The organism is Marinobacter sp. LA51 (assembly GCF_030297175.1).
Lineage (GTDB): Bacteria > Pseudomonadota > Gammaproteobacteria > Pseudomonadales > Oleiphilaceae > Marinobacter > Marinobacter apostichopi.
Genome location: NZ_AP028070.1, coordinates 3,096,527 through 3,211,869, shown reverse-complemented (window position 1 = coordinate 3,211,869; position 115,343 = coordinate 3,096,527). Strand labels below are relative to the sequence as shown.

The 115,343-nt window shown below is 58.3% G+C and carries 99 protein-coding genes, 2 tRNA genes and 1 other RNA gene (2 of these 102 running past the window's edge); 62 read left to right on the top strand and 40 right to left on the bottom strand.

Features of this window, described 5'->3' with window-relative positions:
• Window positions 1–144, top strand: partial view of a lysophospholipid acyltransferase family protein gene (locus QUE89_RS14885; protein WP_286220829.1) — the end only. 621 nt of this gene lie to the left of the window's left edge; 144 of the gene's 765 nt are visible here — the last part of the coding sequence; its start codon lies off the left edge, out of view; its stop codon occupies window positions 142–144.
• A gap of 38 nt (window positions 145–182) precedes the next feature.
• Here QUE89_RS14885 and QUE89_RS14880 read toward each other — a convergent pair whose 3' ends face one another.
• A complete protein-coding gene (locus tag QUE89_RS14880; RefSeq protein ID WP_286220828.1) occupies window positions 183–1,169 on the bottom strand; it encodes a calcium/sodium antiporter in 987 nt (328 codons plus the stop codon).
• A 9-nt stretch (window positions 1,170–1,178) separates the two neighbouring features.
• Window positions 1,179–2,429, bottom strand: a complete 1,251-nt coding sequence (nhaD, locus tag QUE89_RS14875) for a sodium:proton antiporter NhaD (protein WP_286220827.1) — start codon at window positions 2,427–2,429, stop codon at window positions 1,179–1,181.
• A 329-nt stretch (window positions 2,430–2,758) separates the two neighbouring features.
• Here nhaD and mqo point away from each other — a divergent pair, with 329 nt between their 5' ends.
• The 5 genes from mqo (at window position 2,759) to QUE89_RS14850 (ending at window position 10,422) form a co-directional block, all read left to right on the top strand.
• Entirely contained in the window at window positions 2,759–4,240 is a 1,482-nt protein-coding gene (gene mqo / locus QUE89_RS14870; RefSeq protein ID WP_286220826.1) for a malate dehydrogenase (quinone), read from the top strand.
• 155 nt (window positions 4,241–4,395) lie between these two features.
• Window positions 4,396–5,628 carry an ATP-grasp domain-containing protein gene (locus tag QUE89_RS14865; protein ID WP_286220825.1) on the top strand — a complete coding sequence of 411 codons (1,233 nt, stop codon included), beginning with the start codon at window positions 4,396–4,398 and terminating at the stop codon, window positions 5,626–5,628.
• Window positions 5,629–5,682: 54 nt separating this feature from the next.
• Window positions 5,683–7,707, top strand: coding sequence for a hypothetical protein (locus QUE89_RS14860; protein WP_286220824.1), 2,025 nt, complete (start codon window positions 5,683–5,685; stop codon window positions 7,705–7,707).
• Between the two features lie 89 nt (window positions 7,708–7,796).
• Window positions 7,797–9,470: an acetolactate synthase large subunit gene (locus QUE89_RS14855; RefSeq protein ID WP_286220823.1), complete on the top strand. Its 1,674-nt coding sequence runs from the start codon at window positions 7,797–7,799 to the stop codon at window positions 9,468–9,470.
• A gap of 70 nt (window positions 9,471–9,540) precedes the next feature.
• Window positions 9,541–10,422: an SNARE domain-containing protein gene (locus tag QUE89_RS14850; RefSeq protein WP_286220822.1), complete on the top strand. Its 882-nt coding sequence runs from the start codon at window positions 9,541–9,543 to the stop codon at window positions 10,420–10,422.
• Here the strand turns inward: QUE89_RS14850 and QUE89_RS14845 are convergent, their stop codons facing one another.
• From QUE89_RS14845 to smpB, 5 genes are all read right to left on the bottom strand, one after another.
• On the bottom strand, window positions 10,423–11,310 hold the full coding sequence (locus tag QUE89_RS14845; protein WP_286220821.1) for a chemotaxis protein: 888 nt from the start codon (window positions 11,308–11,310) through the stop codon (window positions 10,423–10,425). It abuts the gene before it with no gap.
• A 194-nt stretch (window positions 11,311–11,504) separates the two neighbouring features.
• Window positions 11,505–12,101 carry an exopolysaccharide biosynthesis protein gene (locus QUE89_RS14840; RefSeq protein ID WP_286220820.1) on the bottom strand — a complete coding sequence of 199 codons (597 nt, stop codon included), beginning with the start codon at window positions 12,099–12,101 and terminating at the stop codon, window positions 11,505–11,507.
• A 151-nt stretch (window positions 12,102–12,252) separates the two neighbouring features.
• Window positions 12,253–12,617, bottom strand: a transfer-messenger RNA (tmRNA) gene (gene ssrA, locus QUE89_RS14835).
• 89 nt (window positions 12,618–12,706) lie between these two features.
• Window positions 12,707–14,074 carry a WS/DGAT/MGAT family O-acyltransferase gene (locus QUE89_RS14830; RefSeq protein WP_286222912.1) on the bottom strand — a complete coding sequence of 456 codons (1,368 nt, stop codon included), beginning with the start codon at window positions 14,072–14,074 and terminating at the stop codon, window positions 12,707–12,709.
• A gap of 204 nt (window positions 14,075–14,278) precedes the next feature.
• Window positions 14,279–14,758 carry an SsrA-binding protein SmpB gene (smpB, locus tag QUE89_RS14825; protein ID WP_041339082.1) on the bottom strand — a complete coding sequence of 160 codons (480 nt, stop codon included), beginning with the start codon at window positions 14,756–14,758 and terminating at the stop codon, window positions 14,279–14,281.
• A gap of 180 nt (window positions 14,759–14,938) precedes the next feature.
• Between smpB and QUE89_RS14820 the strand changes: the two genes are divergently transcribed.
• The 3 genes from QUE89_RS14820 (at window position 14,939) to QUE89_RS14810 (ending at window position 17,360) form a co-directional block, all read left to right on the top strand.
• Window positions 14,939–16,570 carry a sodium-dependent transporter gene (locus tag QUE89_RS14820; protein WP_286220819.1) on the top strand — a complete coding sequence of 544 codons (1,632 nt, stop codon included), beginning with the start codon at window positions 14,939–14,941 and terminating at the stop codon, window positions 16,568–16,570.
• A gap of 65 nt (window positions 16,571–16,635) precedes the next feature.
• Window positions 16,636–17,079, top strand: a complete 444-nt coding sequence (locus tag QUE89_RS14815) for a type II toxin-antitoxin system RatA family toxin (RefSeq protein WP_286220818.1) — start codon at window positions 16,636–16,638, stop codon at window positions 17,077–17,079.
• Complete coding sequence (locus QUE89_RS14810) at window positions 17,079–17,360, top strand: RnfH family protein (protein WP_286220817.1); 282 nt, start codon at window positions 17,079–17,081, stop codon at window positions 17,358–17,360. Before QUE89_RS14815 ends, QUE89_RS14810 begins: the two co-directional genes overlap by 1 nt.
• A 10-nt stretch (window positions 17,361–17,370) precedes the next feature.
• On the opposite strand, the gene QUE89_RS14805 is transcribed toward QUE89_RS14810, so the two are convergent.
• Complete coding sequence (locus tag QUE89_RS14805) at window positions 17,371–17,697, bottom strand: outer membrane protein assembly factor BamE (RefSeq protein WP_041339091.1); 327 nt, start codon at window positions 17,695–17,697, stop codon at window positions 17,371–17,373.
• Between the two features lie 122 nt (window positions 17,698–17,819).
• On the opposite strand from QUE89_RS14805, the gene fur reads away from it, so the two are divergent.
• Window positions 17,820–18,230 (top strand): ferric iron uptake transcriptional regulator, encoded by a 411-nt coding sequence (fur, locus tag QUE89_RS14800; RefSeq protein ID WP_286220816.1) that lies wholly within the window; start codon window positions 17,820–17,822, stop codon window positions 18,228–18,230.
• Between the two features lie 89 nt (window positions 18,231–18,319).
• On the opposite strand, the gene recN is transcribed toward fur, so the two are convergent.
• Window positions 18,320–19,999 (bottom strand): DNA repair protein RecN, encoded by a 1,680-nt coding sequence (gene recN / locus QUE89_RS14795; RefSeq protein ID WP_286220815.1) that lies wholly within the window; start codon window positions 19,997–19,999, stop codon window positions 18,320–18,322.
• A 286-nt stretch (window positions 20,000–20,285) separates the two neighbouring features.
• Between recN and grpE the strand changes: the two genes are divergently transcribed.
• From grpE to greA, 7 genes are all read left to right on the top strand, one after another.
• On the top strand, window positions 20,286–20,888 hold the full coding sequence (grpE, locus tag QUE89_RS14790) for a nucleotide exchange factor GrpE (protein ID WP_286220814.1): 603 nt from the start codon (window positions 20,286–20,288) through the stop codon (window positions 20,886–20,888).
• A gap of 90 nt (window positions 20,889–20,978) precedes the next feature.
• Window positions 20,979–22,895 (top strand): molecular chaperone DnaK, encoded by a 1,917-nt coding sequence (gene dnaK / locus QUE89_RS14785; RefSeq protein WP_286220813.1) that lies wholly within the window; start codon window positions 20,979–20,981, stop codon window positions 22,893–22,895.
• 79 nt (window positions 22,896–22,974) lie between these two features.
• The gene (dnaJ, locus tag QUE89_RS14780) at window positions 22,975–24,108 is read left to right on the top strand and encodes a molecular chaperone DnaJ (RefSeq protein ID WP_286220812.1); all 1,134 of its coding nucleotides are present in this window, start codon (window positions 22,975–22,977) and stop codon (window positions 24,106–24,108) included.
• A gap of 25 nt (window positions 24,109–24,133) precedes the next feature.
• Window positions 24,134–24,934: a 4-hydroxy-tetrahydrodipicolinate reductase gene (dapB, locus tag QUE89_RS14775; RefSeq protein WP_286220811.1), complete on the top strand. Its 801-nt coding sequence runs from the start codon at window positions 24,134–24,136 to the stop codon at window positions 24,932–24,934.
• A gap of 250 nt (window positions 24,935–25,184) precedes the next feature.
• A complete protein-coding gene (gene carA / locus QUE89_RS14770) occupies window positions 25,185–26,315 on the top strand; it encodes a glutamine-hydrolyzing carbamoyl-phosphate synthase small subunit (RefSeq protein WP_286220810.1) in 1,131 nt (376 codons plus the stop codon).
• Between the two features lie 90 nt (window positions 26,316–26,405).
• Window positions 26,406–29,624 carry a carbamoyl-phosphate synthase large subunit gene (gene carB / locus QUE89_RS14765; protein ID WP_286220809.1) on the top strand — a complete coding sequence of 1,073 codons (3,219 nt, stop codon included), beginning with the start codon at window positions 26,406–26,408 and terminating at the stop codon, window positions 29,622–29,624.
• Between the two features lie 22 nt (window positions 29,625–29,646).
• The gene (gene greA, locus QUE89_RS14760) at window positions 29,647–30,108 is read left to right on the top strand and encodes a transcription elongation factor GreA (RefSeq protein WP_286222911.1); all 462 of its coding nucleotides are present in this window, start codon (window positions 29,647–29,649) and stop codon (window positions 30,106–30,108) included.
• A 75-nt stretch (window positions 30,109–30,183) separates the two neighbouring features.
• Here the strand turns inward: greA and yhbY are convergent, their stop codons facing one another.
• A complete protein-coding gene (gene yhbY, locus QUE89_RS14755) occupies window positions 30,184–30,495 on the bottom strand; it encodes a ribosome assembly RNA-binding protein YhbY (RefSeq protein ID WP_138438757.1) in 312 nt (103 codons plus the stop codon).
• 415 nt (window positions 30,496–30,910) lie between these two features.
• Here yhbY and ftsH point away from each other — a divergent pair, with 415 nt between their 5' ends.
• The 13 genes from ftsH to pnp all read left to right on the top strand — a co-directional run bounded on the left by ftsH (window position 30,911) and on the right by pnp (window position 45,502).
• On the top strand, window positions 30,911–32,839 hold the full coding sequence (ftsH, locus tag QUE89_RS14750) for an ATP-dependent zinc metalloprotease FtsH (RefSeq protein ID WP_286222910.1): 1,929 nt from the start codon (window positions 30,911–30,913) through the stop codon (window positions 32,837–32,839).
• An 87-nt stretch (window positions 32,840–32,926) separates the two neighbouring features.
• On the top strand, window positions 32,927–33,757 hold the full coding sequence (gene folP, locus QUE89_RS14745; protein ID WP_286220808.1) for a dihydropteroate synthase: 831 nt from the start codon (window positions 32,927–32,929) through the stop codon (window positions 33,755–33,757).
• On the top strand, window positions 33,757–35,100 hold the full coding sequence (gene glmM / locus QUE89_RS14740) for a phosphoglucosamine mutase (RefSeq protein WP_286220807.1): 1,344 nt from the start codon (window positions 33,757–33,759) through the stop codon (window positions 35,098–35,100). Before folP ends, glmM begins: the two co-directional genes overlap by 1 nt.
• A 75-nt stretch (window positions 35,101–35,175) precedes the next feature.
• On the top strand, window positions 35,176–35,940 hold the full coding sequence (gene tpiA, locus QUE89_RS14735) for a triose-phosphate isomerase (protein ID WP_286220806.1): 765 nt from the start codon (window positions 35,176–35,178) through the stop codon (window positions 35,938–35,940).
• 18 nt (window positions 35,941–35,958) lie between these two features.
• On the top strand, window positions 35,959–36,339 hold the full coding sequence (gene secG / locus QUE89_RS14730; RefSeq protein ID WP_041339108.1) for a preprotein translocase subunit SecG: 381 nt from the start codon (window positions 35,959–35,961) through the stop codon (window positions 36,337–36,339).
• A 7-nt stretch (window positions 36,340–36,346) separates the two neighbouring features.
• Window positions 36,347–36,431 (top strand) — tRNA-Leu (locus QUE89_RS14725).
• Window positions 36,432–36,750: 319 nt separating this feature from the next.
• Entirely contained in the window at window positions 36,751–37,212 is a 462-nt protein-coding gene (rimP, locus tag QUE89_RS14720) for a ribosome maturation factor RimP (RefSeq protein ID WP_041339111.1), read from the top strand.
• 57 nt (window positions 37,213–37,269) lie between these two features.
• Entirely contained in the window at window positions 37,270–38,763 is a 1,494-nt protein-coding gene (nusA, locus tag QUE89_RS14715) for a transcription termination factor NusA (protein ID WP_041339114.1), read from the top strand.
• A gap of 18 nt (window positions 38,764–38,781) precedes the next feature.
• The gene (infB, locus tag QUE89_RS14710) at window positions 38,782–41,328 is read left to right on the top strand and encodes a translation initiation factor IF-2 (RefSeq protein ID WP_286220805.1); all 2,547 of its coding nucleotides are present in this window, start codon (window positions 38,782–38,784) and stop codon (window positions 41,326–41,328) included.
• Complete coding sequence (rbfA, locus tag QUE89_RS14705) at window positions 41,328–41,753, top strand: 30S ribosome-binding factor RbfA (protein ID WP_286220804.1); 426 nt, start codon at window positions 41,328–41,330, stop codon at window positions 41,751–41,753. Before infB ends, rbfA begins: the two co-directional genes overlap by 1 nt.
• Window positions 41,750–42,679, top strand: a complete 930-nt coding sequence (gene truB, locus QUE89_RS14700) for a tRNA pseudouridine(55) synthase TruB (RefSeq protein WP_286220803.1) — start codon at window positions 41,750–41,752, stop codon at window positions 42,677–42,679. The genes rbfA and truB overlap by 4 nt, the downstream gene beginning before the upstream one ends.
• Before the next feature lie 78 nt (window positions 42,680–42,757).
• Window positions 42,758–43,027, top strand: coding sequence for a 30S ribosomal protein S15 (gene rpsO / locus QUE89_RS14695; RefSeq protein WP_286220802.1), 270 nt, complete (start codon window positions 42,758–42,760; stop codon window positions 43,025–43,027).
• A gap of 360 nt (window positions 43,028–43,387) precedes the next feature.
• On the top strand, window positions 43,388–45,502 hold the full coding sequence (pnp, locus tag QUE89_RS14690) for a polyribonucleotide nucleotidyltransferase (RefSeq protein ID WP_286222909.1): 2,115 nt from the start codon (window positions 43,388–43,390) through the stop codon (window positions 45,500–45,502).
• 202 nt (window positions 45,503–45,704) lie between these two features.
• Here the strand turns inward: pnp and QUE89_RS14685 are convergent, their stop codons facing one another.
• The 9 genes from QUE89_RS14685 to QUE89_RS14645 all read right to left on the bottom strand — a co-directional run bounded on the left by QUE89_RS14685 (window position 45,705) and on the right by QUE89_RS14645 (window position 55,308).
• Window positions 45,705–46,595, bottom strand: a complete 891-nt coding sequence (locus tag QUE89_RS14685; protein ID WP_286220801.1) for an alpha/beta hydrolase — start codon at window positions 46,593–46,595, stop codon at window positions 45,705–45,707.
• Entirely contained in the window at window positions 46,565–48,430 is a 1,866-nt protein-coding gene (locus tag QUE89_RS14680; protein ID WP_286220800.1) for an Lnb N-terminal periplasmic domain-containing protein, read from the bottom strand. The genes QUE89_RS14685 and QUE89_RS14680 overlap by 31 nt, the downstream gene beginning before the upstream one ends.
• A gap of 87 nt (window positions 48,431–48,517) precedes the next feature.
• The gene (locus tag QUE89_RS14675; RefSeq protein ID WP_041339129.1) at window positions 48,518–48,982 is read right to left on the bottom strand and encodes a DUF3015 domain-containing protein; all 465 of its coding nucleotides are present in this window, start codon (window positions 48,980–48,982) and stop codon (window positions 48,518–48,520) included.
• A gap of 282 nt (window positions 48,983–49,264) precedes the next feature.
• Entirely contained in the window at window positions 49,265–49,966 is a 702-nt protein-coding gene (locus QUE89_RS14670; RefSeq protein ID WP_138438771.1) for an ABC transporter ATP-binding protein, read from the bottom strand.
• Window positions 49,967–49,975: 9 nt separating this feature from the next.
• On the bottom strand, window positions 49,976–50,731 hold the full coding sequence (livG, locus tag QUE89_RS14665; RefSeq protein ID WP_286220799.1) for a high-affinity branched-chain amino acid ABC transporter ATP-binding protein LivG: 756 nt from the start codon (window positions 50,729–50,731) through the stop codon (window positions 49,976–49,978).
• A gap of 6 nt (window positions 50,732–50,737) precedes the next feature.
• Complete coding sequence (locus QUE89_RS14660; protein WP_286220798.1) at window positions 50,738–52,009, bottom strand: high-affinity branched-chain amino acid ABC transporter permease LivM; 1,272 nt, start codon at window positions 52,007–52,009, stop codon at window positions 50,738–50,740.
• Complete coding sequence (livH, locus tag QUE89_RS14655) at window positions 52,009–52,932, bottom strand: high-affinity branched-chain amino acid ABC transporter permease LivH (RefSeq protein ID WP_138438774.1); 924 nt, start codon at window positions 52,930–52,932, stop codon at window positions 52,009–52,011. Before livH ends, QUE89_RS14660 begins: the two co-directional genes overlap by 1 nt.
• A 161-nt stretch (window positions 52,933–53,093) precedes the next feature.
• Window positions 53,094–54,206: a branched-chain amino acid ABC transporter substrate-binding protein gene (locus tag QUE89_RS14650; protein ID WP_286220797.1), complete on the bottom strand. Its 1,113-nt coding sequence runs from the start codon at window positions 54,204–54,206 to the stop codon at window positions 53,094–53,096.
• 196 nt (window positions 54,207–54,402) lie between these two features.
• On the bottom strand, window positions 54,403–55,308 hold the full coding sequence (locus tag QUE89_RS14645; RefSeq protein ID WP_434784114.1) for a tetratricopeptide repeat protein: 906 nt from the start codon (window positions 55,306–55,308) through the stop codon (window positions 54,403–54,405).
• 445 nt (window positions 55,309–55,753) lie between these two features.
• Here QUE89_RS14645 and QUE89_RS14640 point away from each other — a divergent pair, with 445 nt between their 5' ends.
• A complete protein-coding gene (locus tag QUE89_RS14640; protein ID WP_286222907.1) occupies window positions 55,754–56,254 on the top strand; it encodes a MarR family winged helix-turn-helix transcriptional regulator in 501 nt (166 codons plus the stop codon).
• 44 nt (window positions 56,255–56,298) lie between these two features.
• Here the strand turns inward: QUE89_RS14640 and lon are convergent, their stop codons facing one another.
• Window positions 56,299–58,749, bottom strand: coding sequence for an endopeptidase La (gene lon / locus QUE89_RS14635; protein ID WP_286220796.1), 2,451 nt, complete (start codon window positions 58,747–58,749; stop codon window positions 56,299–56,301).
• Window positions 58,750–58,991: 242 nt separating this feature from the next.
• On the opposite strand from lon, the gene trxA reads away from it, so the two are divergent.
• Both trxA and QUE89_RS14625 read left to right on the top strand, forming a co-directional pair.
• A complete protein-coding gene (gene trxA / locus QUE89_RS14630; protein ID WP_286220795.1) occupies window positions 58,992–59,855 on the top strand; it encodes a thioredoxin in 864 nt (287 codons plus the stop codon).
• 108 nt (window positions 59,856–59,963) lie between these two features.
• On the top strand, window positions 59,964–61,433 hold the full coding sequence (locus tag QUE89_RS14625) for a hypothetical protein (protein WP_286220794.1): 1,470 nt from the start codon (window positions 59,964–59,966) through the stop codon (window positions 61,431–61,433).
• 41 nt (window positions 61,434–61,474) lie between these two features.
• Here QUE89_RS14625 and QUE89_RS14620 read toward each other — a convergent pair whose 3' ends face one another.
• A complete protein-coding gene (locus tag QUE89_RS14620) occupies window positions 61,475–62,842 on the bottom strand; it encodes a KamA family radical SAM protein (RefSeq protein WP_286220793.1) in 1,368 nt (455 codons plus the stop codon).
• A gap of 660 nt (window positions 62,843–63,502) precedes the next feature.
• Here QUE89_RS14620 and aceE point away from each other — a divergent pair.
• Window positions 63,503–66,172 carry a pyruvate dehydrogenase (acetyl-transferring), homodimeric type gene (gene aceE / locus QUE89_RS14615; protein ID WP_286220792.1) on the top strand — a complete coding sequence of 890 codons (2,670 nt, stop codon included), beginning with the start codon at window positions 63,503–63,505 and terminating at the stop codon, window positions 66,170–66,172.
• A gap of 10 nt (window positions 66,173–66,182) precedes the next feature.
• Window positions 66,183–67,853 (top strand): dihydrolipoyllysine-residue acetyltransferase, encoded by a 1,671-nt coding sequence (gene aceF / locus QUE89_RS14610; protein ID WP_286220791.1) that lies wholly within the window; start codon window positions 66,183–66,185, stop codon window positions 67,851–67,853.
• A 234-nt stretch (window positions 67,854–68,087) separates the two neighbouring features.
• Here aceF and QUE89_RS14605 read toward each other — a convergent pair whose 3' ends face one another.
• Window positions 68,088–69,242: a DcaP family trimeric outer membrane transporter gene (locus QUE89_RS14605; RefSeq protein ID WP_286220790.1), complete on the bottom strand. Its 1,155-nt coding sequence runs from the start codon at window positions 69,240–69,242 to the stop codon at window positions 68,088–68,090.
• A 146-nt stretch (window positions 69,243–69,388) separates the two neighbouring features.
• On the opposite strand from QUE89_RS14605, the gene QUE89_RS14600 reads away from it, so the two are divergent.
• From QUE89_RS14600 to astB, 6 genes are all read left to right on the top strand, one after another.
• The gene (locus QUE89_RS14600; RefSeq protein WP_434784076.1) at window positions 69,389–70,858 is read left to right on the top strand and encodes an exonuclease domain-containing protein; all 1,470 of its coding nucleotides are present in this window, start codon (window positions 69,389–69,391) and stop codon (window positions 70,856–70,858) included.
• 99 nt (window positions 70,859–70,957) lie between these two features.
• The gene (locus tag QUE89_RS14595; RefSeq protein WP_286220789.1) at window positions 70,958–72,172 is read left to right on the top strand and encodes an aspartate aminotransferase family protein; all 1,215 of its coding nucleotides are present in this window, start codon (window positions 70,958–70,960) and stop codon (window positions 72,170–72,172) included.
• Window positions 72,173–72,181: 9 nt separating this feature from the next.
• Window positions 72,182–73,198 carry an arginine N-succinyltransferase gene (locus QUE89_RS14590; RefSeq protein WP_286220788.1) on the top strand — a complete coding sequence of 339 codons (1,017 nt, stop codon included), beginning with the start codon at window positions 72,182–72,184 and terminating at the stop codon, window positions 73,196–73,198.
• A 43-nt stretch (window positions 73,199–73,241) separates the two neighbouring features.
• Complete coding sequence (astA, locus tag QUE89_RS14585) at window positions 73,242–74,354, top strand: arginine N-succinyltransferase (RefSeq protein ID WP_286220787.1); 1,113 nt, start codon at window positions 73,242–73,244, stop codon at window positions 74,352–74,354.
• Window positions 74,355–74,438: 84 nt separating this feature from the next.
• The gene (gene astD / locus QUE89_RS14580; RefSeq protein WP_286220786.1) at window positions 74,439–75,917 is read left to right on the top strand and encodes a succinylglutamate-semialdehyde dehydrogenase; all 1,479 of its coding nucleotides are present in this window, start codon (window positions 74,439–74,441) and stop codon (window positions 75,915–75,917) included.
• A gap of 37 nt (window positions 75,918–75,954) precedes the next feature.
• Window positions 75,955–77,295 (top strand): N-succinylarginine dihydrolase, encoded by a 1,341-nt coding sequence (gene astB, locus QUE89_RS14575; protein WP_286220785.1) that lies wholly within the window; start codon window positions 75,955–75,957, stop codon window positions 77,293–77,295.
• On the opposite strand, the gene QUE89_RS14570 is transcribed toward astB, so the two are convergent.
• Window positions 77,292–77,939 carry a TetR/AcrR family transcriptional regulator gene (locus QUE89_RS14570; RefSeq protein ID WP_286220784.1) on the bottom strand — a complete coding sequence of 216 codons (648 nt, stop codon included), beginning with the start codon at window positions 77,937–77,939 and terminating at the stop codon, window positions 77,292–77,294. The genes astB and QUE89_RS14570 overlap by 4 nt on opposite strands.
• Window positions 77,940–78,105: 166 nt before the next feature.
• Between QUE89_RS14570 and QUE89_RS14565 the strand changes: the two genes are divergently transcribed.
• Both QUE89_RS14565 and QUE89_RS14560 read left to right on the top strand, forming a co-directional pair.
• The gene (locus tag QUE89_RS14565) at window positions 78,106–79,185 is read left to right on the top strand and encodes an efflux RND transporter periplasmic adaptor subunit (RefSeq protein ID WP_286220783.1); all 1,080 of its coding nucleotides are present in this window, start codon (window positions 78,106–78,108) and stop codon (window positions 79,183–79,185) included.
• Window positions 79,185–82,211: an efflux RND transporter permease subunit gene (locus tag QUE89_RS14560; RefSeq protein ID WP_286220782.1), complete on the top strand. Its 3,027-nt coding sequence runs from the start codon at window positions 79,185–79,187 to the stop codon at window positions 82,209–82,211. The genes QUE89_RS14565 and QUE89_RS14560 overlap by 1 nt, the downstream gene beginning before the upstream one ends.
• 41 nt (window positions 82,212–82,252) lie before the next feature.
• On the opposite strand, the gene astE is transcribed toward QUE89_RS14560, so the two are convergent.
• The 6 genes from astE to QUE89_RS14530 all read right to left on the bottom strand — a co-directional run bounded on the left by astE (window position 82,253) and on the right by QUE89_RS14530 (window position 87,452).
• Window positions 82,253–83,287 carry a succinylglutamate desuccinylase gene (gene astE / locus QUE89_RS14555; RefSeq protein WP_286220781.1) on the bottom strand — a complete coding sequence of 345 codons (1,035 nt, stop codon included), beginning with the start codon at window positions 83,285–83,287 and terminating at the stop codon, window positions 82,253–82,255.
• Window positions 83,288–83,446: 159 nt separating this feature from the next.
• A complete protein-coding gene (locus QUE89_RS14550; protein ID WP_286220780.1) occupies window positions 83,447–84,169 on the bottom strand; it encodes an ABC transporter permease in 723 nt (240 codons plus the stop codon).
• Between the two features lie 3 nt (window positions 84,170–84,172).
• Complete coding sequence (locus QUE89_RS14545) at window positions 84,173–84,877, bottom strand: ABC transporter permease (protein WP_286220779.1); 705 nt, start codon at window positions 84,875–84,877, stop codon at window positions 84,173–84,175.
• Between the two features lie 47 nt (window positions 84,878–84,924).
• Window positions 84,925–85,680, bottom strand: a complete 756-nt coding sequence (locus QUE89_RS14540; RefSeq protein WP_286220778.1) for a transporter substrate-binding domain-containing protein — start codon at window positions 85,678–85,680, stop codon at window positions 84,925–84,927.
• Window positions 85,681–85,765: 85 nt separating this feature from the next.
• Complete coding sequence (locus QUE89_RS14535; protein ID WP_041339196.1) at window positions 85,766–86,536, bottom strand: ABC transporter ATP-binding protein; 771 nt, start codon at window positions 86,534–86,536, stop codon at window positions 85,766–85,768.
• Between the two features lie 157 nt (window positions 86,537–86,693).
• Window positions 86,694–87,452: an FCD domain-containing protein gene (locus QUE89_RS14530; RefSeq protein WP_286220777.1), complete on the bottom strand. Its 759-nt coding sequence runs from the start codon at window positions 87,450–87,452 to the stop codon at window positions 86,694–86,696.
• 273 nt (window positions 87,453–87,725) lie between these two features.
• On the opposite strand from QUE89_RS14530, the gene dctP reads away from it, so the two are divergent.
• The 10 genes from dctP to QUE89_RS14480 all read left to right on the top strand — a co-directional run bounded on the left by dctP (window position 87,726) and on the right by QUE89_RS14480 (window position 97,593).
• Entirely contained in the window at window positions 87,726–88,862 is a 1,137-nt protein-coding gene (gene dctP / locus QUE89_RS14525) for a TRAP transporter substrate-binding protein DctP (protein ID WP_434784075.1), read from the top strand.
• 99 nt (window positions 88,863–88,961) lie between these two features.
• Complete coding sequence (locus QUE89_RS14520) at window positions 88,962–89,666, top strand: TRAP transporter small permease subunit (protein ID WP_286220776.1); 705 nt, start codon at window positions 88,962–88,964, stop codon at window positions 89,664–89,666.
• Window positions 89,663–91,198 (top strand): TRAP transporter large permease, encoded by a 1,536-nt coding sequence (locus tag QUE89_RS14515; protein ID WP_286220775.1) that lies wholly within the window; start codon window positions 89,663–89,665, stop codon window positions 91,196–91,198. The genes QUE89_RS14520 and QUE89_RS14515 overlap by 4 nt, the downstream gene beginning before the upstream one ends.
• A gap of 22 nt (window positions 91,199–91,220) precedes the next feature.
• Window positions 91,221–91,646, top strand: coding sequence for a GlcG/HbpS family heme-binding protein (locus QUE89_RS14510; protein ID WP_286220774.1), 426 nt, complete (start codon window positions 91,221–91,223; stop codon window positions 91,644–91,646).
• A gap of 92 nt (window positions 91,647–91,738) precedes the next feature.
• Entirely contained in the window at window positions 91,739–93,211 is a 1,473-nt protein-coding gene (locus QUE89_RS14505; RefSeq protein ID WP_286220773.1) for an FAD-linked oxidase C-terminal domain-containing protein, read from the top strand.
• Entirely contained in the window at window positions 93,204–94,271 is a 1,068-nt protein-coding gene (gene glcE / locus QUE89_RS14500; protein WP_286220772.1) for a glycolate oxidase subunit GlcE, read from the top strand. Before QUE89_RS14505 ends, glcE begins: the two co-directional genes overlap by 8 nt.
• Window positions 94,272–94,284: 13 nt before the next feature.
• Complete coding sequence (gene glcF, locus QUE89_RS14495; RefSeq protein WP_286220771.1) at window positions 94,285–95,493, top strand: glycolate oxidase subunit GlcF; 1,209 nt, start codon at window positions 94,285–94,287, stop codon at window positions 95,491–95,493.
• Between the two features lie 107 nt (window positions 95,494–95,600).
• A complete protein-coding gene (locus QUE89_RS14490) occupies window positions 95,601–96,044 on the top strand; it encodes a DUF4124 domain-containing protein (protein ID WP_286220770.1) in 444 nt (147 codons plus the stop codon).
• A gap of 48 nt (window positions 96,045–96,092) precedes the next feature.
• On the top strand, window positions 96,093–96,896 hold the full coding sequence (locus QUE89_RS14485) for an enoyl-CoA hydratase-related protein (RefSeq protein ID WP_286220769.1): 804 nt from the start codon (window positions 96,093–96,095) through the stop codon (window positions 96,894–96,896).
• Window positions 96,897–96,936: 40 nt separating this feature from the next.
• Window positions 96,937–97,593 (top strand): SDR family NAD(P)-dependent oxidoreductase, encoded by a 657-nt coding sequence (locus tag QUE89_RS14480; RefSeq protein WP_286220768.1) that lies wholly within the window; start codon window positions 96,937–96,939, stop codon window positions 97,591–97,593.
• A gap of 77 nt (window positions 97,594–97,670) precedes the next feature.
• Here the strand turns inward: QUE89_RS14480 and QUE89_RS14475 are convergent, their stop codons facing one another.
• Entirely contained in the window at window positions 97,671–99,254 is a 1,584-nt protein-coding gene (locus tag QUE89_RS14475) for a beta-helix domain-containing protein (RefSeq protein WP_286220767.1), read from the bottom strand.
• Window positions 99,255–99,752: 498 nt separating this feature from the next.
• Here QUE89_RS14475 and QUE89_RS14470 point away from each other — a divergent pair, with 498 nt between their 5' ends.
• A complete protein-coding gene (locus tag QUE89_RS14470; protein ID WP_286220766.1) occupies window positions 99,753–100,502 on the top strand; it encodes a ParA family protein in 750 nt (249 codons plus the stop codon).
• Window positions 100,503–100,704: 202 nt separating this feature from the next.
• Entirely contained in the window at window positions 100,705–100,953 is a 249-nt protein-coding gene (locus QUE89_RS14465) for a hypothetical protein (RefSeq protein WP_286220765.1), read from the top strand.
• Window positions 100,954–101,013: 60 nt separating this feature from the next.
• On the opposite strand, the gene QUE89_RS14460 is transcribed toward QUE89_RS14465, so the two are convergent.
• From QUE89_RS14460 to QUE89_RS14445, 4 genes are all read right to left on the bottom strand, one after another.
• Window positions 101,014–101,089, bottom strand: a tRNA-Phe gene (locus QUE89_RS14460).
• A gap of 120 nt (window positions 101,090–101,209) precedes the next feature.
• Window positions 101,210–101,482: an oxidative damage protection protein gene (locus QUE89_RS14455; RefSeq protein WP_286220764.1), complete on the bottom strand. Its 273-nt coding sequence runs from the start codon at window positions 101,480–101,482 to the stop codon at window positions 101,210–101,212.
• Between the two features lie 72 nt (window positions 101,483–101,554).
• The gene (mutY, locus tag QUE89_RS14450; protein ID WP_286220763.1) at window positions 101,555–102,643 is read right to left on the bottom strand and encodes an A/G-specific adenine glycosylase; all 1,089 of its coding nucleotides are present in this window, start codon (window positions 102,641–102,643) and stop codon (window positions 101,555–101,557) included.
• The gene (locus QUE89_RS14445; protein WP_286220762.1) at window positions 102,643–104,847 is read right to left on the bottom strand and encodes an AsmA family protein; all 2,205 of its coding nucleotides are present in this window, start codon (window positions 104,845–104,847) and stop codon (window positions 102,643–102,645) included. The genes mutY and QUE89_RS14445 overlap by 1 nt, the downstream gene beginning before the upstream one ends.
• A 189-nt stretch (window positions 104,848–105,036) precedes the next feature.
• Here QUE89_RS14445 and QUE89_RS14440 point away from each other — a divergent pair, with 189 nt between their 5' ends.
• From QUE89_RS14440 to hisF, 5 genes are all read left to right on the top strand, one after another.
• Window positions 105,037–105,498: an SRPBCC family protein gene (locus QUE89_RS14440; RefSeq protein WP_286220761.1), complete on the top strand. Its 462-nt coding sequence runs from the start codon at window positions 105,037–105,039 to the stop codon at window positions 105,496–105,498.
• A gap of 117 nt (window positions 105,499–105,615) precedes the next feature.
• Window positions 105,616–106,209 (top strand): imidazoleglycerol-phosphate dehydratase HisB, encoded by a 594-nt coding sequence (gene hisB / locus QUE89_RS14435; RefSeq protein ID WP_286220760.1) that lies wholly within the window; start codon window positions 105,616–105,618, stop codon window positions 106,207–106,209.
• Between the two features lie 31 nt (window positions 106,210–106,240).
• Window positions 106,241–106,879 (top strand): imidazole glycerol phosphate synthase subunit HisH, encoded by a 639-nt coding sequence (gene hisH / locus QUE89_RS14430; RefSeq protein WP_286220759.1) that lies wholly within the window; start codon window positions 106,241–106,243, stop codon window positions 106,877–106,879.
• Between the two features lie 38 nt (window positions 106,880–106,917).
• Complete coding sequence (gene hisA / locus QUE89_RS14425) at window positions 106,918–107,655, top strand: 1-(5-phosphoribosyl)-5-[(5-phosphoribosylamino)methylideneamino]imidazole-4-carboxamide isomerase (protein ID WP_286220758.1); 738 nt, start codon at window positions 106,918–106,920, stop codon at window positions 107,653–107,655.
• A 10-nt stretch (window positions 107,656–107,665) separates the two neighbouring features.
• Complete coding sequence (gene hisF / locus QUE89_RS14420; RefSeq protein ID WP_041339230.1) at window positions 107,666–108,439, top strand: imidazole glycerol phosphate synthase subunit HisF; 774 nt, start codon at window positions 107,666–107,668, stop codon at window positions 108,437–108,439.
• A 44-nt stretch (window positions 108,440–108,483) separates the two neighbouring features.
• Here hisF and QUE89_RS14415 read toward each other — a convergent pair whose 3' ends face one another.
• The 4 genes from QUE89_RS14415 to gpmM all read right to left on the bottom strand — a co-directional run bounded on the left by QUE89_RS14415 (window position 108,484) and on the right by gpmM (window position 113,525).
• On the bottom strand, window positions 108,484–109,275 hold the full coding sequence (locus QUE89_RS14415; RefSeq protein ID WP_286222904.1) for a divergent polysaccharide deacetylase family protein: 792 nt from the start codon (window positions 109,273–109,275) through the stop codon (window positions 108,484–108,486).
• Between the two features lie 32 nt (window positions 109,276–109,307).
• Window positions 109,308–110,726, bottom strand: coding sequence for a S41 family peptidase (locus QUE89_RS14410; protein ID WP_286220757.1), 1,419 nt, complete (start codon window positions 110,724–110,726; stop codon window positions 109,308–109,310).
• Window positions 110,727–110,823: 97 nt separating this feature from the next.
• Entirely contained in the window at window positions 110,824–111,954 is a 1,131-nt protein-coding gene (locus QUE89_RS14405; protein ID WP_434784113.1) for a murein hydrolase activator EnvC family protein, read from the bottom strand.
• Window positions 111,955–111,977: 23 nt separating this feature from the next.
• Window positions 111,978–113,525, bottom strand: a complete 1,548-nt coding sequence (gene gpmM / locus QUE89_RS14400) for a 2,3-bisphosphoglycerate-independent phosphoglycerate mutase (protein WP_286220756.1) — start codon at window positions 113,523–113,525, stop codon at window positions 111,978–111,980.
• A 141-nt stretch (window positions 113,526–113,666) separates the two neighbouring features.
• Here gpmM and QUE89_RS14395 point away from each other — a divergent pair, with 141 nt between their 5' ends.
• Together QUE89_RS14395 and secB are read left to right on the top strand one after the other, a co-directional pair.
• A complete protein-coding gene (locus QUE89_RS14395) occupies window positions 113,667–114,083 on the top strand; it encodes a rhodanese-like domain-containing protein (RefSeq protein WP_286220755.1) in 417 nt (138 codons plus the stop codon).
• Window positions 114,084–114,235: 152 nt separating this feature from the next.
• Window positions 114,236–114,739 carry a protein-export chaperone SecB gene (gene secB / locus QUE89_RS14390; RefSeq protein ID WP_286220754.1) on the top strand — a complete coding sequence of 168 codons (504 nt, stop codon included), beginning with the start codon at window positions 114,236–114,238 and terminating at the stop codon, window positions 114,737–114,739.
• 62 nt (window positions 114,740–114,801) lie between these two features.
• Here secB and trmL read toward each other — a convergent pair whose 3' ends face one another.
• Complete coding sequence (trmL, locus tag QUE89_RS14385; protein WP_286220753.1) at window positions 114,802–115,266, bottom strand: tRNA (uridine(34)/cytosine(34)/5-carboxymethylaminomethyluridine(34)-2'-O)-methyltransferase TrmL; 465 nt, start codon at window positions 115,264–115,266, stop codon at window positions 114,802–114,804.
• Window positions 115,267–115,271: 5 nt separating this feature from the next.
• Window positions 115,272–115,343: the final stretch of an acetyl-CoA C-acetyltransferase gene (locus QUE89_RS14380; RefSeq protein WP_286220752.1), read on the bottom strand. Its footprint extends 1,107 nt past the window's final position; the window shows 72 of its 1,179 coding nt (coding positions 1,108–1,179); its start codon lies off the right edge, out of view; its stop codon occupies window positions 115,272–115,274.

Genomic DNA, 115,343 nt, shown 5'->3' with positions numbered 1-115,343 from the left:
CAGATCAATCTGGGGCAACCGGTGGACGTGCGTGTGGGTCAGCCGCTGGAAACCGCGGGCAAGACCAAGGCGGAGCTGGAAGAGGTAATGGCCGAGGTTCGGCTCAGGCTGGAAGAACTGCTGGGAGACGGCGAGGCCGAATGAGTCGGTCCCGCCTGGGTTCTCGGGTTAGGGATGACCGGTCAGGCCCCGGACGCAGCCACCACGGTCGAGAACAGATAGCCGGTGTAAGCAACGTAGACCAGCAACAGCACCGAACCTTCGCCCCGGGTAATGAGCTTGCGTTTGCCGGTGATGCCGTAATAACCCATCAGCAACAGCCCCATCGTCAATGCCAGCATCAGGGTCCAGTCCCGGTATAGCACCTCCGGATCGACTTTCAGGGGTTCGATTACGGCGGCCAGGCCAACGACTGCCAGGGTATTGAAAATACCGGAGCCAAGGATGTTGCCCAGAATGAGGTCGTGCTCGTTCTTTTTGATCGCGGCCATGGCAGAGGCCAGTTCCGGTAGTGAGGTGCCGATGGCCACAATGGTCAGGCCAATCACCAGATCGCTGACGCCCAGGGCCTGGGCAATGGTGACTGCACCCCAGACCAGCAGCCGTGAACTTACCACCAGCAGAATCAGGCCTACCACCACCCAGATCACGGCGGTTTTCAGGGGCATGGGGTGGGCAATCATCTCGGCGTCGGTGTCGCCGCCCAGTGGATCTTCCTTGCCCTGAAGCCCCTGGTAAATGGACCAGCCCATCACACCGGCAAACACCGCCAGCAGAACCCAACCGTCCAGCCGCGTCAGCTGGCCGTCTATCAACTGTGCACCGGCAATCAGGGTCAGTACCAGCAGCAGTGGCAGTTCCTTGCGGATGACCTGGGAATGCACAGCAATAGGCGCGATGACGGCGGTCAGGCCGACGATCAGGGCGATGTTGGTGATGTTAGAGCCGTAACCGTTACCCAGGGCCAACCCCGGGTTGCCGTCTGCCGCCGCCATCGCCGACACGGCCAGTTCCGGTGCCGAGGTGCCAAAGCCGATAATCACCATCCCGATCAGCAGCGTGGGCATGCCCAGATGTTTGGCGGTCGCCGCGGCGCCTTCGACAAACTTGTCGGCGCTCCAGACCAGCAGGATCAAACCGGCGACGATTGCGCCCATTGCCATTAGCATAGAAAAACCTCAGTTAATAAAACGTCCGAGCATGAACACACCGGCATAACCCAGGGTGTAGGCGGCCAGAAGGTGCGCAAGATACCGCATGTAGGCCCCAAAGGTCAGCCCCGGAATCTTGGTCATGGCGACAATACCGGCCGCCGAGCCGATGATCAGCAGCGAACCGCCCACGCCCACGGCGTAGGTCAGGCCCATCCACTCGCCCGGCGTCATCCCGATACCCGACTTCAAGAGCGCGGCCGTCAGCGGCACGTTGTCGATTACCGCCGAGAAGATGCCCATCAGGTAATTGGCGTATAGCGGTGGAAGCACATCGTAGATGGCAACCAGGGAGTCGAGCGCGTGAATTTCCTTGAGCATGCCCACCAGAAGCAGAATGCCGAGGAAGAACAGCAGTGTTTCAAACTCGATGATACGGATGTACTCGAGAATCGGGTCCATGTCGGAGTCGTTACTCATGAACCGGGAAATCAGAAACATGACCGACAGCCCGAACAGGAAGGTCAGCACCGGCGGAACCCCGTACAGGGCATTGCCGGCGATGGTGCACAGGATTGTTAACAGGAACAGCGCACTGATTACCGCGTCCACCGGGCGGATTTCGTTCCTGGTAGCACGCAGGGTGACGGTTCCGGTCAGCCCCCGGGACAGGAACACCGCCAGCACAAACACGGTGATGGAGGCCGGGATGGCGAGTGTCAGCAGGGTGAGTATTTCCACCTTGTCAGCAAGAAATATCATCAGCGTGGTAACGTCGCCGGTGATCAGGGAGACGCCGCCGGAGTTGACTGCGAACACCACCAGCGTGACGAACTGCAGGCGTTTTTTCAGCTCCAGGTCAAGCGACAGGATGAGTGAGCATGAGACTAACGTAGCGGTGATATTGTCTGCCAAAGAGGAGAAGATAAAACAGAACAGTCCGGTCAAAAATAACAGCTTCCGCTCGCTGACCTGCTTCGGCATGATCAGATAGATCAGGTTTTCGATCATCCCTTTCTTGTTCAGGTAGGCGACGAATGTCATGGCCGCGACCAGGAACAGCCAAAGACCCGCAATCTCGGCAATACTCTCGGCTAAACCGGTCGAAATCGCGGAAGTCTCACCCTCGCTTTCGCTCGTAAGAAATAGAAGAATCCAGCTCAGGGTGCCAAAAAATAGCGTCACCTTGGCTTTGTTGACGTGCGTAACTTCTTCGAAAATAACGCCGAGCAACGCGAGAACAGCAAGACCGATCAGAACAGCTTCTAGGGCAGGCATGGCACGTCCCGTTTCGATACTGAGGTATACAGGCCGCCGTTGGCCTTAACCGTCGTGTTTGAGGCCGGAGTTTAGACCCTCGGCCGGGAGCGAGCCACTGCCCTTAGGTAGTAAATGGCGGTGGCGTCAGCAAGGCCAAAGGCCTGTGCGAAGTGCATCGAATGACAATCGCAATTTATTCTTCCCGAAAAAATCGGGATAATTGCGCCACGTTTATATCCGGAAGCACACAGCGGCGCCTTTTACCAAGTGCCCGGTCGGCTTTCGACAGGCTTTCCTGCTGATCGTGGGAGAGTACACAGGCTCAATACTAGTTAGGGTATAAAGCAATGGCCGTTAGACAGGCAGACGTAGTGCTGGTCGGCGGTGGCGTCATGAGCGCCACCCTCGGCATGATGCTCAGGCAGCTCGATCCGTCCCTGGACATCGTCATGGTGGAGCGTCTTGATCACGTTGCCCATGAGAGCACGGACGGATGGAACAACGCAGGTACCGGGCATGCCGGGTACTGCGAGCTGAACTACACCCCGGAAACCGACGACGGCGATGTGTCCATCGATCGGGCTCTCAAGATCAACGCCCAGTTCGAAGTATCGCTGCAGTTCTGGTCGTATCTGGTGGAGCAGGGCATGCTGCCCGATCCCCAAACCTTCATCAATCGCACCCCGCACCAGAGCTTTGTCTGGGGCGAGAAGGATGTGGCCTTCCTGAAGCGCCGGTTCGAGCGCTTGAGTGCCCATCATCTGTTCCGGGAGATGGAGTACACCGAGTCCCCGGACGATCTGGAAGAGTGGATGCCTCTGGTGGTCAAGCACCGGGATCCGATGGAGCGGGTTGCCGCCACCCGGATCAAGCACGGTGCCGATGTCGACTTCGGGTCTCTGACCCGGAGTATGGTGGAATACCTGCAAAGCCAGCCCAACTTCGAGCTGATGCTGAGCAGTCCGGTGCACTACATCGACCAGCGTGATAACGGCCGCTGGAAAGTGCGGGTACGGAATCAGAAAACCGGCGAACTGACCAAGCTGGAAGCTGGTTTCGTCTTCCTGGGTGCCGGCGGTGGTGCACTGCCGATGCTACAGAAATCCGGTATTGAAGAGGCGCGCGGTTACGGCGGCTTTCCGGTCAGTGGCCAGTGGCTGGTGTGCCGCAAACCGGACATCGTTGAGCAACATCACTCCAAGGTGTACGGCAAGGCGCCGATCGGTGCACCGCCCATGTCGGTTCCGCACCTGGATACCCGAATTATTAACGGCGAACCGGCTCTGCTGTTCGGGCCCTTTGCCGGTTTCACCACCCGTTTCCTGAAGCAGGGCTCGTTGTTTGATCTGTTCGGCTCGGTCAAGCCCACCAACCTGCGCCCGATGCTGTCGGTGAGCAAGAGCAACATGGACCTGACCCGCTACCTGATTGGCGAAGTGTTCCAGTCCCACGGCGATCGGGTTGCCTCGCTGCGCAATTTCTTCCCGGAGGCCCGTGAGGAAGACTGGGAGCTGAAAATGGCGGGCCAACGCGTGCAGATCATCAAGCAGGTTGATGGCGGCGGTGGCAAGCTGGAATTTGGTACCGAAATCGTGGCGGCGAAAGACGGCACACTGGCGGCTTTGCTGGGCGCCTCACCGGGTGCGTCCACCGCGGCCAACGCCATGCTGACGGTACTGGAGCGTTGCTTCCCGGAGAGCCTGAAGACGGAAGAATGGCAAGGGCGGATGCGCCAGTTGGTTCCATCCTATGGCGAGTCGCTGGTCGAAGATGAGCAATTACTGACCAAAGTGCGTGAGAGAACGCTTACGACCTTAAAACTGGGCTGATATACCCAAACAGTATTAAAACCGCTCAGACACTGGGGCCGCTGGAATACAAACCAGCGGCCCCTTTGTTTTTGTGTGCTTCACCGGTGGTCTGATTTGCGATTTCCCAAGTAAAGCGTAGTGTTAGAGAACACCCCACGCAAAGGAGAGAGCCTATGAGCGAGCAAAAGTACAATCCGGATAAGGGGTATATTGCACTCCTCGGTTGGAGTTTGAATGCCATTGAGGCCGCGGACAAGTTTGACCGACGCTACGTGGTTGTCGCTCCGGACTGGGCTGAGGCTTATTGCAAAGAGCACGATATCCCCTACGTGCCCTGGAATTTCGAACGCTTGAACGATCGCTCCGTCGAAATTGCCCAGACTCTGAAAGAGATGGGCGTAGACGTGTCCATCCCACTGTTTGAGGAAACCGTCGAATGGGCGGGTGCGATCAACTCCGTACTCATGGACAAGCCCAAGTTGTTTGGTCAGGCCATGCTTCTGCGTGACAAGGCCCTGATGAAGCGCCGCGCCCAACTTGGTGGTATCCGAGTGGGTATCTTCGAAGAGGCGCACGACAAGGGCGACGTCATTCGTTTCCTGAAGCGGGTCAACCAGACCCTGCTCAAACTGGACGGTGACCCCAACGACCCGATTCACCTCAAAGCCTTCGATAAGGCGGGTTGCCTTGGCCACCGGGTTATTCGTACCCCCGATGAAGTCGACACCATTCCGGAAGAAGAATTTCCGGTGTTGATGGAATCGCACCTTGATGGCTGGGAATTTGCGGTTGAGGCCTGGATTCACAACGGCAAGATCGCGTTCCTGAACATCTCCGAGTACGTCACCCTGGGTTACTCCGTGTTCGTACCGGCGACACCGGACCTTGAGAAATACCGTGACCAGATCCGGGGCGAAATCGAGAAGCTGATCAAGACCTTCGACATCGATTTTGGCTTCATTCACCCGGAATATTTCGTGACCAGCGACAGCACCATGTACTTTGGCGAGGTGGCTTATCGTCCACCGGGGTTCAAAGTTTTTGAGTTGCTTGAGCGCGCCTATGGCTTCAACGCCTACCAGGGGTTGATCATGACCTTCGATCCGAAGACCACGGCCGAGGAAGTCAAAGCGTTCTTCCCGAAAGAAGTGGTCGATGCCAAGGGTTATGCAGGTTGCTTTGGTGTTTACCCGCGTCGCCGGGTGGTCAGCAAGCTGGAGATTCCCGAGGAGACCGAAAACCACGAGTATTTCGAGTCGCACGAGCTGACGCCGCCGCTGGAAGAAACCGTGACCAAGCGGACTGCCTTCGGCACCCACTGGGGTCTGGTGTACTTCTTCGGTGACGATCCCTACACCATGCGGGATCTGCTGAAACATCAGGAAGAACTCGATTTCTATGTATAATCCGGAGAAGCATTAACTACAAACGGGTTTGGTGCAGGCCCTGAGGAACGTCGTTTGAACGATCACCAACCGGGCAGCGCAGTGCCAGTCGTCAATTTTGACAAACTGGTGCAAAAACTGGATGACGCAATCCAGGTACTGGAGGAAAGCCGGCCTTTTGCCAAGGCCGGCAAACTCCCGCGCGTGTTCGATATTGCCCGTCGGGTATTGATGCAGCCGGAAGGCTGCCGAGTTATCGAAGAGCGCGCGGAGCGTCTGGAATTGGCGGGCGTTTACCTGGGCACTGACTGGGCCGAACCCGGCATTCTTCTCCCTACTCTCACAACGCATTCGCTGCAGAGCCAGAACGCCGACACGGTGGTTATCGAGGCTTTCAGCGAACTGCGTTTGCTGGCGGTTGCCAGGGGCTTTTACCTGCATCCGTCGGTCTCCGCCGAACAGGCTCACCACTACCTCACGCAAGTGTTGGCCATTAATCTTGGCCTGCTGTTTGGTATGGTCGGCGAAGCGGAGCGAGAGCAGGGTAAGTTGTCGCAGATCAGCCAATCGGTGGTGCAGTACGTTGCCCACCACATTGGCTACGAACATGTGATCGATAGTCTGATCGAGGAAATCTGGCGCATTCTTCAACAGCGTCCGATCCAGGTTTCCGACGTGCGTAAAATGATCACCCAGATCGCCATCTGTCGGGCCGATCCCCACGCTGACCTGGGCGGGGCCGGCCGGGGTGCCGATCGATTAATTTCCAGTCTCTGGGGGCCAACTCGCGCCTGCAGCGAGGATCCGGGGACCGTCGTATACGAGCAGCGCCTGGAGTCCATGGATGCCCAGGCCTTGCAGAATGAGGCCACGGGCTTTGCTCGTGCTATGCACGACACCGGTCTGGTGTCGCCTTACCACGCCAGCTTCGTTCGCTTCATCCTGGACGACCAGGACGCCCTGCTGACCGAAGCCCTGGGCTTGTCGAGCACCGGGCGGGATTGCCTGCTGTGTTATCGGGAGCTGGTATGCACGCTGATTCGCGAGGGCGTGTATCCGGAAACCGCCCAGGGCCTTTACGGTCTGGCGTTGATGCTGGAGCGGGGTATTCTGTACCAGCCTCCGGTCGCGCCGGCGCTGTGGCGCCAGGCTCGATTGTCGCTGTGCCCGGACGCCCGCGAGCGCTTGCAATTGGCGTACGGCTACCACCCTCAGCCGGGTGCCTGGCTGGTGCAGGGCGTATTGAACATGCTCGGTCAGCCGTTGGGTGTAGGGCAGGGCAACAACCCGACCTGCCAATCGGCACGGGCGCTGTCCATGTGGGCCTACAACGATCCGGACTATCTGTTGCAGATGGTGGCCTGGGCCGCGCGGGATAACGAAATCATCATGCACTTCGAAGGCAAACCGGTGTCCTCGGCGCACAGTCGTGGTGGTGTTGCCTCTGAGGTGACGCTGGATCTCGATCCGGTGTCGCTGGTGGTGGTGCCGCACCTGGACCGAATCTACGCTGAAATGGGACGTATGGTGGGCGGCCGGGAGGGCGATCCGCACCGGTGGGTAAACCCTGAATTCCATGGCTGGTCCGCCGGCCGGGGCTTCGCCATCAACGTGGACGTGGCCACCGGTAAGCTCGATGACCTCGAGGGCTTCATCCGGCACTTCTACGCCAGCTACCACCCCTACTACAACGGCAATCAGCCGCTGATTCACCCCCAGCCCGCCGGTGTGGCTGTGACCGACAGTGCCGCACGTTTTATCGGCTGGCACGCCATCACCATTCTGCGGGTGGCACTGGACCCGGAAGGCCTGATGCGGGTCTATTTCTTTAACCCCAATAACGACAGTGGTCAGAACTGGGGTGACGAAGTGCGTGTTAGTACTGCCGGTTGTGGTGAGCGATTTGGCGAGTCGTCGCTGCCGTTTGAGCAGTTCACGTCCCGGCTGTATATCTTCCATTACGATCCGCTGGAGCGGGGCGAACCTGCAGATGTCGGCGACGACGAACTGCAGCGGGTGGTTGCCGGGGTTCACCGCAGCTGGGGCGAAGATCGGTTGCCTGCCGATGCTCTGCAGGCGCAGCCGCCGCTGACTCAGTAATTTGTGCGCCTCCTGTGCACTTCCCAGGCATTCTCCACGTACGTCATAGATTAAGGCTGTGACACCGGCGACAAACAAAAGGGACAACGATGACAACGGAGCTAACCACGGAGGCGCGCAACGGGGCTGAGCTGTTCATCCGCGCCCTGGAGAACGAAGGAGTGCGGTACCTCTTTGGTGTGCCGGGGGAAGAGAACCTTGCTTTGTTGGAAGCATTGCGGAAATCCAATATCCAGCTGGTACTGAACCGCCACGAACAGGCCGCCGGCTTCATGGCCGCCACCTATGGACGGCTGACCGGTCGGGTTGGCGTGTGTCTCTCCACCCTGGGCCCGGGTGCCACCAATCTGGTAACCGCCGCCGCTTATGCCCAGCTTGGTGGTATGCCCATGATGATGATCTCAGGCCAGAAGCCGATCAAATCGTCAAAGCAGGGCCTGTTCCAGATCCTCGATGTGGTGGATCTGATGCGTCCGCTGACCAAGTACACCCGTCAGATCAGCAACGCCAACACCATTCCTGCGAAAGTTCGAGAGGCCTTCCGGCTGGCGTTGGAGGAGAGGCCCGGCGCAGTGCATCTGGAATTACCCGAAGACATCGCCGACGAGCAACCGGATTCGGACACCCATATCTTTGAGCCCAGTGATGCGAGGCGCCCCTCCGCCAGTGTCAAAAGCCTGGAGATGGCCTGCGACATGCTGCGCCAGGCCAAGCACCCGCTGATCATGATCGGTGCGGGGGCGAACCGGAAACGGGTGTCGCAGGCGCTGATTCACCTGGTCAACGTGACTAACATTCCGTTCTTCACCACCCAGATGGGCAAAGGTGTGGTGGATGAACGGCATCCCCGATATCTGGGCAATGCCGCGCTTTCCTCGGGCGATTTTGTGCACTGCGCCATCGACCATGCCGACCTGGTGATTAACGTGGGCCATGATGTGGTCGAAAAGCCCCCGTTCTTCATGAAACCCGGCGGCAAGCAGGTCATCCACGTGAACTTCAGCGGTGCCGATGTAGATCCGGTGTATTTCCCCCAGCATGAGGTGGTGGGCGATATAGCCAACAGCGTGGAATACATGGCCGAGCACTGCGGCCACTGTGGCAGCCACGACTTCACCTGGTTCATGGAAGTGAAAGCGGCAGTGGACGAACATCTAAAGGATCGCGCCGACGATCCCCGGTTCCCGATCATTCCCCAGCGCATCGTCAGCGACGTGCGTGCGGTAATGCCGGACGACGGCATCATTGCCCTCGATAACGGCATGTACAAGCTGTGGTTTGCGCGCAATTATCCAGCTTACGACAACAACACCGTGCTGCTCGACAACGCCCTGGCCTCCATGGGCGCCGGCCTGCCCAGCGCCATGATGGCGGCCATGCTATACCCGCATCAGAAGGTCATGGCGATTTGTGGCGACGGTGGCTTCATGATGAACAGCCAGGAGGTGGAGACAGCCGTTCGCCTGAACCTCAACCTGGTGGTGCTGATCATTAACGACAGCGCCTACGGCATGATCAAGTGGAAGCAGGCCCAGGAAGGTTTTCAGGACTTTGGCCTGGACTACCAAAACCCGGATTTCGTCAAATACGCCGATGCCTATGGCGCCACCGGTCACCGGGTAACCCGCACCGAGGATTTGCGGCCGGTGTTGGAATCCGCGCTGGGGAATGGCGGTGTGCACCTGGTGGACGTGCCGGTGGATTATAGCGAGAACCGGCGGGTGTTTGATGAGGAACTTGCCGACCTGACCTGCCGGCTGTAGCCGTTGTATGATGGCCTCCTGATTTCGCCAGCTATCTAGTCAACTATTTAGCCATTTAGGAGGCCACTGAATGAACCAGTCCCTGTTCCGATGCCTGTTCGCAGCCATAGCCCTGTTGGTGTTGGCCGGTTGCAGCAAACCGGAAACCCCCCAGCAAGTGGCGGAAGCATTCTGGCAGGCCGTCGCTGAAAACAACGCCGATGCCGTCGCCGAATTCTCTACTCTTAGCTCTCCCGATGACTTTGATGGTTTCCGCAAAGACTGGACCGGCATTGAACCGTCTTACGGTCGGGTGGTGATCGATGAGCAGGAAGCCTCTGTAGTCACTCGGCTGCCGCCGGAATACGGTAAGGAAGGTGAGCACCAGGAGCTGATCACCTTTCTGATCAAAGAGCCCGAGACCTGGCAGGTGGATTATGACCGCACTGAGGATGCGCTCCTACGGCCATCAATGTTCGGCAATCTCATGGGCGAACTGAATAAGCTGGGCGAGAAACTTTCTAGCAGCTTCTCCTCGTCATCGGACGACATTGAAGCCAGCATGGACGAGTTTGCCCGCAACTTTGAGGCTTACTCGGCGGAAGTAGAGCGCAAGACCCGGGATGCCGTTGAGGACTTTGGTGCACTGATGCAGCAGGCCATCGAGAAACTGCAGGAGTCAATCAACGAAGCGCTGGAGCAGGGTGAGCAGGCAACGCCTGAAGACCGAGTGATTCTGGAGCAGGCCTCCCGCAGCCTGAGTAAAGAGGTCAAGTCACTGGAAGAGCCCACCATGGAGACCCTAGCGCAGGCCAGCCGCACCCTGGGCGAGACTGGCGAGCGGTTCACCCAGCTGAGTGCGCAAACCTACAATCGGTACAAAGATGACTGGGAAGCTCAGCTGGACGAGATTCGCGCTGAAACCAACGCGTTCTTTGCCGACCTGCGCGAAAGCCTGACCGCCGAGGGCTGATTACCGGGCCTGATCGGCGCCCCGCAACATGGCCTGCAGCAGCTCTTTGGCATCGAACTTGGTGAGCGCCTCATTGGCGCCCACCTGGTTGGCGTAGCTCAGGCTCATCTCACTGTTCAGTGAGGTGTGGAGAATCACGTAGGGCTGTTTCACGGCTGCGTTGTCGCGGAGATTGAACGTCAGTTCGTAGCCATCCAGCCCAGGCATTTCGATATCGCTGACCAGGATATCGATGGGTTTGTTCAGCTCATCGTTGGTCAGCAGAATCTGTAAGGCTTCATCACCGTTAGACGTCACCTGGTAGGAAATGCCCTTGCTGTCCAGGGCATCCGACAGCTGTTTACGGGCCACCTGGGAATCGTCTACCAGCAGGATGTTCAGCGCCTTCAGGGTTTCGCTCTGAACATCGGTGAGCGCCACATCCTCGGTAAGCAGGGATTCCGGATACACCTTCGCCAGCAACAGCTCCACATCCAGCAACTGGATGATGTCGCCTTCGCGGTCCAGTAGGCCGGTGATGAAGGCTCGTTCGCCCAGCGCCTTGGGTGGCGGCATTACCTGTTTCCAGTCGGCCTCGATGATCTGATTCACGCCGCGCACCAGAAACCCGATTTCCTGGCGCTGGATGTCGGTAATGATGATGGATGCTTTGGCCTGTTCGTCCGGAGTCAGTGGGGGGTGCCCCACAGCAGCGGCCATGTCGATGACTGGCACCGCAGAACCACGAAACATCGCAGTGCCAATAACGGCGTGGTGACTGTGAGGCAGCTTGCTCAAACGCATGAACGGCAGGATTTCCCGAATCTTCAGGGTGCCAATCCCGAATAACCGGTCACCGGACAACCGAAACAGCAGTAATTTCTGGGCCTGTTTCGTTTTAGTGAGCATACAACCGAATCCTCGAAGCGACGAAAGCCCGCAAGTACGGGCGTTCTCTGGTGTATTGGCTGGTAGTACCGCTGAGCGCGGAGCGTAGGCAAGCCATAGGTATGTCGTAATAATACCAGCATTGGCCGGGTGTCCGGTTCAACTGCTTTGTTTCAAATGGTGACCAGCGTTCAGTTGGTTATCGGCAGCTTGTGCTATCCCATGAGCCCGATTATCACCGCCCACAAAGTACCGCCGGTGATGGCCATGCCCAGCAAGGCCAGCACGCCATCCTCCACCACCATGGCCATACCGAACACCATCAGCGCCAGCGCACCACCGTTGGCGCTAAAAGGCACCACCTCCATGGCCGGCATGGCCGCGGCCACCAGCATGCAAATCAACGCCATCAGGTACTGCCCGGGCCCCCGTACCAGCCAGGTCAGCCGTGGGCGAGTCCAGCGGTCCACAAAGCAGGCCGGCTTCTGCATCCAGTCCAGGCCCTTGATCAGAGTTTCCCGGGCCACGCGGCGGTTAGACAGTTTATTCGGAATCCACACCGATTGGCGCTGGAACAGCAGTTGCCCCAGCGTCAGCAGCACCACCAGGCCCAGCAAAGTCGGTACGCCGGGAATATCACCAATCAGCGGGGCGATGGTGATCAGGCCTGCGATCAGCACCACCGGCCCGAACGAGCGCTGGCCAACCGCCGCCAGTAGATCGCCAATGGAGATGTGCTGTTGGCCCTCGGTGTGCTCACGCAGGCGCTGGAGTACGTCGGTCAGATTGGCGGGTTGCTGGGTCTGGTCCATCGCAGAAGGTCCGGTGCGGTGAGTGGGTCAGGAGCCTTAACTATACAATGACTGGGATTTATTTAATCGGTATGACGCCAACTTCGGCGAACGGAAAGGTATGCCCTGAAACGAGAAAAGCCCCGGAAAACGGGGCTTTTCTCTGGGTAGTTGGTGGAGACGGCGGGAATTGAACCCGCGTCCGCCAGTACTCAACCTTGAGAGTCTACATGCATAGCGTCCCTCTATTAATTTAACTTCAAGCGACCCGAAGGTCAGGGTGCAAGAAGCGATCTCTTTATATCTTAGCCGTTAACCAGTGAGCTCTGGATAACGGAGCATCCCGTAAGCGATGACGTCCTGAGATGTAGCTCTGGGCTACGGGCGACCCAGTCAGGACGACTAGCAGCTTACGCTGCTAGTGCGTAGTTTTCGTCGTTTGCGACTATTGCGTTGCAGCTTTGGATTAACGAGATTGGCTGCCATCTCGACATGCACTCAAGGGTTCGCCACCAGCGTCGAAGCCATGTCGTCCCCTTACCGACAGTATATGTGTCCGGTTTGCCGTACTTCAAGGTTTGTTTCGTGCCATCGCTGTTTTGAGGTAAGTGCTTATGCCTATCCGTTCAGCCCGCTTTGCGTTCAATGGCGCCTCGCCGGCCAGCCAGGGCGACGTGGCTGAGGGCTTCAAAGCTTTCCTGGAAGTACGCCATGATCTCGTCCGGATCGGCGTGAATGTTCTTGTCCACGGTGATACCGAACTGCACGGTGCCGGCATAACTGAAGATGCTCATGCCTATGCCGATTGAGCCGCTCTGGGGCACCCAGAACATCGGCTGGGTGACCTTGGCGCCGGCCATGTACAGCGGCTCCTTGGGGCCCGGCACGTTGGTCAGCACGGCGGAGGCCTTGTTGCTCAGCAAACCCAGGGCCCTGCGCTCCAGGGCGTCGGGGCCACGGCCAAACAGATCAAGGAGGCTGTAGGTCACCTGCGCCTGGTAAGAGCGCTTCAGGCGGTTCATGTTTTCCTGCACCTGCCGGAAACACATGAACGGATCCTGAACCTCCACCGGCAGGTTCACCAGCACCAGGCCGAACTTGTTGCCGAGGATTTCAATCGGCTGGTTCAGTGGTCGCAGGTTGAATGGCACAGCAACCCGCAGGCCGCACTCGGGCACATCTTCGCGACGGGCGGCGAAGTGGCGCTGCAGGGCCCCGGTGGCGGTACACATCAGAGTATCGTTCACGGTGCCGCCGAGGGCCTTGGCGCAGGCTTTAACTTCGTCCAGATCCAGCGGTTTGGCCCAGGCGACGTGTTTGCGCCCGCACAGGGGGCGTCGCAATCCGGTCTCCGGCTCGAACGGCGCGAGCCCGAGCTTGAGCAAATCGAGCGCGACACTGCCGGCGGTGGACGCCAGTTTGGCCGGGTATTTCGGATCTTCACGAACCGACTGGATAAACAGCTGGGTCTGGTAGGTGGCGGCCTGAATGTTGTCCACCGCCCGGTGAAGCGTCGATTGCAGCCATGATCGTTTCGGCGCAGGCGCGGCCGAACGCACCGCAACTTTCGGAAGCATCGGCTCCGGGGTTTTGTCGGTCAGGGATAGCATCACCCGCACCAGCGAAATGCCATCGGCAATGCAGTGATGGATACGGATCAGCAGTGCGCTGCCGCCCTGGTAATTGTCGATGTAGTGCAGTTGCCAGAGTGGCCGCCGGAAATCCAGTGCGGTGCTGTTCAGGTCGCCCACCAGTTTCTGCAGCTGGGCCTGGTCTGCCTTGCCGGGCAGGGCAACGGTGTGCAGGTGGTTGTCCAGGTCAAAGGACGGGTCATCCTGCCAGTACGCGCGGTCGCCGGTGTCGACTATCCTCTGGCGAAACTGACGGAAACGCAGAAGCCGCTCTTCCAGCGTGCGTCTGAGATGATTCACGGAAATCGGGCGGTCCAGCACCAACAAGCTGCAGACCATCATTGGATTTTCCGGGCTGTCCATGCGCAGCCATGCGCGATCGACGGCCGCCATGGGTGTTCGGGTATTCGAGGGGGTGAGAGACATTTGCACTCCCTTTGCAAGGCCTCGGGAACCCCCGAGTATAGGCCTGATTAAAAACTGTGCAAAGAGAGTGCGGACGCGACATACCTGATGTGCCATTTGAGGCCGACAACAGGTATGGAGAGGGCTAGTCTGGCTGGGGCTTCAGGCGTTGGCGTCGCGCAGAATGCGTTGCTTCTGGCGGTTCCAGTCGCGTTCTTTCTCGGTCGCCCGCTTGTCGAACTGTTTCTTGCCGGTCACCAGGGCGATCTCGCACTTCACCTTGTTCTTCTTCCAGTACAGGGCGAGCGGGATGCAGGTGCGGCCGGTCTGGTTCACCTTGCCAATGATCTTGGCAATTTCCTTGGCGTGCAGCAGCAGCTTTCGGGTGCGGGTCGGGTCGGCCACCACGTGCGTGGAGGCTGTGTTCAACGGCATGATGTGAGACCCAAGCAGCCAGGCCTCGCCATTTTTCAGCAACACATAGGCGTCCACCAGCTGTGCCTTGCCAGCACGCAGGGATTTTACCTCCCAACCCAGCAGGGACAGGCCGGCTTCGAAGCGTTCCTCAATGTGGTACTCGTGTTTCGCCTTTTTGTTCAGGGCGATGGTACTGCTCGGCGTTCCGGGCTTTTTCTTGCTCATGAATCAGTTAATCCGGGGTCGGACGAATGAACGAATTGGCCGGTATGGTCGCCGGCAAAACGGCCATTGTAGCTCAGGACTGCCAGACCGGTCACGAAATCGCCGCGATCGGCTTTGTCTGGTCGTGCGTGCGCGAGCCGATCAGCTACAATGTCAGGCCAGAATCTAACAGGGGCGCGAATGCCTACGCCGTATCAGACACACATCGGGTCCTTTACCCGCAAATCGACGTTTTTCTGGGCCGCGTTGGGTGCCACTGTCGGGCTCGCCAACCTGTGGCAGTTTCCCTATCTTGCCAGCCTGCACGGTGGCGGGCTCTTTATCCTCATCTACCTGGCTTGCCTGCTGCTGGTGACCTTGCCATTGATGGTCACGGAGGCAGCTTTGGGCCGGCACTCCCGTCATGGTCTGGTGCTGGCGCTGGACGGTTTTGTCCGCAGTGCCAAAGCGTCCAATGCCTGGCTCATTGTGGGCCGGTTGGGCATCTTGGCGGCGTTTCTGGTGTTGTCGTTCACTGCGGTATTTGGCTCCATTGCGCTGGCCTACGTGTTCTATGGCGCTGTGGGGAAGTTCTCCGGTATTGACCAGGCAGGGGCCACCCAGATTCTCGCCGGCCTGGTGTCCGATCCCCGGGAATACCGGGTGTTCATGAGCTGGCACGCGCTGTTTCTGGTGTTGGTGATCTGGGTTTCGATCCAGGGGGTGGCGAGCGGGCTTGAGCGCGCACTGCGGGTTGTAGTGCCTGGCGCCCTGTTGTTGATGGTGGCGTTGTTTGCGCTGGCGGTCTGGCACGGTCGGATCGATGGCGCCATTGAGCACATTCTGGCTACCCATCCCGAGGATGTCAGTTTCGCGAGTGTGAAGGCGGCGCTGTTTCACGCCTTCTTTACTCTGGGCCTTGGTATGGGGGTGTGGGCGATCTTCGGTGCCTACACTGCACCAGGCACCCGCTTGAAGCGTTCGATCCTGGCGGTGGTGCTCATGGATACCCTGGTGGCCATTGTTGCCGGCTTGATGATTTTCTCGGTGGCAACGGGTGGCACCAGTTTTGACGGTGAGCGCGGCTTTGGCCTGTTGTTCGTATCGCTTCCGGTGACCCTGGCGGAGTTCCCGATCAGTCAGTTCGTGATTGCCGTGGTTTTTCTGCTCACGGTGATGATTGTCTGGACCACCTCACTGGCGCTGATGGAGCCGGTGGTGGGCTGGTTCCGTGAATGGACCGGCGCGCCCCGGGGCTGGTCGGCGCTGATTATTGGTCTTGCGGTCTGGTTCGCGGGGTTGGCGTCGTTGTTGTCATTCAACGTTTGGGCCAGTGACCGGATGGCCGGTGCCACGGTGTTTCGCTGGTTGGAGCTGATTACCGGTGGTCTCCTGATTCCAGCTGTCGCCATCCTGGTGTCGGTGTTTACCGGGTGGCGCATTACCCGCGGTCTGTCGAGCCAGATTCTGGGTCAGGCGCCCAAGCTGTTTGCCGGGATCTGGTTCTGGGTGATGCGCCTGGTGCTGCCGGTGGTGGTGGCCTACATCGGCATTCAGTACACCGCTTTTTCACTGACCAATCTGTGTGAATCCGGCAGCGACGGCATCTGGTGTAGTCAGCCTGCCACCGTGCTGCTTGAGCCCGGTGAAGAATCTTTGCTGGAGGAACCCGCTCCTGGGGCAGAGCGTAAGCCTGGTGCAGCTGGTGCAGCTGGTGAGCAGGCGGAGGAGGCTTTGCCTGCCGGTGACTCAGGTGCAGAGGAGCCAGCGGACGAAGCCGAACCCGGTGAAAATGCCCCCAAAGACGGCGAGATCCTTTATCATAGTGTCTGATCAATCGTAGCTGTTTAGCTATACGTATACCTTTTGAATGTCTGCCAGCAGGACCGTCGGTTTCCATGCCCCATCAGATCGATAAAACAGCCCTTGTCATGCACTCGGCCGAGCGCATGTTTCATCTGGTAAACGATGTCGCCCGTTACCCGGAGTTTCTGCCGTGGTGTGCCAACACCGAGATCCATGAACAGAACGCCGAAGAAATTACTGCGTCGATGGAGATTGCCAAGGGTGGTGTGCGCCACACTCTGACCACCCGCAATCAGTTGCAGCAACCTGAAGTTATTGAGATGAACCTGGTGGACGGTCCGTTCCGGAATCTGGCCGGTCGCTGGCATTTCAAACCGCTGAGTGACGACGCCTGCAAGGTGATCCTGACGCTGGAATTCGAGTTCACGGGTTCGCTGTCGCGCATGGCGTTTGGCACGGTGTTCAATCAGGCCGCCGCGACCATGGTGGATGCCTTCTGCAAACGGGCCGACCAGCTGTATCAGGGGGCGACGTAATGCCTCATGTGGAAGTGGCTTATGCTCGTCCGGATCGGCAGGAAATCGTGCCGGTGACGGTGCCGCAGGGCACGACTGCACTTGAGGCGGTGAAGCTGTCCGGCATTGTTGGGATCTTCCCGGAAATCGATCCCGATGGCACCGACATGGGCATCTTTGGCAAGGTGATCAAGGATCCGTCCGCGCATCCATTGCGGGAAGGTGATCGGGTTGAGCTCTATCGCCCGCTTCAGATTGACCCGAAGCAGGCGCGTCTGAACCGGGCCAAGAAGAAAGGCTGAGCGTTGTGGCTCAGTAGGCGGGTGTTTCTTCCAGCAGCTGGGCTTCGTAGTGGGAAAACTGGTCGTCGTTGTAGTACACAATGATGCGTTGTTCCTGAATGTCACCGCCGCGACGCTGGAAGGTATACACGTAATATTCCCGTGATGAATCAATCGGATTCAGCATCAAGGGAGTTCCCATCACGGCATGCACCTGGCTGCGAGGCATGCCCGCGGTCAATGCCGTCAGCTCCTCATCGGTCACAATGTTGCCTTGCTGGACGTTGATTTTATACACGCCAGGAAAGGCACAACCGGCCATAATGAGAGTGAGAATCAGAGCTGTGAGCTTTTGCATCGCGGGGGGAAATCCTCTATCTTAAAATCGCCCGCCTGAGGCGGGTGTGGCACGGGGTAACCGTTTCAAGGCGGCTTCATCATACCGGAAGCCGAGAGACACACCAAAGAGTGAATCGTAACATGTCATCTGAAAACACCGAATTACGCAAAGTCGGTCTGAAAGTTACTCTGCCGAGAGTGAAAATCTTCAATATTCTGGAAACTTCTGAAGAGCATCACCTTAGTGCCGAGGACGTTTACAAGAAACTGCTTGAGCAGGGCGATGATGTGGGCCTGGCGACAGTCTACCGGGTACTGACCCAGTTCGAAGCGGCGGGCCTGGTTTTGCGCCACAACTTCGAAGGTGGTCATGCGGTGTTCGAGATGGCCGGCGACGACCATCACGATCACATGGTCTGCACCCAAACCGGTGAAGTCATCGAGTTTGTTGACGAGATTATCGAAGAGCGTCAGCAGAAAATTGCGAAGGAGCATGGCTTCGAGATCGTCGATCACAGCCTGATCCTGTACGTAAAGCCGATTAAGTCGTAAGCAAAACCTCATATGCAAAAAAAGGGGGCGGGTTTTAGCCCGCCCCAAACAGCTCTCAGGATCGAGAGGGGGATAGTGTGTCTGGTGGCCTAGTGGTGGGTTGCCTGTCCCTTGGAAAACATCTCCCGGGCATGCGCAATGGTGTGCTCGGTCATATCAACCCCGCCCAGCATTCTCGCCACTTCATCAATTCTGCCTTGATCATCCAGCGTCTCGATTTTCGAGAAGGTTGCGTCCCGTTCAGTGAACTTGCTGACAAACAGGTGCTGGTGACATTGCGCCGCCACTTGCGGCAAGTGAGTCACGCACAGGACCTGGCCATTGTCGCCCAGTGCGCGCAGTAGTCGGCCAACCACTTCGGCGGTGCCGCCGCCAATGCCCACGTCCACTTCGTCAAACACCAGAGTTGGTGTGGTGGAGGTCTGCGCGACCACCACCTGAATGGCCAGGCTGATGCGTGACAGTTCGCCACCGGATGCCACCTTGGCCAGCGAGCGTGCTGGTTGGCCGGGGTTGGCGCTGACCAGGAACTCAATATCCTGCTGACCGTGAGGCGCGGGTTCATCACCTTTATTGCGACTCAGGTGAGTGACGAACTGCATGTTGGGCATGCTCAGTTGAGCCAGTTCTCCGGCAATGCTCTGGTCCAGTTCCACGGCGGCGCGTTCGCGAGCGTCGGTCAGTTTGGTGGCCAGTTCATCAAAGGTGGCGCGCTGGCTGTCCAGTTCCGCTTCCAGTTGCTCAAGGCTGCCTGCGCCGCCGTCCAGTTCGGCCAGTTCCGCACTCAGTCGCTGGTGTAGTTCAGGCAGTTCGTCCGGGCCGATCCGGTGCTTGCGGGCCATCTGGTAAATGGCACTGAGGCGTTCTTCAACTTCCGCAAGTCGGGCCGGGTCGGCCTCGTAATCGTCAACGAAGCGGCGCAGGTTGTCGCCGGCTTCGCTGATCTGAATCTGGGCCTCGCTAAGCATTTGCAGGGTGTCGGCCAGTGCAGGCACTTCCACCGGTAGTTGCTCTAGCTGCTGCAGGGCCTGGCGTACCAGTCCGGCTGCGCTGGTTTCCTCTTCGGTGCACAGTAGTGCCGCCTGATGGCTGCTGTGCAGCACGGCGTCGGCCTGACTCAGCTGCGCTTGCTCTTCTTCAAGTTTCTCCTGCTCGCCATCTTCCAGCGCCAGTCGGTCTAATTCTTCAACCTGATAACGCAACAGCTGCAGCTTGGCTTCGGTTTCGTCCGCGTTTTGCTGACGCTCGGTCAGGCGCTGGCGGGTCTGGTTCCAGGCCTTGAAGGCGGCGTGGGTGTCGGCGGCCAGCGGCTCCACGCCGGCAAATTCGTCCAGCAGTTTGCGGTGGGTTTCTTTGCGCAGCAGTGACTGGTGCTGATGCTGACTGTGGATATCCATCAACACGCCGCCCAGGTCTTTCAGGTGTGCAAGCGGGCAGGGCTGGCCATTGATGTAGGCCCGCGAGCGACCGTCTTTGCTGATCACGCGGCGCAGGATGCAGTCGTTGTCGTCATCGAGCTCGTGGGAGGTCAGCCAGTCGGCGGCTTCCGGGATGTTGGCTACGTCAAAGGTGGCGGTGATGTCTGCACGCTTGGCGCCATGGCGTACGGCGCCGGCGTCTGCCCGGCCGCCCATTGCCAGCCCCAGGGCATCCAGGACGATGGATTTGCCGGCGCCGGTTTCACCGGTCAGTGCTGTCATGCCTTTGCTGAACTGGAGCTCGACCCGTTCGGCAATGGCGTAATTGGAAACTGTCAGCTGTGTGAGCATGCAGGTAACCTCCGCGTCCTTCGAAATGCTGGCATGGCCCTGCCCGATGTTGGGTGCCTGCCGACTACTGTTGGTATATACAGTGACTGTAAATATATACAGGGTTTTTGCTGTTTGCAAACTGTGTAGCCCTGAAAATCTTCCGGATTGAAGGGTGGGGTGGTTGAAACCTGCGAGCGGGGCCCCATATCGGATCGCATCTATATTTTTCCGGCTCGCTGCGGTCGGAAGCCATGTTCAATTGGCCGTCCCGTGATCGGCCACCGGATAGCTAGCAGGAGAGCTCATGAGCAACGACGAGAACCGCAACGAACAGGTTGAAGACGAGCTGAAGGAAGCAACTGAAGCTGCGGCCGAGGAAGCACAGGCCGAAAGCGAGGTTGTGGAAGGTGAAGAGTCTGAAGTGGACGCATTGAGAGCCCAGGTTAAGGAAGCGCAAGAGCAGGTGTTGCGCTCCCAGGCCGAGATGCAGAACGTGCGCCGTCGTGCCGAAATCGACGTTGAAAAGGCTCACAAGTTCGCCCTTGAGAAGTTCGTGAAAGAGCTGCTGCCTGTTGCTGATAGCCTTGAGAAGGCCGTTGAGAGTACCGAAGGTAGTGAGGATGCCGGTGAGCTGGTGGCGTCCATTCGCGAGGGCGTTGAGATGACCCTTAACCTGTTCATGAACAGCCTTGGCAAGTTCAACGTCGAGCAGCTTAACCCGGTAGGTGAGCCGTTCGATCCACAGCAGCACGAGGCCATGTCCATGGTGCCGTCACCGGACGCAGAGCCGAACAGTATCGTAGCCGTGGTGCAGAAGGGCTACCTGTTGAATGGCCGCGTTGTCCGTCCGGCCATGGTGGTCGTTGCTAAGGCAGAAGACGCACCAAAAATTGATGAGCAGGCTTGAAAAGCTGATTAAAGCGCCAATATAGCCAGTAAATGGTCAAAGCCGGGGTGATTTCCCCGGGAAAGCATTCAGAAGAATTGGAGTGATTCAATGAGCAAGATTATTGGTATCGATCTGGGAACCACAAACTCCTGCGTGGCCATCATGGATGGTGACAAGGTAAAGGTCATTGAAAATGCCGAGGGTGATCGCACTACACCTTCGATCATCGCTTACACCGACGATGGCGAAACCCTGGTAGGTCAGTCTGCCAAGCGTCAGGCAGTGACCAACCCGCACAACACCCTGTACGCCATCAAGCGTCTGATCGGTCGTCGTTTTGAAGACGACGTGGTTCAGAAAGACATCAAGATGGTGCCGTACAAGATTGCCAAGGCCGACAACGGCGACGCCTGGGTTGAGGTGAAGGGCGAGAAGATGGCCCCGCCGCAGGTTTCTGCAGAAGTTCTGAAGAAGATGAAGAAGACTGCAGAAGATTACCTGGGCGAGAAAGTAACCGAGGCGGTTATCACCGTGCCGGCTTACTTCAACGACAGCCAGCGTCAGGCCACCAAAGATGCCGGTAAGATTGCTGGTCTGGAAGTGAAGCGGATCATCAACGAGCCGACTGCAGCAGCCCTGGCCTATGGCCTGGACAAGAAGAGCGGCGATCGCACTGTAGCGGTTTATGACCTGGGCGGCGGTACCTTCGACCTGTCCATCATTGAAATCGCTGACGTTGATGGCGAGCACCAGTTCGAAGTACTGGCCACCAACGGTGACACCTTCCTGGGTGGTGAAGACTTCGATATGAAAATCATCGAATACCTCGCCGACCAGTTCAAGAAAGACAGCGGCATCGACCTGCGTGGCGACTCCCTGGCCATGCAGCGTCTGAAGGAAGCTGGTGAGAAGGCCAAGATCGAGCTGTCCAGCAGCCAGCAGACCGACGTGAATCTGCCGTACGTGACTGCTGATGCCAGCGGTCCGAAGCACATGAACGTCAAACTGACTCGCGCCAAGCTTGAGTCGCTGGTAGAAGACCTGGTTCAGCGCAGCCTGGAGCCGTGTAAAGTTGCTCTGCAGGATGCGGGCATGAAGGCTGGTGAAATCGACGAGGTTATCCTGGTCGGTGGTCAGACCCGTATGCCGCTGGTTCAGGAAAAAGTTAAAGAGTTCTTCGGCAAAGAAGCTCGTAAAGACGTTAACCCGGACGAAGCCGTTGCCATGGGTGCTGCCATCCAGGCCGCCGTTCTGTCTGGCGACGTGAAAGACGTGCTGCTGCTGGACGTGACTCCGCTGACCCTGGGTATCGAAACCATGGGTGGCGTAGCTACTCCGCTGATCGACAAGAACACCACGATCCCGACCAAGAAGTCGCAGACGTTCTCCACTGCGGATGACAACCAGACAGCGGTTACCATCCACGTGGTTCAGGGTGAGCGTAAGCAAGCGACGCAGAACAAGTCGCTGGGCCGTTTCGATCTGGCCGACATCCCGCCGGCAGCGCGCGGTGTGCCGCAGATCGAAGTTACCTTCGACATCGATGCCAACGGTATCCTGAACGTGTCGGCGAAAGACAAGGCGACTGGCAAAGAGCAGTCCATCGTGATCAAGGCCTCTTCCGGTCTGAACGACGATGAGATCGACAAGATGGTGCAGGACGCCGAGGCCAATGCCGAGGAAGATCGCAAGTTCGAAGAACTGGTACAGACCCGTAACCAGGGCGACGCCATGGTGCACGCGGTTCGTAAGACTCTGACTGAGGCAGGCGACAAGGTCAGCGACAGCGAGAAAGAGTCTATCGAAGCGTCCATCAAAGAGCTGGAAGAAGCCCTGACCGGGTCCGACAAGGACGACATCGAAGCCAAGACCCAGAAGCTGACCGAAGTCTCTTCTGAGCTGGCTCAGAAGATGTACGCGGATCAGGCAGAGCAGGCCGAAGGGCAGGAAGAAGCCCAAGGCCAGCAGTCTGACGACGCCGTTGATGCCGAGTTTGAAGAAGTCAAAGACGACGGCAAGCGGTAAATCTGACGTACATCAGGCAGTTGGAAAACGCGGGGGAGTCCCCCGCGTTTTCCGCGTTTAAAAAACAGGGTTTTAAAGCATGGCCAAGCGCGATTATTACGACATTCTCGGTATTTCCCGGGATGCGGACGAGAAGGAAGTCAAGCGAGCCTATCGCAAGCTCGCGATGAAGTATCACCCCGACCGTAACCCGGACGACACCGACGCCGAGAACAAGTTCAAAGAGGCCAGCGAAGCTTACGAGATTCTGGCCGACGACTCGAAACGCGCCGCCTACGACCAGTTCGGTCACGCCGGCGTTGATGGCCAGGCCGGTGGCGGCTTCGGCGGCGGTGGCGGTGGTTCCAGCTTCTCCGACATCTTCGGGGATGTGTTTGGTGACATCTTCGGTGGCGGCGGTGGTCGTGGCCGGACCTCCCGTGGTGCAGATCTGCGTTACACGCTGGAGCTGGACCTGGAAGAGGCTGTTCGCGGCAAGACCGTAGAGATCAAGATCCCGGGTCACCGCGAGTGCGATACCTGCGACGGCAGTGGTGCGGAAAGAGGCTCAACGCCGGAAGCCTGTGGTACCTGTAAGGGTATGGGCCAGGTGCGTATGCAGCAGGGTTTCTTCACCGTGCAGCAGGCGTGCCCGACGTGCCGGGGTTCTGGCCAGATCATCAAGAATCCGTGCAAATCCTGTCATGGACAAGGCCGGGTTCAGGAAGAAAAGACGCTGTCTGTGAAAGTGCCGCCGGGTGTTGATACCGGTGATCGTATCCGTTTGTCTGGTGAGGGCGAAATGGGTATGGACGGTGGTCCTCCGGGCGACCTGTACGTGCAGATTGCGGTGCGCGAGCATTCGATCTTTACCCGTGACGGTCGCAACCTTTACTGCGAGGTTCCCATCAGCATCGTTGATGCCGCGCTCGGTGGTGAGTTGGAAGTGCCGACCCTGGATGGTCGGGTCAAGCTGAAGATCCCGGCAGAAACCCAGACCGGCAAGCTGTTCCGTTTGCGCAACAAGGGTGTGAGCCCGGTGCGCGGTGGTCCGTCCGGTGATCTGTTGTGCCGGGTGATGGTCGAAACGCCGGTCAATTTGACCAAGCGTCAGAAGGATCTGCTCGACGAGTTCCAGCAAACGCTGGACGGCGGCGACGGCAATCAGCATGCTCCGAAGAAGACCTCCTGGTTCGAAGGTGTTAAAAGCTTCTTCGACGAGATGAAATTCTGACGGCGGATTAAAGGGAAGTGTGATCATGAGGGTAGCAATCATCGGCGCCGCCGGGCGCATGGGTAAGGTGTTGATCGAAGCCGTTGACGGTACCGAGGGACTGGAGCTGGGTGCGGCCGTGGTCGAGCCAGGCAGCAGTCTGGTGGGCGCCGATGCCGGCGAGCTTTCGGGTATTGGCAAGACCGGAATCCGGTTGGCCGGTACCCTGGAAGACGTGACAGCGGATTTCGATGTGCTCATCGATTTCACCTTCCCGGATCTGACCCTGGCCAACGCCGAGTTCTGCAAGACTAACGGCAAGATGCTGGTGGTCGGTACCACCGGATTGTCAGAGGCTGAAAAGCAGCAGCTGGCGCTGGCCGCTGAGTCGGCGCCTGTGGTGTTTGCGCCCAACATGAGTGTTGGTGTTAACGTGGTGCTGAACCTGCTTCAGACTGCGGCGGCAACCCTGGGTGACGACTACGATGTCGAAATCATCGAGGCCCATCACCGCCATAAGAAGGATGCCCCCTCCGGTACCGCGCTGCGCATGGGTGAAGTGGTTGCCGATGCACTCGGGCGCGATCTGAAGGAGTGCGCCGTGTACGGCCGTGAAGGCTTTACCGGTGAGCGTACGCGTAAGGAAATTGGCTTTGAGACCATCCGCGCCGGCGATGTGGTGGGTGATCACACCGTGCTGTTCGCCACCGAGGGTGAGCGCATTGAGGTGACGCACAAGGCCAGCAGCCGGATGACGTTTGCCAAGGGCGCCATGCGTGCGGCATTGTGGTTGGCGGACAAGCCGGCCGGCCTGTACGACATGCAGGACGTGCTGTCACTGAAGTAAGCGTGAATGCAGGCCCTGGCATTTGAGCTGGCCGGTGATTATACATGGACAGAAAGCCGCACTTTTTTTACAATAAGGCGGTTTAACTGCACCAAGCGTGGTTTTAAAAATGCCCGGAGCGCCTAAGTCGTTCCCGGACAACAAAAAGCGGGACGGAGTTTTGACTCCCTCTCGCTTTTTTGCGACCTGAATTTGCGCTTGCGTTCCTGTTCGTGACGAACCGATACGCCACTCGATGAGGATACAAGCCTTGAGCACACCCGCAATCCTAGCACTCGCAGACGGAAGCCTGTTCTATGGCACTGCCATTGGCGCTGATGGAGAAACCAGCGGTGAGGTAGTGTTCAACACCGCCATGACCGGCTACCAGGAAATCCTGACTGATCCGTCCTATTCTCGCCAGATCGTAACCCTGACCTATCCACACATCGGCAACACCGGTGTGAATGAAGAGGATGTGGAATCCGACCGGGTTCAGGCTGCCGGCCTGATCATTCGCGATCTGCCGTTGATGGCCAGTAACTGGCGCAGCACCGGCAGCCTGGATGAGTACCTCCGAGCCAACAACATTGTCGGCATTGCCGACATCGATACCCGACGCCTGACCCGCATTCTCCGGGACAAAGGTTCCCAGAATGGCGCTGTGCTTGCCGGTGCCGGTGCCACCGCCGAACGTGCGCTGGAACTGGCCAAGGCGTTCCCGGGGCTGAAGGGTATGGACCTGGCCAAGGAAGTCACCTCAGAGAAAATCTGGAACTGGACGCAGAGCGAATGGACGCTGGATAACGGCTACGGCGAGCGCGGCGAAGCCCGGTTCAAAGTTGTGGCCTACGATTACGGTGTCAAGTTCAACATCCTGCGCATGCTCGCTTCCCGCGGTTGCGATATCACGGTGGTTCCGGCTCAAACGCCGGCCGCAGACGTGCTGGCGATGAACCCCGATGGCGTCTTCCTGTCCAACGGCCCCGGCGACCCCGAGCCCTGCGACTACGCCATCAAGGCCATTAAGGAAGTGCTGGAAACTGAGATTCCGGTGTTCGGTATCTGCCTCGGTCACCAGTTGCTGGCCCTGGCCAGTGGCGCCAAGTCCATGAAGATGGGCCACGGCCACCACGGTGCCAACCATCCGGTGCAGAACACCGAAGACGGAACTGTAATGATCACCAGCCAGAACCACGGCTTTGCGGTGGACGAGAGTTCCTTGCCGGCTACTCTGACGGCAACCCACAAATCCCTGTTTGACGGCACCTTGCAGGGAATTCGGCGTACCGACAAAGCGGCGTTCAGTTTTCAGGGTCACCCGGAAGCCAGTCCCGGTCCCCACGACGTGGCGCCGCTGTTTGACGAGTTTATCCGGCTGATGGAAGCCCGGACTGCCTGAGGGCAGGTTCCCGGGCCTCGGGCCCGGGACAACACGCGCCGCCATTAGTGCTGCAAGAATTCTAAAAGTTGCTGACAGGTTTACCGAGACATGCCAAAACGTACTGACATCCAAAGCATCCTGATCCTGGGCGCGGGTCCCATTGTGATCGGGCAGGCGTGCGAGTTCGACTACTCTGGTGCGCAGGCCTGCAAGGCCCTGCGGGAAGAGGGCTACCGGGTAATTCTGGTGAACTCCAACCCGGCGACCATCATGACCGACCCGGTCATGGCCGACGCCACCTACATCGAGCCGATCACCTGGAAAACCGTCGCCAAGATCATTGAGAAAGAAAAGCCGGACGCGCTGCTGCCGACCATGGGTGGCCAGACTGCCCTGAACTGCGCCCTGGACCTGGAAAAGCACGGCGTGCTGGAAGAGCACGGTGTTGAGATGATCGGTGCCAACGCCGACACCATCGACAAGGCCGAGGACCGGGACCGGTTTGACAAGGCGATGAAGAAAATAGGCCTGGAGTGCCCCCGTGCCACCATCGCCCACACCATGGACGAGGCCTGGAAGGTCGCTGATGATATCGGCTTCCCCTGCATCATCCGCCCGTCGTTTACCATGGGTGGTTCCGGTGGCGGTATTGCCTACAACCGGGACGAGTTTGAAGAAATCTGTACCCGTGGCCTGGACCTGTCTCCGACCAACGAGCTGCTGATCGACGAATCGCTGATCGGTTGGAAGGAATACGAGATGGAAGTGGTCCGCGACAAGGCGGACAACTGCATTATCGTCTGTGCCATCGAGAACTTCGATGCCATGGGCGTGCACACCGGTGACTCCATCACCGTGGCGCCGGCCCAGACTTTGACCGACAAGGAATATCAGATCATGCGGAACGCCTCGCTGGCGGTTCTGCGTGAGATCGGTGTTGAAACCGGTGGCTCTAACGTTCAGTTCGGCATCAACCCGGACACCGGCCGCATGGTGGTGATCGAGATGAACCCGCGGGTGTCGCGCTCCTCGGCGCTGGCGTCCAAGGCCACCGGCTTCCCGATTGCCAAGGTCGCCGCCAAGCTGGCTGTGGGTTACACCCTTGATGAGCTGCGCAACGAAATTACCGGTGGCGTCACGCCGGCTTCATTCGAGCCCAGCATCGATTACGTGGTCACCAAGATCCCCCGGTTTACCTTCGAGAAATTCCCCCAGGCCGATGCCCGCCTGACCACCCAGATGAAATCGGTGGGTGAGGTGATGGCCATTGGTCGCACCTTCCAGGAATCCCTGCAGAAAGCCCTGCGCGGCCTGGAGGTAGGCTCTGAAGGTTTCGATGAGATGCTGGAGGATCTGAGCACCGAAAACTCCAAGGAAACCCTGATCCGTGAACTCAACGTGCCCGGTGCCGAGCGTGTCTGGTACATCGGCGATGCCTTCCGGGCCGGTTACACTGTGGATGACGTGTTCCAGCACACCAAGGTTGATCCCTGGTACCTGGTGCAGATCGAAGATCTGGTTCGGGAAGAGCAGACGCTGAAGTCGGCCGGCAAGGCCGATATTGATCAGGCGACGCTGTTCCGCCTCAAGCGCAAGGGCTTCTCCGATGCCCGTCTGGCCAAGCTGCTAGGCATCTCTGAAGTCAGTCTGCGCAAGCTGCGCCACGATCTGAACATCCGTCCGGTCTACAAGCGGGTGGATACCTGTGCCGCCGAGTTTGCCTCCGACACCGCCTACATGTACTCCACCTACGAGGAAGAGTGCGAGGCGGACGCCAGTGATCGCGACAAGATCGTGGTGATCGGTGGTGGCCCGAACCGGATTGGCCAGGGCATCGAATTCGACTACTGCTGTGTTCACGCGGCCTTGGCTATGCGTGAAGACGGCTACGAAACCATCATGATCAACTGCAACCCGGAGACCGTGTCCACCGATTACGACACCTCCGACCGGTTGTACTTTGAGCCGATCACCCTGGAAGACGTGCTGGAAATCATTAACGTCGAGAAGCCCAAAGGTGTAATCGTGCAGTACGGTGGCCAGACGCCTCTGAAGCTGGCCCGTGGTCTGGAAGCCGCGGGTGTGCCGATCATCGGCACCAGCCCGGACGCCATTGACCGCGCCGAAGACCGTGAGCGGTTCCAGCAGATGATCACCCGTCTGGGTCTGAAGCAGCCGGAAAACGCCACCGTGCGCAGTCACGAAGAAGGCATTCTGGCGGCCCGTGAAATCGGCTACCCGCTGGTGGTGCGTCCGTCCTACGTGCTGGGTGGTCGTGCCATGGAAATCGTCTACGACGAAGAGGAACTGGTGCGCTACATGCGCAACGCCGTGCTGGTGTCCAACGACAGCCCGGTGCTGCTGGACCACTTCCTGAACGCCGCCATTGAGGTCGACATCGACGCCATCTGCGACGGCAAGGATGTGGTCATCGGCGGCATCATGCAGCACATTGAGCAGGCCGGCGTACACTCCGGTGACTCCGCTTGTTCACTGCCGCCGTATACCCTGTCTCAAGCCGTGCAGGACGAAATGCGCGACGCGGTGAAGAAGATGGCGATCGAACTGGACGTGGTCGGACTGATGAACGTGCAACTGGCCTGGCAGGACGGCGAAGTCTACGTGATTGAGGTGAACCCGCGCGCTTCCCGGACGGTACCGTTTGTCTCCAAGGCCATCGGTGTGTCTCTGGCCAAGGTGGCTGCGCGTGCCATGGCCGGTGTGTCGCTGGCTGACCAGGGCTTCACCAAGGAGATTATCCCGACCTATTATGCGGTGAAAGAGTCTGTGTTCCCGTTCAACAAGTTCCCGGCTGTTGATCCCATCCTGGGGCCGGAAATGAAATCCACCGGTGAAGTCATGGGCTTGGGTGATAGCTTTGACGAAGCCTTTGCCAAGGCCGCGTTGGCGGTCGGTGAGCGTCTCCCCGTGCAGGGTACGGCTTTCATGTCGGTTCGGGATGTCGATAAGGCGGAGGCGGTTAAAGTTGCGCGCGATCTGTCTGACGCCGGTTTCAAGCTGATTGCCACCACTGGAACGGCCAAGGCCCTGAAAGACGCCGGCATCGAGGTCGATCGGGTGAACAAGGTCCGCGAAGGTCGTCCACACATTGTGGATGCCATCAAGAATGGTCAGGTTCAGTTGATTATCAATACCACTGAAGGTCGCAAGGCAATTTCGGACTCGGCGCAGATCCGCCAGTCGGCGTTGCAGACCAAAGTGACTTACACAACCACACTGGCAGGCGGCGAAGCGTTCTGTCGGGCCATTAAGTTCGGCCCGGAGCGCACTGTACGTCGCCTCCAGGATCTTCACGCAGGAAAGTAAGACTATGGCTGACAGAGTACCAATGACTACGGCGGGCGAGTCCCGCCTCCGTGAGGAGCTTCAGAAGCTGAAGTCGGAAGATCGCCCGCGGGTGATCGCGGCAATCTCTGACGCCCGTGAACACGGCGATCTGAAAGAAAATGCGGAATACCATGCCGCTCGCGAGCAGCAGAGCTTCATCGAAGGCCGCATTCAGGAAATCGAAGGCAAGCTGTCCGCGGCCCAGGTGATTGATGTCACCACTATGGACAACACCGGTAAGGTGATCTTCGGCACCACTGTGCATCTGCTGAACATGGATAGCGAAGAGCAGGTGGTCTACAAGATCGTGGGCGAGGACGAGGCCGACATCAAAGGCGGCAAGATTTCCATTTCATCCCCGATTGCCCGCGCCCTGGTGGGCAAAAGCGAAGGTGATGTCGTGGCGATCCGTGTGCCCTCAGGCACCGTGGAATACGAAATCGAAGAAGTGGAATACGTCTGATCAGGCGCAGGTCCACAAAAAAGCCGGCTTGGGGTGACTCAGCCGGCTTTTTTCATGCCTGTATCGCGCCTGCAATCAGTTCTTGTAGCGCTGCAGGTTGGACAGCTTCGGGTTCGGCTTCTTGGCCCGGCGTAGGATAACCGCAATCTTGCCGATGGACTGAACCAGTTGCGCGCCAGCTGACTCGCACAGGGCGTTAACGGCTTCCTGGCGAGCTTCACGATCGGGATTGGCGATCTTGATCTTGATCAGCTCGTGGTCGTTGAGTGCGCGCTCGAGTTCCTCCTGAAGACCTTCGGACAGGCCTTTGTCACCAACAATGATGACTGGCTTCAAATTGTGGGCAATGGCCCGGTATTCCCGGCGCTGTTCCGGTGAAAGGCTCATGATGTAATCTCTTTATCGGTGCAATTAACAAAACGTCAGCGTGATGACGCTGGCAAATTCGTACAATGGGCGGATTGTAACAGATCGCTATTGGGTAAAAATGGCTGTTAACACTTACGGTGCGCGGGTTTAGTCTCGAATCGGCGGCGAAGCATTGAAATTGCCGGATTTTGCCGGGCTGGCTGGTTGATTGAAGGGCGGCCCGTTGTAATTTCAGATTCTGCGCCCACTATGTGGTTATGGCCAAATGTTATAGGGTCCAGGCGGCACAAACACTGGATTCCGGCGCGCTGGTCTGTGGCCGTTACGGATGGGCCGTTTCTGGTGGACGGGCGTACAATTGGTGTAAGGTGTCAGAAAAGGGCGGTGCCTACGGGGTAGTCCTTCAATTCACAGGTGATGATCCTTGAACGATATGGCAAAAAATCTGGTTCTCTGGCTAATCATAGCCGCAGTACTGCTGATGGTGTTTCAGAACTTCTCTCCCACCACCAGCGGGCAACAAGTCAATTATTCGCAGTTTGTTGAGATGGTCCAGCAGGGCCAGGTCAACAAAGTGACGATCGATGGTCTGGAAATTCAGGGTACCCGTGGTGACGGCTCCCAGTTCCAGACAATCCGGCCCCAGGTCTCCGACAACAAGCTGATGGACGATCTGCTGGCCAACAACGTCGAGGTTATCGGTAAGGAGCCAGAGCGTCAGAGCCTGTGGACACAGTTGCTGGTGGCGGCTTTCCCGATTCTGATTATCATCGCGTTGTTCGTGTTCTTCATGCGTCAGATGCAGGGCGGCGGTGGCGGCAAAGGCCCCATGTCGTTCGGCAAGAGCAAGGCGCGTCTGATGAGTGAAGATCAGATCAAGACCACGTTTGCCGACGTAGCCGGTGTCGACGAAGCCAAAGAAGACGTGAAAGAGCTGGTGGATTTCCTTCGGGATCCCAGCAAGTTCCAGCGTCTGGGCGGCAGCATTCCGAAAGGCGTGTTGATGGTCGGCCAGCCGGGTACTGGTAAAACCCTGTTGGCGAAAGCCATCGCGGGTGAGGCGAAGGTGCCGTTCTTCTCCATTTCCGGTTCCGATTTCGTGGAAATGTTCGTGGGTGTTGGTGCCTCCCGGGTACGTGACATGTTCGAACAGGCCAAGAAGCAGAGCCCGTGCATCATCTTTATCGACGAGATTGATGCCGTCGGTCGCCATCGTGGCGCTGGCATGGGTGGTGGTCACGACGAGCGTGAGCAGACCCTGAACCAGTTGCTGGTTGAGATGGACGGCTTCGAAGGCAACGAAGGCGTTATCGTGATCGCCGCGACCAACCGTCCGGATGTCCTGGACCCGGCGCTGCTGCGCCCCGGACGTTTTGACCGCCAGGTTGTAGTTGGTTTGCCCGATATCATTGGCCGTGAGCAGATCCTGAAAGTGCACATGAAGAAAGTGCCTTTGGCGGACGGCGTTGAGCCGGCCCTGATTGCTCGTGGTACACCCGGATTCTCCGGTGCCGATCTGGCCAACCTGGTGAACGAGGCTGCGCTGTTTGCGGCTCGTCGTAACCAGCGCCTGGTATCGATGGAAGAGTTCGAACTCGCCAAAGACAAGATCATGATGGGCGCCGAGCGCAAGTCCATGGTCATGAGCGAGAAAGAAAAGCGGAACACGGCTTACCACGAATCAGGTCACGCCATTGTTGGCCGCCTCGTGCCAGAGCATGATCCTGTCTACAAGGTCAGTATCATCCCCCGTGGCCGGGCGTTGGGTGTCACCATGTTCCTGCCCGAGGAAGACAAGTACAGCCACAGCAAGCGCTTCCTGACCAGCTCCATTTGTAGTCTGTTCGGTGGCCGAATTGCAGAAGAGCTGACCCTTGGCTTCGACGGTGTGACCACCGGTGCCTCCAACGACATCGAGCGGGCGACGAGCCTGGCTCGCAACATGGTTACCCGCTGGGGTCTGTCTGAGAAGCTGGGTCCGCTGCAGTACGATACTGACAGCGAAGAGCCGTTCCTTGGCCGTTCCGCCGGTCAGGCGCAGACTGTGTACTCTCCGGAGACTGCGCAGCGGATCGACGAAGAGGTTCGCAACATCATCGATGAGTGCTACGAAAAGGCCCGTCAGTTGCTGATCGATAATCGCGACAAGCTGGACCTGATGGCCGACGCGTTGATGAAGTACGAGACTATCGACCGCTTCCAGATCGACGACATCATGGAGGGCCGAGTGCCTCGCCCACCCAAGGGTTGGGGTGACAGTGGTCCGACTGGTGGTGTTACGGCTGAGGAGCCGGCGTCTGAGTCCAAGGGCTCTGACGACGGTCGCCAGCCTGATGTTGGCCGGCCCGCCGGCGAGCACTGACGCCTCTCGCACGACCGTAAGTAAGACCCACGCGCCGCCCGGATTCCGGGCGGCGTTTGTTTTTGCAGACCCTCGACAGGATTTGTTATGGACATGAACTTCGCTGGCCGCAGGCTGGATATGGCTCGGTGCCACGTGATGGGTGTTCTTAATGTCACGCCTGATTCGTTTTCTGACGGCGGACAGTTCAATCGCCCCGAAGTTGCCATTGCCCGGGCTCGGCAAATGGCCGCAGACGGGGCCATGTTTATTGATGTGGGCGGCGAATCAACGCGCCCTGGCGCAACGCCGGTGTCCGTTCAGGAAGAGCTGGACCGGGTGTGTCCGGTGGTTGAAGCCATTGCCAAAGAGCTCGAAGTGGTGGTTTCGGTCGATACCAGTGCTCCAGAAGTGATGACCGAGACCGCCGGCCTGGGCGCCGGGCTCATCAACGACGTTCGCGGATTGCAGCGCGAGGGCGCCCCCGAGGCGGTCGCCAAGGCTGATATTCCCGCCTGCATCATGCACATCCAGGGCGAGCCGGAAACCATGCAGGCGCGCCCGGAATACCGGAATGTCTGCCGCGAAGTCAGTTCCTTTCTGACCGAGCGCATGCGGGCGGCGGAGCTGGCTGGCATCCGGCCGGAGAATATTATCCTGGATCCCGGCTTCGGTTTCGGTAAAACCCTGGAGCACAATCTTCAGCTGCTGGCGGCCATGGAGCAGTTGCATGTGCTGGGCCACCCGCTGTTGGTTGGTATGTCGCGCAAGTCCATGTTGGGGGCGATCACCGGGCGCGAGGTAAATGAACGGTTGCCCGCAAGCCTTGCGGCCGCGACAATAGCCGCCATGAAAGGGGTCAGCATCGTCCGGGTGCATGATGTCCGTGAAACAGTGGATGCCGTTAAGGTGGTAACGGCAATGAAGGAGGCGCGCTAATGTCCGACAGAAAATATTTTGGTACCGATGGTATCCGTGGCCGGGTCGGCGAGTCTCCGATCACGCCCGAATTCATGCTGCGCCTGGGCTGGGCCGCAGGTCAGGCGTTCAAGCGCGATGGTCAGCGCAACAGTGTGCTGATCGGTAAGGATACCCGGCTCTCCGGTTACATGTTCGAATCGGCGCTCGAAGCCGGGCTCGCCGCCGCCGGTGTAGACGTGAAGCTACTGGGCCCCATGCCGACGCCCGCCATTGCCTACCTGACTCGTACCTTTCGTGCGTCTGCCGGTATTGTGATCAGCGCCTCCCATAACCCGCACCATGATAATGGCATCAAGTTCTTCTCGGCAGCCGGCACCAAGCTCGACGATGCCCTGGAAGCCGAGATTGAGCGTTGGCTCGATCAGCCGCTGGAGGTGTGTGCGTCCGGGGAGTTGGGTAAAGCATCCCGGATAGACGATGCGCCCGGCCGTTATGTCGAATTCTGCAAGAGCACGGTACCGAACGAATTCAGTCTCGACGGCATGAAAATTGTCCTCGATTGTGCCCATGGCGCTACTTATCACGTTGCCCCCAAGGTCTTCCGTGAGCTCGGTGCAGACGTCTCGGTCATCGGTGGTGAGCCGGACGGGTTGAACATCAATCTGGATGTCGGTTCCACCGAGTTGGGTGCGCTGAAGCAGGCCGTGGTCAGTCGCGGTGCCGATCTGGGTATTGCCTTCGATGGTGATGGTGACCGGGTGTTGATGGTGGATCGCGACGGTTCTGAGGTCGACGGTGATGAGTTGTTGTATGTGATTGCCTGTCAGCGCTTTGCCGAGGGTCGGCTAAAGGGTGGCGTGGTTGGGACTCTGATGACCAATCTGGGTGTCGAGCTTGCACTGCGGGAGCAGGGCATTGAGTTCGAGCGCGCCAAAGTGGGTGACCGCTATGTCATGGAACGCCTGATCGCGAATAATTGGGTGCTCGGCGGTGAAGGCTCCGGTCACATGGTGATTCGCGATTGCACCAGCACCGGTGATGGCATTGTCTCTGCGCTGCAGGTCTTGCTGGCTGTCTACAAGTCCGGCAAGCCTCTGGCCGAGCTGCGCCGCACCATGAGCAAGTTGCCGCAGACCATGGTGAATGTCCGGGTGGCCGAGCGCTTTGATCCCCATAGCCGCGACGATATTGCGAGCGCCGTGCGTAAGGCGGAGGCCGAGTTGGGCGAGGCTGGTCGTGTGCTGTTGCGGGCCTCCGGAACCGAGCCGCTGATTCGGGTAATGACCGAGGGCCAGGATGCCGAGACGATTGATCGTATCGCCAATGAGCTGGCCGTCGTGGTCGAGAATTCGTCCGCTTAATTTCGTATTTTCAGGCGGTTGTCTGTCGGGAGGGACTGCTGTATAGTTCGCCCTCCCTCACGTTTGGGAACTGTTATGCGCCGCAAGATTGTAGCCGGAAACTGGAAAATGAACGGGTCGAAAGACCTGGTGCAGCAGCTTGTTGGCTCTGTCCGGTCCGAGGCTGAGTCGCTTGATAATGGTGTGGAGGTTGTTATTATCCCTCCCGCAATTTATGTCAGCGACGTTGTGGCACAGTCAGGCGATCGCCTGATGGTTGGCGTTCAGAACGTAGGGCAGTGGTCTTCGGGCGCCTACACCGGCGAGATTGCCGCGGGCATGGCCAAAGATCAGGGCTGTACTTATGCACTGGTTGGTCACTCCGAGCGTCGGCAGCTGTTTGGCGAGACCGATGATGAGGTTGCCGCCAAGGTTGAGAGCCTGGTTGCGAGTGGTTTGGTCGCCGTTGTATGTGTTGGCGAAACCCTGGAGCAGCGTGAAGCTGGCCGTGCAGAAGCGGTTGTGGCTTCTCAGGTTAAGGCAGCTCTGGCTAACGTGGCCGCAGACCAGTGGCGCCACATTGTAGTGGCCTACGAGCCGGTCTGGGCGATTGGTACCGGGAAAACCGCTACCGCGGAAGATGCTCAAGCCATGCACGCGTCGATCCGACAGGTGCTGGCTGAGATGAGCGCACCGGCCGAAAGTATTTCATTGCTTTACGGCGGCAGCGTAAAAGCGGATAATGCAGCCGCTCTTTTTGCCGAGCCGGATATAGACGGCGGTTTGATCGGCGGGGCGTCGCTGAAAGCAGACGATTTTGTGAGTATTTGCCAGGCAATGCCGGCGAGTACCAATAGTTAAAGGTTCGCGAGAGTCGATATGGATTGGATGGAAACACTGGTAGTCGTAGTGCACGTGGTTATCGCCGTGGCACTGGTGGGTCTTGTGCTGATCCAGCAGGGCAAGGGTGCGGACGCTGGTGCAGCGTTTGGTGGCGGTGCCTCGCAGACGGTGTTTGGTAGTCAGGGTAGCGGAAGCTTCCTGACACGCCTCACCACGATTCTTGCCATCGTATTTTTTGTGACGAGTTTTTCGCTGGCGGTATTCGCCAAGCAGCGTGCAGAAGTGGCCGGTGAGGCAGGTATTCCGATGGTTCAGGAATCCAGCCATTCAGCCCCGATGGAGCAGGCGTCTGAGGCAGATGCAGCGCAGTCCAGCGAAACCGAGAGCGGGGAGTCTGATCTCCCCGAGCTCGAGTAAGAGTGTTGCCCGGGTGGTGGAACTGGTAGACACGCTATCTTGAGGGGGTAGTGGCGAAAGCCGTGCCGGTTCGAGTCCGGCCCCGGGCACCATATAGAAGAAAAACGGCTTGGATTTTCCAGGCCGTTTTTTTTGGTCAGTCCTTGACCAGTCCGTCTGGCGTCTCTATACTCCGGCGGATATTGGGACCGGCGCGCGTGAGCATGCCGGTTTCTGGCAGGCCAGGTGTCTGTCAGCAGGAAGCGGTTCACCGGTTTGCTTCCTGCGAGTTCTTGCAACAAAGAGCCCCATTTTTAGGGGCTTTTTGATTAAGGGGCCTGGCGCATCAGGCCCTGGTGCGTAAAAAGGGCTGATTAACAGCCCTTTTTTTGTTTTTGGGGCCGGTAAATTTGAAAACGGAGACGGCATAACTTGTCAGCCAAGCTTAAGCAACTGGAAGACATTCTTCGGCCGGTGGTCGAAGGCCTGGGGTTTGAATACTGGGGTATTGAATATCGGTCCCAGGGTCACCATTCGAAGCTGCGGGTGTTTATCGAAGATGTTGAGAACGGCATCTCGATTGAAGACTGCGAAAAGGTCAGTCGGCAGATCAGCGGCGTGATGGATGTGGAAGACCCCATCCAGTCCGAATATACCCTGGAGGTGTCTTCCCCGGGTATGGATCGGCCGCTGTTTCGCCTGGAACATTATGAAGCCTTTGCTGGCCAGCAGGTCCAGATCCGTTTGCGCATGGCCTTTGAGGGGCGGCGCAAGTTCAACGGTCTGATCAAGGGCGTAGAGGGCGACGATGTAGTTGTGATCGTTGATGATCACGAGTATCTGCTGCCGTTCGATAGCATCGAGCGGGCGCATATCGTCCCGGTATTTGAATGAACACATCTGAACGCACGTCAGTGGACGCACAGTTTAATTTGAGGGCAGGGCAATCGAATGAGTAAAGAGATCTTGCTGGTGGTTGAGTCCGTCTCGAACGAGAAGGGAGTCGAGAAGGATGTGATTTTTGAGGCGATCGAGCTGGCACTCGCCACTGCCGCCAAGAAGCGGTATGAAGACGAGGAAGCCGATATCCGAGTGGCTATCGATCGTCGCACCGGAGAATACGAAACCTTCCGCCGTTGGCTGGTCGTCGACAACGACGCCGTTCCGGCACTGGGCACCGAGCTCACGTTCCAGGAAGCGGAAGAGATTTCCAGCGAACTGCAGCCCGGCGACATTCACGAAGAGAAAATCGAATCGGTGGCCTTTGGCCGCATTGGCGCCCAGGCGGCCAAGCAGATCATTTTCCAGAAAGTACGTGAAGCCGAGCGCACCAAGATTGTTGATAGCTACCGCGATCGCGTCGGTGAGCTGGTGTCCGGTACGGTCAAGAAAGTAACCCGTGACAACGTTATCGTTGATCTGGGTGCAAACGCCGAAGCACTGCTGCCGCGCGAAAACCTGATCCCCCGGGAAACGTTCCGGATGGGTGATCGTGTTCGTTCGCTGCTGCTGGAAATCCGCACCGATCACCGCGGCCCTCAGCTTATCCTGAGCCGGACCGCTCCGCAGATGCTGATCGAGCTGTTCCGCATTGAGGTGCCCGAAATCGCCGAGGAGCTGATCGAGATTCGTGGCGCTGCCCGTGATCCCGGTTCGCGCGCCAAGATTGCCGTTAAGACCAACGATCGCCGGATCGATCCGGTGGGTGCCTGTGTCGGTATGCGCGGTTCGCGTGTGCAGGCGGTATCCAACGAGTTGGGTGGTGAGCGCGTCGATATCGTGCTGTGGGACGACAACCCGGCCCAGCTGGTCATCAACGCCATGGCGCCGGCCGAAGTTGCCTCTATCGTGATGGATGAAGACCGTCACACCATGGATGTTGCGGTTGCCGAAGATAACCTGGCCCAGGCCATCGGCCGTAACGGACAGAACGTCCGCCTGGCTACCGAGCTGACCGGCTGGACCCTGAACGTAATGACCGAAGAAGAAGCCGGTGAGCGTCAGGAACAGGAGTACAATCGTCTGGTGGATCACTTCACCGGAAACCTCGATGTCGACGATGAGTTTGCAGGCTTCCTGATTGAGGAAGGCTTCACGTCGCTTGAAGAAGTGGCTTATGTGCCGATGGAAGAAATGTTGGCCATCGAAGGCCTTGATGAAGACACGGTGACCGAACTTCGCCGCCGGGCCAAGGACGTCCTGTTGAACCAGGCGTTGGCCAGCGAAGAAGCACTCGAGGGTTCGGAGCCGGCAGAAGATCTTCTGGGAATGGACGGCATGGACCGTGGCCTGGCCTTTAAGTTGGCCGGCATGGGTGTGCGTACTATGGAAGATCTTGCTGAGCAGTCCGTCGTGGATCTGCTTGATATTGAAGGAATGGATGAAGAGCGTGCCGGTCAACTTATCATGACTGCACGTGCCCCCTGGTTTGAAGACCAGGCCTAATTCGGGAGGAGGACCAGTATGGCTGAAGTAACGGTAAAACAACTGGCCGAAGACGTAGGCGCTCCCGTGGATCGTTTGCTGAAGCAGATCGTTGAATCGGGCCTGAAAGCCCGTTCCGAGAACGACTCTGTGTCCAGCGATGAGAAGCAGCAGTTGCTGGCCTATTTGAGAAAAACTCACGGTGAAGCGGATTCTGAACCCCGCAAGATCACCCTGAAGCGCAAAACCACGACCACGCTGAAGGCAGGTAAAGCCAAGACGGTGAACGTGGAAGTTCGCAAACGTCGCACTTACATCAAGCGTGCGGAAACTCAGCCGGATGCAGATGTTGCGAAGGCTGAAGGTGTTGAGGAAGAGGCCAAGCAGGCAGCGCCAGCGGTTGAGGAAGCTCCGAAGGTAGCGGCCGAGGCAGCACCGAAGGTTGAGGCGGAAGCGCCTGCAGAACCTAAGGCGGAGCCTACGGAAGCGGCTGAGCAGCCGGTTGCCGAGGAAAAGCCCAAGAAGGTCGAGGAGCCGGCACCGGTTCCTGCGCCGGAAGACATTCCGATTCCTCCGCCGGAAGGTGAAGGAAAAGACCGCAAGCCGAAGAAAAAGAAAGCTCGCGAGCGCGGCGAAGAAGTTGAAGAAGGCAAGCCGAAGAAGAAATCGGCGGGCCATCGTGGTCCACGCAGCCGCCCGGTGGATGAGCCTCTGGTGATTTCCGAGGACGAAGAAGATACCACCCTGCGTAAGCCGCTGCGTGCGAAAAAGAAACCCAAAGAGAAGCGTCATGGCTTCGAGAGGCCGACCAAACCAATGGTCAGAGAAGTAGAGATTCCCGAAACGATTTCCGTGGGTGACCTTGCCCAGCGCATGGCAGTTAAGTCTGCTGATGTGATCAAGACACTGATGGGTATGGGCGTAATGGCCACCATCAACCAAGCGCTGGATCAGGAAACTGCAGTGCTGGTAACTGAAGAGCTGGGCCACAAGCCCAGGACCGTCAGCGACGACGCCTTCGAAGAAGAAGTTCTGAGCGAATTTTCCGTTGAGGGCGGCGAGAAGACCAAACGTGCACCTGTGGTGAGCGTGATGGGTCACGTTGACCACGGTAAGACATCACTGCTGGACTACATCCGTCGCACCAAGGTTGCTTCCGGCGAGTCCGGTGGTATTACCCAGCACATTGGTGCATACCACGTTGAGACCGATCACGGCATGGTGTCCTTCCTGGATACCCCGGGCCACGCCGCGTTTACCGCGATGCGCGCTCGCGGTGCCCAGTGCACCGACATCGTTATCCTGGTGGTTGCGTCTGACGACGGCGTTATGCCGCAGACCAAGGAAGCAGTTCAGCACGCCCGTTCCGCCGGTGTTCCTCTGGTAGTTGCCATCAACAAGATGGACAAGGAAGGCGCCGATCCGGACCGGATCAAGAGCGAGCTGGCAGCCCTGGAAGTGGTTCCGGAAGACTGGGGCGGCGACGTTCAGTTCGTTCCTGTGTCCGCCCACACCGGTGAAGGCATTGAAGCGCTGCTGGAAGCAGTCCTGCTGCAGTCAGAGATCCTCGAACTGGAAGCGTCTACCGATGCGCCTGCCAAGGGTGTAGTGGTTGAATCCAGCCTCGAGCGCGGACGTGGTTCCGTGGCAACGGTTCTGGTTCAGAACGGTACTCTGCGTCAGGGTGACATGGTTGTGGCTGGCTCTTACTTCGGTAAGGTCCGCGCCATGACTGACGAAGCGGGTAAGCAGGCGAAAGAAGCCGGCCCGTCGATTCCGGTCGAGATCCTGGGTCTGAACGGTACACCGGATGCCGGCGATGAGTTCTTCGCCGTGGCCGATGAGAAGAAGGCTAAAGAACTGGCCGAATTCCGTCAGTCCCGTGAGCGTGAGCAGCGTCTTCAGCGTCAGCAGGCTGCCAAGCTTGAGAACCTGTTCGAGAATATGGGCAAGGACGAGGTTAAAACCCTCAACGTTGTGCTCAAGACCGATGTTCGTGGTTCCCTGGAAGCCATCACGAAGGCGCTTCAGGACCTGGGCAACGACGAAGTTCAGGTCAAGATCGTGTCCTCTGGTGTCGGCGGCATTGCCGAAACCGACATCAGCCTGGCCATGGCGACCAACGCGGTCATCTTCGGCTTCAACGTTCGTGCCGACTCCGCGTCCAAGCGTCTGGTTGAACAGGAAGGCCTGGATCTGCGCTACTACAGCATCATCTACAACCTGATCGATGACGTGAAAGCAGCCCTGACCGGCATGCTGGCACCGGAATTCCGCGAAGACATCGTTGGTATTGCCGATGTGCGCGACGTGTTCCGTTCGCCGAAGTTTGGCCAGGTGGCCGGTTGCATGGTGACCGAAGGCAACGTGTACCGGAACAAGCCGATCCGCGTCCTGCGGGACAACGTTGTTATCTTTGAAGGCGAGCTGGAATCCCTGCGCCGCTTCAAGGACGACGTACCTGAGGTTCGTAACGGCATGGAATGTGGTATCGGTGTTAAGGGCTACGACGTGAAGGTCGGTGACCAGATCGAAGTGTTCGACCGCGTACGGGTTGAGCGTAAGCTCGAATCCACGGGGGCCTAATGCCTAGAGAGTTCAGTCGTATTGATCGCATCGGCGATCAGATGCAGCGTGAACTGGCGCAGCTGATCCAGCGGGAGGTCAAAGACCCGCGGATCGGCCTGGTCACGGTCAATGCCGTCAAGGTGAGCCGTGATCTCGGGTACGCCGACGTTTACGTATCTTTGCTGTCCACGGAGGAGCTCGATCAGGAGTCCCCCAAAGTGAAGGAGTCGCTTGCGGTGCTGACCAAGGCCTCCGGGTTCTTGCGCAGTCAGGTCGGGCGCGCCATGAAGCTGCGGGTAATACCCCAGCTTCGCTTCCACTTTGATACCCTCCAGGGTTACAGCCGCAAAATGGACAGTCTCATCAAAGAGGCCGTGGGCGATAAGCCAGCGGTCAGCCGTGATGACGATGACAGTCAGGAAGAGCCGGAGCAAAACGTTTGAGCCGCAGACGCAAAGGTCGTGACGTAAACGGAATTCTGGTGATTGATAAGCCGCTGGGTGTCACCTCCAATGGCATCCTGCAGCAGGTGAAACGTCTGTATGGTGCGGCTAAGGCTGGCCATACCGGCGCACTGGATCCCTTGGCCACAGGCGTGTTGCCGTTGTGCTTTGGCGAAGCCACCAAGTTCTCCCAAATGATGCTGGACAGTGACAAGGCCTACATCGCCACTGCCAAGCTGGGCATCCGGACTGAAACCGGAGACAGCGAAGGTGCCGTGGTTGAGGAAAAGCCAGTACCCTCAGAGCTGTCAGCAACGTACCTGGAATCGGTGTTTGACGATTTCCGGGGCGACATCCAGCAAGTTCCCTCCATGTACTCCGCGCTCAAGCACAAGGGGCGTCCTCTATACGAATACGCCCGTGAAGGCATTGAGATTGAGCGTCCCTCCAGGCCGGTTACTATTTATGAGCTGACCTTGCTGGATGTGCGTGAGGACGAGCTCGATATCGCCGTTAGTTGCACCAAGGGTACGTACATTCGCTCACTCGTTGAAGACATCGGTGAGGCTCTCGGCTGCGGTGCCCATGTGTCGGCATTGCGTCGCACCATGGCTTCCGGATTTACCCTGGCGGATGCTCGGGATGTCCCGGAAATGGAGGCCATGCGCGAGCGTGACGAAAGTCTGGACGGCCTGCTGGTAGCGCCGGATGCCGCGCTGTCGATGTTCCCCGAGGTGAAGTTGTCGGGGCCGTCGCTGGTGTCGATATTGAATGGACAACCGGTTAGAATAACCGGTCAATCCCTCGAAGGATTCGTTCGCGTTTATGGCAACGAAGGCTTCGTAGGATTGGCAGAAGCAACACCGGAAGGTGAGGGGGTCAAGTTGGTCCCGCGCCGTTTGGTGAAGACCAGCGACCAACGCTAAGCGTGGCGCTGATTAGCCGGGCTGTAGAGATGCGCGGTTCGGCCGTATTCGAGAGCATCGCAAACAAAGAGGTGTAATATGGCACTTTCTGCCAGTGAGAAGTCACAGATCGTTAAGGATTATCAGCAAGGTGAAAGCGATACCGGGTCTCCTGAAGTTCAGGTTGCACTGCTGAGCGCCAACATCAACAAGCTGCAGGATCACTTCAAGACCAACAAGCAGGATCACCATTCCCGCCGTGGTCTGATCCGGATGGTAAACCAGCGTCGTAAGCTGCTGGACTACCTGAAGCGCAAGAACGCTGACCGTTACCTGGAGCTGATCAAGCGCCTTGGTCTGCGTCGCTAATCCGGTCTTTTCGACCTGAAGGCTGCTCAGGCTTCGGCCAGAGCACGCCGGCAGCCGGTAGAACCTTACGAGGTTCTACCGGTTGTGCTTTTCTCACCAAGTAAGACTGCAGTGGCTGTGTCAGTGAGTTCGACGGATACCCTGTCGTAATGGAAAGCCGAAATCGATAGCAGGTTGTTGAAAAGCCCGGGTGGGTCTACTTGAACACCCCTCGCTCTCCGGGGTTTTGCAACAGCCTGTTAGCTTTCAGACGGGTTAGCTTTCGGACCATGTGACTGACACCTGCAGACCAACGACCGCACGCATGGGCGTGTTGGTTGAATCTAGCTGAAATAGAGTGATCAGGAGTTTTTTGTGGATCTGAAACCTGTAAAGAAAACGTTTGAGCTGGGCGGCAAGACCGTCACTCTCGAAACCGGTCGTATTGCCCGTCAGGCTACCGGTTCAGTTCTGGTAACTATCGATGACGTATCCGTATTGGGTACCGTGGTAGGCGCCAAGGAACCAAAGCCGGGCCAGGGCTTTTTCCCGCTGACCGTTAACTACACTGAAAAAACCTACGCCGTTGGCAAGATCCCGGGTGGTTTCTTCAAGCGTGAAGGTCGTCCTTCCGAGAAGGAAACCCTGACCTCTCGCCTGATCGACCGTCCGATTCGTCCTCTGTTCCCGAATGGCTACATGAACGAAGTCCAGGTTGTGCTGACCGTTATGTCCGCCAACAAGACTCAGGATCCGGACATTGCCGCGATGCTGGCTGCTTCTGCCGCTCTGTCGATTTCCGGTATTCCGTTCGACGGCCCGATCGGTGCATCCCGCGTTGCCTTCACCAATGAGCGTGGCTACTTCCTGAACCCGACTTTTGAAGAGCTCGAAACCTCGCTGCTCGACATGGTTGTTGCCGGTACTGAAGACGCAGTGCTGATGGTTGAATCCGAAGCCAAAGGCCTGACCGAAGACCAGATGCTGGGTGGCGTTCTGTTCGCCCACCAGGAAATGCAGGTTGCGGTCAGTGCGATCAAGGAATTCGCTGCTGAGATTGGCAAGCCGCGTTGGGAGTGGACTCCGGAAGTTGAGAACACCGAGCTGCTGAACGCCATCAAGGGCGAATTCGCTGGCGCTATCGAAGAAGCGTACAGCATCCGTGACAAGATGGAGCGTTATGCTCGTCTGGGCGAGATCAAGACCGCTGCCGTTGAGAAGTTTGCCGGCGAAGAGGAAGGTCAGCCTTCCGGTGATGAGGTCAAGAAGTACTTCGGCAAGATCGAGAAGTCGGTTGTGCGTCAGCAGGTAATTGATGGCAAGCCGCGTATCGATGGCCGTGACAACAAGACCGTTCGTCCGATCGAAATCGAAGTAGGCGTGCTGCCTAGCACCCACGGTTCGGCTCTGTTCACCCGTGGTGAAACTCAGGCCATCGTAACGACTACCCTGGGCACCGCTCGTGACATGCAGATCATCGATGCCCTGCACGGTGAGCGTAAGGACCCGTTCCTGTTCCACTACAACTTCCCTCCGTACTCCGTTGGCGAAGCTGGTCGTATGGGCAGCCCGGGCCGTCGTGAAATCGGTCACGGTCGTCTGGCGAAGCGCGGTATCTCCGCGGTTATGCCGACCATCGAAGAGTTCCCGTACACCATCCGTGCGGTTTCCGAGATCACTGAATCCAACGGCTCCAGCTCTATGGCGTCGGTATGTGGTTCCAGTCTGGCCCTGATGGACGCGGGTGTTCCGCTGAAGGCGCCGGTTGCTGGTATCGCCATGGGTCTGGTCAAGGAAGGCGACAAGTTTGCAGTCCTGACTGACATCCTGGGTGACGAAGACCACCTGGGCGACATGGATTTCAAGGTTGCTGGTACCAAAGACGGTGTTACTGCCCTGCAGATGGACATCAAGATCAACGGTATCACCGACGAGATCATGGAGCTGGCTCTGGAGCAGGCACAAGAAGCACGTCTGCACATCCTGGGTGAGATGAACAAGGTTATCGCCGAGTCCCGTTCAGAGCTGTCTGCGCGTGCACCGAGCATCACCACCGTTAAGATCAACCCGGACAAGATCCGTGACGTTATCGGTAAGGGCGGTGCTACCATCCGTTCTATCTGTGACGAAACCGGTGCGTCTATCGATCTGGACGACGACGGCAACGTGAAGATCTACGCCGACAACCAGGAAGCTGCCCAGGCTGCGGTTAACCGGGTCAAGGAGATCACCGCGGAAATCGAAGTTGGCGCGATCTACAAGGGTCGTGTTGAGCGCATCGTTGATTTCGGTGCCTTCGTTAACCTCCTGCCTGGCAAGGATGGTCTGGTGCACATTTCCCAGATCTCTGAGCGCCGTATCGAGAACGTGACTGATGAGCTGAGCGAAGGTCAGGAAGTTCTGGTTAAGGTTCTGGATGTAGACAACCGTGGTCGCGTGAAGCTGTCCATGAAGGAAGTTCAGGAAGGCGAGCAGCCGACTGACTTCTCTGCCTGATAGCTAAACGCTAGAAGGTCTCGAAAACCCGCCTTTCCTTTGGATTGGCGGGTTTTTCTTTTATTGGGGCTTTGGTTTTGGTGGAGGCAACTGCTGAGAGGCATTTTTCAAAACACGCTACGAGCACATCCATGTGCACTTGTTTCGGGCCGTCCTTGGCCCTCAACAGTTTTGAAAAATGCCTCTCACCAGTTGCTCATACCTAGTCAGTGGCTTCGGCGAGGAAATTCAGTAGGGATTTTTTGTAAGCCGGGATCACGAACGTAGATGCGTGTGGCGTGTCTGTCTGCAGAAACTCTTTGGGCTCTTCTGCAGCTCTGTAAAGATCTTTTCCGTGGTGGAAGGGAATGATGCCATCGCGGACGCTGTGGATGACCATGACCGGCACCGGGCTGATGTCGTCGATGTAGTCGATGCCTTCGTATTCGGCGGGGATGGTCCAGCTCAGGGGGATCTGGAGGAGCCAGGTTAACCAGACGCTGCCCAGCTTTTCCCGGGCAATGCCGCGAAAACCTGAGAACGTGCCATCCAGTATTACGCCGTCGAGCCCGGGCTCTTCGCCGCGCTTAACCCATTCGCCGGCCAGGGGTATGCCCAGTGCGCCACCAAGGCTCTGTCCCAACAGGAACACCGGGCCCTCTCTAACCTCCGGGTGGGAGCCAAGCCAGCGCATGCCGGTTTCTACATCGTGCAGGGCGCCTTCGATGTCCGGCGCGCCGGTGGACCGGCCGTAGCCGCGGTAATCGAGGGTGAAAATGTTGTAGCCCTCGGCCGGCAGCCAGGCCACGTTGAAGATGTGGCTGCTGATGTTCTGGGCGTTGCCGTGGAGAAAGTACACGGTGCCTTTGGCGGTCTCGGGGTTTTTGGCAGGCAGCCACCAGCCGTGCAGGGTTTCACCGTCCGCGGTTTCCAGATAGATGTCTTCGTATTCGAGGTTGAGCCGGTCCGGGGTGACGTAGGTCACGTTATCCGGAAAGAAGAACACGCTGCTGCACCCGGTTTGCAGGAAAACCGCACAGAGCAATATCAAGGCTGTGCGCATGCGACCAGCGGGCAGTGTGTTTAAAAGTAAGCGTGCAGTCCGGTTTGCCATGTGCTCTGGTACCTGTCGTAGTGGTCTTCCCGAGTGAATTCTGCGAACAGGCTGAAGGCGCGACCAAGGTGCCAGTTGCCTTTAACGTAGACCTGATCTTGCCTGTGCTGGCTACTAACAATCCAGGCTTTGGTCTTCGCGCCGGCGATAAAGCTGAACCGGTTGCTCTGGTGCAGAAGGCCGATGTCGGCACCGGGTGCGGCGTCGTAGCCGCGGCGCAGGTCGTCGTCGATTTCCAGATCGGCGGTGGCGATGGCAAAGGCCTGAAGGTGATTGCCCAGCAGCCAGCTGCCACCGGCGCCTCCTTCCAAATACGGCGTCAGAACTCGTTTGTCGCCAGTATCGGTGCGACGGCCACCGAAGCCTACCTGCCAGGACAAAGGCGAGAAGAACTGGTCTCTGGGGCTCAGAGAGCGGATCTCAACGCCGATCAGCTGTTCCAGTTGCAGCTCGTCGTTGTCGGTGTAGTACCGGGCGTCCAGCCGCAGGAACTGGAGCTGTGCACCGGGGCGGTACCCGGCGGGTGGGTCCAGTACGTCGTGGTAGGCCGGGCGGAGGGTCAGTTCTGTGAACTCCCGGTGTGCCTGTTGGCCGGCGCTGATGCTGGCGCGGAAGGTGTTATGGCCCTGGTCGTCCCTTATCTCCGGTTGTGGTGGTGTCCGGGGTGCTGGTGCGTCATCAATATCGCTACGGGCCATCAGCAGGTTGTGGGACAGGGGCGCGGCAAATTCCCGGGGCCAGCCGTCGGCTTCGCTCTGGTAACGCACGTAGTCGTAGGTGGCATCCAGGACATGGGCCTGTTGCCTGGGCGCGAGCTGTTGGATTTCTTGGGCGTCAGGGTCGACATAGCCGTTGGCGATAGCGGCAGCGAGAGTTTGCTGCGCCTCCGGCAATGATTCCAGGCTGTAGGCCACGGAAGTGGCGGCTGAAGGCCGGTAGTAGACCTCGCTGACCAGGTTTTTGTCGACCACCCAGCGCACGGTGTCGGAGGGAATCGCGTGAGTGCTTACTTCGCCCAGGAGATCGGTGCCCGGGCGTGCCACATCGATCAGTGCCAGCAGCCGGTAGGCGCAGTTCTCATCAAAGAAGTAGTAATCGAAGTTGTGATCGCGAATTTCCCAGGCGTGGGCGATCAGCAGATCAACTTCGGTCTGCGTCAGGTTGAGCCGGTATTCCCACAGATCCCGGTGTTCGATGTCCGAATACAGGCGAATTTTCTCGTAGTAAGGCTGCACGCTGGTAATGCCCGGATATCCGCCAAAGATACCTTTGTAGGCAAACAGGATCTCGCTGTCGTGGGCCGCTGCGTCGGCCGCGTAGGAGATGGTGCTGGCCAGGAGCAGGTTGGTTTCGTCATCGTCCTGGGGTGGGTCCAGCCGCAGGAAAGTGTGCCCGAACATGGAAGAGGGACTGTTCAGGTAGGACGCCGCGAATACCAGGGTTACCGTTTCGGTGTTCAGGGTCTCGGTCCATTCCTCGTACGCAGGGCAGTCTACCGCCGGCAATGAGAGATCCAGCTGATCCGAAAGCCAGGCTGTGCGGGCTGGGAATCGGCATTGGGCGTGGTTATCGCCGCTGCCGGGTTGCTGGATGGCGGACAAGGTTGCTTCCAGCTCTCGGTCGGGCGCCTGTTTGCCCTGGTCGCTGAGAAAAAAATTCGGATCGTCAGCCTGGCTGGTAAAGCCGCCGCCGAGGTTGTCCTGCTGGTAGTGCATCAGCGTCAGCCAGGCCGGATCCAGGTGAAGGTTTTCGTTGGTCGGCGAAGTGTCTGCCAGGGCAGGTGCCGAGAGGGCAAGCCAGCACAGTGCTGGCCCGAGGCGAAGCGATTGGCCCATGGATGATGTAGTCGTCCGGATTTGAGAGCAAGTGAAGCTGGATGGTGCGCCGTCCTTGGCACAAGAGCATCCCTGTACGGCGCGGTGTTATGCGGCCACGTACTTGCTCAGAGACTGGTTTTGCTCCAGCAGGGCGACAATGGCATCGACTGCTTCACCAGAGGTGGTTTCGGAGCTTGGGAAGATAGTGGCGAAGTTGTCCTGCAGTACCTTGCGGAAGGTATCGCGGTCAGCGGCGTCCACGCCCAAAAGAACAGCCAGGGTGTCCAGGTTCTCACCGCTGCCACGGGACATGTCACGGGCAACCTTGTCGATGTTGCTGTCCATGTACAGGGCCATGGATTGCACAGACTCGTTGGTCTGGCAGCCCAGGGTGCCAGTGGTCATACCGAATGTCTGGTTACCGAACGTGCCATTGGTAGTGGCGGCCAAAACGTGGGGGGCAATACCGGACTGTCCTTTCCAGATCATGGCGCCAACACCACAGCCAGGCTGTGCGAAAGCCATGGAGGAAGCACCCAGAAGAATTGCACCTGCGATCAGTTTTTTCATTATCCACTCCTTTGTGTGGTTTTTTGCTGTCGTCGCATACCGCGTCACCCGATGATGGGCGATATTGCGGAAACGGCCCTGACTGGTTTGTGTGGAGACAGGATGACCGTTCGACTGAGTATAGTGCATATCGCCAAGACGCCAACCGTTTGTCGGGTGAGTAACTGATTTTTCCCGACATTTTCATCTTCTTTGTGACTTCTATAACCATAGAAATAAAAAAACCGGCGCATGAGCCATGCGCCGGTTGTGTTTTCCGTGGTGAAACCTTCGGGCTTCAGTTCAGCCGCCCAGATAGGCGTTCTGAACTTCCGGATTAGCGAGCAGGTTCTTGCCCGTATCCTGCAGCCGGATCTTGCCGGTTTCCAGCACGTAACCGCGGTCCGCCAGGTTCAGGGCCTGATGGGCGTTCTGTTCAACCAGGAACACGGTAATGCCCTCGTCACGCAGGTGGCCGATGATTTCGAAGATCTGTTTGATCACCAGTGGTGCCAAGCCCAGCGACGGCTCATCGAGAATGATCATGTTCGGCTTGCTCATCAGGGCGCGGCCAATGGCCAGCATCTGTTGCTCACCACCGGACATGGTGCCGGCCCGCTGGTGTTCACGCTCTTTCAGGCGCGGGAACAGCTCATAGGCGTGGTCCTGGCTCTTACGGATCTCGGCCTTGGTGTTGAAGAACCCGCCCATGTGCAGGTTCTCTTCCACGGTCAGGCCAGAGAAAATTCTCCGACCTTCGGGAACGATGGCAATCCCGGAACGCATGATGTTGGCGGTAGGATCGCGGGTAATATCGCGGCCGTTCAAAATAACCCGGCCCGAGCTGGCCTGCGGGTTGCCGCACACGGTCATCAGCAGCGTGGTCTTGCCAGCGCCATTGGCGCCGATCAGGGACACAATCTCGCCTTTTTTGACCTCGACAGAGACGCCATGCAGCGCCTCAATTTTGCCGTAGTGGGTATGGACATCTTCTAGTACAAGCATGGTTCTTCCTCAGGCCTCGCCCAGGTAGGCTTTGATCACGTCGTCGTTCTGGCGGATTTCTTCCGGCGTACCGCTGGCCAGGGGACGCCCCTGGTTGATCACGTTGATACGGTCGGAGATGTCCATCACCAGGCTCATGTCGTGCTCAATCAGCACCACGGAAACGCAGTAGTCCTCTTTCAGGCTGACGATCAGCTGGTTAAGGTCTTTGGTTTCCGCCGGGTTCAGACCGGCCGCCGGCTCGTCGAGCATCAGCAGCTTGGGTTCAGTGACCATGCAGCGGGCGATTTCCAGGCGCCGTTGCTGGCCGTAGGCCAGGTTGCCCGCTTCCCGGTTGGCCAGGTGCATCAGGCCAACCCGGTCCAGCCAGTAGGCGGCCCGATCCAGGGACTTCTGTTCCCGCTCCCGATAGCTAGGTGTCTTCAGCAAGCCCGCCACCAGATTGGTGTTCAGGTGCCGGTGCTGAGCGACCAGCAGGTTTTCCACCACGGTCATCTGGTTGAACAGACGCACGTGCTGGAAGGTTCTCACCATGCCCAGGCGTGAGATCTTGTAGTCCGGCTTGCCCTGAACTTCCTGACCCTCGAAAAGGATCTGACCGCCGGTGGGCTGATAAAAGCCACTCATGCAGTTGAACACGGTGGTTTTGCCAGCGCCGTTCGGGCCGATGATCGAGACAATTTCCCGTTCTTGTACGTCCAGAGACACCTGGTCCACGGCCAACAGGCCGCCAAAGCGCATGGACAGATTCTTTACTTCAAGCATCGTCCATCACTCCTGTTTTTTCAGTTCAATATGAATACGGCGCATCGGCATGAGGCCCTGAGGGCGCCAAACCATCATCAGCACCATGGCGGCGCCGAAGATCAGCATGCGGTATTCAGAGAATTCACGGGCCAGTTCCGGCAGGATGGTGACCGCTATGGCGGCCAGGACCACACCAATCTGAGAGCCCATACCGCCCAACACCACGATGGCGAGGATGATGGCGGATTCCAGGAAGACGAACGATTCCGGGCTGATAAAGCCCTGCTTGGACGCAAACACGGTGCCGGCGAAACCGGCGAAGAAGGCGCCAATGGTAAACGCCGACAGCTTGACTGCGGTCCGGCTCAGGCCGAGGGAGCGGGCTGCGATTTCGTCTTCACGCAGTGCTTCCCAGGCGCGGCCCACCGGCATGCGCATGAAGCGACGGATGACCAACGCGGTGAACACCGCCAGTACCAGGGCAATCAGGTACAGGAAGATGACCTTGTGCTCGCCGCTGTAGGCGATGCCAAAGGTTTCGTGGAACGAGGTGTTGCCCTCTTCTTTTACGCGCCGGCCGAACTCCATGCCGAACAGGGTCGGGTCGGGAATGCCGCCGATGCCGTTCGGGCCACCGGTGAGGTTGGTCCAGTTGTTGAGCAGGATTCGGATGATCTCACCGAAGCCCAGGGTCACGATGGCCAGGTAGTCCCCGCGCAATCGCAACACCGGAAAACCCAGCACCAGGCCGAAGGTGGCAGCCAGCAGGGCGCCGATCGGCAGGGCAACCCAGAACGAGACGCCCAGGTACTGGGACAGCAGTGCGAAGGTGTACGCACCCACGGCATAGAACGCGACGTAACCCAGGTCGAGCAGGCCGGCGAGGCCAACCACCACGTTCAGGCCGAGTGCCAGCATGATGTAGATCAGTACCAGCGTGGCCAGGTCGACCGCGCCACGGGACATGAAGAACGGCCAGAACAGCGCCAGTACGACAATGCCAGTCAGCACCCAGGATTCGATCTTGGCGCGCCGGTTCTCGGCCATCGGTTCCTTGGGCTTGCCCGCGGTCAGGCTCTTGAGGTCGCCGACTCGGCCCATGATCTGGTCGCGGAACAGTTGGAACAGGAACACCACGACCGCAGCGAGCAGTACGCCGAGGATGGTCGTGGTATCGGCCCCAGTGATGGCGATGTTGATACCCTGGGCCTCAAGGTTGAAACCGAGGATCGGGTAGGAAATGAGCAGGGTAATGAACGCGCAGAACAGTGCGTGTTTGAAGTTATGAGCAGCCATTAGATCTTCTCAACCTCCGGTTTGCCGAGCAGGCCGGTGGGTTTGAACAGCAGAATGAGGATCAGCAGGCCAAAGGAGACCACGTCCTTGTATTCGCCACTAAGGTAGCCGGAGGTCATGCTTTCGGACACGCCCAGGATCAGCCCGCCCAGCATCGCGCCGGGAATACTGCCGATACCGCCGAGTACCGCTGCGGTGAATGCCTTGAGACCGGCAATAAAGCCGAACAGGGGATCAACCGAACCGTAATACATGCCCAGCAACAGGCCGGCAACGGCGGCCAGCGCAGCGCCGATCACGAACGTGGCGGAGATGATCCGGTTGGTGTCGATGCCCAACAGGTTGGCCATACCCAGGTCCTGAGACACGGCGCGGCAGGCGCGGCCGGTGCGGGAGCGGGCAATGAACAGGGATAGGGCGGTCATGCAGATCAGAGTGGTAATGAAGATGGTGATTTGCATGTACGACAGCGACATCTGGAAGGCGCCGTCCGAGCCAAACGTGAAACCACCTTCAATCAGTGCCGGGAAACCGATGTTGCGCGAGCCCTGGGCCAGGTGCACGTAGTTCTGCAGGAAGATCGACATGCCGATGGCGGAGATCAGCGGAATCAGTCGATGGCGTCCGCGTACCGGTCGGTAGGCTACCCGTTCCACCGCCCAGCCCATGGAACTGGATACGATCATGGCGCAGACCAGGGCAACGATTAGAATCAGGGGGAGCCAGACAACGCCGAGGGAGGCGAGGCCGGTAATGGCGATCAGCGCGGTGTAGGCACCGATCATATAGATTTCACCATGGGCAAAGTTGATCATGCCGATGATGCCGTAAACCATCGTGTAACCGATGGCGATCAGGGCATAGGTGCTCCCGATCGTCAGCCCGTTGATGAGCTGCTGAGAGAAATAAAGGAGGTCTTGCATGGTTGGAAAACTCCGAAAGCCTGCCCCCTCCGCTTCCGCACGCCGAACCCGGGATAACCGAACCGAGAGTGGGGGAGGTTCAACAGGAGCCTAGAAAAACACCTTCTCCCGGATCGCGGTGAGAAGGTGCTCTCAAAATTACCGTTTTTTAACGATTTGGCTTAGTTTACCGGAGTTTTGCTTCCATCTGAATGCCATTCGTACACAACAAACTCGAACGATTTCATATCGCCGGCTTTGTCGTATTCAACGGTGCCGATCGGAGTTTCATAGGTGCCGCCGCGCAGGGCTGCTGCTACGTCGAACGGATCAGTGGATTCGGCTTTCGTGATACCGTCGGCAATCAGCTGGACAGCCGCGTAAGAGGTCAGTACGAACGGGCCGGACGGATCTTCGCCCTTGCCTTCGAATGCCTTAACCAGTTCCTGGTTCTCAGCTTTCTGGTCGAAGCTCGGTGGCAGGGTTACCAACAGGCCTTCGGCGGCTTCGCCTGCAATGGTGTTGATGTCTTTGTTGCCAACGCCTTCAGGACCCATGAATACGGCATCCAGGTCACCCTGGCGCGCCTGGCGCAGGATCAGACCCAGTTCCGGGTGATAACCACCGTAGTAGACGTAGTCCACGTCAGCCTGCTTCAGCTTGGTGACCAGCGAAGAGAAGTCCTTGTCGCCAGCGGTGATGCCTTCGAACATGGCGATTTCAACGCCCTGATTCTTCAGGGTGTCACGCACGGCGGTGGCGATGCCTTCACCGTACTGCTGCTTGTCGTGAACAATCGCAACGCGCTCAGGGTTCAGGCTGGCGATGTAGTTGCCGGCAACCGGCCCCTGCATGCTGTCCAGACCGATGGTACGGAATACCAGTTCATAGCCACGCTCGGTGATTTCCGGGCTGGTGGAAGCCGGGGTAACCATCAGGATACCTTCGTCTTCGTAGATGTCAGATGCGGGCTGGGAGGAACTGGAGCACAGGTGACCAACCACAAAGCGAACGCCGTCGTTCACCAGGTTGTTGGCAACGGTTACGGCCTGCTTGGGGTCACACACGTCGTCGTATTCCACGCCAACGAGTTCTTCACCCATCACACCGCCATTGGCGTTGATCTGCTGGATGGCCATGCGGGCACCGGAAAACTGCATGTCACCGTACTGGGCAACAGGACCAGTCATCGGGCCGGCGATGCCAATCTGGATTTCGGCAGCGGCGTGGCCGGCGCCCATCAGTGCGATAGAAGTGCTAACAGCGGTTGCGAGTTTTTTTACTGAGGTTCTCATTAGGTCTGTCCTGTTTGGTTCAGGGTTATTCTTGTGTTCTCAGAGAGTTAAACAAACACCACACCCCTGTTCTTGTCAAGCAGATTGGGGCAGAGTTTGTCTGAAAACACAGGGCCGCAAGGACTGGCTGATTGGAACAGCCGGTCGCTTCCAGTCGCACAGCTTGCAAGCAAGCCCTGTGCCGCTCCGAGCAGTGTCACGCGTCCGTGCTGTCGTCCTGGTTGGTAAAAACCAGTGTGCGGAAGCTTTCATGCTCACGCAGGTGTTCAAAGCTCAGGTCTACCGAGGCATCGTCACGGTAAGCTTCTGAAATGTCTATAGCTTTTTGTAAAGTCGTTACAGCGTCTTCCCAGCGGCCAATCTCAGCATAGGCGCACGCCAGCTGGTAGTGGGCATGGCCGTTGTCCGGGGCCAGCTTGAGCGCTCGTTGACACAGGCTGATAGCCCACAGCGGTTCCTGAATTTCCAGTACAGCGTCGGCCTTGTAGCTGAGCGCCTCGACATCGTCAGGACGGAGGTCGAGAATCTGGTCGTAAGCCGCGATCTTGTTCTGCTGCGACGTCTCCTGACTTGCCTTCAACCAGAGCGAATGCACTTCGTTGGTGCGCTCAATCTCTGCCTGGTTCTGGTGAATGATGTCGGATTTCTGCTTTAGCTGGTCCTCAATGCCCTCCAGCCGTCTCTCATATTCCACCACCAGTTCGTTAACGCGCTTCTCGGCCAGGCTGGTGAGCTGGTTACGCATGTCACGGATGGAGTTCCAGCCGATAACTACGAGAATAGAAGTGGCGCCGGCGATCAGGTAAAAGAAGTAGGTGACCGTATCGGTGGCGTAGGACATGGTCTTGTCGGCTACCGACAGCTCCTTATCAACCACCTTTTCGATCAGCTCGGCCCGGGTGTTTTGCATCTCCTTGCGCAGCGCCTTGCTTTCTTCCAGCAGGTAAAGCTCGATAAACGGCGTGTACATGGGCTCTTCAAGGTCTGCCAGGGCTGCTGCAACATCGTCGGAGGTAACGTCCTTCTTGCCATTGGGGCCGATAGTTTCCGGATCCTGTGCCTGAGCGGGCGCGACCAGTGTCATGACCAGCGCTAGCGCCATGAAGGTCATAAGGATGGCGCGGATTTGACCCAGGCCGATTGGGCCCAGGAATTGGCCCAGAGAGATGCCGGAGGTCGGGCGGCTGGAAAGGAACCGGTACAGGTTTCGGCTGATCATGGGGCGACTTCCGTTATTCGGGTTTTCAGAAAGTTGCTGACCATAGCATAGTGGCCGCCGGAAAAAATGCCCACGGCTTGAATTGGCCGGGGTGAGGGCGAGTGCGTCGGCCGTTAGGTAAATATGACCACTTGCAATTTGCGGTGCAGAGACCTCTAATAGTTAGTGTTATAAATAAATCTGGTGTTTTCAGTGGCTCAGTTTCGGCTGGGCTTTCGTTTGAATGAGGCCAACGTCAATGGCGAGCAAAAAGGGTGCGAACCCCAACTCCCTCGACACCCCCGATTCTAAACAGACCGGAGCATCTGCCCCGGACCGGAGCAGCACAGTGCAGAATTACGAGCAGGTACTGGTCGCTTTGCGGCGGGTTATCCGCGCAACAGATCTCCATTCCAAGCGCCTTAGCAAGCACGCCGGCTTAACCGGCCCCCAGTTGCTGATCATGCGGACCATCCGTGCCCTTGGTGAAGTAACCATCGGCACCATCGCCGACAAGGTCAGTCTGAGCCAGGCCACGGTCACGACGATTCTGGACCGGCTCGAGCAGCGGAATCTGGTGTATCGGGTGCGCAGTACCCAGGATAAGCGCAAGGTGCACGCGCACCTGACAGAGCAGGGCGACGAGATTCTGGCCCGCGCCCCGAATCCGCTGCAGGAAGACTTCATCAAGAAGTTTCAGAGTCTCGATGAGTGGGAACAGACCATGATTCTGGCCTCGCTCCAGCGCGTGGCTAACATGATGGATGCTGACGACATCGACGCCTCGCCGGTGCTGCACGTGGGCCCGGTGCTGCGCGAAGACGGCTGGAAGTCCGAGACCAAGTCCTGAGCCTGGCCTCAGTGGGCGCCAACCACGCCCACTGAGCGGCCGGGTTAGTGAACGCTCGCCCCTCTGGCCGATTTGGTGCCAAAGCAAGCCTGGAACACATCGTTATAGTGCCGGGCAAAGTTCACCGTCAGGCCTTCACGCAGATACTCCGGTAACTCCTCGTAATCGCCCCGGTTCGCTTCGGGCAGGATCAGGTTGCTGATCTTCTGCCGGCGCGCCGCGATGACCTTTTCCCGAATACCGCCCACGGGCAGTACCTGACCGGTCAGGGTCAGCTCGCCAGTCATGGCGATGTTCTGCTGCGGCGATTCACGGCGAGCGATGGACAGCAGCGCCGTTGCCATGGTGACGCCAGCGCTGGGGCCATCCTTGGGTGTTGCGCCTTCTGGAACGTGCAGGTGCACGAACGACTTGTCGAAGAAAGTCGGGTCACCCTTGAACCGTTTCAGGTTGGACGACACGTAGCTGTAGGCGATTTCCGCCGACTCCTTCATCACCTCGCCAAGCTGGCCGGTCAATTTAAAGCCGCGTTGGTTGGTGTGGATGCGCGAGGCTTCAATGCTCAGGGTCGCGCCGCCCATGGCGGTCCAGGCCAGACCGGTCACCACGCCGATGCCTTTCAGTGCCTTCTCCTTGCGGAACGGTGGTTGGCCGAGATACTCGGTCAGATCCGAGACGCCAACCTTGATCGGAGTGTCGGGCTCTTCCAGTAATTTCACGATGCCCTTGCGGATGATCTTGTGTAGCAGCTTCTCCAGGCTGCGGACTCCGGCTTCCCGGGCATAACCCTCGATCACCTGTTTGATCGCCGCGTCCGTCAGATTGAGCTGCTTTTTCAGCAGTCCGGCCCGCTTCAGCAGGCGTGGCAGCAAGTAATGCTTGGCAATGCCCAGCTTTTCCTCGGCGATGTAGCCGGACAGCCGGATCACATCCATGCGGTCCAGCAGGGGCCGGGGAATAGTGTCCAGTTGGTTGGCGGTGCATATGAACAGAACCTTGGACAGGTCCATGCGCACGTCGAGGTAATGGTCGAGGAATTCCCGGTTCTGCTCCGGGTCCAGAGTTTCAAGCAGCGCCGAAGCCGGATCACCCTGGAACGAAGCGCCAATCTTGTCGATCTCGTCGAGCATAATGACCGGGTTAGCCACCTTGGCGTCCTTCAACGCCTGCACGAACTTGCCCGGCATGGCGCCAATGTAGGTGCGCCGATGGCCTTTGATCTCGGCCTCGTCGCGCATGCCACCGACACTGAAGCGGTAGAACTTGCGCCCCAGGGCATCGGCCACGGAATGGCCGATGGAGGTCTTGCCCACGCCCGGCGGGCCGACCAATAGCAGGATGGAGCCGCTGACTTCGCCCTTGAAGCTGCCTTCGGCCAGAAACTCGACGATGCGACTCTTCACGTCGTCCAGGCCATCATGGTCGCGGTCCAGGATACGCTTGGCCTCGGCGAGATCGAAGTGGTCCTCTGAGTGCACGCCCCAGGGTACTTGGGTCAGCCAGTCCAGGTAGTTTCGGGTGACCCCGTATTCCGGTGAGCCCTGCTCCAGCACCTGCAGTTTCTGCACCTCGTCCTGGAAGCGTTCCTGCACCGATTCCGGCGGGTTCAGTTGGGCCATGCGTTGTTCAAAGCGCTCGACATCGGCGGTTTTGTCGTCCTTGGCCATCCCCAGTTCACGCTGGATGACTTTGAGCTGTTCCTTCAGGAAGAACTCGCGCTGGTGCTTCTGGACCTTGGCGTTTACCTCTTCGCTGATTTCCGATTGCAGTCGCGCCACTTCCTGCTCTTTGCGCATCAACAACAGGACCTTCTCCATGCGCCGGAGCAGAGGCACGGTATCGAGTACGTCCTGCAGTTCCTTGCCCGGAGCGCTGGTCATGGAGGCACCGAAGTCGGCCAGCGGCGAGCTGTCGTCCGGGCCGAATCGGGACAGGTACTGCTTCACGTCCTCGCCATAAAGCGGATTGGTGCGCAGCAGTTCCTTGATGGTACTGATGATGGCCAGGGTGTAGGCCTTGAGCTCGTCCGGGTCTTCCTGCGGCTCCTTCGGATATTCGACTTCTACCAGATAGGGAGGTTTGCGGCGCAGCCACTGCACAATCCGAAAGCGCTGCAGGCCCTGGGCGATAAACTGCACCTTGCCACTCTCGTGCTGGGCCTGATGCACGCGAACCGCACAGCCCATGGTTTCCAGCTCTTCGCTGCCGGGGATGTCCTGCTCGGTTTCGTGGTCGTCCACAAAGCAGATGCCGAGCACCTTGTGGTCGGTTTCGCCAACCCGTTTCAACGTCTCCTGCCAGGGGTTCTGATTAACCATGATCGGCTGGACCTGGGCCGGGAAGAACGGACGATTGGACACCGGCAGCACGTACATGCGCGTCGGCATCATCTGCTGGGGCAGGGCGAGGCTCTTGCTGTGCTCATCCTTGCCAATGTACTCGGTCAGGTCCTCCTCGAACTCTTCAAATGAGCCTGTGCGGTTTTCGTCATTCATGCCGTAAAACATCCCCGGGAAAAGAGTGTGGTATCGTCCGGTCATTGTCAGTGCGGGCGCGACCGGAATGACGTGTTCTTTCCTATGTGACGGCAGATACGGCTATTTCAAGGATTCGGCCTTGTCCGTCAGACGCTCGCCGGTAGTTCGCATAATGGTCGCTAGCGCCTTGATTTCCCCGGGGCTGACCCCATGGTTTCTGGCATCCCGAATGATTCATCCGATTTTTGCAGGTGCAATGCATGAGCAATTCTCCGTACGTTTTCGAAGCTACGATGGAAAACTTTCAGCAGCAGGTGATGGAGGCTTCGGCCAACACACCCATTCTGGTGGACGTCTGGGCCGACTGGTGCGCGCCCTGCAAGCAACTGACGCCGGTGCTGGAAAAACTCGCTGACGATTACGAAGGCGGTTTTCTGTTGGCCAAGGTTAATGCGGATGAGCAGCAGGAGCTCACCTCCAGTCTGGGTGTCCGCAGCCTGCCGACCATCATCCTGGTCAAGAACGGTCAGGCGGTAGATGGCTTTAATGGTGCGCTGCCCGAGGGTGAAATCCGCAAGGTGCTGGACAAGCACGTGGATGCTCCGGAAGAGGATCCATACGACAAGGCCCATCGCCTGTGGGAAGACGGCGATGTGGACGGTGCCACAGCCATCCTTGCCGAGATGAACCAGAAAGACCCGGACAACCTGAAGGTGTTGATCGATCTGGCGCAGCTAAAGGCGGAAGCTGGCGATCTGGAAACCGCCGAGCAGGTGCTGGAAAGTTTGCCACCTGAAGAGAAGATGCAGCATCAGGCCAAGCAGCTGGCCGCCCGGGTGAAGTTCCTGAAACAGTCGGCCGAGCTGCCGCCGATCAAGGATCTGGAAATGGCGCTGGAGCAGGATCCGAAAGATCCCAATGCTCTGCACCAGTTGGCCCTGCACCACGTGCTGCTGGAAAACAACGCCGAGGCGATGGATTTGCTGATCCGGCTGATGCAGGTCGACAGCAAGTACAAAGATGAGGCTGCCAAGACCACCTTGATTGAACTCTTCGACAAGCTGGGTAATAACAACCCTGACGTGCGCACTTACCGCCGCAAGCTCTATACCCTGATGCACTGATCCTCGCCGCGGGGCCGCCGTGCTCCGCGCCCGTTCGCAGATTGCCGGGGAACCTATTCGGTCGTTCCGCCTCCCACTGTGAAGACAAGCTGACAGTGGGGTGGATGCGTGGCACGGCTGAATGGGTTCTCGCCTCTTATCATACTGTTGCTGGCAGTTCTGGCCGGGTGTGCCGCCCGCCCAAGCTTTCACACGCCAGTAATGGCGCTGCCTACACCTTGCGAACAGCAATTCGAACGCTGGCATGCCCAGGTCGCCGGCGACGGGCGTTTTGATGCCCAGGACTGGTCGCCGCCCGGTTTTCCCTATCTCCGCATTGATCGCTTTCTAGCCAGCTTCGACCTGCCTGGGTTGTCGCTGGCCCAGCGCCGGGACTGGTTGGCGCACGCCTATGACAAAGCGCAGCAAGGCTGGCACTACGAGATGCAGGGTGGCCCGGCCGAGGCGCCCGAATGGCTGGCCGGGCTCAGGAAATGCGCCGGTCTCGCCATCGCGGCATTGGCTGACAACGATGCTCTCTGGCACCGACTTGCCTCTGTTGCGCAGGTGCCGGACAGCTACAGTACCGGTGCTCAAATCATCGGGCTTTACCCATTGATGGTGCCCATTGTCGATTGGCGAGCGGGCGTGACCATGGGCGCTCTGGCCGAGCAGTTTGATCACTACATGCCGAAGGGCCGCTGGCGCAGCTACTGGCCGCAGGTGCCAGAGCAGACTGATTCGGATATTGCGGGCGGCTGGACTCGGGACAGTCTCGGCATCCCGGTGTTTGAAGCTCAAGTGCTTGGGGGTCTATTCCGCCACCATGCGCCGGCCTGGCGCATCGACACCCGCGACCGTAAGGACCGGCCGGGCCGGCCAGGGCGCGACACGGAAGGTTGGTTGCGGTTTCAGCTAGAGCCCGTGGTGTTTACCCATCTGGAATTCAGCTACGTCCAGGGCACTATTCAACCTCAACTGGTGTACCTGATCTGGTTTGCCGCCCGGTCAGCGGAGTCCTGGCCGGACATCTACGCCGGTGCGCTCGACGGCCTGGTGTGGCGGGTCACTCTCGACGATCGGGGGCGTGCATTGGTGTACGACAGCATCCACCCTTGTGGCTGCTATCACCAGTGGTTGCCGGTGCGAGGCGGTTTGCGTCCGCGGTCGACCGTGGACTTTGATGCTGAGCACCTGTGGGTGCTTGCTGAGTTGTCGGAAAACAACGGGTCGCCGGTGCTGTCACTCTCGGCGGGGGATCACCATCTGGTCGGGGTTCAGTTTGCGGCTAGCGGTGCGGAAGCGCCCGCAAGAGGCGTTGGGCGTGCCTATCATATCGAGCCCCTTGACCAGCTACGGGGGCGTTCCTGGGCCGGAGGGCGTCTGTATGGGGTTGATGGTTTAATTGATGGCACCGAGCGGCTGGAGCGCTTTCTGCTCTGGCCTACGGGAGTGATCTCAGCCGGAGCGATGCGCCAGTGGGGCCATCATGCCGTCTCTTTTGTCGGGCGCCGACATTTTGATGATCCTGATCTGCTGGATGCGTACTTCTGGTCGCCTCCAGGGCCGAAAGCCCGTCGCGCTTCGCGCAGGCGATAGCCAGCGACCCTGGGCAGGGCCGCTGGCGGGCAGTTGGCTGGTTAGCCGTTGCCCTTTTTCATCTGTTCGAATTCATCTTCAAAGAAGAATTTCTCTTCTCCGAATGCCGGTTCCAGCTCATGCAACCAGGTTGCTGTGTCGCTGTACTTGGCGAAGAACGGGCGCTGAACCCAGTCCGGGTTGCGGCCCTGCAGGAAGCGGAGAACGAACACTTTCTCACCCTTGACCTCGGTGATGCCCTGGATTTCCACCTTGCCGGGGCCGGCGCTCATTGACGGGCCGCGGGCGGTGCGGGCCAAACCGCTGACCTTCTTCATGGCTTCGCGGTAGATATGGAAAGCTTCGGCCAGCGGCACTTCAAAGTAGTTCTTGGCGCCGGTGTCCCGCTCCACAAACATGTAGTAGGGGATGATGCCGAGCTGCACTTCCTTCTTCCAAAGCTTGGCCCAGGCGTCGGCGTCGTCGTTCACGTGCTTGATCAGCGGGCCCTGGGCACGAATCTCGGCACCGGTGGAGCGAATGCGGCGGATAGCCTCTTCAGCGATGTCGGTGGTGATTTCCTGCCAGTGGTTGTAGTGGGCCATGATCGCCACGTGCTTACCACCGTCCACCAGCTTGGCGAACAGGTCGATCAGCTCTTCGGCGTCTTTATCGGTCACGAAACGATACGGCCAGAAGGTCAGCGCCTTGGTGCCAATCCGAATGGTCTGGATGTGGTCGAACTCCGGCTCCAGCAACGGCTCCAGATACTGCACCAGGTGCTTGGTCTTCATAACCATCGGATCGCCACCGGTCACCAGCAGGTCGGTCACTTCGGTGTGCTCCTGCAGGTAGCCGTGCAGCTTCTCGGCTTCGGTGCTGGCCATCTTCAGGTCTTTGTCGCCGACAAACTGGGCCCAGCGAAAACAGAAGGTGCAGTAGGAGTGGCAAGTCTGACCCTGAGCCGGGAAGAACAGCACGGTCTCCCGGTACTTGTGCTGAACGCCATCCAGCACTTCACCATCCAGTTCAGGCATGTTCATTTCCATCTGCCCCGCCGGATGCGGGTTCAGGTCGTCGCGGATTTCCTTGGCGACGGCCTGGATCTCCTTCTTGTCGGCTCCGTCCCGATGCATTTTTGCCATGCGCTCGTAATGCTCGTCCTTCAGCATGGCTTTCTGCGGGAAGACCAGCTGGTAAATCGGGTCGTTGGGCACCTTGTCCCAGTTGATCAGCTCGTTGATCACGTACTCATTTACCCGGAATGGCAGCACGCTGGCGACCACCTTCATTTCGAACAGGGTGGCCTCTGGCAGGGTGTCTTGAATGATGTCGATCTTGTCGAGCTGCTTGTCGGTGTAAACCTTGAAGCGCCGTTCTTCGAATTCGGTAGTCGGAATCCGGTTGGGAAAGCTGACGATGGAGTTCATAGATCGCCCTCTGTGTTGTAAGCCATAAGACAGGAGGGCGGGATCGCCGCCACTCCGCTGGTTAAAAAACGGGCAGGCGAGTATACATAACTTGCTGTTTATTTTCAGGTCTAATTAAAAAAGCCTGTCCTGAACGCACGTTAGAGATTTGGCAACGCCGAATTGGCGGGAAACTTCGGCTAATGTCATGGAAATGTCGTAAATAGACTGGCGTAAAAAATTTAGCGTAAGAATGAATTGTGATGGATTGCCGCCCCTACGACCTTGGTCTGAATGAGGTTGTTTGATGGTCCAAAAACGGTCATTCTTCCGTAACTAACCGCAAGTTATTCCTTTAAACGGGAGAAAACACGTCGTTTGGTTGAGCTTGCTAATGATAATGTAGTAAAAATACTACTTTTCGGGCGTTGTGTTCCCTCTGTGTCCAGCTCGATCGGCGGCCTCGGGCCAAAAGCCGTTATCTTTCAGGGTGATCAGACAGGCAAAGTGGTGAGGCTGTTCTATGCTTGATGAAGGTTCAGGCACGGTACGCCGGCGCCGCTGCTTCGCTTATACACCCATAACAATACTCTGCAATCCATCGCAGCTTATCTACACCGCACGCGCGTGACTGCTGATCGTGGCCAGCGCGGCACTCTTTGATGCCAAGGGGAGGGTTTGATGTACCAGGACGATGATCCCATTGAAACCAGTGAATGGCTGGACGCGCTTGAATCTCTGATCGAGCAGGAAGGCGTTGACCGGGCCAAGTATATTCTTGAGAGGCTGTCCGAGCGGGCAAGCCGTGAAGGCACCGAGCTGCCATATTCGATCACCACGCCATTCCGCAACAGTATTCCGGCGACAAAAGAATCGCGGATGCCGGGTGATCTGTTTATGGAGCGCCGTATTCGCTCGCTTATCCGCTGGAACGCCATGGCCATGGTGCTCCGGGCGAATCAGCGTCCTGGTGAACTGGGTGGGCACGTCTCTTCCTTTTCGTCTGCAGCAACTCTCTATGATGTTGGCTTTAACTACTTTTTCCACGGCGGTGACGAGAAGCGCGAATCCGACCTCGTTTACTTTCAGGGCCATTCATCGCCCGGCATCTATGCCCGTTCCTACCTTGAAGGTCGGTTCGAGGAAGCGCAGCTGGACAAGTATCGGGAAGAGGTTGATGGCGATGGCCTGTCGTCCTATCCCCACCCCTGGTTGATGCCGGATTACTGGCAGTTCCCGACTGTGTCGATGGGTCTGGGGCCGATTCAGGCCATTTACCAGGCGCACGTCATGAAGTACCTGCACAGTCGCGAACTGATCGACATGGGCGATCGGAAGGTCTGGTGCTTTGTTGGTGACGGTGAGTGCGACGAGCCGGAAACCCTGGGCTCCATTTCCATGGCTGGCCGGGAAAACCTGAGTAACCTGATCTTCGTGGTGAACTGCAACCTGCAGCGCCTGGATGGCCCGGTACGGGGCAATGGCAAGATCATTCAGGAACTTGAAGGGATCTTCCGTGGTGCTGGCTGGAACGTGCTCAAAGTGGTCTGGGGCCGCATGTGGGATCCGCTGTTCGAGAAAGACAAGGACGGCCTGATGCAGCGCGTGATGGACGAAGCTGTCGACGGCGACCTGCAGAACTTCAAGAGCAACGGCCCGGCCTATACTCGCAAGAACTTCTTCGGTAAGTACCCGGAGCTGTCCAAGCTGGTCGAGAATTTGTCTGATGACGATATCGGCAAGCTGAACCGGGGCGGTCACGATCCGTACAAGATCTACGCGGCCTATCACAAGGCTGTCCACGATCACGGTAACCGTCCGACCGTTATCCTGGCGCACACCATCAAGGGTTACGGTTTCGGCACCGCGGGCGAAGCGCAGAACACCGCCCACTCGCTGAAGAAGCTGGATTTGGAACAGCTCAAGGCGTTCCGGGACCGCTTTGGCGTACCGCTGAAAGATGAGGAGCTGAAAGACGTTCCCTATTATCGTCCGGCGCCAGACAGCCCTGAAATGATGTACATGAAAAAGCGTCGTCAGGAGCTGGGTGGTTTCTATCCGAAGCGTCGGAAAGACTGCCAGCGTTTGGAAACGCCGCCGCTGGATAGCTTCAAGGCACTGCTGGACGGCTCCAATGGTCGCGAAATCTCCACCACCATGGCGTTCGTTCGCCTGCTGACTGCGCTCACCAAAGACAAGCGCATTGGCAAGCGGGTAGTACCGATTGTGCCGGACGAAGCGCGGACCTTTGGTATGGAAGGCATGTTCCGCCAGTTGGGTATCTACACGTCCGAAGGCCAGAAGTACGTGCCGGAAGACCGTGAACAGATCATGTACTACAAGGAAGACAAGAAGGGTCAGATCCTCGAGGAAGGCATCAACGAAGATGGTTCCATGGCAGCGTGGATCGCGGCGGCAACGTCGTACAGCACCAACAACTTCCCGCTGATACCGTTCTACATTTTCTATTCCATGTTTGGTTTCCAGCGTGTAGGCGATCTGGCCTGGGCGGCTGGCGATATCCAGGCGCGGGGCTTCCTGGTCGGTGGTACCGCCGGTCGAACCACGCTGAACGGTGAAGGCCTGCAGCACCAGGATGGCCACAGCCATATTCTGGCGCAGACCATTCCGAGCTGTAAGTCTTACGACCCGGCCTACGGTTACGAGATGGCCGTCATCGTGCAGCACGGTATCAAGGAGATGTTCGAGGACAACCAGAACGTCTACTACTACCTGACCATTGAGAACGAAAACTACGAGCAGCCGGCCATGCCGAAAGGCAAGAAGGTTGAAGACGGTATCATGAAGGGTATGTACCTTCTCGATTCCGTAGAGACCAAAGGCCGCAAGAAGTCGCCGCGGGTTCAGCTGCTGGGCGCTGGCGCAATCCTCAACGAGGTGCGTGCTGCCGCAGAACTGCTGAAAGAAGACTTTGAAATCGCGAGTGACGTCTGGAGTGTCACCAGCTTCAACGAACTGGCCCGTGACGGTCAGCACGTTGATCGCTGGAACCGTCTGCACCCGGACGATTCGCCGAAGAAGGCATACATCACCGAGTGTCTCGAGAAGCAGCAGGGTCCGGTGGTGTCTTCCACTGACTACATGAAGCTGTTCTCCGAGCAGGTTCGCGCCTTCATTCCGCAGACTTTCGTTACCCTGGGTACCGATGGTTACGGTCGCAGTGACACCCGCGAGAAGCTGCGCAGTCACTTCGAGGTTGACCGTTATCACGTAGCCGTGACCGCTCTGTCGGCACTGGCGCAGGACGGAGAAGTTAAGAAGGATGTGGTTCTCGAAGCCATGCGGAAGTACGGAATCGATCGCAACAAAACGAACCCGGTGCTGAGCTAAGGAGACCGCCATGAGTGAACAGGAAATCAAAGTTCCCGATCTCGGCGGTGCGGACGAGGTCGAGGTTATTGAAATCACCGTCAGCAAGGGGGATTCGGTTGAAGAAGAGGATCCGATTCTGACGGTTGAGTCCGACAAAGCATCAGTTGAGCTGCCTTCGCCAGGCACCGGGAAAATCACCAATATCAGTGTGAAGGTCGGTGACAAGGTCAAGGAAGGTGACGTTGTTGGCACCATGGAAATGGGTGATGCCGGTGGCGAAGACGACGCCAAAGAGGAGTCTGACGACAAATCAGAGCAGGCATCCGAGGCCGCTTCTGAGGCTAAATCCGATGACAGCTCTGCCGATAAGGCAGAGCCAAGCAAGCCGACCGCGAAAAAAGGCGGTGGCTCGCGCAAGGAAACCGTTAAGGTTCCGGCTCTGGATGGCTTCGACAATGTCCCGGTGATCGAGATCAACGTCGCCGAAGGCGATTCCATCGAGGCGGACGACGCCTTGGTAACGGTCGAGTCGGACAAGGCCACCATGGAGATTCCGGCGCCCTACTCGGGCAAGGTTGGCAAGATCCTTGTGTCTGAGGGCGACAAGCTGTCCGAGGGTGATGACCTGCTTGAGATGACCGTCGAGGAAGAAGGTGGCGAGTCAGACGATCAGGCCGAGGCGGAGCCCGCCAAGGAAGCCAAGAAGGATGATGGCAAGGCGCAGCAACCCAAGCAGGAAAAAGCTGCCCCTGAGCCTCAGGGCTCAACCTATGAGCCGCCCGCGCCAGGCACCAAGGTCCATGCTGGCCCGGCCGTCCGGAAGCTGGCCCGTGAATTGGGCGCCGATCTGACCCGCGTTAAAGGGTCGGGCCCCAAGAACCGGATCGTGAAAGACGATGTCCAGGCTTACGTGAAGAGCCAGCTGCAACAGGCTCAGCAGGGCGCCTCCGTGGGTACCGGTTCCGGCATTCCCGGGGTCAAGCTGCCGGACTTTAGTCAGTTTGGTGAGATCGAAAAAGAATCGATGTCACGCATGATGTCGGCTACGGCCACCAACATGCAGCGCAGCTGGCTGAACGTGCCTCACGTGACCCAGTTCGAAGACGCGGACATCACCGACATGGAGGCCTTCCGCAAGGCCCAGAAGGCCGCAGGCGAGAAAAAAGGTGTGAAGATGACACCGTTGCCCTTCATGTTGAAAGCCTGTGCCACGGCGCTGGCGGAACTGCCTCAGTTCAATGTCTCGCTGGACATGGACAAGAAGGAAGTTGTCCGCAAGAAGTACATCCACATCGGCATTGCCGTGGATACGCCGCACGGGCTGATGGTTCCGGTAATTCGAAATGTGGATCAGAAGGGCTTGTGGGAGCTGGCGGCGGAAAGTGCTGAGTTGGCCCAGAAGGCCCGGGACAAGCAGTTGAAGCCGGCCGAGATGCAGGGCGCCTGTTTCACCATCACAAGTCTGGGTGGAATTGGCGGCACCGCCTTCACGCCGATCGTGAACACGCCGGAAGTGGCTATCCTTGGCATTTCCAAGGCGGCGATGAAGCCGGTTTGGGATGGCAAGGAGTTCCAGCCCCGGTTGATGCTGCCGCTGTCGCTGTCTTACGATCACCGTGCGGTGAACGGAGCAGACGCAGCGCGGTTCACCACATTGCTGAGCCAGCTACTGGGAGACATTCGGTCCCTGCTGCTGTAATCAGACGCAGGTGCCGAAGTTTCTTCGGTCGAAAAAAAGCCGGAAGGGCATCATGCCTTTCCGGCTTTTTTCGTTTGGGGCTCTTTTCCTTTGAGGTTCTTTCCTCTGGGAGTCTATTGGTTGGCGAAGAGCGTCCAGTCAAAGCGTTTGTGCAAGTTGGTGCTGGATTTACTGGGATGGAACGAAAAAGCCCCGGCAGGGCCGGGGCTTTTCCGAGTTAACTTCTAAGGAAGATTAGAAGTTGTACTGCGAGGCGAACAGGATGCGGCTTGCGTCGCCGTCTGTGCCATCGACGTTTTCACGGCTCAGGAACTGGTATTCAACGCCCATCATGACGTTCTTAACCGGGCTCCACTTGTAGTTGGCCATGACTGCCGAGTTGGTTTCGCTCTCATCGGCAACTACTGCTGCACCCAGATCGTCTTCGGCGTCATCCCAGTCAACTTCGACCATGCCGTAGCCGATGTTGATGCTGCGACCGCCGCCCAGGTTGATGCCGGTACCGATAGTGGCGCCGTAACCAGAGATGGTTTCAACATCGCCGGATGCTGGGTCAACGTAGGCACTGGCTGCGCCGAAGTTGTCACCTGAGCGGTACAGGTAGCTGTTGGCACCGTCGGAGTAAGAAACGTTACCCTGAATGGTGATCATGTCGGTAACTGACATCTTGGCCGACAGGAAGGTGCCGAAGCCGAATGATGATTCGTCTTCGTCGCCTGTGTCATAGCCCACCTGGTGCGCCAGAACGGCTGCTGAATATGCCAGGCCGCCAGCAGAATCTTCCAGGCGAGCCGTCAGTGCCGGCAAGGAATCCTTCTCAGGGATTGTCACCAAAGGATCGTCGTTAACAAATGAGCTGCTCGGCTGCTCCAGAGAGAAGGACAGAGGCCCGGTGGTGTAACGAAGCTGGGTAGAGCGAGACTGCAGGCCTGCGTTGCCCGGCAGAGAGTCGAAGTCCAGAGTTGAGGTGTTGCCCACAAAGCTGGTGAAGTTAGACCAAGTCTGACCGGCCAGGATGCCCATGTAGGAACCGTAAGCGTGACGCAGGCGGAGGCTGCCACCGCCGCTACCGCGGAAGTCGCCTTCCACGTTAACCATTACGCCTTCAGGGCTGGTTGCCTTGACGCCGATACGGCTCTGGAAGGCGTCCGCACCGAAGTGACCTTCGGCTGCATCATCGTTGCCAGCGAGGCCGGCGTAGGAACCTGAGCGGGTGCTCAGCGCCTGGTCGCTATCGATATCGTAACTGGCGTTCAGGCGAGCGTAGCCGTATACGGCCATGTCGTAATCGCCAGCGGTAAAGCTAACCGCGCCAGCCTGGCCTGCTACCCCTAGCACTGCCGCTGCTGCTGTCGCACGAATAGCCATTCTTAATTTGTTGCTTTGCATTGTTGTTGTCTCCACACATTTATTGTTGTCGGACCCACGTCCAAGGTAGTTACCAATTTGTGACATTTCAACTTAATTCACATTTTATTTAGACGAATGTCTATGGCCGCTTTTCGTTGCTATGACAGGGGTCTGCGCTTTTCTGAATGTCGTACAATGACCCCATGAGCATCGATAACAGTCACCTTCAGGACACTACCTTTGCCTTTCTGGACATTGAAACCACGGGGGGTAATTCTGCACGGGACAGGATTACAGAGATCGGCATACGGTTCTGGCGCGCCGGTGAGGTGGTGGGAGAGTGGCAAACCTTACTCAATCCAGAGACCCGGATTTCTGCCTTCATCGAGAACTTTACGGGTATTTCCAATGACATGGTGGCGGATGCACCGCTATTCGCAGACATGGCGGATGAGCTGGAAGAGCAGCTGAAGGGCGCCGTATTTGTGGCTCACAACGCCCGGTTTGACTATGGCTTTATCAAGTCAGAATTCCGCCGGCTTGGGCGTCTGTTTTCCGCCAAAGTTCTGTGCACGGTGAAGCTGTCGCGCCGGCTGTATCCGGAGTTTCGCCGCCACAATATGGACGCCCTGATTGAGCGGCACGGCCTGGCTCGGGTTCAGCGTCACCGGGCCATGGGCGATGTCGAGGCAATGCTGTCGTTTTTCCTGCACGCACGCTCTGATCGCGGCGATGAGATGATGGAGGATGCTATAGCCACTCTGTTGCAGCGCCCCAGTATCCCCTCTCATTTGCCGCCGGACACGCTTCAGGATTTGCCGTCGAGCCCCGGTGTTTACCGATTTTACGGCGAGAACGATGCACTGCTTTATGTGGGCAAGAGCACCAACATCGCCCAGCGGGTGGCCTCGCATTTCTCCGGTGACCATAACACCAGCCGGGGTGTGCGAATGTCGGAAAGTCTGCGCCGGGTGGACTGGACCCAGACTGCGGGCGAGCTTGGCGCGCTATTGCTGGAACTGAAACAGATCAAATCCTTGAAGCCACTGTTTAACCGTCGCTCCCGGGCCGCCAAGAACCTGGTGAGTATCGAGTTGAGCGAGACGGATGCGGGCTACCTGCAGGCAGGGCTGGTGCGGGAGATAGAACCGCATCGGCTGGGTAGCTACTTCGGTCTGTTCCGGAGCAAGCGTGATGCTGAGCGTGCCCTCAGTGGTATCGCTGCAAAGAATGAGCTGTGCAATCGGTTGCTGGGCCTGGAGCCGGAACACGAAGGCGCCTGTTTCCAACGCACCCTTGGGCGGTGCCAGGGCGCCTGCGAGGGATTGGAGGATGTCACCCGTTACAACCTGCGTACCCAGATCGCGTTTCACGCCTTGCGTCTGCAGACCTGGCCCTGGGAAGGCCCGGTGGGCGTCGTGGAGCATGACCGATTTTCTGATCGTACCGACATCCTGGTGGTGTACAACTGGATGCACGTGGCCACCGTGCATGATGAAGTTGACCTGCACGAACTGTCCCTGAGTGGTCAGGCGGTCACTTTCGATCTGGACTCCTACAAGCTGTTGATCAAGGCGCTGCACGGGCGGGACGGACAAAATCGCAAAATCCTGGAGTTGCCGGCGATTGGTTCACCGGATGTGCTAATGCCCTGAGTGGCGTATCATGGGGTTAGGTCCGCACACGTACTTACTTGCCTGGTGCGGTGACTTTACTATTGTTATGCGTTCATCCGCGTTTCCCGAGAGAGATTTATGCACAAAGAACCCGTCACTCGCGAACTTTTTGATCAAGTCATGGTACCCAACTACGCACCCGGTTCGATCATCCCGGTCCGAGGTGAAGGTTCCCGAATCTGGGATCAGGAGGGGCGGGAGTTTGTTGATCTACAGGGCGGCATCGCAGTGAGTTGCCTCGGGCATTCTCACCCTGGCCTTTTGAGCGCGCTGCATGACCAGGCGGAAAAAATCTGGCACCTGTCCAACGTGATGACCAACGAGCCGGCACTTCGGTTGGCCAAGAGCCTGTGCGATCTCACCTTCGCGGAGCGGGTGTTCTTCGCCAACTCAGGCGGCGAGGCCAACGAGGCTGCGTTCAAACTGGTGCGTCGTTATGCCTGGGAACACCATGGCCCAGAGAAGAACGAGATCATTTCCTTTAAGGGTGCCTTCCATGGCCGCACCCTTTTCACCGTTAGCGTGGGCGGTCAGCCCAAGTACCTGGAAGGCTTCGAGCCCGCGCCGGGTGGTATCCACCACGCCGAGTTCAACGATCTGGAATCGGTGAAGAAGCTGATTTCGAAAGAAAAGACCTGCGCCATCGTGGTCGAGCCGATTCAGGGCGAGGGCGGCGTAATGCCGGGTGATCCTGAGTTCCTGAAAGGACTGCGCGAGCTGTGCGACGAGCACGATGCCCTGCTGGTCTTTGATGAAGTTCAGTCCGGTGCTGGCCGAACCGGCTACATGTACGCTTACCAGATGTACGACGTTACTCCGGATATCCTGACCAGTGCCAAAGGCCTGGGCGGCGGTTTCCCGGTTGCCGCCATGTTGACCACGGCTCACGTGGCCAAGAGTCTGGGTGTGGGCACCCACGGCAGCACTTACGGCGGAAACGCGCTGGCCTGTGCGGTGGCACAGAAGGTTGTCGATACGATCAGTCAGCCGGATATTCTGAAGGGCGTGAAGGCGCGCTCCGACCGGTTGCGCAAGGGCATGATGGACATCGGCGAACGCTACGGTGTGTTCAGCGAAGTGCGCGGTGCCGGGCTGCTGCTCGGTTGCGTCCTGACCGAGAAGTGGCAGGGCAAGGCCAAGGATTTCCTGAACGCCGGTCTGGATGAAGGCGTGATGGTGCTGGTTGCCGGTGCTAACGTCGTGCGGCTTGCACCGTCGCTGATTATTCCGGAATCCGACATCGATGATGCGCTCGAGCGGTTTGAAAAAGCGGTGAAGAAGCTGACGGCGTAAGGAGTCGATATGTGGCTTGTACGTCCGGCCCAACCGGATGATTTGGAACAGATCCTTGAGATAGCGGGCACCCAGAGTGCCCGTCTTTCCTCAACCCTGCCCAAACAGTCCGAAGCCCTTGCGAGCAAGATTGAACATTCCCTGGCCTCCTTCGCCGGCAACGTGCCGGAGAAGGAGGCGCCACGGTTTCTGTTTGTTCTGGAAGATACCAACACCGGCCAGGTGGCCGGAACAGCCGGCATTGATGCCCGTGCCGGTAACGGTCAGCCGTTCTATAACTATCGCCGCGATGCGCTGGTTCATGCCTCCCATGAACTGGGTGTGTCGCGCCGGGTAGAGGTGTTGTACCCGTCCCATTCCCTCACCGACCAGACCCTGCTGTGCTCGTTTTCCATTCGGCCTGAACTGCGCAACACCGAGGCGTTTGAGCTGCTATCACGGGCCAGGATGCTGTTTATTGCCGAGCACCGGGAGTGGTTCTCGTCGCGGCTGGTGGTTGAGATTCAGGGTGTGCAGGACGAAAACGGCAGCGTGCCGTTCTGGGACAGCCTGGCCCGACACTTCTTCAACATGGATTTTGAAACCGCCGACCAGTATTCCTCATTGCTCAGCAAAACCTTCATCGCCGAGCTGATGCCGCCAAACCCGGTTTACGTCACTCTGCTGACTGAACAGGCCCAGGCAGCATTGGGGCAGTGCCACCCAATGACCAAACTAAATCTGGAGTTGTTGCTCCGCGAGGGTTTCCACGCCGGCTGCTACCTGGATATTTTCGATGCCGGCCCGGTACTGGAAGCGCGCACCGATGCGGTCCACACCCTGGTGACCAGCCATCGCAAGAGTCTCCATGGAAGTCAGGATGAGTCTGGCGACCAGTGCCTGATCGCTGCCGGGGAAGGCCTGGCGTTCCGATGCACGATGGCTCGGGCGGAAGAGACGCTGGATGATGAGCTCAAGGTGTCGGTTAAGGCCTGGAAAGTGCTGGAAAAAAGCGCGGGCGACGCGGTAAGGATGGCACCGTTATGAACACAATGATGCCTGTTGTATTAACCCCGAGGGAGGGCGTGACATGCTGGTGATTCGCCCGCTTCAGGAAAACGATCTTGACGATCTCTATGCCATGGCGCAAAACGCCGGCAAAGGACTGACCACCCTGCCAGCAGACCGCGAACTGTTGCAGAAGAAAATTGCTCACACCCTTGAGACCTTTAACCAGCGCTGCGCCCCGGAAGCCGGGCTGTACCTGTTTGCGCTGGAAGACACCGAGCTGAAGAAAACCGTGGGTATCAGTGGTATTCAGGCCCGGGTCGGGCTGGACGAGGTGTTTTATAACTATCGCCTGAGCATTACCGTGAACGCCTCCAAGGAGCTTGGGGTGCACGTACGCACGCCCACGCTCCACCTGTCCAACGACATGACCGACACCAGCGAGATCTGCTCGCTGCTGTTGTCGGATGACTACAAGGGCGGTGGCAGTGGCTTGCTACTGTCACGTTGCCGGTTCATGTACCTGGACGAGTTCCGCAAGCATTTCTCGGAGAAGGTCTTTGCCGAGATGCGGGGCGTGTCAGACCGTGAGGGCCGTAGCCCACTGTGGGATGCCCTGGGCAGCAAGTTCTTCGACATGGAGTTCACCGAGGCGGACATGCTGTCCGGACTCGGTAACAAGGCCTTTATTGCCGAGCTGATGCCCAAGTACCCCATCTACCTGCCGATGCTGCCGGATCCGGCCCGTGCCGTCATCGGCCGGGTTCACGAAAACACCGCGCCAGCGCTCAAGATGCTCCAGGCTGAGGGTTTCAACTTCAATGGTCTGGTGGATATTTTTGACGGTGGCCCGGTCGTGGAAGCCTTCGTGCACAACATCCGAACGGTTCGGGAGTCGATCAATCGCTATGCGATGGTCACGCAAACCCCAATTGATCTGGATGTTCCGGCCGGTGAGCGGGTCATGATTTCCAATCGGTCGTTCCGGGATTTCCGGGTAACCACCATTCCGGCCAGTTGCATCGGGCCGGATACGGTCAAGATGCCGCCCGAGGTGGCCGAGGCTCTGAACCTGGAGTCGGGTGATCCGGTTCGTCTGGCCCCGTTAAAGGATAACGGCCCCCAGTTCCTGCATATGCACCGGAGTCATGACAAGGCGGACGAACGCGTTCGCGAGTCGCGAAGCCGTTTCTGAAAAATTGAGAATCCGAACCCATTGAACAGTGGCGCTTTGCCGCCATCAAACCTATATAAGTCCAGTACCGGGAGGTGCTCTGATATGGCAAACCTGACAGGTGAACTCTTTATTGATGGCCTGTGGCTCCAGGGTCACGGCGAATACTTTGAGTCAATCCAGCCGGTTACTGGAGACACCGTCTGGGACGGCAATGCCGCCAACCTGGAAGACGTCGATGCCGCGGTCCGTGAGGCCCGCAGCGCGTTTGTGAAATGGCGTCGTAAGAGCTTCGCGGAACGTCTGGCGGTGGTTGAAGCCTTCCGCGATCAGCTCGAGGAAAACAAGGAAGCGCTGGCGCACCAGATCGGTCTGGAAACCGGTAAGCCGCTGTGGGAATCCCGCACTGAAGTTGCGGCCATGGTCGGAAAAGTCGCTATTTCCGTGCAGGCCTACAACGATCGCACCGGGCATTCTGAGTCCGAAGTGGCTGGCGGTCATGCCGTGCTCCGGCATCGCCCCCACGGTGTTGTCGCGGTGTTTGGCCCCTATAACTTCCCGGGTCACCTGCCCAACGGTCATATTGTTCCGGCACTGCTGGCGGGTAATACCGTGGTGTTCAAACCCAGCGAGTTGACGCCGGGAGTTGCCGAGATGACCGTCAAGTTCTGGGAGAAGGCGGGCATTCCCGAAGGCGTGATGAACCTGGTTCAGGGCGCGTCGGCGACCGGAAAATCCCTGGCGGGACACCCGATGATCGATGGCCTGTTCTTTACCGGCAGCTCCACTGTAGGCCATTTGCTGCATGAGCAGTTTGGCGGCCAGCCGGAGAAAATCCTGGCGCTGGAAATGGGCGGCAACAACCCGCTCATCGTGCAGGACGTCGCCGATGTCGACGGTGCCGTGCACCACGCCCTGCAATCGGCATTTCTGTCTGCGGGGCAGCGTTGCACCTGCGCCCGTCGCCTGCTGGTCCCCAAGGGCAAGAAGGGTGATGAATTCCTGGATCGCCTGGCGGAGTTGTCGGGCCGTATTCAGGTTGGCGAGTTCGATGCCGATCCACAACCGTTCATGGGCTCGGTGATTTCCGCCGAAGCCGCAGACAAACTGCTGGACGCCCAAGCCAGTATGCTCGAGAAAGGCGCTACATCCCTGCTGGAAATGAAGCAGGTCAAGCCGGATACCGGCCTGTTGTCGCCGGGCATCGTCGATGTCACCGGCTTGGATGTCAGCGACGAGGAGTTCTTTGGGCCTCTGTTGACCGTGTACCGGTACAAGAGCTTTGACGACGCTCTGGAACTGGCCAACGACACCCGCTACGGCTTGTCCGCCGGTATCCTCACCGACGATCGCAAACTCTATGACCGGCTGGTTGAAGAAGTGCGGGCCGGCATCGTGAACTGGAACCGTCCGTTGACCGGTGCCAGCAGTGCCGCGCCGTTCGGAGGGGTGGGTGCCAGTGGTAACCACCGCGCCAGTGCCTATTACGCGGCGGATTACTGCGCCTGGCCGATGGCCTCGTTGGAATCGCGCCACAGTGAGGTGCCGGCAACCCTGGCTCCTGGTCTGAATTTCGACAAGTAACCCTTAATTGCGACCAACAAAAACGGAACGAACAGCGATGGTGAAGCACGCGGTAGAAGCGAATTTCGACGGTCTGGTTGGGCCCACTCACAACTACGCCGGGCTGTCCTGGGGGAACGTGGCCTCGAAGTCGAATGTGCGCGCGGAATCCAATCCCCAGGAAGCCGCGCTGCAGGGTCTGGCGAAGATGAAGCGGCTGGCGGACCGTGGCTATGTTCAGGGTATCCTGCCGCCGCACGAGCGGCCCCATATCCCAACGCTGCGTGCGCTGGGCTTTGAGGGCTCGGACAGCCAGATTCTGGAGCACGCTGTGAAAACCAGTCCGTCGATTCTGGCGGCGGTGTCGTCTGCGTCCACCATGTGGACTGCCAATGCCGCGACGGTATCGCCCAGTGCGGATACCGCCGATCATCGGGTGCATTTCACTCCGGCTAACCTGAGTGCCAAGTTCCATCGCTCCATTGAGCATCGGGTGACCGGGCGGGCACTGAAGGCGATCTTCGCCGATGAGGGTTATTTTGCCCATCATCCAGCCCTGCCATCGGTCAGCCAGTTCGGTGACGAAGGCGCTGCCAACCATACCCGCCTGTGTGGCGGCTATGGCGAAGCGGGGGTCGAGCTGTTCGTGTACGGGCAGGTGGCATTCAATGATCAGGCCCCGGCGCCGAAAAAATACCCGGCCCGGCAAACCCTGGAGGCCTCCCAGGCCATTGCCCGGCTGCACGGGCTTGATGACCAGCACACGGTGTTTGCCCAGCAGAACCCGAACGCCATCGACGCGGGCGTGTTCCACAACGATGTGATTGCGGTCGGCAATGGCAACACCCTGTTCTATCACGACATGGCATTTCTGGAAGAAGAACGGGTGCTGGCGGATATTCGGTCGCGCCTGAACGGCGCCGAACTTGAAGCGGTGCGGGTCAGCAGTGAGGAAGTGCCGATTGAGGACGCTGTGGCCTCATACCTGTTCAACAGCCAGTTGCTGAATACCCCGGATGGCATGATGCTGGCGGTGCCCGGAGAGTGTCGGGAAGTGGCTTCAGTCAGTCGCTACCTGGATGCTCTGGTGCAGTCCGGTGGACCCATCACCTCGGTCGAGGTGTTTGACGTCAAACAGTCGATGCGCAACGGCGGTGGCCCCGCCTGTTTGCGCTTGCGGGTCGTGCTGAGCGACGAGGAACTTAAGGCTATGCACCGGGGTGTGCTGTTGACCGACGATCTGTATGAGCGCCTGACCGCCTGGGTCAAGGCGCATTACCGGGACCGGTTGTCACAGGCGGACCTGGCCGATCCGATGCTGCTGCAGGAAGTGCGCAAGGCCCTGGACGAGCTGACTGGTATTCTAGGGCTCGGATCGATTTACGACTTCCAGCTCTAGGGCGCGATCGACGACGTCAGCATTTCCATGGTGTGCCGGATCAGTGCATCGGCGGAAACGTTCTCGTCCGGTTTGCCGGAACCGGTGCTGAGTTCTGACTGACACAGCAACAGGACGCCATGGAGGGCGCCACGAAGGTAAAGTGCGGTCTGGACCGGGTCTGCAATCCGGTCTCGGCTCATGGTGCCGTCCTCCAGCCCGAGGCGGATGGCGCCAATCATCAGCTCCATCAGATCGGACTTCGAACACAGCATCTCTTCCGTCTGACTCTCATCGGCCTCGGCCATGGCGGTAGACGCCGTGGTTAATGCTGAGAAGTAATCCGGCTCATCCAGGTAAAACCCATAGTACGCCTCGCCCATGGCCGCAATCTGCGCCAGCCCGGTGTCGGCCCGATCCCGGGCCTCCTGGAAACGGGTTGCCAGGCTTTGCCCGGCCCGCAGCATGATGCCCCGCTGAATGGCGGCCTTATCCTTGAAATAGACGTACAGCAGCGCCCGGCTCAGACTGGCGGTGCGCGCGATGTCATCCATGGACGTGCGCTCGTAGCCTTTTTCCGAAAAGACCAGTTCGGCCGCGTCCAGGATGGCGTCGTAGCGAGCCTGGCGCTCTCGTTCTCGGCGTGTTTTCAGCGGTTCACTCATCTGACCTTCCATATGGCTACAACGACGTTGGCATGATACCTCAATGTGAATAAGGCCTGATTATTGACAAAATGTCAAAGAGTGACATTATGTCGTAATCATAGTCTCGGGATTCCGATGGAACGGACGCCCGTTACCGACCAGAGCATGGATGAAAGGACAAATCATGAAGCCACTTCTCCCATCATTCGCCGCTGTCATCGCCATTGCCGCCGCGGTGTCGTTGTCCGGTTGTAAAGCCAGTGATGTCTCTGCCGAAACTTCAGAGCCCACCGTCTCGGTGCGCGTTGCCGACGTGACCGGCGGTCAGACTGAGGGCATGGCGCTGCGTTTCTCCGGCATCGTGCGAGCGACCCAGCGGGCAACCTTGACGTTTCAGGTCAGCGGTACGTTGAAAGAACGTGCCGTAGAGCTGGGCCAAACCGTCAGCGCCGGTGACGTGCTGGCTCGGGTCTATAACCCGGCCCTGGCGCCGGCGCGGGATTCGGCGCGGGCCAAGCTGGATGAGTTGAAAACGCAGTTTGAGCAGGCCAAGCGGGAATGGGACCGGTCCAGCCGATTGCACGAGCGGGGCGTGGTATCGGAGCAAAGTCTGGAACAGCTTGCTGCTCGGCGGGATTCGCTGCGAGCCAGCGTGGCCACGGCTCAGGCGGCTTTGGCCGAGGCCACTCAGCTTTTGGATGAAAGCACTCTAAGAGCACCGTTCTCGGGCCGGGTTGAAGCTTTACTAGTGGAACAGGACGAATTTGTTGCCGCCGGCCAACCGGTAATGCGGCTGTCCTCTCCCGACGGTCGTGAGGTTGAAGTCCGGGTACCGGCTTACCTGCTGGAACACGTGACCCTGCAACAGGAACTGCCGATCTGGTCAGTGCAGGACCGCTCTCGTCCGCCCCAGACCGGCTCGGTGGTAGAGATTGCCCAGGCCGGTGCGGTCCGTGGTGAACTGCATCCGATTCTGGCGAGCCTGCCCGTCGATTCACTGAAGCCCGGTGCGCCGGTGGAAGTGGGCATCACACCAGTGCGGATGTCAGCGACTACCGTGCCTCTGTTGTCGGTGGTGCGCACAGGTGAGGGCACGGGCGTGTTCCGGGTGCGGGATGGCCAGGCCAGGCGCGTTCCGGTCACCGTCGAGCGTATCGTGGGCGAGCGTGTGGTGGTTCGTGCCGAGGAGCTGTCTCCCGGTGACCAGGTGGTCTACGCGGGCATGACCCGGCTCACCGATGGTGACGCCGTGGAGGTGCGGTAATGACTCGCCGACTGCTGAATTGCCGCCGGCTGCTCGGCATGGTGGTCACCATGCTGTGTTTGCTGGGGATCGCGGCCTACAGCACCATGCCGCGCCAGGAAGATCCGTCGTTTCCCTATCGGGCCGGCATGGTCTCGGTGAACTATCCCGGTGCCAGTGCTGATGCGGTAGAGCGCCTGGTGCTCCAGCCCCTGGTTGATGAGCTGCGCCAGGTGGAAGAGGTGGACTTCAGCGAAGGCACGGCACGGACCGGGGTGGCCCTGGTCAAGCTGCGTCTGAACGACGCCATTTACGATACCGATCCGGCCTGGGATCGGGTCCGGCTCGCCATGGAGCGGGCCAGGAATGACTTCCCGGACGACGTTGGTCAGATGGAACTGGACGACCGGCTGATCGACATCCCGGCCATAGTGTTGGCGGTGGCTGGTGGCCCCTCGGTTACTGAATTGACCGATGTTGCCGAGCGCCTGAAAAGCAATCTTTCCGATATTCAGGGCGTATCGCGTATTGATCTTGAAGGCGACGCCGATGAGCAGATTACCCTGGCGCTGGATGACGCTGCCCTGTTTCGCCTGGGTATCTCGCCAGCCCGGGTATTGGACACCCTGGCCCGGCGCAATCAAACCATTCCCGGCGGTTTTGTGGTGTCAGACGGCCGTCGGCTGTCCATCCTGCCGAACAGCGAATTTGCCGATATTGAGGCCATTCGCGCCACGCCCATAGAACTCCCGGACGGCTCTCAGGTGCCCCTGGCGGCTGCCGCCGATGTCTGGCGTGGGCCGGTGGAACCTCGCCAGCCAGAGACCTGGTACGACGGCGAACGGGTAGTACTGGTCTCCCTCATCATGGAGGAGGGCGCCACCGACGCCATCCGGTTTGGTGAACGGGTGCGGGAACGGGTGGAAGCCATTCGTGGGGAGTTCGAGCCTTACGAGATTCGCGAGATGTTCTTCCAGCCCGACAAGGTCGAGCAGCGCCTGGATAACCTGGCCTGGAGTCTGGTGCTGTCGGTGCTGATTATTGTCGCGGTGGTGTTCACCGGTATGGGCATCCGCATGGGCCTGCTGGTGGCGTCGATTCTTCCGATGGTGGCATTGATCAGTATTGGTCTGTACGACCTCGGCGGCGGGGTGCTGCACCAGATTGCGGTGATCGGCATGGTCATCTCCCTGGGTATTCTCATTGATAACGCCATTGTTATCGTCGAAAACATCCAGGGTCATCTGGACCAGGGCATGCGGCGACTGGATTCCCTGCGCACCGCCGTTGGCGAGCTGGCCGGGCCACTCGGCGCCTCCACCGGAACCACCCTGGCGGCCTTCGCGCCCCTGCTGTTATCCAAGGGCGGTGCCGCCGACTTTACTCGGGGCGTACCGGTGATGATCATGCTGACTCTGTCAGTCAGCTACCTGCTCGCCATTTCCGCGGTGCCCTTGCTGGCTGCCCGCTTCCTCAAGCCTCGCCGCAACGTTGGCAGTGATCGCCTGGTGGGTCTGGCCCAATTCCTGGGTAGCCTGGTGTCCCGCTATCCTGGCCGCCTGATTGCCGCCGGTGTTTTGCTGGTGTCCGTCAGTGTGGCGATGACACCGTTCATGGCCCAGCAGTTCTTCCCGAATGCCGATCGACCGCGGGTGATTGTGGAGCTGTATATGCCAGAAGGCACCGATCAGGAACGCACCGCAGAGGCCGCATCGGACCTGGAGCGGATGATCCGCACCCAGCCCAAAGCGGTGGAAGTGCACCGGTTTGTTGGCTTCACCGGCCCCAGTTTCTATTACAACCTGCAGCGTGCGCCGCAAGCGCCTAACAGAGCACGGTTGGTTATCCGGACGCCAACCCTGGCCGACACTACCGAGATCATCCGCTGGGTTCGTGCCCATGTGAACGATGAAATGCCGGAACTGGACGTCAGCGTCGGCATTCTCGGGCAGGGGCCACCCCGGGCGGCGCCGGTTGCTGTTCGTGTCTATCACGCCAGCGATATCATCCGGAGCGAGGCGGTGGAGCAGATCTTCGGGATCTTGCGCCAGGCAGAAGGCACAGTGGATGTCCGCCACGATCTGGATATTGGCGTACCGAGCATTGCGATCAACGTTGATGATGCCACGGCGGCCCGTTACGGCCTGACCCGGGCAGACGTCGCCCAGAGTCTCTATGGCCAGAGTTTCGGTGTGGTCGCCGAGCGCTACCGGCAGGAAGAAGATCCGATTCCTCTGGTTCTGAGATCGAGGGAGGGCACCGCGTTGTCGCTGTCACGATTGTTGTCGGTGAACATCTACAACGATCGCGGTGATGCGGTACCGCTGTCCGCGGTGGCCAGTGTTGAAACTACCTGGGAGCCGGCGGTGCGTTATCTGCGTGATGGTGTCCGGATGAACACGGTCACTGCCAACCTGCAGGCTGGTTACGGCTTCAATGCAGCCCTGGAAAGTATGTACGCGGCACTGGAAGAAAACCCGCTGCCGGAGGGCACCCGCATTGCGCTGGGAGGCGATGCCGAAGGCTCCGGCGACGCAAACAGCGCGTTGCTCACAGCGGCCCCCATCGGCGTGCTGTTGCTGCTGTTTTTCCTGCTGTTGCAGTTCAATTCCTTCCGCCGGGTCGGCATCATACTGTTAACGGTGCCGCTGGCCACGGTGGGCATCTTTCCGGGACTGGTGTTATCGAATTCGCCGTTTGGCTTCCAGTCGCTGCTGGGCGTGATCGCGCTGGTAGGTATTGTGGTGAATAACGCCATCGTGCTGCTGGATGTCATGGACCGGCAACTGGCGGCCGGTGAGGGCATTCGGGATGCGGTGCGAAAAGCGGTTGAACAGCGTACCCGGCCGATCCTGTTGACCACGGCCACAACCGTAGCCGGGTTGCTACCGCTGGCTTTTTCCAGCTCAACCCTTTGGCCACCCATGGCCTGGGCCATTATCTCCGGGCTGCTGGCCTCCACGGTTTTAACCCTGCTGGTAATCCCGGCGGTGTGCACGCAACTGATCAAGGCCCCGGTGCCTGAGCCTGAGAACGCGCCGGCCTGAGCCAGCGCTGAATTGGGATTTTGACCCGGCCCCGGTAGTGATTACCGGGGTCGGATCAGCAGGCCCGCTCGCTGGCCCACAGGCACGTCTCTGTTGGGAAATACAATCGACTCGGCCTGATCGCCAACCCGGTAGGTGGTGGATTCGTCCTCCCATATGACGGTGCCCGGTGCGTACTCGGTAAAATTCGCCACGTCATCCGGCACATGAAAAACGAACCCCGGGCCGGTATTCAGAATCTCGTGCACCACCTCAAACACCGTTAGCCGTTCAAACGTCGCACTCGCCGGTTGCGGCGCAGGTTCGCCCCGGAACCGACGCCTTAGCGCATCACGGATGCCGGTAAACCGGCTCAGATCGTTCTGCCCGAACGGACGCACCTTGCCCAGCTCCACGGTAAAACTCTCGGCACCCAGCTGAGACGACGAGAACGACGAAAACGTGGTGCCCGATTTGTGCTGCAGCAACAGCGTCTCGACTTCAGCCTCTAACAGAAACTCACACTGCTGCGCCGGCACCTCGCGACCTTCCACAAACGGATAGAGCGCAAACTTTTCCCGCTGGGACGGCCGAATCGCCGTGTGCAGATCGTAGTGTGAGAGCTGGCCGGAATGGCTGGCCTTAAAGTCCCGACATAGAGATTCAATCTGTCGTGCTCTCGCGGCTTCTGGCAGGCCCTGATACTCGGGCTTTTGATGGGCTCCGTGGAACAGTCGGTTCATGTTGGCATCCAGAAACCGGTCACCTTTAACCATGGCAGGCGGGTTGCCCAGGATTAGCAACAATGGACAGGCCAGCTGCCAGTCACCGTTCAGCAGCTCGCTGACCAGGCCATTCAACACCTCAATAGGTGCAGTCTCGTTGCCGTGCACGCCGGCGGAGACTATCAGGGTTTCATTGTTAGGATTTGATTGGCCGGGGGCAGGTGTCAGCTCCAGAATGCCCAGAGCCCTACGGACAATGACCGTGCCATCCCGCAGTTCGGTGCGGACTTCGGCCACATCGGCCGTGGCGTTATTGAGGGTGTGACTGAGCCAGTCAAACGAATCAGAAAACAGATCCGAGTAAACAGTCATTAGAATCCCCGAAACAAATCTGGGGGCGGGCAGGGTGTTGCCTCCCGGGAGTGTGTGAAGCCATGGACGGCTTCACTCAAGCGCCCCATGGATGGGCTCGAGCGGCTCCCGGGAGGCAACACCCTGCCTGCCCGGGCACCAAAGCAAAAGGACAAAACGTCAGTTGCTAATCGGACGCTGATGTCGCAACAGATGGTTCTCAAGTTTGCGGAACGCGAACACCAGAATAAAGGTCAGCATCATGTAGATCAGCGCTACAAAGATGAACGCATCGAACGGCGCGTAGAACCGGGAATAGATATTCCGGGCCGCACCGGTCAGATCGACAATGGTCACCACGCTGGCAATCGCGCTCGAGTGCAGCATGAAGATGACCTCGTTCGAGTAGGCCTGAACCGCGCGCCGGGCGGCACTCGGCAAGATGATCCGACGCATGCGCATGAACCAGTTCATGCCATAGGCCTTGGCCGCTTCAATCTCCCCATGGGGTGTAGACATAATCGCACCGCGGATGATTTCCGTGGTGTAGGCCGCCGTGTTCAAAGTGAACGCAAGCAGCGCAGGATAGAACGGCTCCCGGAAAATCTCCCACCAGAAGGTTTCCTGAATACCTGGAATCTGCGCGATGCCGTAATAGATGATGTACAGCTGAATCAGCAGCGGCGTGCCACGGAACAGATAGGTGTACAGCCATACTGGCAAGGAAACCAATGGGTTGCGGCTGGTGCGCATGATCGCCAGCGGCACAGCGCAAACAAGGCCGATTACCAGCGACAGGAACACCAGCTGAACCGTGCTAACCAGACCATTCCAGTATTCCACCATGGTCATGGCGGTAAAGATCTCGTTCTGGTTCAGCCATTGGGCGATAAAGTCAGGCATGTCTTATCCCCCCTGAACCACGCCGACATTGGCGCGCTTGTTGAGCCATTTGATGAACAGCTCGGAACCGGCTGTCAGCGCCAGATACACGAATGCCACCGGAATGAAAAAGTGGAACGGCATGCGTTCGGCCTTGGCCGCTTCCTCGGCCACCCGAACCATATCGGTCAGGCCGATGATGGACACCAGCGCCGTGGTTTTTAGCAGCACCTGCCAGTTATTACCGAGGCCTGGCAGGGCATGGCGAAGCATCTGCGGAAAGATGATGCGCCGGAAGGTGTGCCAGCGGGTGAACCCGTAGGCGCGCGCGGCCTCAATCTGCCCGGTTTCAACCGCCAGAAAGGCACCGCGAAAGGTTTCGGTCATGTAGGCACCGAAAATCAGTCCGATGGTGACAACACCAGAAATAAACGGATCGAACTGAAAGAAAAAGTCGACTTCGTAGGCTTCCCAGAGCAGGTCCGAGATATTGTTAACGGCCACCTGTCCGCCGTAGTAAAACAGCAGCATCATGACCAGATCTGGCACACCGCGAATCAGCGTGGTATAGGCCGTAGCGGCGCCTTTGGCGACACGGTTGCTGGACAGCTTGGAGGAGGCACCAATCAGTCCGAGTGTGACTGCCAGGGCCAGCGAGAGGAAGGCCAATTCAATGGTAACGATTGCCCCGTCCAGTAGTGCCGGGCCATAGCCTTTCAGATCGAGCATGGAAACGTCCGGTAGTCAGGGGTGGCCGGTGAGGCCACCCCTGCGGTTTACATCTTGATGTCGTAGTTGAAGTACTTCTGCATGATGGTGTCGTAGGTGCCATCATTCTTCAGTTTCTTCAGGGTAGCGTTCACTTTACCAGCCAGGTCCTTGTCACGCTGACGCATGGCAACACCTACGCCTTCACCCAGCTTGACCGGCTCGCCAACTTCTTTGAAGCCGTCTTTGCTCAGTACGGTCTGCTCGCCTACCGGGTAATCAACAAAAACCACGTCCAGGCGCTGGCCTTCGAGGTCCAGAACCATGTCGTCGGCAGTGGTGTAACGCTTGATGGTTACGATTCCGCCCATGTTCTCGGTAACGAAGGTGTCCATGGTGGTGCCACGCTGAACGCCGACTACCTTGCCCTTCATGGCGTCCATGTCGGTGACGTCGGTGTTAAAGGCTTCAGGCGCGAACCAGCCACCCGGGGTGTTGTAGTACGGCTCGGAGAACAGTACGCGCTCGGCGCGCTCCGGAGTGATGGACATGGAAGACATGATGGCGTCGAATTTGCGAGCCAGCAGGCCAGGAATCATGCCGTCCCAGGATTGAATAACGAATTCGCAGTCCGCTTTCATCTCGGCACACATGGCTTCGGCCAGCTCAACTTCGAAGCCGGTCAGCTCGCCATTTTCGTCTTTGTACTCAAACGGCTCGTAAGGCACGTCAAAGGCAATGCGGATTTCCTTCCAGTCTTTGGCCTGGACGGCTCCGGCCGCCATGGCCAGTGCGCAACTTGCTGCAACAATCAGTTTTTTCATGTGTTACTTCTCCAGTGATTTGCCTTTTCGGCTTATTTTTAATGGAAGCACTGCATCCAGTACGAACTCAAGATAGCACCGAGTGTCAGAAGTTGGGAGCAAGGAACTGCTTCATGCGTTCCGAGTCCGGGTTATCAAACACTTTTTCGGGTGTACCTTGTTCTTCAATCACGCCCTGATGCAAGAACAGGACCTGACTGGAAACATCCCTTGCGAACGCCATTTCGTGGGTGACCACGATCATGGTCCTGCCTTCCTCGGCCAGACTCTGCATAACCTTCAGAACTTCACCCACCAGTTCCGGATCCAGGGCTGAGGTGGGTTCATCGAACAGCATCACCTCAGGCTCCATGGCCAGGGCGCGGGCAATGGCAGCACGCTGCTGCTGACCACCAGACATCTGCGCCGGGTAGTAATCCTTGCGCTCGTAGATACCGACTTTCTGGAGGTAGGACTCGGCGCGCTCGATGGCCTCTTTCTTTGGTACTTTCAACACGTTGACCGGGGCTTCGATAATGTTTTCCAGCACGGTCATGTGAGACCAAAGATTGAAGCCCTGGAACACCATGGAAAGTTTCGAGCGGATCTGTTCAACCTGCTTGTTATCAGCCGGAATACGCTCGCCCTTGCGGTTATTGGTGAACCGGATTGGGTCGCCGTGCACAATAATGTCGCCGGAGGTAGGCGTTTCCAGAAGGTTGATACAACGCAGAAAGGTGCTCTTGCCAGAGCCGGAACTGCCGATCAGGGAAACCACATCGCCTTTGCGGGTTTCCAGTGAAATGCCCTTGAGCACTTCATGCTTGTCGAAAGTCTTGTGAATATCCCTGCAGATCAAAGGCGATTTGTCCGCCATTGGAAGCTCCCGAGGCTGTCAGTCAAAGGCGCATGTTTTACGGACTGTGGCTGCGGAAATCAATACCTCTTAAAGAGGCTTTGCCGCTTTGTTAGCCGAGATCCAACATGCTGCTGTGTATGAATGAGTTTGCAGCGCCCGTGCGGTGTCCCCCGCATTAAGGGCTCTGATGAGATTGTTGTGTCGAATTATCCGGGGGGATCGGCATCCGGATGACCTGGCTGCCGTCCTTTTCCATCTCCCGTAACGCCTCACTGACAAAGCGGACATGGGCCGTGGCAGCCTTCTGTGCCACCCCGGGTTTACTGGAGATAACGGCCTCAAAGAGTTGCCGGTGCTGGCGAACGATCTTCTTCCGCATTTCCTGTCTTGGGTTCAGGTTAGCCACCGAGGCCTGGACTGTCATCAGCATCATGTTTTTCAGGCTGCTAAGCACGTGCACCAGAACCGGATTGTGCGAGGCTTCCACGATTGCCAGGTGAAAACTGTGATCTGACCGCGCGTTGCTGAGCGGGTCGGTTTCTTCCAGCGCCTTGAAGGCTTTGGTGATCCGGTGCCGGTCTGCGCCGGTGGCACGTTGGGCCGCCAGGAACGCGGCCTGGCCTTCCAACTGCTCGCGCACTTCCAGCAAGTCGTAGAGCGTGCGGGGGTGGCCTTCAAACAGGTGCATGAGCGGGCTGTGGTCATCGACGGTATCTGTTTGCGGAACCATGCTGGCCACGAACGACCCTTTACCATGGCGGGTTTCGATGACACCCCGGCCTTGCAGTTCGTGCAGAGCCTCCCTAATAACGGCCCGGGATACACCCAGACGGGAAGCCAACTGGCGTTCCGACGGAATTTTCTGCTCCGGTGCCAGCCCACCATCAAGAATGAGCCGCTCGAGTCGGTACGAAATTTCCTGGGAAATTGCCATTCAGGTGCCTGTCTTTGCTTGCTGGTCTGACCAGTTGTTGTTGTCAGAGTTGGAGTCTGGAATCTTGGCGAGTACTCCGCCAAGCCCTGTAAATATGGATGATTGCAGCCAATTCGTCCATTTATGTCGCGGGAAAAACTGGTCGGACCAGTTGGTTAACCGCTGGACTAAACCCGAATTGGCTACGAATATCGATTTAATGTCGGACGGTGAAATTTCCCAACCGGCGTTGAGTCAGACGCTGATAACAACAATGCCAATGGAGATCTGTCGATGAACACCAATGATAGTGCTCGATACTACAGCGAGCCTGCCGAGGCACCGCCTCGCAGGAGCTTTCTCAAGTCGGTTGCTGTTGGTGCCGCTTTTGCCGGCGCCATGTTGATGGGAGCGGGCCAAGCTCAGGCCGCGACCACCTGGAAAATCCAGTCAGTCTGGGACGCCGGTACGGTCGGCTACGACCTGTTCGAAGAATGGTGTCAGAGCATGGAGGAAAAATCCGGTGGCGAGCTGATATTCAAGCCGTTCCCGGCCAAGGCGGTTGCCGCCGACAACAATGCGCTGTTTGATGCCGTTCGCAATGGCGTTTTGCAGGGCATGAACCCATTTACCCTGTATTGGTCCGGCAAGATTCCGGCCTCGGTCTTCCTGTCTTCCTACCCCGCTGGGCCGGATCAGCCCCATCAGTGGGACACCATGTTTTACTCCATGGGGATGCTGGAAAAAACCCGAGAAATCTACAAGAAGTTCGGCCTGTTTTACGTTGGCCCTATCCAGCACGACGCCAACATTATTCACTCCAAGAAACCGGTCAATAGCCTGGCTGATCTTAAGGGCATGAAGATTCGTGTGCCCGGCGGCATGGTGGCCGAAGTGTTCCAGCAGTTTGGCGTATCCACTGTCAGTCTGCCGGGTTCTGACATTTTCCCGGCGCTCGAAAAGGGCACCATCGATGCAGCCGATTATGTTGGCCCGGCCGTGAACTGGGAACTGGGCTTTTCTCAGGTCACCGACTACATCATCTTCGGGCCGCCGGGGGTCATGTCGATATACCAGCCTGTGGACTTGATGGATCTGACCGTCAGCCTGCGTGCCTGGAATTCCCTGGATCCGAAGCTGCAAAAACTGGTGGAAGAAGAAGTGCGCAACTATTCCCAGCGACACTACCTGACCATCCAGAAACGAAACATCGCCGCTATGGAGAAGTTCAAGGAATCCGGCGATACCGTGACCCGCCTCAGTCAGGAAGACCTGCAGGAGTTCCGCCGCGCTGCGATTCCGATCTGGTACAAGTGGGCTAACAAAGATGAGGATGCCCGCGCCATCTTTGACATGCAGCTCGAATATATGATGAACGAGACCGTTGGCTACATTAATGAGTCAGACCTTGAGGGCGTTGAAGGTAGATAACGCGCCCGTTTAACAACAATAAAAGCGAGGGGAAGGGCAGGGACTGCTCCGGACGGAGGAGGCCCACCTTCCCCATTTTTTGACTGAGGTAGCAACACTATGTCGGGACTCGAAGGTTTCGGATTCGTATTGCCGCACTGGTTCTACTGGGGCTGGCTGGCGGTGATGCCGCTGATCATGATGGCCCTGGACAAATGGAGCAGTGCCCGAGGTGGCGAGACCACTGCACCGGAGAAAACACCGGCAGAACTCCAGGCGGAGTCTGAAGACCCCCTGATCTATCTGAATTTTGAGGGCAACTGGTTTACCAATACCATCGACTGGATCAGTGAGAAGTCTGGCGTATTTGTCTCGTTCTGGACCGTCAACGCGGTGGTTTTCTATTTCTTCGAAGTGGTCATGCGTTATCTGTTCAACATGCCGACGATCTGGGTGCACGAAGCCAGCTTTTTGCTGCTGGGCATGCAGTACCTGCTTGCGGGCTCTTTTGCTCTGCTGCACGGCGCACACGTGCGGGTGGATGTGATGTATAACCTCCTGCCAATTCGAGGCCGGGTGGGCATGGATATCTTTACTTCTATGTTCTTCTTTATGTTTGCGCTGATCCTGATGGTCACGTCCTGGACCTTTTTCCAGAACTCCTACTCGATGAACGAAACCACGGTGGAAACCTGGGGGATTCAGTACTGGCCGGTTAAGGCCATGATGCTACTGGGATCGGTTCTGCTGTTCCTTGCAGGAGTCTCGAAACTGATCAAGGACATCGTCCTGTTTGTTCGTCTTGGCCGGGAGCGCACAGCATGAGCACTAATACAGCAACGGCGCCGGTCACCAGTGTTATGGGCAAACTGGGCACCTGGCTGATGATTCTGGGCACCGTGGCGTTGGCATTCGTCATCTGTGTCGAGATGATCAATATCCTGTTTTACGATCCGTTCAGCGACGAGAAATTCCTGTTCAAGCTGTCCGGCAGCCTGTCCGATGTTCAAATCGGGCCGCTGACCTACCTGATGTTCGGCTCTCTTGCGGTGGCGCTGATGATGGGCCTGCCGTTGGCATTCGTGACCGGCGGTCTCGGGGTTATGTTCATCTATCTGGTGGGCGACTCGCTGATGCTCAACATCGTGCCTAGCCGGATTTTTCCGATGATGACCAACTCGGATCTGGCCGCGATTCCGTTGTTTATCTTCATGGCTTCCATGCTTGAGCGGGCTGGGTTGATCGAGGAGATGTTCAGTGTCGTCTACAAATGGATGGGCGGCCTGAGCGGCGGTCTGGCCACCGCCACCATTCTGGCCTCAACTATCCTGGCGGCCATGGTGGGCGTAATCGGCGCTGCGGTGGTGACAATGGGTATCATCGCCCTGCCAGCCATGCTCAAACGCGGCTACGACCACAAGATTGCACTCGGCTCAATCATGGCCGGTGGCACTCTGGGTATCCTGATCCCGCCGTCGATCCTTGCCATCCTCTATGCGGTTGTGGCGCAGCAATCGGTGGGCGAGTTGTATCTGGGCTCGGTGATTCCAGGGCTCATGTTGTCCGGTCTTTATATTGCCTATGTCTTGATTCGCAGCTGGATCAACCCGAAACTGGGCCCGCCAGTCCCGGTGGAGGAACGCATCTCCCTGCGGGAAAAACTGATTCTGCTGCGTGGCCTGATTGCGCCGCTGATTCTGGTCGGCCTGGTGCTGGGTTTGTTGTTCGGCGGCATTGCGACGCCGGTGGAGGCAGCAGGTATCGGCTCCTTCGGTGCCATCGTAGTGGCGATCATGCACGGCAAGTTTTCCATCAGCGGGCTTCGGGAAGCTTCGGTAACCACCGCCAAGGCCTCGGCCATGGTGTTGTGGATTATGTTCGGTGCATCCGTGTTTGTTGGGTTTTACATCCTCCAGGGCGGTCAGCAATTCGTCACCGACGCTATCCTGGGTACCGGGCTATCGGCTTACGGCATCCTGTTCCTGTTGATGTTCCTGCTGGTCATTCTGGGTATGTTCTTGGACTGGGTTGGCATCCTGCTGTTGGCAGTGCCCATCTTTATTCCCATCGTTGAGGCCTTGGAATTTACCGGGCTGTTCGGGTTTCCGCCGGTATCGGGTGAGGATGTGGTGCTTTGGTTCGGGGTGCTTTACCTGGTGAACATGCAGATGTCGTTTCTCAGTCCGCCCTTCGGGTATGCGCTGTTCTATATCCGCGGTGTTTGCCCGCCGGAGATTTCCATGGGCACGATCTTTCGTTCGTCCCTGGTATTCCTGGCGATTCAGGCTTTTGGCCTATTTATGTGCATCCTGATTCCGGGCATTGTGACCTGGTTGCCAGGACTGGCTTACGGTTAATTCACTCGAGGAGTAATGCTTTATGTTGACGATTAACAGACTGGATATTGCGGATGCCCGCATCCTGATTGAGGGGGCTGCAGAAAAGGCCCGGGAAATTGGCGTGCCGATGTGCATCGCCATTGTGGACGAATCAGGAAATCTGATCGCTTTTGAACGCATGGACGGTGGCAAGATCACCAGTGTCACCATCGCCCAGGACAAGGCCTTCACCGCGGCGGCCGCCAAGAAGGCGACCCACGACTACAACAAGGCCAACGTGCCCGGCAGTCTCGCCTTTGGTATCCACACCGAAGTGGGTGGACGCCTGAGCTCAGTCGGTGGTGGTCTGCCGGTGATTGTAAACGGGGAAGTGGTTGGCGGTATTGGCCTGAGTTCCGGCACGCCCCAGCAGGACATGGATTGTGCTCAGGCTGGTCTCGACCACTTTGAAACCAAACGCGGTTAACCGCTGTCACAGCAGAACTGGCAGGCTTCAGGGCTTGTCAGTGATCTCCGCCTTCGGGTGGAGCCCCAGGTGACACGAATTCAGAGAATGCTATGACTACCAAGCCAACAGTCAGCAAAGCCGAGCTGGCGGAACAGTTCCGGTCGTTTATCGACCCGAACTACGTCATCACCGACAGCGAAACCATGAAACCCTACGAGTGCGACGGTTTGTCGATGTACTGCGAGATGCCCTTGCTCGTGGTGCTGCCCGAAACCGTAGAGCAGGTGCAGCGGGTGATGCGTATCTGCAATGAACACAAGGTGCCCGTAGTGGCCCGTGGTGCAGGTACCGGGCTCAGTGCCGGAGCCATGCCCCATAAAGAGGGCGTGGTGCTGTCTCTGGCCAAGTTCAATCGCATCCTCGAGATCGATCCGCTGGCGCGTACGGCCCGGCTTCAGCCCGGCGTTCGTAACCTCGCAATCAGTGAAGAAGCGGCTCAGTACGGTCTGTATTACGGCCCCGACCCTTCGTCCCAAATTGCCTGCACCATTGGCGGCAACGTGGCCGAGAACTCCGGCGGCGTGCATTGCCTGAAATACGGTTTGACCGTGCACAACCTGCACAGCGTCGAGATGGTGACGGCCGAGGGCGATGTGGTCACCGTTGGCAGCGATGCCCTGGATGTTTGCGGCATGGATCTGCTGGCGTTGATGACGGGCTCCGAAGGGCTGCTTGGCGTAGTCACCGAAGTGAAGGTAAAACTGCTGCCCAAGCCGGAAGTGGCGAGGGTGGTTATGGCTGGCTTCGACAGTGTGCAGAACGGCGGTGATGCCGTGGGTGGCGTGATTTCCCACGGCATTATTCCGGGCGGGCTGGAAATGATGGACAGCCACGCCATTGTTGCGGCGGACGATTTCGCCAAGGCCGGTTACCCGCGTGAAGCCAAGGCGCTGTTGCTGTGCGAAGTAGACGGTACGGTTGAGGAAGTGGACGAGCACATCGCCCAGGCCGAGGAAGTATTCCGCAAGTTCGGTGCGACCTCGGTACGTACCTCCGAGAGCGAGGAAGAGCGAGCGCTGCTGTGGAAGGGCCGGAAGTCGGCGTTCCCGGCAGTGGGGCGGATCTCGCCCGATTACTACTGCATGGACGGCACCATTCCCCGGCGTGAGTTGGCTAATGTGCTGCTGCAGATGGAAGAGATGTCGGAAGAGTTTGGCCTGCGCGTGGCCAACGTGTTTCACGCCGGCGACGGTAACCTGCACCCGCTGATCCTGTTTGATTCCAATGTACCGGGTGAGTTCGAGCGCACAGAAGCCTTTGGCAGCAGCATTCTCCGACTCTGTGTTGAAGTCGGTGGCTGCATCACTGGCGAGCACGGAGTGGGAGTGGAGAAAATCCGGCAGATGGCTGTGCAGTTTAATGACGACGAATTGCAGCAGTTCCACGATGTAAAAGCCGCCTTCGATCCGGCCGGGATTCTGAACCCGGGCAAGGGCGTTCCGGCCCTGAAATTCTGCCAGGAATACCGGTCCCTTGAGCACAAACAACACAAGCACGAACCTACGGAAGCCGCACATGGCTGATATTTCCAAACAACTGACAGAACAGGTTATCGCCGCCCGCGATGGCGGGCACAAACTCAACATTGTTGGTGGCGGCACCAAGGCCTTTATGGGCCGGGCTGCTGACCCGGACGCCGGCACCCTGAGCGTGGGCGAGCACAGCGGTATCGTTGAATATCACCCGGTTGAGCTGGTACTGACCGTGCGCGCCGGCACACCGCTGAGCGAAATCGAGGCAGCACTGGCCGAACATGGCCAGGCGCTGCACTTCGAGCCGCCGCGGTTGGGCCCGAACGCCACAATGGGTGGCACGCTGGCGACCAATCTGTCCGGCCCGGCCCGGCCTTGGACCGGCTCGGTGCGTGATCAGGTGCTGGGTGTTCGTCTGCTTAACGGTAAGGGTGAACACCTGCGTTTTGGTGGCCAGGTGATGAAAAACGTCGCGGGCTACGATGTCTCGCGGCTGCAGGCTGGCGCCATGGGAACCCTGGGCGTGATGACTGAGATCAGCCTCAAAGTGATGCCGAAGCCGGCCGCGTCCATGACCCTGGTGCAGGATATGGCCATGGACGAAGTTATCCACTATATGAACAGCCGCTCGGCCGAACCCAAGCCGATCACCGGCGCTTGTTGGGTGGACGGTAAGGTGTACCTGCGCCTGTCTGGTGCCAAGTCAGCCGTGGAAGCCACGGCCCAGAAATGGTCCGGTGAGGTACTGGAGCAGGGCGATGAGTTCTGGCAGCAGGTTCAGGATCTGAAGCACGAATTCTTTGCCGGGAACGATGCTCCGCTTTGGCGCTTTTCAGTCGGCTCAACTGCGGCCACACCGCAGCTTGATGGCCACTGGTTCATCGACTGGGCGGGTGCCCAGCGCTGGTACCGTGGTGCCGGCGAACTCAGTGACATGGAGCCGCTGGCCCGTGCCGCTGGCGGACAGGTCAGCCTGTTCCGGGGCGGCGACCGCCACGGCGAAGTCATGCACCACCAACCTGAGGCTTTGAGGGCGATTCAGCGTCGGGTAAAGAATTCGTTCGATCCGGATAACATTTTTAATCCCGGACGTTTATACAGCTGGCTGTAAGAGCAGGAATACGATGCAAACAAATCTGGTTCAACAATTTGCCAATACAGCGGAAGGGCAGGAGGCCGAATCCATCCTTCGGGCCTGTGTCCACTGCGGCTTCTGCACCGCAACCTGCCCGACGTATCAGGAACTGAACGATGAGCGCGATGGTCCCCGGGGCCGCATCTATCTGATGAAGATGTTCCTGGAAGGCCAGGAGGCCACGGAAAAGACCCGTGAGCACCTGGATCGCTGCCTGACTTGTCGCAGCTGTGAAACCACCTGTCCTTCTGGCGTTCAGTACGGCCGCCTGGTGGACATCAGCCGCGGCCTGATGGAAAAAGAGCTGCCACGGGCTCCCAAGGACAAGTGGTTGCGTTGGGGGCTGGCCCGGGTGATCCCGAATCGCCAGCTTTTTGGCCTGCTGTTGCGGATGGGCCAGATATTCCGTCCGGTATTGCCGGCGCCGCTGCGCACCAAGGTACCGCCGAGAAAGCAGGCCAGCCCCTGGCCCGCGGCCAGTCACAACCGCATTGTTCTGGCTCTGGCCGGCTGTGTGCAGCCGTCCGCCACCCCGAACACCAACGCGGCTGCGGCCCGGGTAATGGATAAGTTGGGTATCACCATGGTCGAGGCGCCCGAGGCAGGTTGCTGTGGTGCGGTGAACTACCATCTGTCCGAGCACGAAAAAGGATTGGAGCGGATGCGCCAGAACATCGATGCCTGGTGGCCCGCCATCGAATCGGGAGCCGAGGCCATCATCATGACGGCCTCTGGCTGTGGCGCCATGGTTCAGGATTACGGCCACCTGCTGAAAGACGACCCGGTCTACGCCGCCAAGGCGCAGAAGGTTAGTGACCTGTGCACGGATATCGGCGCCTTCCTGCTGAATCAGGATCTGGAGAAGCTGAAGCTGAGCCAGAGTTCGGACAAGGTCGCGTTCCATTGTCCATGTACTCTGCAGCATGCCATGCAGCAGAGCGGCGTGGTCGAGCAGGTGCTGACCAAGGCCGGTGTGAATCTGGCCGTCACCAAGGACAAGCACCTGTGCTGTGGCTCTGCCGGTACTTACTCGGTAACGCAGCCGGAGATGAGTCAGAAGCTGCTGGGCAACAAGCTCAAGGCACTGACGGTAGATAACCCCGACCGCATCGTCACTGCCAACATTGGCTGTCAGATGCACCTGGAAACCAAGGCCCAGGTGCCAGTCCAGCACTGGATTGAATTGCTGGATCAGTAAGCTGATGCGGTACTGAATTCGGTAAATCGGGGTCAGGTTCCGTTCATTCCCTGAAGGGGTCGTTATACTGCTCCCGCAGTTAGCGAACCCACAGGGAGTGGATCTTTATGCCATGGATATTGGCGATTTTCGTTGTCATTGGAGGCGTCAGCTCACCGCTTTACGCCGGTGTCTACACCTGGATTGATCCGAATGGTGTGGCCCACTTTTCGGATTACCCGCCGGGCGAATTGCCCCACCGAGAGGTAATCCTCTCTGAACCATCGACGGTTCCCATGTCTGAGAATCTTGATCAGGGCAGACGCGTGTCTGGAATTCGCGATGACGTTCGCGGTTTGCTGTCTACCCCAGATCGGGGCGTCAGTAGAGGGGGCGGAGCAAAGGGCAAGGCCCTCGCTCGGCGAAACAAAGCCTGTGAAGCCTACCGGAAAAAACTGGACAGGATCCAATCCAAGCTGCGGGCCGGCTACGGCAATGACAAGGGTAATACCCTCCGGCGTCAGCGGCGTGAAACCAGCCAGAAGCTCAGCCGTGAATGCCTGTTGCAGTAGCCTGAGGTGCTATATTGCCCGAAAGCCAACAGCAATCAGGAGCCCACAATGACCGCCTTGCCCCAACTGACCGACGCGCTGCTGACCCTCGAAGAGCGGGTCGCTGTTCTAACCCTGAACCGTAACGACCTCCGTAACGCCCTGACTGGCTCTGCCCTGATCGACGACATTGTGGCCACGGCCGAATGGGTTAATCAGTGTGACGAAGTGTCGGTACTGGTGATCACCGGCGCCGGCTCGGCTTTCAGTGCCGGAGGGAACATCCGCGACATGGCCGAACGTGGCGGCGATTTTGCCGGCGACGTGGCTGAGTGTGCGGATCGTTACCGCAAGGGCATCCAGCGCATTCCGCTGGCGCTGCAGGCAGTCGAAGTCCCGGTGATCGCCGCAGTGAATGGCGCTGCAATCGGTGCCGGCTTTGACCTTGCCAACATGGCCGACATCCGCATTGCCTCCGACCGGGCCAAGTTCGGCGAGACCTTTCTGAATCTCGGCATCATTCCCGGCGACGGTGGTGCCTGGCTGATGCAGCGCCTGATCGGTTACCAGCGTGCGTTTGAGCTGACCATGACCGGCCGGGTGGTTGATGCCAATGAAGCCAAAGAACTCGGTATCGTCATGACCGTGGTGCCGGACGACCAGTTGATGCCGGAAGCGATGAAACTGGCGACCCGGATGGCGAGTCAGCCACCGAAGGCGACCCGTTTAACCAAGCGCTTGATGAAGATGGCCCAGCGCATGGAATTGAAGGACTTCCTGGATCTGTGCGCGGTTTTTCAGGGCATGAGCCACAACGAGCCGGAGCATCTGGACGCGGTCAATCGCATGCTGGCTTCCATGGGGCGGGGCTAACCTTCCTCTAACTGCCCACGAACCCAATAAGGACGCAGCCATGACAATTCTGATTACGGGGGCCAACCGCGGCATCGGTCAGGGTCTTGCCAATGAGTGGTGCAAAGCCGGTAAAGAGGTCATCGGAACCGCCCGGAATGAACCTGGCTTGGAGCAGCTGGATGTGGCTGAGCCAAACAGCGTGTCTGCGCTCGCAGAACGCCTGAAAGGTAAGCCCATTTCAGCCTTGGTGTGCAATGCCGGCATTCTGCTGGATCGCCATGAACAACTGGATGGCGGCTATCCCCCAGCGCTTTGGGCCAAGCATTTTCAAGTCAATGTTACCGGTGTCTTCCTGACTGTACAGGCACTGCTGCCCAATCTCAGACTGGCACTGGAGAATGGCGAGGCTACAAAGATTGCTATCGTTTCCAGCCTGCTGGGTTCCCAGGCTGCGGCCGGTGGCGGGCGCTACATATACCGATCCTCCAAAGCCGCCGCGATCAACCTGGGCCGCAATCTCGCTGTGGATCTCCGGCCTGAGGGCATTGCAGTGGGCATCTACCACCCGGGCTGGGTTGCTACCGATATGGGTGGGAGTGAGGCCGAGGTGTCCGTTGAAGATTCTGTTGCTGGCTTGCGTGCGCAGATCGACGATCTGGATCTGATCGAAACCGGATGCTTCAAAGCCTGGGATGGGAAAGTCTTGCCGTTTTGAGACGGTAAATTGCATGGTGGCATCAATCGGTCGGGGCTAACGGCGCCGTCCCTGGCGCGTTAGTCCTCAGGTATTGCTCAGGATTCCGGGAAGCTGGTCCACCCGTCCAGCCAGCTGCTGGCGGACACTGGGCTCACCGCGCCGACAAAGTTGGCGGATTCATCGAAGAATTCGCTCTGGGGCGGCCGAGTCGCATTCATTTGCCGCAGCTGAATTCTGGGCATGAATTTAGGATTTTCCAGATTCCGGGCATTCGGAAACAGCGCGGTCTCCACTCGGAAGCCATTGTTGTTGGCCGATGCCTGCATCCAGCCATGCTCGTCAAAGCCAAAGTCGTCATCCCTATCTCCTGAGAGTTCTTCCTGGCCGACCTGACCCAGATGACCCAGGTTCGCCATCAGGTTGTTTTGGAATGTCAGCAGGTTACGGTTGGTGAGTGACAGAGCCTCGTCCCGCGTGTCCATGGCTTCGATGCCATAGCTGTCGATCAGCATGTTGTGGAAATGACCACCGGAGCCCTCCCGAACAACGATGCCCCGGTGTTTTTTCTGAGAGTTGCCGGTGCCGACCAGGGTTACGTTGTAAAAGGTGGGTTCCGACCGAGGCATCGCTTCATGATCGCCTCCGTTGTTGTCGCCTTCGAAGGCGTTGTCACCGACGTCAGGGTGTTGCTGGATGACGGCAAACTGAACATTACCAGTCCAGCCCCAGTCCCAGTCGATACTGTCGTCGGCGGCACCGGACACCACGATATTCTTCAGATCGACATTACCTCCGAACATTTCAATGCCATCGTCCAGCGAGCGGTGCACCTGAACATTCCGGACAATAGTGTTCTTGCCGCAGCCACCCAGGGTCAGGCCATTCAGTTCGTTGTCCTTATAAACCTCAAAGCCGGCAAATTCGATGCGGGTGTATTCCAGTACGCCACAGGAATGGCTGGCGTCGGTGCCGCCAAACGCGCCACGGTTCTCGCCGGCGGGCAGACCTTCAATCTCGGCGCCAGGTTCGTTAACCGGTGCCTTGCCGAGTAATACCACACCGCCCCAGTCACCCCGGGTGCGTTTGCCTTCGGCCTTGGCGCTCGTGAAGACCACCGGATTGTTGGCCTTGCCCCTTGAGAACAGCTTTGCGGAAGGGGTGACTACCAGAGCAGAGCCGTTTTCGCCTTCGACGGTTACGCCGGGCTCGATCGTCAGGCTCGCATTTTCGACGTAAATGGTCTCTTCGAGAATGTAACGGGAGCCAGTCTTCCAGGTGGTGTCGATGGTGATGTCGGCATCGATGCGCACAGCCCGGTTTTCAAACGCGGTAAAGCCCACGGCGATAGAGCTGATAGCCAGCATCGGAATCCAGATAAGACTATTGCGGAGAAGCCAGCCGGGCTTCTTGCGCTCTTTTGCAGGCGATTGCTCGATACGGCTGGTCTGCTCGCGAACCATCAAGGGCTGCCCGTTGTCGTTGGCCTGGATTTCCCGGGCCAGAGCCTGAAGTTCCGGCGTGCCCGAGTGCTCAACGCGTCGCAAGACGTCGGCTCGATAACCGGGCTCTTGCAGCAGGGTATTCAGGTGAACGAATTCGACGCCAGGGCAGGCACCTTTGTCGATGCGGCGCTTCAGGCGCCAGAGTTTTTCGACGAGGAGGGAGGAATCTCCAGACATGGGGTACAGCTCTCCTTTTGATTGAGAACAACAGGCTATACCTACTACATGACCATTCAGTGAACGTAGTTGAGCCGGCGCTGGAGGGTCATGAAAACGCAATGTTGTGCTGCTTCAATGCGTTCCCGTAGAGACTGACTCTCTCGCGCAGATCCCAGGAACTGCGCTGCTCAGGACGAGCTTTCTATCGCTTCATTGCCAACAGCTTGTTTTCGGGGGCAACTTTGTCAGTACTGATGAAATCGATTCAGGGCATGCGTGCCCGGGTGCTATGGTCCGGCAATTGTCTGGAGCTTCTCGAACTTGGTGTGCAGGAGGCCTGTGGTTATTTCCGGCCGGTGCGCTATGAAGTTCATATTCCCGGGGAGACTGCTTTGTATAAGTCAGAGAGTCAGCATTCGGCTCAGCACTACATCAGAATGCTGTTAGGCCAGAAGAGAACCTGATTATCAAAACGGAGCGACGGATTCGCCCTGTGTATCCGGGAGCCATGCAAGCATGAGGATCATCGCGTTCTATAGCCCTAAAGGTGGCGTTGGAAAAACCGCTGCGGCCGTAAACATCGCCTATCTCGCAAGCCAGAGCCAATGTAAAACACTGCTTTGGGATCTCGACCCTCAGGGGGCCGCCAGTTTCTATCTGGCCGGTGCCGAGATGGTCAAAGGCAAGAAGCTGTCCAAGCTGCTGGAAGGCAAATCGCCGATCGCCAAATTTATCCACGAAGACGTATATCCTGGTTTGGATTTCATTCCGGCCCACAGCAGTTTTCGCAACTTCGATATCAAGCTGGAACATGAGGCTGGCAACGATATGCTGCGGCAGATGCTGGCGCCGCTCTCGGAAGACACCAGCCTCGTGGTTCTGGATTGTCCGCCAACTCTGTCGCGGCTGACTGAGCAGGTTTTGGAGCTGGCTGATGCCGTCTATGTCCCCCTGGTGCCTACCTGGCTGTCTCTGAATAGCTGGATTCAGTTGCGAGACTTCGCCAAGGACAAAAAGCTGGGAGTTAAGAAGTTGAAGCCATTCTTTTCCATGGCGGATCGGCGCAAACGTTTGCACCGAGAGGTGATCGCAAACCCCGAGGACTACCTTGATCAGCCACTGGATATCATCATCCCTTATGCCAGCGTCGTTGAGCGCATGGGGGAAGAGGGGCTGCCTCTGGAAGTGCTGGCTCCCAGATCGATGGCAGCCGCCAGTTTCAGACAGATGTGGGCAAGAATTCAGTGGCAGCTTTGGAAGCGTTGACGGAGATCAATGCCGGTTGAAATCGCCCGGTTTATTGGCCATTTTCGGTGGCTAATCTGGCAAGTTGTAATACACTTCCCGGGTGGTCATATTTTGCTCAAGTCGATAGTTCGTCGGCGCATCATGGATTTTGTGTCTGCTTAAATTCGCAAGTGCGCGCTAGCAAAGCAGGGCGTGCACCATGAAATTGGAGTGCTTCTCAATGAATCCCGATCTGCTCGCACTGGCTCTCTCAGACAGCACCAAATTCACGCTTCAGCAAGACAGTAGTGAATACGATAAGGAACACGAAACGCGCAAAGCATCGTTCGAAATGGTGTCCGAGGCAGGGGAGGTTATCGGTTACGTGAAAACCTGGCAGGACGACGACAGCTTCGCAGGATTTGTGCAGTTTGATTCGGACGGCCGTGTCCAGGACTGGAAAGTATTTGATAAAAGGCTGCCTCACTAATATTGGTGCGCAGCCAATAACAAAAAAGCCCGCACTAGGCGGGCTTTTTTGTGGAATTCGTGGTGCCCGGAGGCGGAATCGAACCACCGACACGGGGATTTTCAATCCCCTGCTCTACCAACTGAGCTATCCGGGCAAGTTGCGCTACTGCTGTGCAACGGGGCGCTATTAAACCGGTTTCACTGTATTGAGTCAAGGCCGGGCCGGAAAAATTTCCGAATCTTTTCAGTGTTGATCAGGCTTTGATCAATTGGAGTTATTGCTCGGGTGGAACATAGCCTTCGGCCTGGTCGAACGGCTCGTTGTCGAAAAAGTGCTCCATCTGTGCCTGCAGGTATTTGCGGGTGTTCGGATCCATCAGGCTCAGGTGCTTTTCGTTGATCAACATGGTCTGCTCAGCCTGCCACTCTTCCCAGGCCTGCTTGGACACGCTCTCGTAGAGTTCCTGGCCTTTTTTGCCGGGCATGGGCGGGAAGGCCAGGCCGTCGAGTTCTTTCTGGTACTTACGGCAGAATACGGTTCGGCTCATGGTGGCTCCTGTTGGCAAAGTGAATCTGCCGGCATGATAACAGATCAGGCTGGGCCGTAGGGCTGGCCAGCGTCAGAGTAGGGCAGTCTGTTCCGGTTGGGTCAGCAGGCTGCGAATCGGCGCTGGCAAGCCGAGGGCCAGGGCTTCATCCCGGTGGAACCAGCTCAGGCGGTCGTCGTCGGCTACGCGCTGGGTGTTGTGAGGGACGTTGTGGGCAGCGTTGTGGACTGAGAGCCGGGCAGGCTGGATATGCAGGTGGTAATGGCTGAAGGTGTGGCGAAAGCCGCTGATCAGTTCCGGGTCGCCGCAGTTCAGTCCCAGTTGCTGCTCACAGGTCTCCTGCAGTTCATCCGGCCCCAGCGCCGGGTCCAGTTCCGGTAGGCTCCACAATCCGCCCCAGATACCGCTGGGCGGCCGTCGTTCCAGCAGGATGCGACCGTCACTGTCTTCAAGTATCACCATCCAGGTGGTTTTCTCAGGCTTGGCTTTCTTGGGCTTGGAGCCCGGGTAAAGCGTTTCTTCGCCTTCGGCATGGGCAGTGCAGCCTGCTTGCAGCGGGCAGGCGTCGCACTTCGGCCGGCTGCGGGTACACACCATGGCGCCCAGATCCATAATCGCCTGGGTATAGTCCCGGGCGCGTGCTTCGGGAGTATGCTCCTCGGCGTGCTGCCAGAGCTGCTTCAGAACGGCAGTCTGACCGGGCCAGCCGGGCACCGCATGGTAGCGGGCCAGTACCCGCTTGACGTTGCCATCAAGAATAGCCGCCCGTTTGCCAAAGGCCTGGGCGACGATAGCCGCTGCCGTTGACCGGCCGATGCCGGTCAGGGTTTCCAGTAGTTCGGGATCATCCGGGAATTCGCCACCGAACTCCTCAACTACAGTCTTTGCAGCCTTCTGCAGGTTGCGGGCCCGGGCGTAATAGCCCAGGCCAGACCAATGGCTGAGTACGTCGTCCACCGGGGCCTCGGCCAGCGCCTGCACGTTTGGGAATCGAGCCATGAAGGCGTTGAAGTAGGGGATCACTGTGGCGACCTGGGTCTGCTGCAGCATGATCTCAGAGACCCAGACCCGGTAGGCATTCTGATTCTCGTGCCACGGCAGGTCATGCCTGCCGTGCTTATCGAACCAGTCGAGCAGTCGTTCGGCGAAACGGTCAGGCATTAGTTAAACAGACCCTTCAGTTTGTCGCCGAGCTTTTCCTGCAGTTTCTCTTCGACTTTCTCTTTCGCCTTGGCTTTGGCCTTGTCTACTTCTTCCTTGGCCTTGGCTTTCGCCGCGTTGGCTGCGATGGTCTTCAGGGTGTCGCGGAAGCGGGAGCCATCGAACGAGCACAGGCCAGCCGGGTCCTCGGCGAAGTTGCCGCGGCATTCCACCGGAATAACCACATTCTCCACATACTCAGTTACCCGGCAGGCTTCGTCGCGGTGAATCTCACCGACGATGCGCAGGCCCGCTTCGTAATCCATCGTGCTCTGTTTCAGATCGATGGTGCCGTCGCCTTCCAGTTTCATGCCGGCCAGCGCCGCTACCAGGTCGGTGTTTTTCAGGGTGTTGCCGTTGATCTGGAGGGTGCCGCGCATGTCATTGAACGGGGTGGCAGCGCCCCAGTCGCTGGTAGTCAGACTCTCCTGATTCACCAGGGCGATGCCCTGGCACGCCATGCGGGTCAGGTTCATCTTGCGGAACTGGCCCTCGGCCAGGTTGAAGTTGATCTGGCCATCAGCGTTCTCGCGCAGTACCGAGATCCGGTTGCCCGAGGTGGTCACGTCCACATTCAGGTTGGCGCCACCGGACAGCATGTCCACTTCCGCCAAGTCAGTCAGCAGGGGCAGGGTTTGCACGTTGCTGACCTTGGAGCCGATTTTCCACTTCGGGTTGTCGCTGCGGGCATCCAGGGTTACCTGGGCGCCGAAGCCACCCTCGTAGAGCTTGCCGCTGAATTCGTCGACCTTGATCAGGCCTTTTTCAGCAGTGGTGCTGGCGGTGATTTCCTTGATGGTCAGATTGCTTACGATCAATTCGGCCAGGCCGAAATCAATGTCCAGCAGCAGGGTGCGCAGGGTGTCCAGTGGCAGCAGGTCGCTCTCTGGTGTGTCCTGGGTGGCGGCCGTCTGTTGGCCGGCGTCCCCTGAGCCAGTCTCTTGCGCGGCCTTTTCTTCACTCTCTGCTTCACCTTCAGCCTTCGGTGGCAGGTACCGGTCGGCATTCAGTTTGTCGCCTTGGAGCCGGAACACCACGCCGGTGTTGGCGAGGTTGTAGCTGCCTGAACCCTTGAAGGTAGTGTCATCCAGTTTCAGGGTCAGGTCAGAGAGCTCAACCTTGCCAGCAGGCCCACCAATATTGGTTGAGAAAGCCAGAGCCTTGAGTGCCTCAGGATCGCTGGTTTCCACGGCCGGTTGGCCCAGGTTGCTGAGCAGTTCCTTCAGGGAAAACTCATTGATGTTGAGTTTGCCGTTCAGGGCGGGCCTGTCGCCAAAGCCTTTGACCTCCAGATCGGTGGTCATGGACAGGTTGGCAAGGCTGGCGGTGAAACCACTGAGCGTCGCGGTCTCGTTTTCGAGGTTAGCGACGGCGGAGCCGCCCAGTTCCGCGGTTACCGATTGCCCACCGAAGGGCTCCCCGTTCATGTCGAAAACCGCCGACAGGCCAGATACGGCAAATTCGTTGAGCGCTTCGTTCGCAGCCAGGCGGGCGCTGATGCTGCCGTCCACCTCAAACTGGGGTTTGGCGGTTTCGACCCTGAAGCTGATGTCGAGTGGGAATTCCGAGCCCAGGGTGATTTCGCTGGCGGTTACGGTGAAGTTGTCCAGGGTGACGGACTGTCCGGTGCTCTTGTCGGTGTAGTGCACCTGGGCATCGCTGATCTCAACGTTATTCACGTTAAAGTTCAGCGGTTCGCTACTTCCTTCCTCGGCTGTCGTGTCAGCGGGCTTTTCCTCTTCCGCTTCGGCAGTCTTGGGTTGCTCGCCCTCGGCTGGCTCCGGCATGATCCGGGTCCAGTTGCCCTGGCCTTGTTCGTTCACTTCAAGGTTGGCATCCAGGCCGCTCAGCACAAAGGTGTCCACCTGCGGCGCCATGGCAATCAGCGACCAGAAATCGATCTGCGCCACCAGTTGTTCCAACGCTACAAAACGATCGCCTTCCAGATTGGCCTGTACGTTATTCAGTTCCAGGCCGAGGGGAATGAACGACCAGCCAATGTCGCCCTCCAGCACAAGATCCAGGTTGGTCTGTTTTTCCACCGCTTGCTCAATCTGCGGCTTGTAGTCATTGGGGTTGATCACGGCCATGGCGATGGCAATCGCGACTACGGCCAGCAAGATCACGGCAACAATCGCAATCAGCAGATAACGAACAGCTTTCATGGTTCAAATTTCCTTATTTCGTCGAGCCTGGAAAGTTTCGGAACGATTTCGGATGCTTACACGTCAAAGGATAACGCAGGGCAAGTAAATTAAAAGCGTGCCAGTATGACAATGCCGTAGTGTTAAGCCAGAATACCCTTTTGAGCTTCTGACTGCATACAAGCGAACAACCATAACAAGGAGATAACCGTGGCAATAACTGTTTCAATTGAGCTGAACCGGGAACTGGAACTTCCGGGAAGCTATGATGAAGTCTTTGAGTTGTTGGCGGATGTGCCACGTTCCGCAAGTCACTTTCCAAAAGTGAACAAGCTGACGGATCTGGGCGACAACGCTTACCGTTGGGAAATGGAGAAGGTGGGCGTGGATAAGCACGCGATCCAGTCCATTTACGCGTGCAAGTACCATTCGGATAAAGACGCCGGCCGGATCACCTGGGAACCGGTGAAGGGCGAGGGCAACGGTGTCGTGCGCGGCTCCTGGACGCTGAAGTCCAAGGGCGATTCAGTTACCTCAGCCAAGTTCCAGACTCACGCCGAGCTGACGGTGCCGCTGCCCAGCCTGTTGAAGCTGGCGATCAGCCCGGTTATCAAGCACGAGTTCAACAGCCTCGTGGATACCTATATGAAGAATCTCAAGACGGCAGTATGATCCGGTTTCGACTATCACGCTGATAAACGCGGTTGTGGGACTCCGGCGGGCAGAAAAGGTATAATCCGCGAATTGAAAATTTGCGGCGCTGTGCCGCCCAACTGCTACGGAGTCCCCATGGCCGAACGTAAGGCTCGGGTAGAACGAAATACCCTGGAAACTCAGATTACCGTCGAGATCGATCTCGATGGCACCGGCAAGTCCACTTTCGACACCGGCGTTCCCTTCCTCGAACACATGATGGACCAGATCGCCCGCCATGGCCTGGTGGATCTGAATATCGTCTCCAAAGGCGATCTGCACATCGATGACCATCACACCGTTGAAGACATCGGCATTACCCTGGGGCAGGCGTTCAAGCAGGCAGTAGGCGACAAGAAAGGCATCCGTCGCTATGGCCACGCATACGTGCCTCTGGATGAAGCCCTGTCCCGCGTTGTTATCGATCTTTCCGGTCGTCCCGGGCTGATGATGGACGTGCCTTACACCCGTGGTTCCGTGGGTGGCTTCGATGTCGATCTGTTTGAAGAGTTCTTCCACGGTTTCGTGAATCACTCCATGGTGACCCTGCACATCGATAACCTGAAGGGCAAGAACACCCATCACCAGATCGAGACCGTCTTCAAGGCCTTCGGCCGCGCCCTGCGCATGGCGATCGAAATGGATGAGCGGATGGCGGGTATGACTCCGTCTACCAAAGGCTCTCTGTAACTCGCTACAGCACAGGACATCGAATTCCATTATGAAGACCGTTGCCATTATCGACTACGGCATGGGAAACCTACATTCGGCGCGTAAGGCAGTAGAGCACGTGGCGCCGGATGTTTGCGTTCTGGTGACCGACAACTCCGACCAGATCCGCGAGGCCGACCATGTGATTCTTCCTGGAGTTGGCGCCATCCGTGACTGCATGCACGAGATCCGCCGGCTTGAGGTAGATGCCCTGGTGCGTGAAGTCTCCCGGGATCGCCCTTTCCTCGGCATCTGTGTAGGTATGCAGGCACTGATGTCCCGCAGCGAAGAGAACGGAGGCGTTGATGGCATCAACCTGTTTCCGGCCCAGGTTCGCTTCTTTGGTGACAATCTGGTGGAAAACGGCGAGCGACTGAAAGTGCCTCACATGGGTTGGAACGAGGTTTACCAGAGTGTCGATCACCCCATGTGGCACAACATTCCCGATGGTGACCGTTTCTACTTCGTGCACAGCTATTACGCCGAGGCTGAAGGCAATGCCGATATTGCCGGCCGCAGCCACTACGGTGTCGATCTGGCGGCCGCTGTTGCCCGCGATAACATCTTTGCGGTGCAGTTCCACCCGGAGAAGAGTGCCCGCGCTGGCCTGCAGCTCCTGAAAAACTTTGTTGACTGGTCCGGTAAATAACACCGGGGCATCTGAACGATTAACACGGACTTTGCTTTATGCTGATTATTCCTGCCATTGATCTGAAAGACGGCAAGTGTGTACGCCTGCGCCAGGGCCGGATGGACGACTCCACCGTCTTTGGTGACGACCCGGTCGATATGGCCACCCGCTGGGTAGAGGCCGGCGCGCGTCGTCTGCATCTGGTCGATCTCAATGGCGCCTTCGCTGGCGAGCCGGTGAATGGCGAGATCGTTCAGGCGATTGCCCGCAAGTACCCGGATCTGCCGATTCAGATTGGCGGCGGTATCCGCTCTGCGGAAACCATCGAAGCCTACCTGAAGGCCGGTGTGCAGTGGGTGATCATTGGTACCAAGGCTGTGAAAGAGCCGGAATTTGTTACCGACATGTGCAAGCGGTTTCCGGGTCACATTATTGTCGGCCTGGATGCCAAAGACGGCCGTGTTGCCACCGATGGCTGGGCCGAGGTGTCTGAAGTGATGGCCACCGATCTGGCCAAGCGCTTCGCCAACGACGGCGTCGATTCAATCGTGTACACCGACATCAGCCGCGACGGCATGATGCAGGGCGTAAACGTTGAGGCGACCGTGGCGCTGGCGGAAGAGGGCGGCATTCCGGTGATTGCCTCCGGCGGTGTCACCAACATGGACGACCTCAAGCGCCTGGCGCCAATGGCCGATCGAGGCATCCTCGGCGCTATCACCGGCCGTGCTATCTACGAGGGCACGCTGGATGTGGCCGAAGCACAGGCATTTTGCGACAGCCTGAAGGCGTAAGGGGACAACCATGGGTCTGGCAAAACGCATTATTCCCTGCCTCGATGTCGACAAGGGTCGGGTGGTCAAAGGCGTCAACTTTGTTGATATCCGCGACGCCGGCGATCCGGTCGAGGTAGCGCGCCGCTATAACGAGCAGGGCGCCGACGAGATTACCTTCCTGGACATCACGGCCAGCCACGAAAGCCGCGACACCACCTATGAAACCGTCGAGCGAATGGCCGCTGAGGTGTTCATCCCGCTGACCGTTGGTGGCGGTGTGCGTACCGTGGACGATATCCGTAAATTGCTGAATGCCGGTGCCGACAAGGTGTCGATCAACACGGCCGCGGTGTTTAACCCCGAGTTTGTCCACGAAGCGGCCGAGCGCTTTGGCAGCCAGTGCATCGTGGTCGCCATTGATGCCAAGCGGGTCAGTGCCGAGGGCGAGACGCCGCGCTGGGAAATCTTCACCCACGGTGGTCGCAAGCCGACCGGTCTGGATGCGGTGGACTGGGCCCGGAAGATGGTCGAAATGGGCGCCGGTGAATTGCTGCTGACCAGCATGGATCGCGACGGCACCAAGATTGGTTTTGATCTGGGCCTGACCCGGGCCATCAGTGATGCGGTGAGTGTGCCGGTGATTGCTTCAGGCGGGGTTGGCGAGTTGCAGCATCTGGCGGATGGCGTTACCCAGGGCGGCGCCGATGCGGTATTGGCGGCTTCTATCTTCCATTTCGGTCAGCACACTATTCCCGAAGCCAAGGCCTTCATGAAAGACCAGGGCATCGAAGTTCGGGACTAACGTCCGGGACTAGAAAAGAGAGTTTAGAGCCCCGGGCTAAAGCCTCAGGGCTTCCTGGCAAAAGCAGGTCGAATGGCCTGCTTCTCCCCTTCCACGAACATTTCACGATTGCTGTTGCGAATGGCCCACAGGCCACTGACGGTGGCAATCGCCACACCCTGAGCATCCAGCTCCGGCAGGTGCTTTTCCAGATAGTCCACGGTGACCTTGTGCGGGTGGCCAATGCCAATGGCGCTGCCATTTTTCTTGGCGCGCTGAATCAGCAGCTTGAATTGACGGTCGACAAATTCCTCAGTCTGCTCGTGGTCCAGGAACACGTCCCGGGTCAGGCTTGGAATCTGGTAGGCCTCGGCCACTTCTCCGGCCAACGATGAGGCGATGGTGCGGCTGTCGACAAAGTACAGCGGGTACTGGCGCAGCTCTCTCATTACCCAGTCCATGGGTTGCAGTTTCTGGGTCAGCAGGCTGCCCATGTGATTGTTGACACCCTGTACGTAGGGGATGGACTGCAGCGCCCGGCGCAGGGTCAGGGTAATGCTGTTCTCATCCATGTCGGAAGTCAGACCGCCGGGGCCCAGGGCAAAGTCGCGGGTGTTGGCCATGGGCGCGTGCAGCATGATTTCCTTTTGCTGTCGATACGCCAGTTTGGCCAGGCTAACGGTGTGGCGGCGGTAGGGTAGGAAAGCCAGGGTCAGCGGCTGCTCGATCCTGGCCAGCCGTTCACCTTCCTCCAGGTTGTGTCCCATGTCATCAATGATGATGGCGATGGTGGGCGGCAGCGAGCCAGCGGCTCCCGTGCTGCCTGGCTCCGCCGTTGCGAGGGGTGTGGCGACCAGGGCCGCCACCAGTACAGAGAGCCGAAACAACGTCACTGGGCCGAATCCTGTCCCTCGGTGCTGGCGCTGCTCTTATCCTTGCGGTTCAGAATGTGCAGGCCTTTCAGCAGATTGAGTGCGGAGCGGAGCTGGTAGTCCCGATTAGCCAGGGACGCTGTCGAAGTGCCTTCCTCGGAATCGTCCGCTGCTGGCTGCTGATCTTCGTTTTGACCTTCCAGGTGGCCGCTCAGGTCGGCTTCGGTAAAGAAAGGCTTGCTATCCAGTTCGGTGAGCTCGGCCGGCCGTACTTCGATGTCTGGCTTGATGCCGGTGGCCTGAATGGACCGGCCATCCGGAGTGTAATAGCGGGCGGTAGTCATCTTGATCGCGTGGGTCTCGTCCAGTGGAATTACCGTCTGCACGCTGCCTTTGCCGAACGACTGGGTACCCATGATGACCGCGCGTTCGTGGTCTTGCAGGGCGCCGGCCAGGATTTCCGACGCCGACGCGGAGCCGCCGTTGATCAGCACCACTATGGGGGTGTCGGCCATGACGTCGCCGGCCTTGGCGCTGAACCGCAGCCGGGAGCTCTGGATGCGACCTTCGGTATAGACAATCAGGCCGTTATCCAGCAGCGCGTCAGCGGTTTCCACGGCGGCTTGCAGTACGCCACCCGGGTTGTTGCGCAGGTCGATCACCAGACCGTCGAGGTCATTACCATATTCGTCTTCCAGAGAGCCCAGGGCACCGAGGAACTGGCTGCCGGTGTCGGCCTGGAACTGGGTGATGCGAACATAGCCATAGCCGTTTTCCAGCATCCGGGATTTAACGCTGGTGACCTTGATAACGTCGCGCTCCACCGGAATTTCGATCGGAGCGTTCTCACCTTCGCGCATAATGGTGAGCGTAAGGGTGGTGCCCGGCTTGCCGCGCATGAGTTTCACGGCTTCTTCCAGGCTCATGCCTTTGACTGGCTTTTCATCCAGCTTGATGATCAGGTCACCGGCCTGCACACCTGCTTTTTGTGCCGGAGTGTCGTCGATGGGCGCGATGACCTTGACGAAGCCGTTCTCCATGCCGACCTCAATGCCGAGGCCGCCAAACTCACCGGAGGTGCTTTCCTCCAGTTGCTCATAATCCTTGGGAGCCAGGTAGGTTGAATGCGGGTCGAGATCCGAGAGCATGCCCTTGATAGCGCTCTCCAGCAGCTGGCGGTCGCCAACTTCTTCAACGTAGGCATCTTTGATGCGGCTGAACACTTCGGTGAACTTGCGCAGGTCGTCCAGTGGTAACTGGGTCTCTGGATCTGGCAGCGAGATCTCGACACGTTCGCCGTTCTGAATACCTTCAAGCAGCTTTTGTTCGTCTGTCTGGTCCTGAGCGAGGGCCAGTCCGGATGCGGTGGAGAAACAGGTTGCGAGAGCAAGGCTGCGAAGCGGAAAGGTGTAGCGTGGATTTCTGACCCGTTTCATTCACTTATCCCGTGTTTATTCCGATAGTTGGACTGGTTTCCCTGATTTCCGACAGTATGGCGTCAGCCAGCTCGTTTGTCAGCCCTCATGCCGCCGATCAGTCGCCCAGCCAGCGCCTGGGGTTGGTCGTCTTGCCATTGTGGCGCACTTCGAAGTACAGCGCCGGATGATCGGTGCCGCCAGTGCGACCGGCCAGGGCAATGGACTCGCCCGCTGCCACCCAGTCGCCGGGACTGGTGAACAGGCTGCTGCTGTGGCCATAGAGTGTCATGTAGCCATCGCCGTGATCAATGATGGTGATCAGGCCGAAACCCCGTAGCCAGTTGGCGAACACCACCCGGCCATAATGAATGGCCTTGATCTCAACTTCGTCGCCGGTGTTGATCAGCAACCCGCTGCGCTGCAACTTGCCGTCGGCGTAGCGCTCACCATAGCCACTGACAACCTTGCCTCGAACCGGCCAGGGCAGTTGGTTGCGCAGGGTCTGAAACGGCTCGGATTCGCTCGGCGTGGGGATGTCGGCAATGGCTTCCTGTACTTCCTGCAGCAGCTTTTCCAGCCGCTTGCGATCCGATTCCAGTTCCTCGCGTTCGCTGCGACGGTTTTTGATGTCGGTGTTCAGAGCGGCCAGGGTCTGTTGGCGTTGCTGGCGGGACTGGGTTAGCTGGTTCTGGCGCTCGGCCACGTCCGCCTCAGTCTGGGCCAGCTCTGTGCGGGTAGCCTGAACGCTGGCGCGGGTTTCCTTGAGTGCCAGCAGGCTTTTGTGAAAGGCCTCCAACCGCTGAACCGTGTCCCGGCTGAGGTATTCGTAGTAGGTCATGGTGCGGGCGACCCGGTCTGGATTGACCTCGTTGAGCAGCACCTTGATGGCGGGTGTGTCGCCTTCCATCCAGGCAGCGCGGATCTGGCGTTTCAGACTTTCGCGCTGGCTGTCGAGGGTCCGGGTCAGCTCCCGCTGCTGTTGCTCCAGCTCCTTCAGGCGTTGCTGTTGCTCGGCAACACGCTCGCGCAGCGACCGACGCTCACGGGTCAGGCGCCCGATTTTGCGCTCGCTGGCGGCCAGTTGCTGTTCCAGCTCTGAGCGATCTTCCTCGGCATCGGAGAGCCAGTCATCGATGTCCTCAATACGTTCCTTGAGGTCTTCGATCTGTTCCGGAGTGACTTCGCTCTGGGCCAGTGCTGGCGCTGCTAAAAGGAGCAGCGCCAGCACCAGGGTCGATCGCAACAGATTCACGCCTACCTGCTGTGCTCTCAACCGATTTTGACCAGGCTGTGCCCGGTCATTTCCTTCGGTTGCTCCAGTCCCATCAGGGCTAGCAGGGTGGGGGCGACATCGCTCAGGCTGCCGTCATCCAGCAGCGAGACCTTGTTGGGCCCGGTGTAGACCAGCGGTACCGGCCCGATGGTGTGGGCGGTATGGACCTGGCCAGATTCCGGGTCGGTCATCTGTTCGCAGTTGCCGTGGTCGGCGGTAATCAGGGCTTCGCCACCGACTTCGTCGAGGGCTTCAACCACGCGCTTCACGCACTCATCCAGGCATTCGGCGGCCTTGATGGCAGCATCCAGTTTGCCGGTGTGTCCAACCATGTCGCCGTTGGCGTAGTTGCAGACAACCAGGTCGTACTTGCCGCTTTTGATGGCCTCGACCAGTTTGTCGGTCACTTCCGGGGCGCTCATTTCCGGCTGCAGATCGTAAGTGGCGACCTTGGGTGAGGGCACCAGAATGCGATCTTCGCCTTCGAACGGTGTTTCCAGACCGCCGTTGAAGAAGAAGGTGACGTGGGCGTACTTTTCGGTTTCGGAGATGCGCAGCTGGGTCTTGCCCTGGTTCGCGGCATACTCACCCAGGCCATTGACCAGTTGCTCCGGTGGGTAGGCGCAGCTGGTATCAATGTCGGCGGCGTATTCGGTCAGCATTACGAAGTCGGCCAACTCCGGGTGTTTGCGACGATCGAAGCCGTCAAAGTCGGATTCAACAAAGGTGCGGGTCATTTCCCGGGCCCGGTCGGCACGGAAGTTCATGAAAATCACACTGTCGCCGTCGTTAATGGTGGCTTCAGGCTGGCCAGCGGCGTGGATGCGAGTGGGCTTCACGAATTCGTCGTTTTCGCCCCGCTCGTACGCCTGCTCCAGGCCAATGATCGGGTCTGCGGCGGTGAATTCGGCGGTACCCTGGGTCATCAGGTTGTAGGCGGCTTCCACCCGGTCCCAACGATTATCCCGGTCCATGGCGTAATAACGGCCAACCAGGGAGGCAATCCGGCCGACGCCCAGGCTGTCGAGCTTGGCGGCGGTTTTTTCCAGGGATGCCTTGGCGCTGCGCGGCGGCATATCGCGGCCGTCCAGGAAGGCGTGGATGTAGACTTCTTTCGCGCCTCGGGCTGCGGCCAGTTCTGCCGCTGCGATGATGTGATCTTCGTGGCTGTGGACGCCACCTGGAGACAGCAGCCCCATCAGGTGCACTGCGCGATCGCTGCCGACCGCCTTATCAATGGCTGCGCACAGAACCTCGTTCTTTTGGAAATCGCCGGTTTCCAGATCCTTGTCGATACGAGTCAGGCTCTGATAAACCACGCGCCCGGCACCCAGGTTCATGTGGCCAACTTCGGAATTGCCCATCTGGCCCTGTGGCAGACCAACAAACATGCCGGAAGTATTGATCAGGGTTTTCGGCTGGTTTTGCCAGAGCTGGTCCCAGAACGGGGTGTTGGCGTTGCTGATGGCGTTGTCTTCCGCTGGGTCACGGTGGCCCCAGCCATCCAGGATAATCAAGGCAGTCGGCTTGCGCGTCGCGGTCATCACTTCATCCGATTTGTTGGAAATGTAAGTAAAAGGGAGTGCAGATTCTAACCGTTTTCATTCGCACAAGCCATGTCAGCCGCCTTCTGTGACTGGCCCCGTGTGTGTATAATCCGGCCAAATTATTTGTAGGGTGACTCCATGGACCGCTTGTTTGAATTCGTTATAAACCACTACATTCTGGTATCGCTGTTTGTGGCCTTTCTGTTGGCCATTCTGGTGCTTGAATCCCGTCGGGGTGGTGCAAAGATCTCAGCCCAGGGTGCAGTCAGCCTGATTAACAAGGATGAAGCCGTGGTGGTGGACATCCGGGATCGCAAGGAATTCGGCGAAGGCCGTATCACCGGTTCGATCAATATTCCGTTGAACAGCCTCAAGAGCCGTGCTGCCGAGCTGAACAAGTTCAAGGAAAAGCAGATTATCGTCGCTGACAAGATGGGCCAGCATTCCGCCATGGCGGTAAAGCAGCTGAACGCTGAAGGCTTTGCCAATGTGGTTCGCCTGAATGGCGGCGTAGCTGACTGGAAAGCCAGCAACCTGCCGTTGGTGAAAAAATAACGGCTGCGACCGGCTATTGATCTGAACCGCATTCTGCCGCACTGTTTCACATAAGCCGGCGGGGGCACGCAGTAAACTGTTCCGGCAGCACGCTTCACAACTTTTTATAACAACGGGCCCTGGGCCCACGATTAAGAGCGAAAGGACTGAACATGGCTGAGAATGAGCAAGCCGCAGCAGGCAGCGAAAACCAGAACCAACCCCAATTTGCCCTTCAACGCATCTATGTGAAGGATCTGTCTTTTGAATCGCCGAATTCTCCGCTGGTGTTTCAGGAGCAGTGGAAGCCGGAGGTTAATCTGGATCTGAACACCTCCCACAGCAAGGTCAGCGACAACCAGTACGAAGTCGTGCTGTCCCTGACGGTTACCGCCAAGATGGGTGAGAAGGTCGCTTACATTGTTGAAATCCAGCAGGCCGGTGTATTCATGGTCCAGGGTATCGACGGCGGGCAACTGGGTCAGATGCTGGGCGCTTACTGCCCGACTATCCTGTTCCCTTATGCCCGCGAAGCGATCGACGGCGTAGTGAACAAGGGTAGCTTCCCGGCCCTGATGCTGGCGCCGGTCAACTTCGATGCGATCTACGCCCAGGCGCTCAAGCGCAAGCAGGAAGAAGGCGCATCGGAAGCCAAAGAAGAGCCGCAGACCCACTAATGGTTTCGTTTGGTGAATAAAAAACCGGCCATTGGCCGGTTTTTTTTGCCTGATGGTAGGCGTCAGGTCGCGCCGTCGAAGCCGAGCTGGCGCCAGGCTTCGTACACCACCAGGGCGGCGGTGTTGGACAAGTTCAGGCTGCGGCTTTCCGGACGCATGGGCACCCGCAGCCGGCGGTCCGCTGCGAGCGCGTCCCGCACTTCCGACGGCAGGCCTCGGGTCTCGGGGCCGAACATCAGGTAATCGCCCGCCTGATAGCGGATTTCGTGATAGTGCCGGCTGCCCTTGGTGGTCAGGCCGAACAGCCGCTCAGGGCGTTCGGCCTCCAGAAAGGCGTCATAGCTTGAGTGCACTTTTACCCGCGCGTACTCGCTGTAATCGAGCCCGGCCCGGCGCATCTGCTTATCCTCAAGGTTGAACCCCAGGGGTTCAATCAGGTGCAGCTGGCAGCCGGTGTTGGCGCAGAGCCGAATAATATTGCCGGTGTTCGGCGGTATTTCCGGCTCGTACAGCACCACATTCAGCATGCAGCTCAGCGCTCCACGGCCAACGCAACACCCATGCCACCGCCAATGCACAGGGTTGCCAGGCCCTTGTGGGCATC

Coding starts and splice junctions, on each gene's coding strand:
- QUE89_RS14880 (WP_286220828.1), bottom strand. CDS start 1,169: ATGCTAATGGCAATGGGCGCAATCGTCGCCGGTTTGATCCTGCTGGTC.
- nhaD (WP_286220827.1), bottom strand. CDS start 2,429: ATGCCTGCCCTAGAAGCTGTTCTGATCGGTCTTGCTGTTCTCGCGTTG.
- mqo (WP_286220826.1), top strand. CDS start 2,759: ATGGCCGTTAGACAGGCAGACGTAGTGCTGGTCGGCGGTGGCGTCATG.
- QUE89_RS14865 (WP_286220825.1), top strand. CDS start 4,396: ATGAGCGAGCAAAAGTACAATCCGGATAAGGGGTATATTGCACTCCTC.
- QUE89_RS14855 (WP_286220823.1), top strand. CDS start 7,797: ATGACAACGGAGCTAACCACGGAGGCGCGCAACGGGGCTGAGCTGTTC.
- QUE89_RS14850 (WP_286220822.1), top strand. CDS start 9,541: ATGAACCAGTCCCTGTTCCGATGCCTGTTCGCAGCCATAGCCCTGTTG.
- QUE89_RS14845 (WP_286220821.1), bottom strand. CDS start 11,310: ATGCTCACTAAAACGAAACAGGCCCAGAAATTACTGCTGTTTCGGTTG.
- QUE89_RS14840 (WP_286220820.1), bottom strand. CDS start 12,101: ATGGACCAGACCCAGCAACCCGCCAATCTGACCGACGTACTCCAGCGC.
- QUE89_RS14830 (WP_286222912.1), bottom strand. CDS start 14,074: ATGGACAGCCCGGAAAATCCAATGATGGTCTGCAGCTTGTTGGTGCTG.
- smpB (WP_041339082.1), bottom strand. CDS start 14,758: ATGAGCAAGAAAAAGCCCGGAACGCCGAGCAGTACCATCGCCCTGAAC.
- QUE89_RS14820 (WP_286220819.1), top strand. CDS start 14,939: ATGCCTACGCCGTATCAGACACACATCGGGTCCTTTACCCGCAAATCG.
- QUE89_RS14815 (WP_286220818.1), top strand. CDS start 16,636: ATGCCCCATCAGATCGATAAAACAGCCCTTGTCATGCACTCGGCCGAG.
- QUE89_RS14810 (WP_286220817.1), top strand. CDS start 17,079: ATGCCTCATGTGGAAGTGGCTTATGCTCGTCCGGATCGGCAGGAAATC.
- QUE89_RS14805 (WP_041339091.1), bottom strand. CDS start 17,697: ATGCAAAAGCTCACAGCTCTGATTCTCACTCTCATTATGGCCGGTTGT.
- fur (WP_286220816.1), top strand. CDS start 17,820: ATGTCATCTGAAAACACCGAATTACGCAAAGTCGGTCTGAAAGTTACT.
- recN (WP_286220815.1), bottom strand. CDS start 19,999: ATGCTCACACAGCTGACAGTTTCCAATTACGCCATTGCCGAACGGGTC.
- grpE (WP_286220814.1), top strand. CDS start 20,286: ATGAGCAACGACGAGAACCGCAACGAACAGGTTGAAGACGAGCTGAAG.
- dnaK (WP_286220813.1), top strand. CDS start 20,979: ATGAGCAAGATTATTGGTATCGATCTGGGAACCACAAACTCCTGCGTG.
- dnaJ (WP_286220812.1), top strand. CDS start 22,975: ATGGCCAAGCGCGATTATTACGACATTCTCGGTATTTCCCGGGATGCG.
- dapB (WP_286220811.1), top strand. CDS start 24,134: ATGAGGGTAGCAATCATCGGCGCCGCCGGGCGCATGGGTAAGGTGTTG.
- carB (WP_286220809.1), top strand. CDS start 26,406: ATGCCAAAACGTACTGACATCCAAAGCATCCTGATCCTGGGCGCGGGT.
- greA (WP_286222911.1), top strand. CDS start 29,647: ATGACTACGGCGGGCGAGTCCCGCCTCCGTGAGGAGCTTCAGAAGCTG.
- yhbY (WP_138438757.1), bottom strand. CDS start 30,495: ATGAGCCTTTCACCGGAACAGCGCCGGGAATACCGGGCCATTGCCCAC.
- ftsH (WP_286222910.1), top strand. CDS start 30,911: ATGGCAAAAAATCTGGTTCTCTGGCTAATCATAGCCGCAGTACTGCTG.
- folP (WP_286220808.1), top strand. CDS start 32,927: ATGGACATGAACTTCGCTGGCCGCAGGCTGGATATGGCTCGGTGCCAC.
- glmM (WP_286220807.1), top strand. CDS start 33,757: ATGTCCGACAGAAAATATTTTGGTACCGATGGTATCCGTGGCCGGGTC.
- tpiA (WP_286220806.1), top strand. CDS start 35,176: ATGCGCCGCAAGATTGTAGCCGGAAACTGGAAAATGAACGGGTCGAAA.
- secG (WP_041339108.1), top strand. CDS start 35,959: ATGGATTGGATGGAAACACTGGTAGTCGTAGTGCACGTGGTTATCGCC.
- nusA (WP_041339114.1), top strand. CDS start 37,270: ATGAGTAAAGAGATCTTGCTGGTGGTTGAGTCCGTCTCGAACGAGAAG.
- infB (WP_286220805.1), top strand. CDS start 38,782: ATGGCTGAAGTAACGGTAAAACAACTGGCCGAAGACGTAGGCGCTCCC.
- rbfA (WP_286220804.1), top strand. CDS start 41,328: ATGCCTAGAGAGTTCAGTCGTATTGATCGCATCGGCGATCAGATGCAG.
- rpsO (WP_286220802.1), top strand. CDS start 42,758: ATGGCACTTTCTGCCAGTGAGAAGTCACAGATCGTTAAGGATTATCAG.
- QUE89_RS14685 (WP_286220801.1), bottom strand. CDS start 46,595: ATGGCAAACCGGACTGCACGCTTACTTTTAAACACACTGCCCGCTGGT.
- QUE89_RS14680 (WP_286220800.1), bottom strand. CDS start 48,430: ATGGGCCAATCGCTTCGCCTCGGGCCAGCACTGTGCTGGCTTGCCCTC.
- QUE89_RS14675 (WP_041339129.1), bottom strand. CDS start 48,982: ATGAAAAAACTGATCGCAGGTGCAATTCTTCTGGGTGCTTCCTCCATG.
- QUE89_RS14670 (WP_138438771.1), bottom strand. CDS start 49,966: ATGCTTGTACTAGAAGATGTCCATACCCACTACGGCAAAATTGAGGCG.
- livG (WP_286220799.1), bottom strand. CDS start 50,731: ATGCTTGAAGTAAAGAATCTGTCCATGCGCTTTGGCGGCCTGTTGGCC.
- QUE89_RS14660 (WP_286220798.1), bottom strand. CDS start 52,009: ATGGCTGCTCATAACTTCAAACACGCACTGTTCTGCGCGTTCATTACC.
- livH (WP_138438774.1), bottom strand. CDS start 52,932: ATGCAAGACCTCCTTTATTTCTCTCAGCAGCTCATCAACGGGCTGACG.
- QUE89_RS14650 (WP_286220797.1), bottom strand. CDS start 54,206: ATGAGAACCTCAGTAAAAAAACTCGCAACCGCTGTTAGCACTTCTATC.
- QUE89_RS14645 (WP_434784114.1), bottom strand. CDS start 55,308: ATGGCGCTAGCGCTGGTCATGACACTGGTCGCGCCCGCTCAGGCACAG.
- lon (WP_286220796.1), bottom strand. CDS start 58,749: ATGAATGACGAAAACCGCACAGGCTCATTTGAAGAGTTCGAGGAGGAC.
- trxA (WP_286220795.1), top strand. CDS start 58,992: ATGAGCAATTCTCCGTACGTTTTCGAAGCTACGATGGAAAACTTTCAG.
- QUE89_RS14620 (WP_286220793.1), bottom strand. CDS start 62,842: ATGAACTCCATCGTCAGCTTTCCCAACCGGATTCCGACTACCGAATTC.
- aceE (WP_286220792.1), top strand. CDS start 63,503: ATGTACCAGGACGATGATCCCATTGAAACCAGTGAATGGCTGGACGCG.
- aceF (WP_286220791.1), top strand. CDS start 66,183: ATGAGTGAACAGGAAATCAAAGTTCCCGATCTCGGCGGTGCGGACGAG.
- QUE89_RS14605 (WP_286220790.1), bottom strand. CDS start 69,242: ATGCAAAGCAACAAATTAAGAATGGCTATTCGTGCGACAGCAGCAGCG.
- QUE89_RS14600 (WP_434784076.1), top strand. CDS start 69,389: ATGTCGTACAATGACCCCATGAGCATCGATAACAGTCACCTTCAGGAC.
- QUE89_RS14595 (WP_286220789.1), top strand. CDS start 70,958: ATGCACAAAGAACCCGTCACTCGCGAACTTTTTGATCAAGTCATGGTA.
- QUE89_RS14590 (WP_286220788.1), top strand. CDS start 72,182: ATGTGGCTTGTACGTCCGGCCCAACCGGATGATTTGGAACAGATCCTT.
- astA (WP_286220787.1), top strand. CDS start 73,242: ATGCTGGTGATTCGCCCGCTTCAGGAAAACGATCTTGACGATCTCTAT.
- astD (WP_286220786.1), top strand. CDS start 74,439: ATGGCAAACCTGACAGGTGAACTCTTTATTGATGGCCTGTGGCTCCAG.
- astB (WP_286220785.1), top strand. CDS start 75,955: ATGGTGAAGCACGCGGTAGAAGCGAATTTCGACGGTCTGGTTGGGCCC.
- QUE89_RS14570 (WP_286220784.1), bottom strand. CDS start 77,939: ATGAGTGAACCGCTGAAAACACGCCGAGAACGAGAGCGCCAGGCTCGC.
- QUE89_RS14565 (WP_286220783.1), top strand. CDS start 78,106: ATGAAGCCACTTCTCCCATCATTCGCCGCTGTCATCGCCATTGCCGCC.
- QUE89_RS14560 (WP_286220782.1), top strand. CDS start 79,185: ATGACTCGCCGACTGCTGAATTGCCGCCGGCTGCTCGGCATGGTGGTC.
- astE (WP_286220781.1), bottom strand. CDS start 83,287: ATGACTGTTTACTCGGATCTGTTTTCTGATTCGTTTGACTGGCTCAGT.
- QUE89_RS14550 (WP_286220780.1), bottom strand. CDS start 84,169: ATGCCTGACTTTATCGCCCAATGGCTGAACCAGAACGAGATCTTTACC.
- QUE89_RS14545 (WP_286220779.1), bottom strand. CDS start 84,877: ATGCTCGATCTGAAAGGCTATGGCCCGGCACTACTGGACGGGGCAATC.
- QUE89_RS14540 (WP_286220778.1), bottom strand. CDS start 85,680: ATGAAAAAACTGATTGTTGCAGCAAGTTGCGCACTGGCCATGGCGGCC.
- QUE89_RS14535 (WP_041339196.1), bottom strand. CDS start 86,536: ATGGCGGACAAATCGCCTTTGATCTGCAGGGATATTCACAAGACTTTC.
- QUE89_RS14530 (WP_286220777.1), bottom strand. CDS start 87,452: ATGGCAATTTCCCAGGAAATTTCGTACCGACTCGAGCGGCTCATTCTT.
- dctP (WP_434784075.1), top strand. CDS start 87,726: ATGAACACCAATGATAGTGCTCGATACTACAGCGAGCCTGCCGAGGCA.
- QUE89_RS14520 (WP_286220776.1), top strand. CDS start 88,962: ATGTCGGGACTCGAAGGTTTCGGATTCGTATTGCCGCACTGGTTCTAC.
- QUE89_RS14515 (WP_286220775.1), top strand. CDS start 89,663: ATGAGCACTAATACAGCAACGGCGCCGGTCACCAGTGTTATGGGCAAA.
- QUE89_RS14510 (WP_286220774.1), top strand. CDS start 91,221: ATGTTGACGATTAACAGACTGGATATTGCGGATGCCCGCATCCTGATT.
- QUE89_RS14505 (WP_286220773.1), top strand. CDS start 91,739: ATGACTACCAAGCCAACAGTCAGCAAAGCCGAGCTGGCGGAACAGTTC.
- glcE (WP_286220772.1), top strand. CDS start 93,204: ATGGCTGATATTTCCAAACAACTGACAGAACAGGTTATCGCCGCCCGC.
- glcF (WP_286220771.1), top strand. CDS start 94,285: ATGCAAACAAATCTGGTTCAACAATTTGCCAATACAGCGGAAGGGCAG.
- QUE89_RS14490 (WP_286220770.1), top strand. CDS start 95,601: ATGCCATGGATATTGGCGATTTTCGTTGTCATTGGAGGCGTCAGCTCA.
- QUE89_RS14485 (WP_286220769.1), top strand. CDS start 96,093: ATGACCGCCTTGCCCCAACTGACCGACGCGCTGCTGACCCTCGAAGAG.
- QUE89_RS14480 (WP_286220768.1), top strand. CDS start 96,937: ATGACAATTCTGATTACGGGGGCCAACCGCGGCATCGGTCAGGGTCTT.
- QUE89_RS14475 (WP_286220767.1), bottom strand. CDS start 99,254: ATGTCTGGAGATTCCTCCCTCCTCGTCGAAAAACTCTGGCGCCTGAAG.
- QUE89_RS14470 (WP_286220766.1), top strand. CDS start 99,753: ATGAGGATCATCGCGTTCTATAGCCCTAAAGGTGGCGTTGGAAAAACC.
- QUE89_RS14465 (WP_286220765.1), top strand. CDS start 100,705: ATGAATCCCGATCTGCTCGCACTGGCTCTCTCAGACAGCACCAAATTC.
- QUE89_RS14455 (WP_286220764.1), bottom strand. CDS start 101,482: ATGAGCCGAACCGTATTCTGCCGTAAGTACCAGAAAGAACTCGACGGC.
- mutY (WP_286220763.1), bottom strand. CDS start 102,643: ATGCCTGACCGTTTCGCCGAACGACTGCTCGACTGGTTCGATAAGCAC.
- QUE89_RS14445 (WP_286220762.1), bottom strand. CDS start 104,847: ATGAAAGCTGTTCGTTATCTGCTGATTGCGATTGTTGCCGTGATCTTG.
- hisB (WP_286220760.1), top strand. CDS start 105,616: ATGGCCGAACGTAAGGCTCGGGTAGAACGAAATACCCTGGAAACTCAG.
- hisH (WP_286220759.1), top strand. CDS start 106,241: ATGAAGACCGTTGCCATTATCGACTACGGCATGGGAAACCTACATTCG.
- hisA (WP_286220758.1), top strand. CDS start 106,918: ATGCTGATTATTCCTGCCATTGATCTGAAAGACGGCAAGTGTGTACGC.
- hisF (WP_041339230.1), top strand. CDS start 107,666: ATGGGTCTGGCAAAACGCATTATTCCCTGCCTCGATGTCGACAAGGGT.
- QUE89_RS14410 (WP_286220757.1), bottom strand. CDS start 110,726: ATGAAACGGGTCAGAAATCCACGCTACACCTTTCCGCTTCGCAGCCTT.
- gpmM (WP_286220756.1), bottom strand. CDS start 113,525: ATGACCGCGACGCGCAAGCCGACTGCCTTGATTATCCTGGATGGCTGG.
- QUE89_RS14395 (WP_286220755.1), top strand. CDS start 113,667: ATGGACCGCTTGTTTGAATTCGTTATAAACCACTACATTCTGGTATCG.
- secB (WP_286220754.1), top strand. CDS start 114,236: ATGGCTGAGAATGAGCAAGCCGCAGCAGGCAGCGAAAACCAGAACCAA.
- trmL (WP_286220753.1), bottom strand. CDS start 115,266: ATGCTGAATGTGGTGCTGTACGAGCCGGAAATACCGCCGAACACCGGC.